The organism is Methylomonas rapida (genome assembly GCF_024360925.2).
Classification (GTDB): domain Bacteria; phylum Pseudomonadota; class Gammaproteobacteria; order Methylococcales; family Methylomonadaceae; genus Methylomonas; species Methylomonas rapida.
On the sequence record NZ_CP113517.1, the window covers coordinates 1779797 to 1895139 of the forward strand.

At 50.7% G+C, this 115343-nt stretch carries 99 protein-coding genes and 1 tRNA gene (2 of these 100 running past the window's edge); 75 read left to right on the forward strand and 25 right to left on the reverse strand.

The genetic code is table 11. The features are described from left to right. Positions 1–544 carry the end of an IS4 family transposase gene (locus NM686_RS08450; RefSeq protein ID WP_255187523.1) on the forward strand. It extends 842 nt beyond the left edge of the window, so the window shows 544 of its 1386 coding nt (coding positions 843–1386); its start codon lies off the left edge, out of view; it ends in the stop codon at positions 542–544. Positions 545–692: 148 nt separating this feature from the next. On the opposite strand, the gene NM686_RS08455 is transcribed toward NM686_RS08450, so the two are convergent. From NM686_RS08455 to NM686_RS08475, 5 genes are all read right to left on the reverse strand, one after another. Beyond that, entirely contained in the window at positions 693–1154 is a 462-nt protein-coding gene (locus NM686_RS08455; RefSeq protein ID WP_255187441.1) for a DUF2442 domain-containing protein, read from the reverse strand. A 3-nt stretch (positions 1155–1157) separates the two neighbouring features. Next, a complete protein-coding gene (locus tag NM686_RS08460) occupies positions 1158–1358 on the reverse strand; it encodes a DUF4160 domain-containing protein (RefSeq protein WP_269022726.1) in 201 nt (66 codons plus the stop codon). A gap of 127 nt (positions 1359–1485) precedes the next feature. Further along, positions 1486–1824, reverse strand: coding sequence for an Rpn family recombination-promoting nuclease/putative transposase (locus NM686_RS08465; protein WP_255187443.1), 339 nt, complete (start codon positions 1822–1824; stop codon positions 1486–1488). Positions 1825–2038: 214 nt separating this feature from the next. Next, positions 2039–3019, reverse strand: coding sequence for an RpnC/YadD family protein (locus tag NM686_RS08470; protein WP_255187444.1), 981 nt, complete (start codon positions 3017–3019; stop codon positions 2039–2041). Between the two features lie 70 nt (positions 3020–3089). Further along, on the reverse strand, positions 3090–4058 hold the full coding sequence (locus tag NM686_RS08475) for an RpnC/YadD family protein (protein ID WP_255187445.1): 969 nt from the start codon (positions 4056–4058) through the stop codon (positions 3090–3092). Between the two features lie 473 nt (positions 4059–4531). Here NM686_RS08475 and NM686_RS08480 point away from each other — a divergent pair, with 473 nt between their 5' ends. Beyond that, positions 4532–5917 (forward strand): IS4 family transposase, encoded by a 1386-nt coding sequence (locus NM686_RS08480; RefSeq protein WP_255187523.1) that lies wholly within the window; start codon positions 4532–4534, stop codon positions 5915–5917. A gap of 93 nt (positions 5918–6010) precedes the next feature. Here NM686_RS08480 and NM686_RS08485 read toward each other — a convergent pair whose 3' ends face one another. The 5 genes from NM686_RS08485 to NM686_RS08505 all read right to left on the reverse strand — a co-directional run bounded on the left by NM686_RS08485 (position 6011) and on the right by NM686_RS08505 (position 11582). After that, the gene (locus NM686_RS08485) at positions 6011–8257 is read right to left on the reverse strand and encodes a hypothetical protein (RefSeq protein WP_255187446.1); all 2247 of its coding nucleotides are present in this window, start codon (positions 8255–8257) and stop codon (positions 6011–6013) included. A 77-nt stretch (positions 8258–8334) separates the two neighbouring features. Continuing rightward, positions 8335–9624 (reverse strand): hypothetical protein, encoded by a 1290-nt coding sequence (locus NM686_RS08490; protein WP_255187447.1) that lies wholly within the window; start codon positions 9622–9624, stop codon positions 8335–8337. Positions 9625–9668: 44 nt separating this feature from the next. Beyond that, positions 9669–10445, reverse strand: a complete 777-nt coding sequence (locus NM686_RS08495; RefSeq protein WP_255187448.1) for a PilW family protein — start codon at positions 10443–10445, stop codon at positions 9669–9671. 17 nt (positions 10446–10462) lie between these two features. Beyond that, positions 10463–10990 carry a GspH/FimT family pseudopilin gene (locus NM686_RS08500; protein WP_255187449.1) on the reverse strand — a complete coding sequence of 176 codons (528 nt, stop codon included), beginning with the start codon at positions 10988–10990 and terminating at the stop codon, positions 10463–10465. Between the two features lie 28 nt (positions 10991–11018). Next, a complete protein-coding gene (locus NM686_RS08505) occupies positions 11019–11582 on the reverse strand; it encodes a GspH/FimT family pseudopilin (RefSeq protein WP_255187450.1) in 564 nt (187 codons plus the stop codon). A 467-nt stretch (positions 11583–12049) separates the two neighbouring features. Between NM686_RS08505 and NM686_RS08510 the strand changes: the two genes are divergently transcribed. Next, entirely contained in the window at positions 12050–12580 is a 531-nt protein-coding gene (locus tag NM686_RS08510) for a type IV pilin protein (protein ID WP_329959179.1), read from the forward strand. Positions 12581–12753: 173 nt separating this feature from the next. Further along, positions 12754–13110 carry a helix-turn-helix domain-containing protein gene (locus NM686_RS08515; protein ID WP_255187451.1) on the forward strand — a complete coding sequence of 119 codons (357 nt, stop codon included), beginning with the start codon at positions 12754–12756 and terminating at the stop codon, positions 13108–13110. A 345-nt stretch (positions 13111–13455) separates the two neighbouring features. Here the strand turns inward: NM686_RS08515 and NM686_RS08520 are convergent, their stop codons facing one another. Together NM686_RS08520 and NM686_RS08525 are read right to left on the reverse strand one after the other, a co-directional pair. After that, a complete protein-coding gene (locus tag NM686_RS08520) occupies positions 13456–15297 on the reverse strand; it encodes a methyl-accepting chemotaxis protein (RefSeq protein ID WP_255187452.1) in 1842 nt (613 codons plus the stop codon). A gap of 249 nt (positions 15298–15546) precedes the next feature. Next, on the reverse strand, positions 15547–15858 hold the full coding sequence (locus NM686_RS08525; protein ID WP_269022727.1) for a hypothetical protein: 312 nt from the start codon (positions 15856–15858) through the stop codon (positions 15547–15549). Between the two features lie 108 nt (positions 15859–15966). On the opposite strand from NM686_RS08525, the gene NM686_RS08530 reads away from it, so the two are divergent. From NM686_RS08530 to NM686_RS08590, 14 genes are all read left to right on the forward strand, one after another. Further along, positions 15967–16329, forward strand: a complete 363-nt coding sequence (locus NM686_RS08530) for a response regulator (protein WP_269022728.1) — start codon at positions 15967–15969, stop codon at positions 16327–16329. A gap of 45 nt (positions 16330–16374) precedes the next feature. Next, positions 16375–18429 carry a chemotaxis protein CheA gene (locus NM686_RS08535; protein WP_255187454.1) on the forward strand — a complete coding sequence of 685 codons (2055 nt, stop codon included), beginning with the start codon at positions 16375–16377 and terminating at the stop codon, positions 18427–18429. A 156-nt stretch (positions 18430–18585) separates the two neighbouring features. Continuing rightward, positions 18586–18888, forward strand: a complete 303-nt coding sequence (locus NM686_RS21780; RefSeq protein ID WP_255187455.1) for a GIY-YIG nuclease family protein — start codon at positions 18586–18588, stop codon at positions 18886–18888. 241 nt (positions 18889–19129) lie between these two features. Next, positions 19130–19636, forward strand: coding sequence for a chemotaxis protein CheW (locus NM686_RS08540; RefSeq protein WP_255187456.1), 507 nt, complete (start codon positions 19130–19132; stop codon positions 19634–19636). A gap of 39 nt (positions 19637–19675) precedes the next feature. Beyond that, positions 19676–22012 carry a methyl-accepting chemotaxis protein gene (locus NM686_RS08545; protein ID WP_255187457.1) on the forward strand — a complete coding sequence of 779 codons (2337 nt, stop codon included), beginning with the start codon at positions 19676–19678 and terminating at the stop codon, positions 22010–22012. A 607-nt stretch (positions 22013–22619) separates the two neighbouring features. After that, the gene (locus NM686_RS08550; protein WP_255187458.1) at positions 22620–23129 is read left to right on the forward strand and encodes a chemotaxis protein CheW; all 510 of its coding nucleotides are present in this window, start codon (positions 22620–22622) and stop codon (positions 23127–23129) included. After that, a complete protein-coding gene (locus tag NM686_RS08555) occupies positions 23126–23887 on the forward strand; it encodes a ParA family protein (RefSeq protein WP_255187459.1) in 762 nt (253 codons plus the stop codon). Before NM686_RS08550 ends, NM686_RS08555 begins: the two co-directional genes overlap by 4 nt. After that, positions 23887–24426 carry an STAS domain-containing protein gene (locus NM686_RS08560; protein ID WP_255187460.1) on the forward strand — a complete coding sequence of 180 codons (540 nt, stop codon included), beginning with the start codon at positions 23887–23889 and terminating at the stop codon, positions 24424–24426. The genes NM686_RS08555 and NM686_RS08560 overlap by 1 nt, the downstream gene beginning before the upstream one ends. A 37-nt stretch (positions 24427–24463) precedes the next feature. After that, on the forward strand, positions 24464–25300 hold the full coding sequence (locus NM686_RS08565) for a CheR family methyltransferase (RefSeq protein WP_255187461.1): 837 nt from the start codon (positions 24464–24466) through the stop codon (positions 25298–25300). Then, complete coding sequence (gene cheD / locus NM686_RS08570) at positions 25297–25935, forward strand: chemoreceptor glutamine deamidase CheD (RefSeq protein WP_255187462.1); 639 nt, start codon at positions 25297–25299, stop codon at positions 25933–25935. The genes NM686_RS08565 and cheD overlap by 4 nt, the downstream gene beginning before the upstream one ends. Before the next feature lie 7 nt (positions 25936–25942). Continuing rightward, positions 25943–26980: a protein-glutamate methylesterase/protein-glutamine glutaminase gene (locus tag NM686_RS08575; protein WP_255187463.1), complete on the forward strand. Its 1038-nt coding sequence runs from the start codon at positions 25943–25945 to the stop codon at positions 26978–26980. Next, positions 26981–28189 carry a methyl-accepting chemotaxis protein gene (locus NM686_RS08580; protein WP_269022729.1) on the forward strand — a complete coding sequence of 403 codons (1209 nt, stop codon included), beginning with the start codon at positions 26981–26983 and terminating at the stop codon, positions 28187–28189. A 578-nt stretch (positions 28190–28767) separates the two neighbouring features. Then, a complete protein-coding gene (locus NM686_RS08585; RefSeq protein WP_255187465.1) occupies positions 28768–29067 on the forward strand; it encodes an STAS domain-containing protein in 300 nt (99 codons plus the stop codon). A 73-nt stretch (positions 29068–29140) separates the two neighbouring features. Further along, complete coding sequence (locus tag NM686_RS08590) at positions 29141–30235, forward strand: AI-2E family transporter (RefSeq protein WP_255187466.1); 1095 nt, start codon at positions 29141–29143, stop codon at positions 30233–30235. A 7-nt stretch (positions 30236–30242) separates the two neighbouring features. Here NM686_RS08590 and NM686_RS08595 read toward each other — a convergent pair whose 3' ends face one another. Next, on the reverse strand, positions 30243–31655 hold the full coding sequence (locus NM686_RS08595) for a PhoH family protein (protein WP_255187467.1): 1413 nt from the start codon (positions 31653–31655) through the stop codon (positions 30243–30245). Positions 31656–32137: 482 nt separating this feature from the next. Between NM686_RS08595 and NM686_RS08600 the strand changes: the two genes are divergently transcribed. From NM686_RS08600 to NM686_RS08685, 18 genes are all read left to right on the forward strand, one after another. Next, on the forward strand, positions 32138–32677 hold the full coding sequence (locus tag NM686_RS08600) for a hypothetical protein (RefSeq protein ID WP_255187468.1): 540 nt from the start codon (positions 32138–32140) through the stop codon (positions 32675–32677). A 26-nt stretch (positions 32678–32703) separates the two neighbouring features. Further along, complete coding sequence (locus NM686_RS08605; protein ID WP_255187469.1) at positions 32704–33438, forward strand: tetratricopeptide repeat protein; 735 nt, start codon at positions 32704–32706, stop codon at positions 33436–33438. Between the two features lie 21 nt (positions 33439–33459). Beyond that, a complete protein-coding gene (locus tag NM686_RS08610) occupies positions 33460–35382 on the forward strand; it encodes an ATP-dependent DNA helicase (RefSeq protein ID WP_255187470.1) in 1923 nt (640 codons plus the stop codon). After that, positions 35379–36062, forward strand: a complete 684-nt coding sequence (gene tsaB, locus NM686_RS08615; RefSeq protein ID WP_255187471.1) for a tRNA (adenosine(37)-N6)-threonylcarbamoyltransferase complex dimerization subunit type 1 TsaB — start codon at positions 35379–35381, stop codon at positions 36060–36062. The genes NM686_RS08610 and tsaB overlap by 4 nt, the downstream gene beginning before the upstream one ends. Before the next feature lie 36 nt (positions 36063–36098). Then, positions 36099–36722, forward strand: coding sequence for an L-threonylcarbamoyladenylate synthase (locus NM686_RS08620; protein WP_255187472.1), 624 nt, complete (start codon positions 36099–36101; stop codon positions 36720–36722). A gap of 2 nt (positions 36723–36724) precedes the next feature. Further along, positions 36725–37378: a site-2 protease family protein gene (locus tag NM686_RS08625; protein WP_255187473.1), complete on the forward strand. Its 654-nt coding sequence runs from the start codon at positions 36725–36727 to the stop codon at positions 37376–37378. A gap of 76 nt (positions 37379–37454) precedes the next feature. Continuing rightward, positions 37455–38279 (forward strand): segregation and condensation protein A, encoded by an 825-nt coding sequence (locus tag NM686_RS08630; RefSeq protein ID WP_255187474.1) that lies wholly within the window; start codon positions 37455–37457, stop codon positions 38277–38279. Continuing rightward, positions 38182–39429 (forward strand): SMC-Scp complex subunit ScpB, encoded by a 1248-nt coding sequence (scpB, locus tag NM686_RS21735; protein ID WP_255187475.1) that lies wholly within the window; start codon positions 38182–38184, stop codon positions 39427–39429. Before NM686_RS08630 ends, scpB begins: the two co-directional genes overlap by 98 nt. Further along, complete coding sequence (gene rluB / locus NM686_RS08640; RefSeq protein WP_329959186.1) at positions 39380–40174, forward strand: 23S rRNA pseudouridine(2605) synthase RluB; 795 nt, start codon at positions 39380–39382, stop codon at positions 40172–40174. Before scpB ends, rluB begins: the two co-directional genes overlap by 50 nt. A 778-nt stretch (positions 40175–40952) precedes the next feature. Continuing rightward, a complete protein-coding gene (locus tag NM686_RS08645) occupies positions 40953–41780 on the forward strand; it encodes a winged helix-turn-helix domain-containing protein (RefSeq protein ID WP_255187476.1) in 828 nt (275 codons plus the stop codon). Between the two features lie 628 nt (positions 41781–42408). Beyond that, positions 42409–43800: a hypothetical protein gene (locus tag NM686_RS08650; protein ID WP_255187477.1), complete on the forward strand. Its 1392-nt coding sequence runs from the start codon at positions 42409–42411 to the stop codon at positions 43798–43800. Between the two features lie 153 nt (positions 43801–43953). Then, the gene (locus NM686_RS08655; protein ID WP_255187478.1) at positions 43954–44310 is read left to right on the forward strand and encodes a hypothetical protein; all 357 of its coding nucleotides are present in this window, start codon (positions 43954–43956) and stop codon (positions 44308–44310) included. 65 nt (positions 44311–44375) lie between these two features. Then, a complete protein-coding gene (locus NM686_RS08660) occupies positions 44376–45026 on the forward strand; it encodes a C39 family peptidase (RefSeq protein WP_269022941.1) in 651 nt (216 codons plus the stop codon). A 611-nt stretch (positions 45027–45637) separates the two neighbouring features. Beyond that, the gene (locus tag NM686_RS08665; RefSeq protein WP_255187480.1) at positions 45638–46132 is read left to right on the forward strand and encodes a hypothetical protein; all 495 of its coding nucleotides are present in this window, start codon (positions 45638–45640) and stop codon (positions 46130–46132) included. Between the two features lie 218 nt (positions 46133–46350). Beyond that, the gene (locus NM686_RS08670) at positions 46351–47658 is read left to right on the forward strand and encodes a hypothetical protein (RefSeq protein WP_255187481.1); all 1308 of its coding nucleotides are present in this window, start codon (positions 46351–46353) and stop codon (positions 47656–47658) included. A gap of 442 nt (positions 47659–48100) precedes the next feature. Next, positions 48101–50293, forward strand: a complete 2193-nt coding sequence (locus NM686_RS08675) for a glycoside hydrolase family 3 N-terminal domain-containing protein (RefSeq protein ID WP_255187482.1) — start codon at positions 48101–48103, stop codon at positions 50291–50293. Between the two features lie 12 nt (positions 50294–50305). After that, the gene (locus tag NM686_RS08680) at positions 50306–51571 is read left to right on the forward strand and encodes a sugar MFS transporter (protein ID WP_255187483.1); all 1266 of its coding nucleotides are present in this window, start codon (positions 50306–50308) and stop codon (positions 51569–51571) included. Positions 51572–51701: 130 nt separating this feature from the next. Then, positions 51702–52709 carry a cytochrome-c peroxidase gene (locus tag NM686_RS08685; protein ID WP_255187484.1) on the forward strand — a complete coding sequence of 336 codons (1008 nt, stop codon included), beginning with the start codon at positions 51702–51704 and terminating at the stop codon, positions 52707–52709. Between the two features lie 304 nt (positions 52710–53013). Here the strand turns inward: NM686_RS08685 and NM686_RS08690 are convergent, their stop codons facing one another. After that, entirely contained in the window at positions 53014–54795 is a 1782-nt protein-coding gene (locus tag NM686_RS08690) for a GspE/PulE family protein (RefSeq protein WP_255187485.1), read from the reverse strand. A 318-nt stretch (positions 54796–55113) separates the two neighbouring features. Between NM686_RS08690 and ald the strand changes: the two genes are divergently transcribed. Next, positions 55114–56232, forward strand: a complete 1119-nt coding sequence (gene ald / locus NM686_RS08695) for an alanine dehydrogenase (protein WP_255187486.1) — start codon at positions 55114–55116, stop codon at positions 56230–56232. Positions 56233–56377: 145 nt separating this feature from the next. Continuing rightward, complete coding sequence (locus NM686_RS08700) at positions 56378–57277, forward strand: LysR substrate-binding domain-containing protein (RefSeq protein WP_255187487.1); 900 nt, start codon at positions 56378–56380, stop codon at positions 57275–57277. 105 nt (positions 57278–57382) lie between these two features. On the opposite strand, the gene NM686_RS08705 is transcribed toward NM686_RS08700, so the two are convergent. From NM686_RS08705 to NM686_RS08715, 3 genes are all read right to left on the reverse strand, one after another. Further along, positions 57383–58243 (reverse strand): carbon-nitrogen hydrolase family protein, encoded by an 861-nt coding sequence (locus NM686_RS08705; RefSeq protein ID WP_255187488.1) that lies wholly within the window; start codon positions 58241–58243, stop codon positions 57383–57385. Further along, positions 58236–58841 carry a GNAT family N-acetyltransferase gene (locus NM686_RS08710; protein WP_255187489.1) on the reverse strand — a complete coding sequence of 202 codons (606 nt, stop codon included), beginning with the start codon at positions 58839–58841 and terminating at the stop codon, positions 58236–58238. The genes NM686_RS08705 and NM686_RS08710 overlap by 8 nt, the downstream gene beginning before the upstream one ends. A 99-nt stretch (positions 58842–58940) precedes the next feature. After that, positions 58941–59147: a hypothetical protein gene (locus NM686_RS08715; protein ID WP_255187490.1), complete on the reverse strand. Its 207-nt coding sequence runs from the start codon at positions 59145–59147 to the stop codon at positions 58941–58943. Positions 59148–59405: 258 nt separating this feature from the next. On the opposite strand from NM686_RS08715, the gene gpmI reads away from it, so the two are divergent. Both gpmI and NM686_RS08725 read left to right on the forward strand, forming a co-directional pair. Next, positions 59406–61049, forward strand: a complete 1644-nt coding sequence (gene gpmI, locus NM686_RS08720; protein WP_255187492.1) for a 2,3-bisphosphoglycerate-independent phosphoglycerate mutase — start codon at positions 59406–59408, stop codon at positions 61047–61049. A gap of 109 nt (positions 61050–61158) precedes the next feature. Then, complete coding sequence (locus NM686_RS08725; protein WP_255187493.1) at positions 61159–61734, forward strand: Uma2 family endonuclease; 576 nt, start codon at positions 61159–61161, stop codon at positions 61732–61734. A gap of 371 nt (positions 61735–62105) precedes the next feature. Here NM686_RS08725 and NM686_RS08730 read toward each other — a convergent pair. Further along, positions 62106–62192, reverse strand: a tRNA-Leu gene (locus tag NM686_RS08730). A 135-nt stretch (positions 62193–62327) separates the two neighbouring features. Then, the gene (locus NM686_RS08735) at positions 62328–63371 is read right to left on the reverse strand and encodes a methyltransferase domain-containing protein (protein ID WP_255187494.1); all 1044 of its coding nucleotides are present in this window, start codon (positions 63369–63371) and stop codon (positions 62328–62330) included. A gap of 406 nt (positions 63372–63777) precedes the next feature. Between NM686_RS08735 and NM686_RS08740 the strand changes: the two genes are divergently transcribed. The 29 genes from NM686_RS08740 (at position 63778) to NM686_RS08880 (ending at position 93360) form a co-directional block, all read left to right on the forward strand. Next, positions 63778–65412 carry a tetratricopeptide repeat-containing response regulator gene (locus NM686_RS08740; protein WP_255187495.1) on the forward strand — a complete coding sequence of 545 codons (1635 nt, stop codon included), beginning with the start codon at positions 63778–63780 and terminating at the stop codon, positions 65410–65412. Then, on the forward strand, positions 65409–66083 hold the full coding sequence (locus NM686_RS08745) for a sensor histidine kinase (protein WP_255187496.1): 675 nt from the start codon (positions 65409–65411) through the stop codon (positions 66081–66083). Before NM686_RS08740 ends, NM686_RS08745 begins: the two co-directional genes overlap by 4 nt. Positions 66084–66504: 421 nt before the next feature. Beyond that, the gene (gene rfbB, locus NM686_RS08750) at positions 66505–67575 is read left to right on the forward strand and encodes a dTDP-glucose 4,6-dehydratase (protein WP_255187497.1); all 1071 of its coding nucleotides are present in this window, start codon (positions 66505–66507) and stop codon (positions 67573–67575) included. A gap of 97 nt (positions 67576–67672) precedes the next feature. Then, a complete protein-coding gene (gene rfbD / locus NM686_RS08755) occupies positions 67673–68569 on the forward strand; it encodes a dTDP-4-dehydrorhamnose reductase (protein WP_255187498.1) in 897 nt (298 codons plus the stop codon). A 1-nt stretch (position 68570) separates the two neighbouring features. Next, the gene (gene rfbA / locus NM686_RS08760) at positions 68571–69455 is read left to right on the forward strand and encodes a glucose-1-phosphate thymidylyltransferase RfbA (RefSeq protein ID WP_255187499.1); all 885 of its coding nucleotides are present in this window, start codon (positions 68571–68573) and stop codon (positions 69453–69455) included. A gap of 404 nt (positions 69456–69859) precedes the next feature. Continuing rightward, positions 69860–70408, forward strand: coding sequence for a dTDP-4-dehydrorhamnose 3,5-epimerase (gene rfbC, locus NM686_RS08765; protein ID WP_269022943.1), 549 nt, complete (start codon positions 69860–69862; stop codon positions 70406–70408). Continuing rightward, positions 70408–71226, forward strand: a complete 819-nt coding sequence (locus NM686_RS08770; protein ID WP_255187501.1) for an ABC transporter permease — start codon at positions 70408–70410, stop codon at positions 71224–71226. Before rfbC ends, NM686_RS08770 begins: the two co-directional genes overlap by 1 nt. Positions 71227–71354: 128 nt before the next feature. Next, entirely contained in the window at positions 71355–71561 is a 207-nt protein-coding gene (locus NM686_RS08775; RefSeq protein WP_255187502.1) for a nucleotidyltransferase domain-containing protein, read from the forward strand. A 478-nt stretch (positions 71562–72039) separates the two neighbouring features. Further along, positions 72040–73059, forward strand: a complete 1020-nt coding sequence (locus NM686_RS08780) for an RpnC/YadD family protein (RefSeq protein ID WP_255187503.1) — start codon at positions 72040–72042, stop codon at positions 73057–73059. A gap of 124 nt (positions 73060–73183) precedes the next feature. Next, positions 73184–73480 carry a nucleotidyltransferase family protein gene (locus NM686_RS08785; RefSeq protein WP_255187504.1) on the forward strand — a complete coding sequence of 99 codons (297 nt, stop codon included), beginning with the start codon at positions 73184–73186 and terminating at the stop codon, positions 73478–73480. Next, positions 73481–74041: a hypothetical protein gene (locus NM686_RS08790; protein ID WP_255187505.1), complete on the forward strand. Its 561-nt coding sequence runs from the start codon at positions 73481–73483 to the stop codon at positions 74039–74041. A 533-nt stretch (positions 74042–74574) separates the two neighbouring features. After that, positions 74575–74820, forward strand: a complete 246-nt coding sequence (locus NM686_RS08795; protein WP_255187506.1) for a hypothetical protein — start codon at positions 74575–74577, stop codon at positions 74818–74820. Further along, a complete protein-coding gene (locus NM686_RS08800) occupies positions 74820–75254 on the forward strand; it encodes a TA system VapC family ribonuclease toxin (protein WP_255187507.1) in 435 nt (144 codons plus the stop codon). The genes NM686_RS08795 and NM686_RS08800 overlap by 1 nt, the downstream gene beginning before the upstream one ends. A 399-nt stretch (positions 75255–75653) precedes the next feature. Beyond that, positions 75654–75881 carry a hypothetical protein gene (locus NM686_RS08805; protein ID WP_255187508.1) on the forward strand — a complete coding sequence of 76 codons (228 nt, stop codon included), beginning with the start codon at positions 75654–75656 and terminating at the stop codon, positions 75879–75881. Next, positions 75878–76273, forward strand: coding sequence for a type II toxin-antitoxin system VapC family toxin (locus NM686_RS08810; RefSeq protein WP_255187509.1), 396 nt, complete (start codon positions 75878–75880; stop codon positions 76271–76273). The genes NM686_RS08805 and NM686_RS08810 overlap by 4 nt, the downstream gene beginning before the upstream one ends. Before the next feature lie 5 nt (positions 76274–76278). After that, positions 76279–77598, forward strand: coding sequence for an ABC transporter ATP-binding protein (locus tag NM686_RS08815; RefSeq protein WP_255187510.1), 1320 nt, complete (start codon positions 76279–76281; stop codon positions 77596–77598). Positions 77599–77778: 180 nt separating this feature from the next. Continuing rightward, a complete protein-coding gene (locus tag NM686_RS08820) occupies positions 77779–78618 on the forward strand; it encodes an FkbM family methyltransferase (protein WP_255187511.1) in 840 nt (279 codons plus the stop codon). Between the two features lie 3 nt (positions 78619–78621). Then, positions 78622–79437, forward strand: a complete 816-nt coding sequence (locus NM686_RS08825; RefSeq protein ID WP_255187512.1) for a hypothetical protein — start codon at positions 78622–78624, stop codon at positions 79435–79437. Next, complete coding sequence (locus NM686_RS08830; protein WP_255187513.1) at positions 79434–80369, forward strand: glycosyltransferase family 2 protein; 936 nt, start codon at positions 79434–79436, stop codon at positions 80367–80369. Before NM686_RS08825 ends, NM686_RS08830 begins: the two co-directional genes overlap by 4 nt. A gap of 268 nt (positions 80370–80637) precedes the next feature. Next, a complete protein-coding gene (locus NM686_RS08835; RefSeq protein WP_255187514.1) occupies positions 80638–80988 on the forward strand; it encodes an SMR family transporter in 351 nt (116 codons plus the stop codon). Continuing rightward, positions 80985–82487: a glycosyltransferase gene (locus tag NM686_RS08840; RefSeq protein ID WP_255187515.1), complete on the forward strand. Its 1503-nt coding sequence runs from the start codon at positions 80985–80987 to the stop codon at positions 82485–82487. The genes NM686_RS08835 and NM686_RS08840 overlap by 4 nt, the downstream gene beginning before the upstream one ends. Further along, entirely contained in the window at positions 82484–84325 is a 1842-nt protein-coding gene (locus NM686_RS08845; protein WP_255187516.1) for a hypothetical protein, read from the forward strand. The genes NM686_RS08840 and NM686_RS08845 overlap by 4 nt, the downstream gene beginning before the upstream one ends. 302 nt (positions 84326–84627) lie before the next feature. Then, on the forward strand, positions 84628–85743 hold the full coding sequence (gene gmd / locus NM686_RS08850; protein ID WP_255187517.1) for a GDP-mannose 4,6-dehydratase: 1116 nt from the start codon (positions 84628–84630) through the stop codon (positions 85741–85743). Then, positions 85743–86684, forward strand: a complete 942-nt coding sequence (fcl, locus tag NM686_RS08855) for a GDP-L-fucose synthase (RefSeq protein ID WP_255187518.1) — start codon at positions 85743–85745, stop codon at positions 86682–86684. Before gmd ends, fcl begins: the two co-directional genes overlap by 1 nt. Positions 86685–87295: 611 nt before the next feature. Beyond that, complete coding sequence (locus tag NM686_RS08860) at positions 87296–88777, forward strand: glycosyltransferase family 4 protein (RefSeq protein ID WP_255187519.1); 1482 nt, start codon at positions 87296–87298, stop codon at positions 88775–88777. A 114-nt stretch (positions 88778–88891) separates the two neighbouring features. After that, entirely contained in the window at positions 88892–89785 is an 894-nt protein-coding gene (locus tag NM686_RS08865; RefSeq protein ID WP_255187520.1) for a glycosyltransferase family 2 protein, read from the forward strand. 145 nt (positions 89786–89930) lie between these two features. Continuing rightward, complete coding sequence (locus NM686_RS08870; RefSeq protein WP_255187521.1) at positions 89931–90806, forward strand: glycosyltransferase family 2 protein; 876 nt, start codon at positions 89931–89933, stop codon at positions 90804–90806. Between the two features lie 11 nt (positions 90807–90817). Continuing rightward, positions 90818–91711: an NAD-dependent epimerase/dehydratase family protein gene (locus NM686_RS08875; RefSeq protein ID WP_255187522.1), complete on the forward strand. Its 894-nt coding sequence runs from the start codon at positions 90818–90820 to the stop codon at positions 91709–91711. Positions 91712–91974: 263 nt separating this feature from the next. Next, a complete protein-coding gene (locus NM686_RS08880; protein WP_255187523.1) occupies positions 91975–93360 on the forward strand; it encodes an IS4 family transposase in 1386 nt (461 codons plus the stop codon). 421 nt (positions 93361–93781) lie between these two features. Here NM686_RS08880 and NM686_RS08885 read toward each other — a convergent pair whose 3' ends face one another. Further along, complete coding sequence (locus tag NM686_RS08885) at positions 93782–95524, reverse strand: sulfite reductase subunit alpha (RefSeq protein WP_255187524.1); 1743 nt, start codon at positions 95522–95524, stop codon at positions 93782–93784. A gap of 225 nt (positions 95525–95749) precedes the next feature. Beyond that, positions 95750–101284, reverse strand: coding sequence for a glutamate synthase-related protein (locus tag NM686_RS08890; protein ID WP_255187525.1), 5535 nt, complete (start codon positions 101282–101284; stop codon positions 95750–95752). Between the two features lie 377 nt (positions 101285–101661). On the opposite strand from NM686_RS08890, the gene NM686_RS08895 reads away from it, so the two are divergent. The 3 genes from NM686_RS08895 (at position 101662) to NM686_RS08905 (ending at position 106292) form a co-directional block, all read left to right on the forward strand. Continuing rightward, the gene (locus tag NM686_RS08895) at positions 101662–102882 is read left to right on the forward strand and encodes an FAD-dependent monooxygenase (protein WP_255187526.1); all 1221 of its coding nucleotides are present in this window, start codon (positions 101662–101664) and stop codon (positions 102880–102882) included. Between the two features lie 382 nt (positions 102883–103264). Next, complete coding sequence (locus NM686_RS08900; RefSeq protein WP_255187527.1) at positions 103265–104203, forward strand: PEP-CTERM sorting domain-containing protein; 939 nt, start codon at positions 103265–103267, stop codon at positions 104201–104203. Positions 104204–104480: 277 nt separating this feature from the next. Further along, positions 104481–106292, forward strand: coding sequence for a S8 family serine peptidase (locus NM686_RS08905; protein WP_255187528.1), 1812 nt, complete (start codon positions 104481–104483; stop codon positions 106290–106292). Between the two features lie 143 nt (positions 106293–106435). On the opposite strand, the gene NM686_RS08910 is transcribed toward NM686_RS08905, so the two are convergent. The 4 genes from NM686_RS08910 to map all read right to left on the reverse strand — a co-directional run bounded on the left by NM686_RS08910 (position 106436) and on the right by map (position 112858). Continuing rightward, positions 106436–106996 (reverse strand): transglutaminase-like cysteine peptidase, encoded by a 561-nt coding sequence (locus tag NM686_RS08910; protein WP_255187529.1) that lies wholly within the window; start codon positions 106994–106996, stop codon positions 106436–106438. A 109-nt stretch (positions 106997–107105) separates the two neighbouring features. Further along, positions 107106–109013, reverse strand: coding sequence for a bifunctional diguanylate cyclase/phosphodiesterase (locus NM686_RS08915; RefSeq protein WP_255187530.1), 1908 nt, complete (start codon positions 109011–109013; stop codon positions 107106–107108). Between the two features lie 435 nt (positions 109014–109448). Continuing rightward, entirely contained in the window at positions 109449–112097 is a 2649-nt protein-coding gene (gene glnD, locus NM686_RS08920) for a [protein-PII] uridylyltransferase (RefSeq protein ID WP_255187531.1), read from the reverse strand. Then, on the reverse strand, positions 112094–112858 hold the full coding sequence (gene map, locus NM686_RS08925; protein ID WP_255187532.1) for a type I methionyl aminopeptidase: 765 nt from the start codon (positions 112856–112858) through the stop codon (positions 112094–112096). The genes glnD and map overlap by 4 nt, the downstream gene beginning before the upstream one ends. 262 nt (positions 112859–113120) lie before the next feature. On the opposite strand from map, the gene rpsB reads away from it, so the two are divergent. From rpsB to pyrH, 3 genes are all read left to right on the forward strand, one after another. Next, the gene (rpsB, locus tag NM686_RS08930; protein WP_255187533.1) at positions 113121–113864 is read left to right on the forward strand and encodes a 30S ribosomal protein S2; all 744 of its coding nucleotides are present in this window, start codon (positions 113121–113123) and stop codon (positions 113862–113864) included. Between the two features lie 127 nt (positions 113865–113991). Continuing rightward, a complete protein-coding gene (gene tsf / locus NM686_RS08935; protein ID WP_255187534.1) occupies positions 113992–114876 on the forward strand; it encodes a translation elongation factor Ts in 885 nt (294 codons plus the stop codon). An 81-nt stretch (positions 114877–114957) separates the two neighbouring features. Continuing rightward, on the forward strand, positions 114958–115343 hold the 5' portion of the coding sequence (gene pyrH, locus NM686_RS08940) for a UMP kinase (RefSeq protein ID WP_255187535.1). 334 nt of this gene lie beyond the right edge of the window; 386 of the gene's 720 nt are visible here — the first part of the coding sequence; the start codon lies at positions 114958–114960; its stop codon lies beyond the right edge, outside the window.

Consider the following 115343-nt stretch of genomic DNA (forward strand, 5'->3'; position numbering starts at 1 on the left):
CATCAATGCGGTGCTGGCACGCGAAGATGCACCACCGTCTGGCGTGGAACGTTTGGAATGGCTATTGTTGACTAGCTTGCCGATCGATTGTTTCGAACAGGCGGCAACGATCGTCATGTGGTACGCCGTGCGGTGGTGCATTGAAGTGTACTTCCATGTGCTCAAGAGCGGATGCCAGATTAAGCGACTGCATCTGGAAACCGAGGACCGACTGCTACCTTGTTTAGCGTTGTACATGGTTATTGCCTGGCGGGTATTGTTCACGCTGATGTTGGGACGGACTACGCCGGACATGGATTGTGAAATTATCTTCGATCCACAGGAGTGGCGGGCTGCTTACATTGTGGTTAAGCTTTGCCCGCCGCCGCTTACGCCACCTCGCTTGGGCGAAGTGATTCTCTTGGTGGCGAGCTTGGGCGGTTATCTCGGACGCAAGCATGACGGGCCGCCGGGTGCCAAAGCCATGTGGATCGGACTGCAGCGTTTGCGCGATTTTGTCATTGCATTGGAAGCTCAGCAGGTTGTCGCACAGAGATGTGTATAACGATGAGCGGTCTTCCGTGGGAACCCTGCGGCGTGCTTGTTTAGCAGGTGGCGTATGCGTTCCCACGCGGGAGCGTGGGAACGAGGGGACCCGACCTACCTGGCTTACCATGTTGACGGATTGCTTGGGGGCAAATCCGCCTTACGGGTTATGGATTGCTCCTTATCCCGTTATGCTCGACTTCCCAACCCTTGCAGGCCAGTAGCACTGTTTTCGGGATATGACGTGATCCCGTGCGATAGTGAGCAATCATCCGCCGCGTCATACCTAGCGATTCAGCTGCCGCGCTCAGAGACAAATTATTTCTCAGCATCCAGTCATTAAACTGCTTGGCAGGACCGCCGGTTTGCTCTTCCGCTAAGCGACGAATGGCCGTTGCGGCGATGGTGCAATCGCCGCCATTGTCCCACGTGACATCAAAGCCCCATTCGCCGACGGCCAATTTTTCAAACAGGGCAGGCGATTGCAATGGGATCAGTGCAGGGTGCGCCGCGATAAAATCCGACAAATCAACATCGGCGCTCCAGCCGTCGGCAAACGTGATCTTCAAGCGCTGGGATTGCAAGGGATAAGCGGCGTCAATGCGGTGCTGTTGTGGGGTTTTCATCATGGGTTACTCCGGGTTAAGGCGTTGCCATTCGGTTTCCAGCTCGGCTCGATGTTGTATGGCCCAGGCCAGCGCTTTGGCCAATGGCTTGCGGGGTGCGCCGGCCTGAATTTCAGCCAGTGTAGTCAAATCAATCAAAGACTCGCCGTCCGGCGTAATTACATGAAAATGCGGCGGATTATGATCCGCGTATACCGCTATTTTCATCTTGCCATGCCGATAAAGTGTGTTCATGGTCAAATAATAGTGTAATTATTTCACCGCATCAACCACCGAGAAAAATTTTCAGTTGTTAGGTGCATATTGCGTATCTGCTACTGCAGGGGAGGCATGATTACGGGGGACGATCATAACGATCGAAAATCCGGTAGTTGTAGGTAAACATGCGCTTGGCAAAGCCTGCCTGTCTGGCGCCTTGCGCTTCGATATGGACATAGACCCATTGCTCGGCCCCATCCAGCAATGTCACCTGAACCAATTTGTCGACGAAGCGCTTGCCCAATGTCGCATCCCGCACCACCGCGCGCAGTTCCTGATCCAAAAACGTATAGGTTTGGCGCCAGTCGATCAGGTTCGCGGCAGCCGGAAAATAAAACGCCATGAATTCCGGAAAGTAGCGCTCGACGGCTTCTTTCCAAGGGCTATCGTATTCGTCCGGGGCGGAATCGTTCATAACAGTAACAGCGTTCATGTCTGGAGCGGTCATTCTACGCTATTCGAGCAAAAGACAATGAGGACGGCGTCCATGTTGGTCGCGTCGGATGAGTGTTGTAACCCGACGCGACTTGGTCTACCTGGTTCCCACGGTCTTCCGTGGGAACCCTGCGGCGTTCTTGTTTGGCAGGTGGCGTATGCATTCCCACGCGGGAGCGTGGGAACGAGGGGAATCAATGCATGGAATTATCGGATTCGAATACCGCTTCTAGCGTAGGCGCATCGATGATATTGTCCAGCCATTGCTCTAATTCGGCTTGACCGGCCTGTTCGATGCGTTGCTCCGCCCAGGCGGGCAAGGTTTTAAATCGGCGGGAAATCTGACGCCGCAGGGTGTTTTGCTCCGCTTCCAATTTTCCTTTTTCCAGGCCTCTCTCCATGCCCTTTTCCATCCCTCGTTCTATGCCAATCCGTTCCACACTTGATATATATCGCATTTTGCCATCCTCCTCGAGTTCATGAATGTTTTGCCATAATTGCCGTTCCAGCTCTTTCGGCAACCGCATCATCCAGTCGATCACCTGAAACAGGTCAATGATACGCTGCTTGTCCCAACCTCGCTCATACAGCAAACGGATCAGGCGCCACTTGGCCTGAAAACGAACATCGTCATCGCCGCGGGTTTGCTGGGTCAGAATATGCGCCGCCGTCACCATGGCAAACGGATTGGGTTGAGTCAGCAAGTTTTCCAGCTGATCATGGTAATCGGTAATCTTGGCGACAGGAAACCGAATCGAAGTCTCGCTGCCCAGCAGGCTATAGCCGAAACGATCAGGCTTCCAGTCGGGATGTTCGTCAGCCAGCACCGCCAAACTGGCCACGGGACGATCATAACGATCGAAAATCCGGTAGTTGTAGGTAAACATGCGCTTGGCAAAGCCTGCCTGTCTGGCGCCTTGCACTTCGATATGAACATAGACCCATTGCTCGGCCCCATCCAGCAATGTCACCTGAACCAATTTGTCGACGAAGCGCTTGCCCAATGTCGCATCCCGCACCACCGCGCGCAGTTCCTGATCCAAAAACGTATAGGCTTGGCGCCAGTCGATCAGGTTCGCGGCAGCCGGGAAATAAAACGCCATGAATTCCGGAAAGTAGCGCTCGACAGCTTCTTTCCAAGGGCTATCGTATTCGTCCGGGGCGGAATCGTTCATAACAGTAACAGCGGTCATGTCTGGAGCGGTCATTATGCATTCCCACGCGGGAGCGTGGGAACGAGGGGAATCAATGCATGGAATTATCGGATTCGAATACCGCTTCTAGCGTAGGCGCATCGATGATATTGTCCAGCCATTGCTCTAATTCGGCTTGACCGGCTTGTTCGATGCGTTGCTCCGCCCAGGCGGGCAAGGTTTTGAACCGGCGGATAATCTGACGCCGCAGCGTGTTTTGTTCGGCTTTTTCCATCCCTTTTTCCATTCCCTTTTCCATCCCTCTTTCCATGCCAATTCGTTCCACACTTGATATATATCGCATTTTGCCATCCTCCTCGAGTTCATGAATGTTTTGCCATAATTGCCGTTCCAGCTCTTTCGGCAACCGCATCATCCAGTCGATCACCTGAAACAGGTCAATGATACGCTGCTTGTCCCAACCTCGCTCATACAGCAAACGGATCAGGCGCCACTTGGCCTGAAAACGAACATCGTCATCGCCGCGGGTTTGCTGGGTCAGAATATGCGCCGCTGTCACCATGGCAAACGGATTGGGTTGAGTCAGCAAGTTTTCCAGCTGATCACGGTAATCGGTAATCTTGGCGACAGGAAACCGAATCGAAGTCTCGCTGCCCAGCAGGCTATAGCCGAAACGATCAGGCTTCCAGTCGGGATGTTCGTCAGCCAGCACCGCCAAACTGGCCACGGGACGATCATAACGATCGAAAATCCGGTAGTTGTAGGTAAACATGCGCTTGGCAAAGCCTGCCTGTCTGGCGCCTTGCACTTCGATATGAACATAGACCCATTGCTCGGCCCCATCCAGCAATGTCACCTGAACCAATTTGTCGACGAAGCGCTTGCCCAATGTCGCATCCCGCACCACCGCGCGCAGTTCCTGATCCAAAAACGTATAGGCTTGGCGCCAGTCAATCTGGTTCGCGGCAGCCGGAAAATAAAACGCCATGAATTCCGGAAAGTAGCGCTCGACGGCTTCTTTCCAAGGGCTATCGTATTCGTCCGGGGCGGAATCGTTCATAACAGTAACAGCGGTCATGTCTGGAGCGGTCATTCTACGCTATTCGAGCAAAAGACAATGAGGACGGCGTCCATGTTGGTCGCGTCGGATGAGTGTTGTAACCCGACGCGACTTGGTCTACCTGGTTCCCACGGTCTTCCGTGGGAACCCTGCGGCGTGCTTGTTTAGCAGGTGGCGTATGCGTTCCCACGCGGGAGCGTGGGGAAAGTAGCGCTCGACGGCTTCTTTCCACGGGCTATCGTATTCGTCCGGGGCGGAATCGTTCATAACAGTAACAGCGGTCATGTCTGGAGCGATCATTCTACGCTATTCGGGCAAAAGACAACGAGGATGGCGTCCATGTTGGTCGAGTCGGGTTAGTGTGTAACCCGACTCGACTTGGTCTACCTGGTTCCCACGGTCCTCCGCTCATCGTTATACACAAGTCCCTCAAAGACTAAACTACAAGGAGACACAGAAACAGGAGAAAGGCGATGAGCAACTGGGCCGAAGAAGAAGTGCAAACTGCCAATTTGGAAGATCAACGTCTAAACAAGAGATTGGCCTTGCTATTGGAGCAATTGGGCGAGCATCCACAACTCAGTATTCCGGCGGCCTGCGGAGGCTGGAAGGAGACGATGGGAGCCTATCGCTTCTTCAATAACGCTAAGACGACATTCGAGAAGATACTGGCGCCGCATCGAGATGCCACGATCGAGCGCATGAAGAGCAGCCCAATCGTGCTGCTGGCACAGGACACCACCGAGGACGATAAGAATATTTGCTTGGGGCCGAAGGGACTTGGCACAGTGAAAGACGTGGAGAAACACTTGCGCCGCCTGCATCCGACAGTTGCCTTTACGCCATCGCGTATTTGTTTGGGTGTCGTGAAAGCATCGTATTGGCCTCGAGAGATCCCAAGCCAAAGGAGTGAACGACTTCACAAAGGCGTAGACGAAAAAGAGAGTCGCCATTGGCTGGAAAGTTACCAGGACAGTTGCGCTTTACAGGCGCAAATGCCGGACACCCTGCTGATCAATCTTGCCGACAGGGAGGGCGATATTTACGAGTGGTTTGCCGAATACCATGACTACGCACCTGCGGTACGGGCTCAATGGATCGTACGTGCGGCGCAAAACCGAGTGTTGGCTTCGCCGGAGAACGGTACGAAATGCCTGTGGGCCGCCGTGGAGCAAGCTCCTGTATTGGGTTACTCTGAGGTGAACGTCAAACCGCGACCGAACCGCACGGCGCGACTGGCGCATATCACGTTACGCGCCATTACAGTGACCCTCAAACCGCCTAAGCGGATAGGGTATCGGCTACCGGAACTCACCATCAATGCGGTGCTGGCACGCGAAGATGCACCACCGTCTGGCGTGGAACGTTTGGAATGGCTATTGTTGACTAGCTTGCCGATCGATTGTTTCGAACAGGCGGCAACGATCGTCATGTGGTACGCCGTGCGGTGGTGCATTGAAGTGTACTTCCATGTGCTCAAGAGCGGATGCCAGATTAAGCGACTGCATCTGGAAACCGAGGACCGACTGCTACCTTGTTTAGCGTTGTACATGGTTATTGCCTGGCGGGTATTGTTCACGCTGATGTTGGGACGGACTACGCCGGACATGGATTGTGAAATTATCTTCGATCCACAGGAGTGGCGGGCTGCTTACATTGTGGTTAAGCTTTGCCCGCCGCCGCTTACGCCACCTCGCTTGGGCGAAGTGATTCTCTTGGTGGCGAGCTTGGGCGGTTATCTCGGACGCAAGCATGACGGGCCGCCGGGTGCCAAAGCCATGTGGATCGGACTGCAGCGTTTGCGCGATTTTGTCATTGCATTGGAAGCTCAGCAGGTTGTCGCACAGAGATGTGTATAACGATGAGCGGTCCTCCGTGGGAACCTTGCGGCGTGCTTGTTTAGCAGGTGCGTATGCATTCCCACGCGGGAGCGTGGGAACGAGGAGGGGTAGTTAACAACCAGTATTTGATTCCGTGATACTTATATCTTTGGTTTGAGGGCCGTTGACAGTCCCCAAATCTATAACAAGCTGGCCCGGTTGCACTTGTGTTGCCCCCGAAGCCGAGAGGCTGTATCGCTTAGCGGGGTTGCTGTTCGAGCAAGTTGGAGAAATAGCTAGAGTGATAGAGTTACTGCCTCCATAAATGCTGCAGCTATAGGTACCACTCTTATTCTTTTTCCAGCCCCCACTAGGCGGTGTAATTGTGCAGCCGACGCCTGCAGGATTAGCTGCATTGACCGTGACTGATGTCAAATTGTCAACATTATTCCCAAGGCTGATCGATCCGCTAACGGTATAAGTAGATACCGCAGCCACAATAAAATCATTATCGGGCGAGGGTACAACCACGCTGCCGCCAGTGCCCGATAGCGATGAAATTGTATAGTTGCTCGGCGAGACGGTATAACCGCCAGTTACTGATGCATGTATCGAGATGCTGGTATTGTTTGTGGCAACTGTGCAAGTGTAAGTGCTCGAGGTGCCGTTGAATACCGTTCTGTCTGGACATGGAATGACCTTGTCGCCATCCTGTATTTCCAACGACAACGCAGTTACCGCAGCAGCGCTGGCGGCACGGATCACACCGGTAATTGTGTAAGTTGGCATGGTGATAAACGCCAATGAGCAGCCGGTTGGAGATGTAACGCTTGTAGTCAGAGCCAAATTGCAGCTTTGAGCCTGACTGTTATAGATGCCGCTAATATTGACCGAACTTGCGCTTGTAGTGATGGCACACGTATAAGATGAGCTTGTAACGGTGCAGGTTTGCGTTGTCGAGCCATCGGTAACCGTAACGGTGGGGGTGCTTGCCGCTCCGGTGATTTCTCCGGTTATGCTGTAAGCTGTGCCGGTGGTACCGGTACAAAAACTGGTGTCAATGGTGGGGTCATATAAATTCGCACCTGAAGAAATCGTGCGTTGGATGTTTTTGGAGGCCAAGGTAAATCCACCAATCGCCTCGGCTTGTTTGACGCATTCATCGTGAATTTTGGGATTGGTGGATTGGCCATTGATGATCAAGAAATCATGGCAGCTATAAGGTTTGTTGATGCCTTCGTTGATATTGTTTCTCAGAGCGTAATAATTCCGTGCCGTATCCAGGGACGCGGGCGACGAGGCGATTTCTTCCTGGAAGCAGACGTTCCTAAAGTTGTTACTGGAACCGGCAACGCCTAACAAGCCTACTTTCCCACGCCAGCCGCCAGGGCCTACTTTGGCGGAGGCGTAAGCGCCATTCGGACATTTTGTAACATCGGCGTCATCACAAGTTGAAGGGGTGGTGTCGGTACAAACGAATCCCGAGCAATTGCCGCCCACATAACAGACATAGGGAGCGCTTTTGGCGCCATCAGCGGGTTTAAAAATACAGTAAGCACCGGTTTCGGAAGCATTAAAAGTAAACAAGTCAACATCCAAATAGGTAGTCGTATTGCCTTGTTTTGAGGTAGCGCCGGAGTGAACGATGCCGCGAATCGGAATGATCACGCCGCCATTGAAACGGATGCGGGGAATGCAATAGTTCGTGCTATCGAATGTCACTTGTTCGTATAGTTCGATGGCTTCGTTGCCGGTGACGCCATCATGATTGGTGCGGCGCGTATATAGGCCGTTTTCGAACGCGCTCAAACCTAAAGTAGAGCAAAGGTAAGCGCCGGTCCCCTTGGTGCGGCTGTCTTCGCGTATCCAGATTTTGTTTTCGTTATCAGGATCTTGTACATAGCTACCCGGTTCGCCGTCTGGCAGAGTTTTGGTTTCGGTGATTTCATCGGATGATTCCGCGTTGGTGCTGGGGCCGCCGGCTAAGGACAAACCTGATTGGGCATCCTTGAGGTTTTTGGCCGCATTGCCTACGTCGTCGTAAACCAGCACGCTTTGCACGGCAACGTTATCGCTGCATGCACCGGCCGGCCAGCAGACGTTGACACTGACTTGTTTGCGTGCTGGAGAGGTTTGATTGGTAACGGTCCAGGTGCGGCTGAACGTTTCGGTCACGCCGCCGATGCTTTCCGCTGCTGTCGAAGAAGCCAAGGCGTCGAATCCCGTTTTGACGACGGTATCCCGTAACTGCTCGATTTTGGCGTCGGCAAGGGCCTTGGCCTCGGCGCGGGTTTTATTGTCCCGGCTGCTGCCGATCAGATTGCCTTGCAACGAGGCAACGGCCAACAAGCCGACGGCGATGACCACGGTGGTGATCAAGACTTCGATCAGGCCAATGCCGGCGTTTTTTTTACAAAAATTCATAGTATTCATGGTCTTGTCCTCTAATGCATTGACTACCAGTCTTTCCAGGTGCCGGCGATTACCGTACCCGTACCTTTTTGAAAGGGGGTGTCATCGCCGCTGCCATCGCCCCAGGGTTTGAATACAAGGGTAGAGGTTGCCGACATCGAATGAGTAGCCGCGGTTTTTTCCGCAATGATCGAGCCCGTAATCACTGGCGTACCGGTACCTTTGATGTCCCCAGTCACGTAAACAATCCCAAAAAAGTCGATGTTGCCGTTGATGGTCAAGTCTCCGTTCACGATCAGGGTTACCGGTTTGGTGGAACTGCCCAGACTTGGCAAGCTGTAATCACCTTCCACCCAAACCAAGCCGCTGACGGTGTTCGGTGGCGTGGTCGTGGTGTAAAGCTGTCCGGATTTCTCGGCCATCTCCTTGATGCCTTGTTTGGTTTCGGAGAAATACATGTCAAAGAATTGATTTTGGGCCGTACTATTCAAATTGGCATTGTCGGTTGAAGAAGTTTTGCTGGACAAAAAGGCGTCGCTGGTAATGACATCCAGGCCTATGCCGGAATTGCGGTCGGATACTTTTTGCGTGTTTGCGGTGGTAGCGCTGTCGAGTTCTGCGGTGGTGTAATCGGCAATTTGCTTATCCGCCGGGCGGATATAAGTATCGTAAGCCGCGCTAGATCCGCCATAATCACCGCCTGCCCAGACGTTGGTATTGGTGTAGCGATTGATGATGGTGCCTGTACCGTTGACCCCGACGCCGGCCTTACTGACCCAGGCTTGTTCGGGGGCCACGCCATTTTTGAAATAACCCACGGTGCCCACGCATTGGGTGATGGTACGGACAGCGGTGCAGTCGTCGCTCCAGCCACGCGCCACTATGATGCCGCGCTTCATGTTGGGTGTTTCGGCTGGGCAAATGTCGTTGGGGTCGGCTGGGTTTCGGGTGTTGTCGAAATAGAATTGGGAAAAGGTGGTTTGTGTGCCGGTTGGATTGGTATTTGAAAAATTGAAAGGATTGTTATTAATGCTGTTGGCCTGTAAAGCACAGGCGCCGGCTGACGGTTCGGCCCCTGGACCAGGATAGTCGAGTACGTTGTTACCGTCGGCATCGAAACCATTTTCCATGAAATAGGCTACGCCTCTGTCCATCGCGGCGCTGGCGGCCGAGAAGGCCTGGCTGGTTCTATAATTGTCGGCGGTGATTTGGGTTTCCACCAAGACGGTTTTCGCGGTGAGCAAGGCAATCAGGGTGATGCAAATCAGCAAGACTAGCGCTGTTAACAGGGAGGCGGCGCCGCGTTGTTTCTGAAGGGAAGATTTAGCGTTCATGGGCAAAACCTGGGGCTAGGGTTGAATACAAGCACGTTCTCAATTTAAGGGCAGTTCGCGCCATCCCACACACAAATCCGGTTATTACGGATTTCCGTAGTGCCTAACAATGTTTTGGTGACGGCCTGGTCGGCGCTGACTCGGCCTGACAGGCGGATGTTGACGATGCGGTTTTGGATGATGTAATCGCCATTGGCGCCACCGGTGCAAGCCAGTTGATTGGTGCTGGTTTTTTGGGTTTGATTCCAACAGCGCGAAGTGGCCGGCAAGTCTCCGGGATCTGTGGTGTCGCCATCGCCATTGACGTCGATGGGGGCAAAACTGAATTGCAATGCGGTAATAGTCAGTTGGTTGTTATCGATGAAGTTTTGCCAAGTATCGTTTGCATCGTTGCAGTTAGTCGTGCTTGATCCGCTTAAACGCATCATGATGGTGTTGTTCTGCAGTTTGAATCCGTAAAACTCATTATTGACTATAGTGATGGGAGAGGGGTTGTCTGCGTCATAGCTGTAAAGGATGCAGGTACCATTTTCGAGAATATTGACATTGGTTACGGCCCCTGCTGTTGCATCCGTGTTGGTAAAAGGGTTGTTATCATCCTCGTTGTCGGCCGCCCCTTCCCAGTAACCGGCTCTGCGGATGTCGTTGGCCATCAGGGTCATCACGGATTCGAGATCATGGTTGAGGCGGCTGGAGCGAATGGTGCTGGCGCTGCTGCCGACGGTAGCGATATAGATGCTGATGGTGGCGCCGACGACGATCAAGCCCAGCAGCAGCGCAATCATGATTTCTATCAGTGTGAAACCCGTTTGTTTTTTCATGGCTCTCTCCTGTTGGGTTAGCAGCCTGGGTATCCCGGCAATCCGGTCGTACCTGTAGGCGTGCAAATCACAACCCTTCCCGCGCTGTTGACATTGATTCGAGTGGTGTAATGCGTCGTGGCAAATGTAACGTTGGTAGTCGCGGAGGGTATGCCGCGCCTGAAGTCAAACGTGCTGCTGCCGGTTGAGGCCGTCATGGAAACTGCCGCACTAAAGCCGCTACCGGCTACGGTTTTAATCCCGCAGGAACCGGCTGTGCCACAGGTGCAGGCAGTTGATAGATTCAAACCATAACACCAGGCGCCGGCGTTACCGGTGGTTGGCGATAGCACAACGTTTTGGCTGCGTTTGATTGCCTCGGTCCGGGCAAACTGCATGTCGGACTTTAATGATTCGACTACCTGTTTCAACCGGTTGCGTTCTATCAAGTCCTGGTAAGACGGCACGGCAAAGCCCGCTATGATGCCGATGATGGCGATGACGATCATCAATTCGGTCAGCGTGACGCCGCGATTTTGATGGATTTGCGATCTTAACGGTTTCATGTTCATGGCAGCGAATGAATTTGAAAGTTCAGCAAGCGGTTTGAATGTTAGGTAAAGCTTCTTTATCTGCCGGCAGTGGATCGGGGCTGCAAAGTCTGACGCGGCCTACGTCGCTGAAAACCACGCGAACCGCGTAATGGCTGGTGCTGAACGTGGCGCCGCCGGCGTTGGTCGTGCCTCGCCTAGAGTTAAAAGTATTATTGTTGATAGTGGCAGCTTCCATGTTGGTTTGCGTAAAGTTGTTACCCATTATGCGTTTGATGTCGCAAAAATTATTCGCCGCGGGATCGGTTTCGTTGCAATTGCAACTGGTCTTGCTGGCGGTTCTGACAGCCAAGCCGTAACACCATGCACCGTCGTTGCCGGCCTGTCGCGATACCACGATGTTTTGGCTTCGTTTCAGGGCGGCGCTTCTTGCATATTGTAAGTCGGATTTAAAGGATTCGGCGGCTTGCCGAAGGCGGTTGCGTTCTATCATGCCTTGGTAGGAAGGTATGGCGAATCCTAATAATGTGCCGGTGATTGCGACGACGACAAGCGTTTCGGTCAGCGTGACACCTTGTTGATCGTTGTGCGATGCGCGAATTCCCATGGTTTGTCCCTCACCATCATAGTCAAAAATCCTTTTGTCCCTGCGCAAACGACGATGCAAGCCATTGGAATGCTGGCAGTTAGCCAATGTGTGCATCAAGCCGTTGGCCAGGGTGACTGAATCGCCGTGCGCGCCGCTGGCGGCGGGATTGGCAATACGGCGATCGATTGGTTTTCAGTATAGTCGAAGTTTTCGGCTTGCTTGTGAGGCTTGGCTGTTTTGACGGTGCTTGCCCGGATCGGGCCGGTGATTGCTGGAAAAAGCTGAAGCTTTTTTACTCCAGACGGCGTGCGAGCTTTAGCTTTTGTCGGATGGCGTTGGCGTTTTTACTTTGGCGGCAGTCTCCAGCGGACGAGTGGCAAAATACGGAAATTATTTTTACGGCATCCATGAATTGCATTTCAACCGGCACTCGGTTTTGAGCCCTATTTCGCCGGCAAACAGGCTATACTTCTCGGCCAATAAGTATGGTTTTTCAACTGATTCTAAAACGGGATTTTGAAATGGCACACAAGCTATCGAAAAAGATACGCGCATTCACGCTGATAGAGCTGATGATCGTGGTGGCGGTGGTGGGAATATTGGCGGCGATTGCCTATCCGTCTTATACGGAATATGTGATGAAAAGCAGGCGTTCGGATGCGAAAGCGGGTTTGCTGAGTTTGCAATTGACCCAAGAGAAATATAGGGCTAATTGTATTCAGTATGCAGAAGATATTGATACCGCTGCGGCCAATTACAGCTGTGCGACTGGAAATTACACGCTTACACATGCGACTACTTCACCAGATGGGCATTATGATTTATCGGTTGTCTCGGTTCCTGGTGCCAATACTTCGCCGGTTGTTCCAGATAGTTATCGAATCAGGGCTACGCGTAAAAATGACGGGCGTCAGGCTAACGATAAATGCGGTAACTTTGAAATTGACACATCGTTTCCTAATCCCAAAGGGGTCATAAATGCTGCAAGTGGGTACGATGCGGCTACCTGTTGGTAAAATTATTATCTCGTCTCCATGCTCTTGAGGGTGTAGGGCCCTAGGATGTGCTGAACAGCGTGAAGCGCATCGTTCGCGATCGGTGCAGTTCGTAAACTCACCACACCCTACGCGCTGAATGACATTATGATTATTGATGTTGTAAAAATTGGCAGCCGGGGAGATGTGTACACATGAGCGTGCAATTCATTGAACAAAATGGCCAGCGGCAATATGCCATATTACCGATGGCGGAATATGAGGCCTTGCTGGATAAGGTTGAAATGCTGGAGGATATTAAAGCCTATGATGAGGCCATGCGGCGCGATGAAGAAATGATCCCCGCCGAAGTGGTTTATCGCCTGCTGAATGAAAACAAGACCAAGGTTTGGCGGGAGTATCGCGGTCTGACGCAATCCGAACTCGCCGAATGCTGTGGCCTGGCACAGGCTACCATTGCTCAAATCGAGGGTGGAAAGCGCACTGGATCAATAGACGTATTGAAAAAAATCGCCGCAGCGCTAACGTTGGATTTGGATGATTTGGTTTAGGATCGTAGGATGTGCTGAACAGCGTGAAGCGCATCGTTCGCGATCGGTGCGGTTCGTAAACTCACCACACCTTACGTGCTGAACCGCCAGCATTTTTCAAAAAAGCTAAAGCTTTTTACTCCTGAACCGCTGGCTGGAGTGCAATAGCTTTAGCTATTGCATAACCGTACTTCATGTTTACTCTGAAAGTCATTGTGGGAGCGACGCACAGTCGCGATAAATGGCTTCAATTCGCGACTATGCGTCGCTCCTACAGCCAGAACTTTCATTTGCCGGGGCGATGCCTAGCCTTCATGAACGTTACTGGTTTTTTTCGTTTCGCCAATGGCTCCAGTGGGGAATGGCCTAAAAATCCAGCCATTCTTCGTCACTCGCCGCGCTTTGGTAGCTGCTAACTGTTCTGGGTTCCGGTTTCGCGCTGGCTCGCGGCAAGTCCTTTGCGGCTGGACGTTGCCGAGGTGCCGCGCCGGTTGTGTCGTGCAGTTTGAAAAAGGCTAATTGCTCCATCATGTTGCTGGACAAGTCGCTCATCGATACGCTGGCCGCCGAAGCTTGTTCCGCCAAGGCCGCGTTTTGCTGGGTGATTTCGTCTAATTGGGTGACCGCCTGATTGACTTGGGAGATGCCGGCCGATTGTTCGACGCTGGCGGACGCAATCATTGAGATGATGTCGCCCACTTTCTTGACGCTATCGACGATTTCACTGAGCGCGTTGCCGGTTTGATTGACATATTCTCCGCCGGTGCGCACTTTTTGTACGCTGTTTTGGATCAGTTCCTTGCTTTCCTTGGCGGCGGTAGCGCAGCGTTTGGCCAGGTTTCGCACTTCGGTCGCCACCACCGAAAAACCGCGGCCCTGTTCGCCGGCTCTGGCGGCTTCTACCGAGGCGTTCAGCGCCAGCAAATTGGTTTGAAAGGCGATTTCGTCGATGACGCTGATGATCTCGGCGATTTTGCTGCTGCTGGCGTTGATGTCTTCCATCGCGGCGATGGCTGCAGCGACCACTTGGCCGCCTTTTTCCGCCAATTCTTTCGTATTATTGGCAACCAGATTGGCTTGTTGGGTATGGTCGGCGTTTTTCTTGACCGTGGCGGTCAGTTGTTCCATGCTGGCGGCGGTTTCTTCCAGATTGGCCGCTTGTTGTTCCGCGCGTTGCGACAGATTATTGTTGCCACTGGCGATTTCTTTTGACGTGTTGTTGATGATCTCGGCCGACTGGCTGATTTGCCCGAAAATTTCGCTTAATTTTTCTATCGTGCTGTTGATGGCGTTTTTGCAGTCGAGATAAACGCCGGTGTATTGGCCGGTAACTTTATGTGTTAGGTCTCCTTCGGCCGCATCGCTCATCACGCTGCCCACTTCGCTGAAAACCTGGGCCAAGGTTTGCTTGGTCAAGGTTTGCTCGGTGATGTCGGCGGCGTATTTAACGATTTTAAAGGGGTTGCCGTTGAGATCCAGGATAGGATTATAAGAAGCTTGCAGCCAAATGGCTTTGCCGCCTTTGCCGACGCGCTTGTATTCGCCGCCATCGAATTGGCCTTGATTGAGTTTTTGCCAGAATTGGCGGTACTCTTCGGATTCGGCTACGCCCGGTTCGGTGAACATGCGGTGGTGTTTGCCCTGGATTTCTTCTAACGAATAACCTACCGTTTTTAGAAACAACGCGTTGGCGGTGATGATGGTGCCGTCCATGTTGAATTGAATGACGGCTTGCGATTTGTTGATGGCTTCTATTTGTCCCAGATAATCGGCATTTCTGAGTTTGTCCGCGGTTACGTCCGTTGCATATTTGACGACTTTGAACGGTTTGCCGTCGGGTCCGATGATGGGGTTATAGGTCGCTTGCAGCCAGATTTCCTTGCCGCCTTTGCCGTAGCGCTTGTATTCGCCGCTATCGAATTCGCCGCGATTGAGTTTTTCCCAAAAATGCCGGTATTCCGGGCTTGCCGCCACGTCAGGCCCTACGAACAGGCTGTGATGCTGGCCGACGATTTCGTCCAAACGGTAACCGACCGCGTTCAGAAACAAGTCGTTGGCTTTGACGATGGTGCCGTCCATGTTGAAATGAATGACGGCCTGAGATTTTTCGATGGCGCTGATTTGCCCCAGATAGTCCGCTTCTATGGCGGCTTTTTCAGCGCTGGAAATGTGATGATGGTCTTTGTTATTGAACCAAGTGCTGAACATTTATTACTCCGTTGCTTGAAAAAGTGTTTTCGCTCGGTAGGCTATGGGGTTATTGTAAACGGGTCAAGATTGATCGAATCAACCTAAAAACATCGATAGTTAACGAAAAGCACGAAAGCAATCATTGCGTCATGGGCGCTTATCGATTCACCTGTCCGGTGCAGCTCCTTAGGATGATGACTGTTTGCAACTTTTCGTGATTTTCGTGTGTTTCGTGGACTCAATGATTTTTCTAGGATCAAGCGAGAGTCATTGATTTTGTTCATTTTTGCAACGATAGGGCCGCCAGGGAAACGCTGGATAAAACCGTCCGCCTGTGCTTGTTGCGCCAGGATCGGTTTTCATTTTTCGGCGTGATGTACTGGCCTCATGATCGATAAGTCTGTCGAATACGAGTTTTCCTTGGTGAGCCAAAAAAGCAAGCCCATCGGCAGGATTTTTTCGTGATTTGGAAAAGCCCGGTATTTGCTTTAGAGTATTTGGTTTAAAGCACCCGCTTACAGGGTTTTGGTAACGTTCGGCAAAAACCACGGGCTTGTTGAAAAGCTCTGGAAAAAGCAAATTTTTCTTCAGGAACGTCGCATAGTCGCGACTTGCGTCGTTCCTGCGAACAATGATGAATGGTTACGTTTTTGTACTTTATTTGAGCAAATTTTTTAGGAGTTAATTGTGGCGACGATTCTTGCAGTCGATGATTCTGCATCCATGAGACAAATGGTTTCCTTCACGTTAAAGGGAGCCGGTTACAACGTGGTCGAGGCGGTTGATGGCGTGGATGCCTTGAATAAAGCCAAGGCGCAAACCTTCGACTGTGTCGTGACCGACGTCAACATGCCCAACAAGGACGGCATCGAATTGATCAAGGACTTGCGGGCGCTGCCAAATTACAAATTTACCCCAATGCTGATGCTGACCACCGAATCCGGCATGGACAAAAAACAGCAAGGCAAGGAAGCCGGCGCGACCGGCTGGATCGTCAAACCTTTCAATCCCGACCAATTACTGAAAACCATCAACAAGGTAATGGGTTAAGTCCCTTGAAACCAGTAATGCAGATCGCAATCGGGTAGGGGGAGTATGCCGATCGATATGGCGCAATTCCATCAGGTCTTCTTCGAGGAGAGCTTCGAAGGCCTCGATGCGATGGAGTCGGGATTGCTGAATCTTGACATGGGGGACGTGGATGTCGATGAAATCAACACCATTTTTCGTGCGGCGCACTCGATAAAGGGCGGTAGCGGCACCTTTGGCTTTAGTGTGGTGTCCGATTTCACCCACGTGATGGAAACCTTGCTCGACGAAATGCGCGATGGCCGGCGCAAGGTCACCCGGCAGGCCGTCAATGTGCTGCTGGGTTCGGTCGATTGCTTGCGTGAGATGCTGCATGCCATTCAAGATGGCGGCGAGATCGATCGACAAAGCGTCAGCGCCCACAAAGCAGCGTTGGACAATGAGCTCAATGGCGCGGCCGCAAGCGATCAGGCGCAGTCGTCCGGCGAAGCGCGTGCCGTTGACCACGCACAACCGACAAGCACGCCAACGATGTCCGCTTGGAAGATTGCCTTCAGCCCTCATGCCCATCTATTGAAAACCGGCAACGATCCGGTCAGGATGTTTCGCGAATTGGCTACCCTGGGCGATTTGACGGTAACCGCCGATTTGCGCGGAATACCCGATCTTTATCAGCTCGACCCGGAGGAATGTCATCTATCCTGGACCCTGGATTTGCAGGGCGAGGTTTCCGTCGGCGAGATCGATGATATTTTCGACTGGGTGGAAGACGACTGCGATCTGGCCAAGCAGCCGATATATGCCGCGGAATCGCTGTTGCAGCCGCCTGGCGCCGTGGATGCCATTGCGGTCGAGCAGCCGCAGGAAATCGTTGCCGTTCCAGCCGTGCCCGAATCGATTGCGGCCGACAACAAGGAGGGCAAAAAAGAAGATGCCAAGGCGGCAAGCAAAGGTTCCAGCACGATACGCGTCGATACCAGCAAGATAGACACCTTGATCAACATGGTGGGCGAGCTGGTGATCACTCAGTCCATGCTGAGCCTGATTGGCGAGCATTTTGAATTGAGCAAGCTGGATCAGCTGAAAAACGGTCTGTCGCAACTGGAGCGCCATACTCGCGAGTTGCAGGAAAGCGTGATGAACATTCGCATGCTGCCCATCAGTTTCGTGTTCAGCCGCTTCCCGAGGCTGGCGCATGATTTGAGCAGCAAACTGGGTAAAAAAATCGAACTGAAACTGGTCGGCGAGCATACCGAGGTGGATAAAACCGTGGTGGAATTGCTCAGCGATCCGTTGGTGCATCTGGTCAGAAACAGTCTGGATCACGGCATCGAAATGCCGGATGTACGGCTGGCCGCCGGTAAGCCGGAAACCGGCACGGTGACGTTGGAGGCCTATCATCGCGGCGGCAACATCGTCATCGAGGTCAGCGATGACGGTAAAGGCCTGGATAAGGACAAGCTGCGCGCCAAGGCCATAGAAAAAGGCTTGATAGAGCCGGACGCGGTTCTGACCGACAAGCAGACCTACGAGTTGATTTTCATGCCGGGTTTTTCCACCGCCGAAAAACTGACCGACATTTCCGGACGCGGCGTGGGCATGGATGTGGTGCGGCGCAATATTCAAGCCTTGGGCGGCAATATCGAAATCATCTCCACGCTGGGCAAGGGTTCCACCATATCGATACATTTGCCGTTGACGTTGGCGATCCTTGACGGTCAGTCGGTGGCGGTTGGCGACGAAACCTATATCGTGCCGCTCGGTGCCATCATCGAATCCTTGAACATCAAGGAAGACAGGGTCAATCGGGTGGTGGGAAAAGGCGAGACGTTTCAATTGCGTGACCAGTATTTACCCATCATACGCATGCACGAGATTTTCAATGTCACGACGGCAAAACATACCAAGCTGACCGACGGCCTGCTGGTGGTCGTGGAAGGGCAGGGCGTGCGTTGCGGTTTGTTCGTCGACGATCTGCTCGGGCAGCAGCAAGTGGTGATCAAGTCGCTGGAGGCCAATTATCGTCGGGTTGAGGGCGTCTCCGGCGCCACCATACTGGGCGATGGTTCGGTGGCCTTGATTCTGGACATACCCGGTTTGGTGCGTCTGGCGAATCAGTAACGCTCATGAAGGCTTTGCATCGCCCCGGCAAATGAAAGTTCTGGCTGTAGGAGCGACGCATAGTCGCGAATTGAAGCCATTTATCGCGACTGTGCGTCGCTCCCACAATGACTTTCAGAGTAAATCTAAAAAAGGTCATGATTTTGGATTACGGATATGTTTTGGGTTTATATACTTCGATGTGCTGACGGGAGTTATTACACTGGGCATACCGATGACCTTGAAAGACGCATGGGACAACATGCGACCGGAGGATTCTCAGGGTATACGGCATCGCGTCGTCCTTTGGTCCTTGTGTGGTCGCAGGAATGTTTTACTCGTGAAGAAGCCTTGGCAGCAGAGAGACAAGTCAAAGGTTGGAGTCGTAAGAAAAAAGAAGCAATGATTAGTGGTGATTGGGATGAGGTTTCTCGGCTAGCGAAAAGTAAATCCGTTCATCCTTCGACAGGCTCAGGATGAACGGATTTACTTTCTGATGTCATTCAAACGAAGGGCTTAGGCCATGATTGACCATAACTTATTTATTATGCGATGCGGTTAATTTTTCCGTTCGTCCTGAGCCTAGTCGAAGGGCGAATGGAAAAATCCCAGCTTCTTGCGTCAAGCCATTTGATGAGATTCAGTATCAAGTGCAGAACCTAGGAAAAAGCTGGGCCAGTTATTTATGATATTTGCCTGAACACAAAACGACATGTCGCAAATGGCCGAAATTAACGAAGCAGAACCGTCGAGCAAGAAAGTGCAAAGTACGAGCGCGCAATTTTTGAGTTTTACCTTGGGTAAGGAAGAATATGGGGTCGATATATTGAGGGTGCAGGAAATCAGGAGCTGGGAGCCGGTTTCGCGTATTCCCAATGTGCCGGCCTATGAAAAAGGCGTGGTGAATTTGCGTGGCGCCATCGTGCCCATCATCGATTTGCGCGAGCGGTTTGGCTTGGGCCGCAGTCACTACACCCCGCTGACGGTGGTCGTGGTGTTGCAGGCGCAAATCCGCGACAAGACCCGGGTGATGGGGGTCGTGGTCGATGCCGTGTCCGACGTGATAGACGTCGATAAGAAGAGCATTCAGAGTTCGCCCAACTTCGGCGCGAAAGTCAGTACCGAGTTCATTACCGGTTTGGTTTCGGTGAATCAACGCATGGTGATGCTGTTGGATGTGGATAAATTATTGAAATTGGAAGGCGTGGACGATGACGATGAAAATTGAACGGCCAATAGCATGGCTATGTTTTGAGAGGGTTGGATAATGAAAATCAATCACCCGGTGACCGATCGCGAAGTGATGATGAAGCCAGGCACCATATTGGTGACCCGAACCAATTTGAAGGGCATCATCACTTACGCCAATGATGCCTTCATCGAAATCAGCGGATTCAGCAAAGACGAGCTTATAGGCGCCAATCACAACGTGGTTCGCCACCCGGACATGCCGCCGGCGGCGTTCGAGGATTTGTGGCTGTGCCTGAAAGCCGGTAAGCCCTGGACCGCGCTGGTCAAGAATCGTACGAAGAGCGGCGATTATTATTGGGTGGAAGCCAATGTGACGCCGGTTTTCAAAGATGGCAAGGCGCGGGAATATTTGTCGGTGCGTTATGCCCCGTCGCGCGAGCAGATCCAGCAAGCCGAAGCCCTTTACGCGAAGCTCAACGCCAATCAGGCGAGCATGCGTCCGACCGGTTTCAAGGCTGTGCTGCAAAAAATCACCGATATGAGCCTGGGCAGAAAAGCCGGACTTGCCTACCTGTTGTTGCTGTTGCCCATACTGGGGGCCTTGTATCGGCATTTCCTGGCGCAAGAATGGCTGGAGCTATCGCTTTGTTCGGCCTTGCTGATTTTGGGTACCTGGGCGGGGCATGCCTTGCTTCGTAGTATCGTTGAGAGCCTGGGGCATTCCATGAAGGTTTGCTACAACCTGGCCGACGAGCAATTCAGGAACCGCTTCGATCTCGATCGCGGCGACCAGCTCGGCGATTTCAATCGGGCCTTGTACGGCATGCAGGTCAAACTGAATGCCGACATGGCTTATACCAAACAAGTGGCGGCGGAAGCGACCCGCATCCGGCAAGCCCTGGACAACGTGCAATCTTGCGTGATGGTGGCGAATAACGAGCTGGACATCATTTACATGAACAATACCGTCCAGGATATGTTCAAGAATGCAGAAGCCGACATTCGCACGCAATTGCCGAACTTCGATGCCAGTAAGCTGCTGGGCGCCAATATCGATCAATTCCATAAGAATCCTGCGCATCAGCGCGGTTTGCTGGCCAGTTTGAGCAGCACGTTCAGTTCCGAGCTGGTCATTGGGGGCCGGCACATGAACATCGTCGCCAACCCGGTCAGAAATGACGAAGGCGAGCGCATCGGCGTGGTGGTCGAGTGGCTGGACAGAACCCGGGAAGTCATGGTCGAGCGAGAAATCGAGGAAATCGTCGACAGCGTCAAGATCGGCCGACTGGACAAGCGTTTGTCGCTGGCCGACAAGCAAGGTTTCTTCGCCAAATTGAGCGAAGGCATCAACGAGTTGACGGACATCATCGAGCGCGTGTTCAAAGATGTCGGCAGCACGATGGAAAGCATGGCCGAAGGCGATTTGACCAATCGCATCACCAGCGACTACCAAGGCGTGTATCTGAATTGCAAGAACGACATCAACGCCACGATCGACAAGCTCAGCGAGATTTTTGGCCAAGTGGCCGAGGCGGCTGTCTTCATCAACAATTCATCGCAGGAAATTGCCAGCGGCAACAATAATTTGTCGCAGCGGGCCGAACAACAAGCCGCCAATCTGGAAGAAACCGCCGCCAGCATGGAAGAGCTGACCAGTACCGTGAAAAACAACGCGGAAAATGCCCAGCAGGCCAATCAGGTGGCCAGCAATGCCCGTGAGCTGGCGGAAAAAGGCGGCAGCGTCGTCAACGCGGCGGTCGCGGCGATGCAGGAGATCAACGAAAGCAGCAACAAAATTGCCGACATCATCGGCGTGATCGATGAGATCGCCTTCCAGACCAATTTGCTGGCGCTGAATGCTTCCGTGGAAGCGGCGCGCGCGGGTGAACAAGGGCGCGGTTTCTCGGTGGTGGCGACCGAGGTGCGCAATCTGGCGCAACGCAGTGCGACGGCGGCGCGCGAAAGCAAGGAATTGATACAGAGCAGCGTGCAAAAAGTGCGGGCCGGCAGCGAGTTTGTCAATCAGACCGGCGTGGCTTTGAACGAGATCGTCGCCGGGGTGAAAAAAGTCGGCGATATCGTTGCCCAGATTGCCAACGCCAGCATCGAACAATCGGCCGGCATTGCTCAAGTCAACCAGGCCGTCGCGCAAATGGATGAAATCACCCAGCAAAACGCGGCTTTGGCGGAAGAAGCGTCAGCTGCCAGCGTCTCGATGAGCGACTTGTCCACCAACATGGTGGATTTGTTGTCGTTTTTCAAGCTCGATAGTCAGCGAAACGCGGCAGTGGCCAATGCCGGCCACGAGCCACGGACTTATGATACGCGCGTTGCCGCGTCCAAGCCTGCGGTGCCCGCGCGGCAACCGGCCTACAAGAGCGTCGCCAGCGATGAGGAGTGGCAGGATTTTTAGGATGTCGTGTCTTTAGAAAACACCAGCGCGATTCGGCAATAACTAAAGCTATTGCGCTCCCGAGTTGCGCTGGAGTAAAAAAGCTTTAGCTTTTTCCATAAGGACGTGCCCCTTTTTCCAAAGGAGGCTGTCGTAAAAGGTAAAACAATTCCTTCTCCTGTGGGGAGAAGATTGGGATTTCGCAGAAATAACTTCCGCTTAGGATATGGTTACAAATAACTTCCCTGTTTCAGGGTACAAGGATTTTCCCGTTCGTCCTGAGCTTGTCGAAGGATGGGCGGGAAAATCCGAGCATCCACCACGCCAAACCGTTCATGCTTCGACTGGGCTCAGCACGAACGGTTTGGCGGGAAAAGTCATTTCGGAAAGTTATTTTTAGCGGAATCCTTATGGTTCCCATGCTCCGCGTGGTAACCCGCTCAGGGACGCTAGAGCGTCCCGAACCGCGGAGCGGTTCAGGCTGCATTCCCACGCGGAGCATGGGAACGATGAACTGTCCCTTCTCCCGGGGAGAGGGGCTTTTTCGATTACCTCCACAGGGGGACGTTATGGGTAGCGAGATACTTAAAACGATGCAATTTTTAGTTCACCGTTCGGAATACATACTATGACCGCCGACGCGAAGTCTGACACAACGATGGAACAATTCCTGACTTTTGAATTGGCCGGCGAGGCCTACGGCATCGAAATTTTGAAAGTCCAGGAGATTAGGGGGTGGGAACCCGTCAGGATGATTCCCAACACGCCGGCTTATGTCAAAGGCGCGCTGAACCTGCGCGGCTCTATCGTGCCCATCGTGGATTTGCGCGTGCGCTTCAACATGGAAACGGTCGAATATACGCCGATGACGGTGGTGATCGTGATGTGCGTGCAGGCGGAAAATGGCGATGCGACCGTGATGGGTATCGTGGCCGATGCGGTGTCCGACGTGCTGGACATCCATTCGGGCGACATCAAGCACACGCCGAATCTCGGTTCCAAGATCGATACCCGTTATATTCGCGGCATGTATGTCGGCAAGAAGAATATGGTGTTGCTGCTGGATGTGGTCAAGTTATTGAATCCAGACGAGTTCATCGAGATCGCCGGCTTGCCGGCTTCGTCGGGCGGCAAATGACCGCCAGGATCGTTGCCGTTCTGAATCAAAAAGGCGGCGTCGGCAAAACCACGACCACGCTGAATCTGGCCCACGCCTTGGCAAGGCTGGGTTCGAAAGTCTGCGTGATCGATCTGGACCCTCAATGCCATTTGGCCGTGGCCTTGGGCGCGACGTCCCGGCAACAGAGCGGTATCGATGCCGTCATGTTGGGCCAAGCCTCATTGCACGCGCAACGCTTGCCTATCCGGGAAGACTTGAGTCTGATCGCGGCCGGACCGCGTTTGCAAGAGATAGAGCAACTGACGGAAGGCGGGTCGCATCGTGGCGATTTGTTGCGTAAGGCCCTGGCTACCGACGCGGAGGAGCTGGATTTCGTGTTTATCGATTGTCCGCCGTCGTCCGGTATTCTGGTGGCCAATGCGCTGATTGCCGTCGATGAGCTATTGGTGCCAATGACCAGTGATTATCTGGCATTACAGGGCTTGTCGCATTTGATGGGCACGATCAGGAAATTCGAGGCGGCGTTGCAGAAAAAATATTGCATGCGGCTGGTGATGTCTCGTTACCTACCGACGCGCCGACTTTCCAGGGATGTGTTGGAAACCATCAAAAAATATTTTCCTGGGCAGATTTTGGCGACTCCAATCAGAGAAACGTCGGCACTGGCCGAGTGCCCAAGTTTCGGTAAAACCATTTTTGAATACCGTCCGGGTTGGCGTTCGGCGCAAGATTTCGCCGCGCTGGCGGAGGATTTTTTGCAAGACAGGGTGATGTAATGGCAGAAAAAGACGATGACAGCATGATCGGTTACGATCCCTTGGCTTGGCTGCAGGAATCCGGCCAAGCCGGCGGCGAGGTAGCGCCGTTACCGGTGGAGTTCGTGACGGAGGACGAGCCTGAAGACTTGGCGCCGCCGGCTGTCGCGGCGAGCGTGGCGGAACCTGAATGGGTGACGCTGGCCGAAACTGAAACGGTCGAGGAGGAGGACGCGAGTATGGCTGAAGCTACGCAGGGAGCAGCCGATGTCCAGTCTGTCCTATTGGCAGCGGTTCAGAATATCCAGAATGTGGCCCAATTGCATGAGCGCTTGATGAGCGCGTTGGATAAAGGCAGTCAATTGGAGATCGATGCGTCGGCCATTACGACGATAGATACCGCAACGCTGCAATTGTTGCTGGTGTTGAAGCAGACCGCGCTCAAAATGCACAAGCAGGTAGTGATAGACTTTCCTTCCGATAAATTCGTCGAAGCGGCAAGCCTGTTGGGATTGGCGGAAATGCTGGATGTCGATCAAGCCGCGGCGGGTTTTTTCTGAGGGGACGAGGGGATTTTAATCAGTTTTGAAGGCGGCCGTGGCAAACAACGCGCGAGAATTTGAATACACACAGGACGATTTTGATTTCCTGAGGAAAATCTCCAATCAGCATTCCGGTATTCTAGTACCCGATGACAAGTTTGATATGTTTTATTCCAGACTGTCGAAACGGGTGCGCTTGCTGGGGTTTACCCGCTTCAAACAATACTGCGATTATCTGCAGCACCATCCCGAACAGGAATTTACCGAATTCATCAATGCGGTGACGACGAACTTGACGTCGTTTTTTCGGGAAAAACACCACTTTGATTATCTGGCTGAAACCGTACTGCCCGAGTTGCTGAAAAAGAATCAAGCCCAAAGGCAAATCAAGGTCTGGTCGGCCGGTTGTTCGACCGGCGAAGAGCCTTATTCATTGGCGATGACCTTATTGGAAAACGTGCCTTCCGGTTGGGATGTAAAGATTCTGGCCACCGACCTCGATACCAACGTTCTGGCCACCGCGGCCGAAGGGATTTATGCGCTGGAGCGGGTGACTTCGATTGGCGAGCAACGCTTGAAGCGCTGGTTTCAGAAAGGCGTCGGGGCGCAAAGCCGCAAGGCCAGGGCTAGGGCGGACCTCAGGCGGATCATACATTTCAAGCAATTGAATTTGATGCAGGACTGGCCGATGCAGGGTGTGTTTGATGTTATTTTTTGTCGCAACGTGCTGATTTATTTCGACAGGGACACCAAGGCGCGCTTGGTCAATCGCTATGCGGGATTGCTGCGGCAAGGCGGCCATTTGTTCATCGGTCATTCGGAATCGTTGCATCAGATCGACGTGCCTTTTATGCTGGTTGGACACACTATCTATCGGAAGACGGACGTATGACGAATAGCGACGTGGTCGGCAAACCATCCCTTCCCGGCTTTGAACATATCAATCGCTATTGGGACACGGAAAATGGCGTGATTGCCGCCAAATTATTGCCCGGCGAATATTATGTCACTACCGATGATGAGCTGATTACCACCGTGTTGGGCTCGTGCGTGTCGGCCTGCATACGCGACGCCGTGGCGGGCATTGGCGGCATGAACCATTTCATGCTGCCGGTAACCAGTCAGTCGCGTTTGAATTCCAGGGATGAATCCATAGTAGGTACGGCCCTGCGCTATGGCAATTATGCGATGGAGCATCTGATCAATACCATTTTGCAATACGGCGGCAAGCGCAAGAACCTGGAAGTGAAGTTGTTCGGCGGCAGCAAGATCATCGCGACGCTGGGCGACGTCGGCTTGAGGAATATCGAGTTCGTATTGGATTATGTCGATACCGAGGCCTTGAAGTTGGTCTCTCACGACTTGGGTGACATTTATCCGCGCAAGGTGAATTTCTATCCCCAAACCGGTCGGGTCAGGATGAAAAAAATCAAGGACTTGCACAACGACACTATCCTGCTGCGGGAAAAACAATACGGCACGCAACTGAAAACCGCCCCGGTTGAGGGCAGCATAGAACTGTTTTAGGTTAGCCATGGAAAAGATAAAGCTGTTAATTGTGGATGATTCGGCCCTGATCCGGCATATGTTGACGCAGATTTTCAACACCGCCGAGGATATCGAGGTGGTCGGTACGGCCGGCGATCCGTTGATTGCGCGCGACAAGATCAAAGCCCTGAATCCCGATGTATTGACGCTGGACGTCGAAATGCCGCGCATGGATGGTTTGACTTTTTTGCGCAATCTGATGCGCCTGCGGCCGATGCCGGTGGTAATGATATCGACCTTGACCGCCAAAGGGGCGGAAGTCACGCTCGAGGCATTGTCCTTGGGGGCGGTGGATTTTGTCGCCAAGCCTAAGGCCGATGTGCCGAACGCGTTGCGGGAATACGCCGATGAAATCATCAATAAGGTACGGATGGCGGCCAAAGCCAAGGTGCGGGCCCTGGAAACACCCAGGCCAGTGGAGCAGGCGCATGTCGCGAGCAAAAAACATTTCAGAACGACCGATAGGATAGTCGCTGTCGGTTCATCGACAGGCGGCACGGAGGCCTTGAAAATCGTGGTCAAAAGCTTGCCGGCCGATGCGCCGGCCATGGTGGTGACACAGCATTTGCCGGTGACATTCAGTGACTCGTTTGCCAAGCATGTCGATGCCGCCGGGGACATGAGGGCCTGCATTGCCAGGGATGGGCAGTTGATATTGCCCGGCAACATTTATATCGCGCCCGGCGACAGGCATTTGAGCGTGGCGCGCGACGGTGCCCGCTATATCTGTCGCCTTGACGACGGACCCCTGGTCAATCGCCACAAGCCTTCGGTCGAAGTGTTGTTTGAGTCGGTAGCGGAAAATGTCGGTGCCAATGCGATAGGCGTGATGCTGACCGGCATGGGGGCGGATGGCGCCAAGGCCATGGTGCGGATGCGTGAAGCCGGCGCGATCAATATCGTGCAGGACGAAGCCTCGAGCGTGGTGTGGGGCATGCCCGGCGAGGCCTATAGACAGGGCGCCGCGCATCATGTGTTATCCTTGGACAAGATTGCGGACCAAATTCTTGCATTGATGAATTGAATGATGAGCAGATTTCTAATCGATAACCGATGGCGGGTGCTGTCAACCCTTGTGCTGATGCTGTTGCCATTGGTAATTCCGTCCAAGCCGGGCGATTGTCTGGCCATGCTGGCGGTCGCATTGCTATGGATTCATAAGGCGTATGCGATGCACAGGAAGTTGCAGCTTGGCGGCGATGCCGGCACGAAAAGGGATGAGGCGGAACGATTGGAACAGGCGATAGACCGTTATGTCAACGGCCTGGGGACGTGCATAGGCGAAGAGTTGACGCAATTCAATGACGAACTGCTGCAGCTGAAAGCGATGGTCGCGGACGCGGTGGCGACGATGTCGAATAGTTTTAACAACCTGCATCAGCTTACTTCCGGGCAATCGGTGGTGGTGCATGGCCTGATCAAGGATCTCGATCGTTCGGAACAAAGGGCCGACGGCAGCATGAGCTTTCAGCAATTTGCCGAAGAAACCGACAAGGTGCTGAGTTTTTTCATCGAGCATATTTTGCTGATCAGCAAGCAGAGCATGGAGATGGTCGGCGTGATCAACGATGTCGGCGGCCATATGGCGCATGTCGAGAAGTTGTTGGGCGATGTGCAAAAAATTGCCGATCAAACCAATTTACTGGCGCTGAATGCCGCGATCGAAGCGGCCAGGGCAGGCGAGGCGGGGCGCGGCTTTGCGGTCGTGGCCGACGAAGTTCGCAACCTGTCCAAGAATTCCGACAAGTTCAGCGAAGAAATCAAGGCTGTCGTCAACGCTTCGAAGAATAATATCCATCAAGCCCAGGCCATGATCGAAGAGATGGCCTCCAAGGACATGAATATTACGATCAGCTCGAAGGCCAAGATCGACAAGATGATGAACGACATCGCCGTGATCAATCATAAGGTGTCGCAAAGCATCGATCAGGTGTCGAATTTGAACAACAAGATCGAACGTAGCGTCAACGATGCGGTCAGAGGCTTGCAGTTTGAGGATATGTCGCGGCAACTGATCGAATATTTGCAAGCGAACATCGAAAATTTTCAAGCCGTGGTTGATGAAATCAACATAGGCATGGGGGTATTTAAAACCACCGATACCGCCAATTGGGCCAGCCAGTTGAACGACGGTACGGAACGCTTGCGTGAAATGAGGCAGCAATGGCGGGCAAAAGCCAGCAAAGCGGTATCGCAATCTTCCGTCGAAGAGGGCGATGTCGAGTTATTTTAAAATTTAGTAAGGATTTCGTCAGAAATAACTTCCACTTATGCTTCCCATGCTCCGCGTGGGAACCTGCTCAGGGATGCTCTCGCATCTCGAACCGCAGAGCGGTTCAGGCTGCATTCCCACGCGGAGCAAGGGAACGATGAGCCCGGAGTGCGGGAAATTATTTTCAACCAAGTCCTAACTATTCAGGGCGAAGCGCAAAAACCCTCTTGTTATTGAGGCTGCCGTAAAAGTCAAAACAGTTCCTTCTCCCCCTGGGAGAAGGTTTTAGGATGAGGGGGATAAATAAGTGCGTACATTATTTATTTCCTTCACCCCACCCTCTCCCGCGAGGAGAGGGGGTTTTTAAGACGGTCCCATCCAGGAAAAGGAGCAGGTTGTCGACAATTGGCTCGGTTTTACGCTTTGCTGAACGGTTACAAATTTAAAAGCCAAAATGTAGCGTGACATTACCCAAGAAACCAGTGTGTTGGGTCAGTCCAAGCGCCTTTTGCGACAGGTTCCCGACAGGGCGAGCAGATGAAGACATCACACCGGGGACTGGGCCGATGGCATGCAAAAAAAATTGATTGGAGAATGGAATGAGTGTTGAGTCAAAAGTAGAATCCGGGGTTTTGCATATCAATATCGCGGGACGCTTTGATTTTGGTGTGCATAAACAGTTTAGAGACGCGATAAATCAAATCACGGCCGGTATCAAAAAAATAGAGGTGGATTTGTCGGCGACCGATTATGTCGACAGTTCGGCCCTGGGCATGTTGTTGCTGTTGAGGGATAAAGTTTCCTGCGACAGGAATGCGGTCGAGATCAAGGGCGCGCGCGCCGAAGTCAAAAAAATTCTTGAAATCGCCAATTTCAGTAAACTTTTTATCTTGTCTTAATTTCCATGTCTTTCGCCTTACCCTTTGCGTGACAAAGGGTAAGGCCTTCGAGTCCACCAGGCTATACGCGCCGATGAGCAAACAAACCAATTTTTCCAATCTCGACTTCGTGCGAGATTTTTTTCACCGTTTCCTGCCCAATTCCCAAGTCGTTTCGTTGGCCATCAGCCTGTTTGCCGGCTCCTTGTTGATTTATGCTTTGTCCGGGTTGTTGATGCCGGTTTTTGCCTCCGTCATTCTGGCTTACTTGCTCGAGGGGCTGGTCAAGAAACTGGAACCCGTCTGGATGCCCCGCTTGATTGCGGTGCATGTGGTGTTCTTCGCGTTTCTGACCGCGCTGGGCTTCATATTGTTCGTGCTCGTGCCTGTCGTTTCCGAGCAAACCGTGCAATTGGTGCAGCGTATTCCGGAGATGTTGGCCAGCGCTGAGCTCAAGATCATGCAGCTGCCCGAGTTGTATCCAGACTTCATTTCGCAGGCGCGTATCAGGGACATCATGTTGTCTTTTCAGCATGAGTTGTTGAAGCACGGTCAAAACGTCATTTCCGGTTCGGCGGAATCGTTTGCCGGCTTGCTGGCGGCCGTGATCTATTTGTTCCTGGTGCCAATGATGGTGTTTTTCTTCATGAAGGACAAGGACGTGCTGATTGCCTGGTTTGCCCAATTCTTGCCGCAGGATATGACGCTGACCACCCGAGTCTGGCAGGAAGTGGATTTGCAAATCGCCAATTACATTCGCGGCAAGTTCGTCGAGATTTTCATTCTCTGGGCCGCAAGCTATCTGACTTTTATGATGATGGGTCTGAATTACGCGATGTTGCTGGCGGTGTTGATGGGCTTGCAGGTGGTGATTCCGTATGTTGGGGCGACCTTGGTGACTTTTCCGGTATTGGGGGCGGCCTATGCCCAATGGGGCATGAGCGACGGCAACGAGTTCATGTATGTGCTGATTGCGTATTCGGTGATTCAGGCCATTGATGGCGTGGTTTTGGTGCCGCTGTTGTTTTCCGAGGCGGTCAATCTGCATCCGATTGCAATCATCGTCGCCATTTTGTTTTTTGGCGGCTTATGGGGCTTTTGGGGGGTGTTCTTTGCAATCCCGCTGGCCACGCTGGTCAAAGCCGTGTTGACCGCATGGCCGAGGGAAGGGCAGGTCTCGTCGGCTTGAGCGGGTTTTACAGCACGTCGGAGGCATAATCCGCCAAGCGCGAGCGTTCGCCGCGTTTCAGCGTGATATGCGCGCTGTTTTCCCAGTTCTTGAAGCGATCGACCACGTAGGTCAAACCGGAGCTGGTGGCCGTCAAATAAGGCGTGTCGATTTGTGCCAGATTGCCGATGCAAATGATTTTGGTGCCCGGACCGGCGCGGGTGATCAGGGTTTTCATCTGTTTGGGCGTCAGGTTCTGCGCCTCGTCGATGATCAAATAACGGTTCAGGAAGGTGCGGCCGCGCATGAAATTCAAGGAACGTATTTTGACCCGGTTCATCATCATGTTCTGCGAAGCGCCTTGTTCCCATTCGGTCGTGCCGGAGCGGCTGCCTAGCACTTCCAGGTTGTCCATCAAGGCGCCCATCCAGGGGGCCATTTTTTCTTCCTCGGAACCCGGCAAAAAGCCGATGTCCTCGCCAACCGGCACGGTTTCGCGGGTCATGATGATTTCCAGAAAGGCCTTGTGTTCCATCGTCAAGGACAGGCCGGCGGCCAGGGCCAGCAGGGTTTTACCGGTGCCGGCGGAACCGAGCAGGGTGACGAAGTCGACGTTGGGGTCGAGCAGGGCGTTCAGGGCGAAGTTTTGCTCGCGGTTTTTCGCGCATACGCCCCAGACGCTGTGGTGTTTGTTGCGGTAGTCGCGCGCGAGTTGCAATACGGCCGTCTCGCCGTCCACGGATTTGACGATCGCTTCAAACCCCGATTCGTCCTCGAGATATAGAAATTGATTGGGGTACCATTCCGCTACATGCGGGCCGTGGATGCGGTAAAAAGTATGGTTGTTATCTTGCCAGGATTCCATTTTGTCGCCGTGCTGTTCCCAGAAATCCGGCTCCAATGCCATCGAGCCGCTGTAGAGCAGGTCGATGTCTTCTATGGTTTGGTCGTTATGATAGTCTTCGGCAACGATCTGCAAGGCAGCAGCCTTGATGCGCATGTTGATGTCCTTGGACACCAGAATCACATTGACGTTGGGATATTCCTTGGTCAACGCCAGTACGATGCTGAGTATCGAGTTATCGGCGATTTGACCGGGCAGGTCCGCCGGCAGCAAGTGCGATAACTGGCGGGTTTGAAAATAAAGGCGCCCGATATCGGCCTGTTCGCCAGCGGGGCCGTGCTCGATTTTGGATAATGGCAGACCTTCGTTGATCGTGTGTTGGTCGGCGTCCCGGATCAGGTCGTCCAGAAAGCGGCTGACCTGGCGCACGTTACGGGCGACATCGGATACGCCTCTTTTCGCATGGTCCAGTTCTTCCAGCACCACCATCGGAATGAAAATATTGTGTTCCTGAAAACGAAAAATCGCGGTAGGGTCGTGCATCAGGACATTGGTATCCAATACGAACAGTTTTTTGGCGGTGGCTTGAATATTCATGGGCTCCTTGAAAATCGAAGGGAAGTCGAATGCGCTAGTGTTTAATGGACAGTCTTTCTACTCCATCTGTTGGGGAGGCGTCAAATCCGGCGTGTATTGCGGGTTTGCGATGGGCGCATTTTGGGGTGGCGGTTTGTGTTGGCTGTCCAATTACAATAGAATGCAAGCTTCATGCGATTTTCCTCTGTACATGGTGACTATTCGGTGTGAAGCGCAATAACCCTGTCCTCAGGAGGGGTGTCGAAAAGCCCCCTCTCCCCGCGGGAGCGGGCAGGGGTGAGGGAAATAATAATGTAAGCATCTGATTTATACCCCCTCATCCTACCTTCTCCCGGCGGGCAAAGGAATTGGACACCTCTCCGGCGATGAGAGGGGGCTTTTTCGACAGGAGTGGGCGCGGGTCATCGGTAGTTTGCTCGGCTTTACGATTTGCCGAGCAGTTACCTGGATTGTTGTTTTAATCAAATAATTGGTGTCTCGTTATGGCATTTTCAGGATCACGCCAGCCGGATTTGGATTGGAGTCAAATTAGGGAAACCGTTAAATTGCTAGCGGTATCGGTGGCGCAGGTTGAAGGCGGCCTGAAAAGCGGTGACGAATCGGTTGGGGTGCTGGCGACCTCTTTTACCCGCATGGTCGATGACATGAGTGCGGTGCAGGAGATCTTGACGAATTTGGCGCCCAGCGAAGAACGCGACCGGGCCCTGCGGCATTGCGCCTCCACCCAGGAAACCATCTATTCGTCGATCGTGGCGTTTCAATTTTACGATCGCTTGCAGCAATGTTTACAACACGTCTCCAGTGGGCTAAAAGGCTTGTCGAATATCATCGAAACCCCAGGCCGCCTTTACAATCCGGTCGAATGGTGCAAGCTTCAGGAGGAAATTCGTAGCCGTTACACGATGGAATCGGAAAAGATCATGTTCGATGCGATCCATGATGGTAAAAGCATCGAAGAAGCATTGGCTTTGGCGGCGGAATCGGCCAACAAGGCGGATCAGGACGAAATCGAATTTTTTTAATTGATATACACGTTATACAGTCGTTGATGAAAAACAAATCCTTGTTAGCTTTTCTGCCGTTGCTGGTTCTGGCATCCGCCTGTAGCACGGTGCCTGAGCAACAGCAAAAACCCGTGGCCAAGGTGGTCAAGCCAAAGCAGCCGGCGCCGGTAAAACCGCCCATCGCCAAAAAGCCTGCTCCTCCGGTGGTTAGAAAAGATCCGCCCGGCACAGCGACTTACGCCATCGATGACGCCAAAAGCAGTTTTAAAATAGAGCCTAGCGTGCCGGCCATGCGTATCGATCCCATGGCGCCGCCGGTGGAATTGCCAAGCGCTACCGGGAGTGCGGATGGTACGGCCACACCCGCGCCGGGCAGCAATCTGATCACCCCTACGCCTGTCGTTTCGGCGCCCGTGATGCCGGCCTATGCCGTTGAAGACGTTCGCATGCCGGCGGGAACATCGCCCGCCGTCGTGGCCTTGCTGACCGAGGCCGATCGCAATCGTGCCTCGGGCGATCTCGATGCGGCGGTGATTTCCACCGAGCGGGCCTTGCGTATTGATTCCCGAAATCCCGCGCTGACCTATAAACTGGCTCAACTCAGGATCAAGCAAAACAAGCCGCAGTTGGCCGAGGAATTGGCCGGCAAGGCCGCCTTATTGGCCGGCAGCGACCTGGATTTGAAGCGCAAAAGTTGGTTGTTGATTGCCGAAGCCCGACGCATGCAGCAAAACTACCAGGGCGCCAAGGAAGCCAAGGCAAAGGCGGAAAGCTTTTAAGGCCGCCTGGTTTGTGACTACGTGACCGAACTCGCCGACGTCTTTGGTAGTGACGGCGCATTAGCCGGTGTCATCGCCGGTTATTCGCCCCGCTCCGCGCAAATCGAAATGGCCGAAAAGATTGCCGAGGCGATTGCCAGCGGGCAAAACCTGATCGCCGAGGCCGGCACCGGCACCGGCAAGACCTTTGCCTATCTGATTCCGGCGATTTTGTCGCGCAAGAAAGTCATCGTCTCCACCGGTACCAAAAACCTGCAGGATCAGCTATTCAACAAGGATCTGCCGCTGATCCGCAAGGCCTTGAGTCGTATTCCGTTCAAGGCCAGCCTGCTGAAAGGCCGGGCGAATTATCTGTGTACTTATCGCTTGGAATTGGCGTTGAATGCGTCTTTTGGTTACAGCAAGGAAGACGCGGCGGCGCTGGCGCAAATCAAGTCCTGGTCCCGACGCACCAAGACCGGCGATGTCTCCGAAGTGGCCGATGTGCATGATGGTGATCCGGTCTGGTATCACGCCACTTCCACCACCGATAATTGCTTGGGGCAAAACTGTCCGGATTACGCCGACTGTTTTTTGACCAAGGCCCGCAAACAAGCTCAGGAATCGGACGTCGTCGTCGTCAATCATCATTTGTTGTGCGCGGATTGGTCGATACGCGAAACCGGTTTCGGCGAGTTGCTACCGGATGCCGAAATCGTCATCATCGACGAGGCGCATCAACTGGCCGATACCGCGTCCAATTTTCTGGGTGTTACCGTCAGCGGCAAGCAGCTCACAGATTTGGCCGACGATGCGCTGGCCGAATATTTCACCGACGCCAAGGACATGCCGGATCTGCGCACGGCCTGCGAGGATTTGCAACTCGAGGTCAAGGACATGCGGTTGGCGTTTGGGCTTGAATTGCGCCGCGGCGACTGGAAAGACATCGAGGAAAATCCCAAAATCGCCGGGGCATTGGAATCGTTGCAAAAACAGCTGGCGCGTCTGACCGATCAACTGGAACGAGCTTCGGTGCGCAGCAAGGGCTTGGAATCCTGTTTCGATCGCGCCGAAGCGCTGGACATGCAACTGGAAACCCTGATCAACGACAAGGACGGGCAATGGATCAAATGGTACGAAACCTACAGCAAGTCGTTCACGTTGAGCCGCACTCCGCTGGACATCGCCAAGGAATTTCGCGGGTTCATGGCCCGGCATAAGGCGACCTGGATTTTTACCTCGGCGACTTTGAGCGTGGCCAATAATTTCGGTCACTTTTCCCGCAGTCTGGGGCTGAACGGCGCCCAAAGTCAGAGCTGGGAAAGCCCATTCGATTACCCCAACCAAGCCTTGTTTTATCATCCACGCGGTTTGCCCCAACCCAGCGACCCCGAGTTTACCGACAAGATCGTCGATTTCGTCTTGCCGGTATTGGAGGCCAGTCGGGGCAGGGCGTTTTTCCTGTTCACCAGTCACAAGGCCTTGCAGCGTGCCGCGCAATTGCTGGAAGGCAAAATTGATCATCCGTTGTTGGTGCAGGGCAGTAAATCCAAGGGCGTATTGTTGGAAGAGTTCAAGAAATTGGGCAATGCGATATTGCTGGCGACCGCCAGTTTTTGGGAAGGGGTTGATGTCCGCGGTGACGCGCTATCCTGCGTGATCATCGACAAGCTGCCGTTTGCCTCGCCGGGCGATCCGGTTTTGAAAGCCAGAATGAGCGCGATGGAAAAACAGGGCAGAAATCCCTTCTTCGAGCATCAATTGCCCAGCGCGATCATCATGTTGCGCCAGGGTGTGGGCCGTCTGATCCGCGATGTCAACGATAGGGGGGTGTTGATGGTGTGCGACCCGAGACTGTTGAAACGCACCTATGGGCAAATGTTTTTGGACAGCGTGCCGGCGATGAAACGTAGCCGTGAGATCGAAGATGTGCGGCGGTTTTTTGCCACAGAGGAAACACATTGAAATTACTAGCACTGGAAACTTCCACCGACGCCTGTTCGGCGGCCTTGTTCATCGACGGCGAGATTTGCGAAAAATTCGAGTTGGCGCCGCGCGAACATACCAAACTGATTTTGCCGATGGTGGACGCGTTGATGGCTGAAGCGCAGCTAAAACCCTGGCAACTCGATGCGGTCGCCTTGAGCCGCGGACCGGGCTCTTTTACCGGCGTGCGCATTGCTACCGGCGTGGCGCACGGCATCGCGTTTGGCGCCGACGTGCCGGTGGCGCTGGTGTCGACCTTGGCGGCCATTGCGCAGGATTTCTTCAATCGATACCCGGTTGACGTGTCCTTCACGGCTATGGACGCGCGCATGGACGAGATTTTTTGGGGCGTATATCGGCGCAATGATTCAGGCTTGGCCGAGTTGCTCGGCGACGAGGCGGTGACGCCGGCGGCCGCGGCAAGCTTTCCCGAACTGGCCGGGTTTGGCGTCGGTTCGGGCTGGGCGGTACATGGCGAATGTTTGAGCGAACGTTTGGGCGCGCGCGTGCAGGGTGTCGTCAGCGAGATTTGGCCGCGCGCGGCCTGCGTCGCGCAATTAGGCGCCGATGATTTTGCCAAGGGCTTGGCCGTGCCGGTCGAGCAAGCGCTGCCGGTCTATCTGCGCGACAAAGTCGCTAAAAAGCAGTCGGAAAGATAAGGTACAATGGCTTTCATTTAAGCCTTGTATTCTTAAATGGCCGAGTTTCTCGAAGTTCATCCACAAAACCCGCAACCGCGCTTGATTCAACAGGCGGTCAATATCATCCGTAACGGCGGGGTCATCGTTTATCCGACCGATGCGTCCTACGCGCTGGGTGCGCAAATCGGCGACAAGCAGGCGATGGATAAAATACGTCGCATCCGGCGTCTGGATGATAATCACAACTTTACGCTGCTCTGCACCGATCTGTCGCAAGTGTCGACCTTTACCAAGATGGGCAACGATGCTCACCGGTTGATCAAGAGCCTGACGCCCGGACCGTTCACGTTTTTGTTGGATGCGACGCGCGAGGTGCCACGGCGTCTGCAGCATCCGAAAAAGAAAACCATAGGCGTCCGCATCACCGATAACCGCATCGCGCGGGCGCTGTTGGAGGAACTCGGCGAACCGCTGCTGACCACGACGATGATATTACCCGGCGAGGATGAGGCTTTGGCCGATCCTTATGAAATCCGGCAAAAGCTGGATAAGGAGCTCGATTTGATCATCGACGGCGGCATCATCGACTACAAACCCACCACCGTGATTGCCTGTACCGATAAGGTCATCGAGATCGTCAGGCAGGGTATAGGCCGCGCCCCTATGCTCGAGGATTGAATATGATGGGTGATTTGACTTTGGTACAGTTATTTGTCGTCATTTTGGTGCCTTTGGTCTTAGCTGTCACAGTTCATGAAGTAGCTCATTGCTGGATGGCGAAATTGTTCGGTGATAATACAGCAGAGCAACAAGGGCGTTATACCTTGAATCCGCTTATGCATATTGATCTATTGGGTACGATTGTTGTACCCGGTATTCTTCTGTATTTTACTGGATTCATAATTGGCTGGGCTAAGCCGGTTCCCATCGATTCGAGAAATTTCAAAAAACCTAAGGAAGCTATGATGCTAGTTGCTTTAGCTGGACCATTTTCAAATATTTTGATGGCATTTGGTTGGGCGTTTCTAGGTAGATTCGCTGTAGAAATTTCTCAAATCGAATTTGTAGCAGACCCGTTAAATCTCTGGAGTAGAGCAGGTATCCACTTTAATCTGATTTTGGCTTTAATTAACCTCTTACCTATTCCTCCTTTGGATGGTAGCCGAGTAATCAGCGGTCTTTTGCCCGATTACTGGGCTTGGCGCTACAACCAGTTGGAGCGTTTTGGACTAATTATCATGGTTATATTACTTTTAACAGGAATGCTAAATATTCTTTTTGATTACCCTATATATTATTTAGAACAATGGTTTGTAGGTTTGGCTGGTCGATGATGTCAACACGATTAGCCGTGAAGTATGCATTGCTAAGCAATGTAAGGTACGCACTGCGTACCACGATGCTGTGAGCATGGATACCGTCGAGACGCAAGTCGAAGCGCCTATTACGCAACCATTGGCGATGGTACAGGGTGAGCCTTATCAGGATTTGCCCGAAGACTTGTATATTCCGCCAGATGCGTTGGAAGTGTTTCTGGATGCGTTCGAAGGGCCGTTGGATTTATTGCTGTATTTGATCCGGCGGCAGAATCTGGATATTCTGAATATCCCCATTGCGCAGATCACCCGGCAATATCTGGCTTACATCGACATGATGGAAAATCTGCGGCTGGAGTTGGCGGCGGAATATCTGGTGATGGCCGCGCTACTGGCGGAAATCAAATCCCGCATGTTGCTACCCAGGCAGCCTGAGAGCGAAGAGGAAGAAGAGGACCCGCGCGCGTTTTTGATTCGTAAGTTGCAGGAATACGAAGCGATCAAAAAAGTCGCCGAAGAAATCGATCAATTGCCCAGGAATGAGCGTGATACCTTCGAGGCGTCAGTGGATACGGCGACGGTCAACGTGCGGCAAGTGTTGCCGGATGTGCAACTCAAGGAATTATTGCTGGCGTTTCAGGATGTGTTGAAGCGCGTCGAGCAACTCAGTCACCACCATATAACCAAAGAGCCCTTATCAGTCCGTGAACGAATGGCAGCCATTTTGGAAAAACTTAACGGAGCAGATCAGCTCCCTTTCCCAGCGTGTTTTACCCGAAGTGAAGGAAAAAACGGGGTGGTTGTCTCGTTTCTTGCCATCCTTGAACTCTCCAAAGAGCGAGTCATCGACATTTTCCAGCCCGAACCCTACGCCGGTATCCACGTTAGAATCCGCGCCAATAGCAGTACCGGCGATTGAAGCATCCGTTAGCCAAACCGTCGTCGATGATGTTGTTGCCAAGCCTAAACCACGCAAACCCAGGGCAAAGCCCGAACCCATTATCCAGGTGGTCGAGCGGCGGAAAAAGGTGGTTCGTTTTCCGGCGATCTGGACGGCGGAGTTGCGGGCCAGGCCGGCACAACGGCAGCCAATCGCACCTGTGCCTATCCTTGAGCGTAAACCCGCGACCCGGCTACCGCCAAAGTGGGCAGCGAGTTTTCGAGCCACGCCGCCTTTGTCACGGACAAAAGCTGTCAACAAATCCGCCAGCCGACTGCCGGCTCAATGGGCTGCTGAATTGCGCACCAAGAAGATTTCCGTACCGGCAAAATCGGTCAGGAAATCTTCGGCCCGGCTACCCTCGCAGTGGGCGGCGACCTTGCGTGCCGGTGCCGGCAAGGCCATTGTATTGGAACGCCCGTTGCAGTTACCCGAACAACCGATAGAGTACGACGTGAACATCAAACGCATCGTGGAAGCCATCCTGTTTGCCGCCAACAAGCCGATGACGGTCAAGCAGATTCAAGAGGCCTTTCCGGAGCTGGAGCAACCGGACACATTGGAAATTCAAATGGCGCTGGAAGCCATTGCCCGGGACTATATGACGCGGCCCATAGGCTTGAAACAACTGGCCAGCGGCTATCGTTTTCAAATCCGGGAAGGTATGGCGCCCTGGGTGACGCGCTTGTTCGAGGAAAAACCGGCACGGTATTCCAGGGCTTTGCTGGAAACTCTATCCATCATCGCGTACCGGCAGCCGGTGACGCGCGGCGAGATAGAAGACATCCGGGGGGTCAGTGTCAGTTCCGGTATCATCCATACCCTGCTTGAGCGGGAATGGATACGCGTGATCGCCCATAAAGAAGTGCCGGGCCGGCCGGCCTTGTACGGCACCACCAAGCAATTTCTGGATTATTTCAATTTAACATCGTTGAGCGAATTGCCGACGCTGCAAGAAATCAGCGATCTTGATTTCAGTAACGAACAACTACCGCAGGAACACCGTGAAAGACCGCAAACCGAGCCATCCGAAACAGAAGTCGTCTCAACCTCAGCCGCAGAACAGGAAACCGCATCCGATACGGAAGCCAAAGCCGACAACGGCTGCGAAACCCGAACGCTCCACTGAGTCCGCGCCCGGCGGCGAACGTATCCAGAAATTGCTGGCCCGGGCCGGTTTGGGTTCCAGGCGCGAAATCGAGCGCTGGATAGAAGAGGGCAAGTTGACCGTCAATGGCAACCGTATCCAGCCGGGTTATCATTTGAAACCGCATGACCATCTGCAAATCAACGGCCGGGTGGTGAAATGGGAAAAATACGCCGAGCAGCCGACGCGCGTGCTGGTATATCACAAACCGGTTGGCGAACTGGTCACCCGACGCGATCCGGAAGGCCGGCCGGTAATCTTTACCCAATTGCCGCGCCTGGCGGTGGGCCGATGGATTGCGGTGGGTCGGCTGGATATCAATACGTCCGGATTGATTTTGGTGACCAATAACGGCGAACTGGCCAATCGTCTGATGCATCCTTCGCGGCAAGTCGAACGTGAATATGCGGTCAGGATATTGGGCGAAGTCGATGAAGCCATGATGGAAAGATTGCGGCAAGGCGTCGAGCTGGAAGATGGTCCGGCGCATTTCGAAGACGTGCGTTTCTATGCCGGCGAGGGCGCAAACAAATGGTTTTATGTCACGGTCAAACAGGGGCGCAACCGGCTGGTCCGGCGCCTGTGGGAATCGCAAGGCGTCAAGGTCAGTCGCTTGATTCGGGTGCGCTATGGCGACGTCGTATTGCCGGAACGGGTCAGGGCACATTCGTTTTATGAGTTGGAAGCCAAGGAGCTAGAAACGCTGATGGCCTCTGTCGACTTGTGACAGGGATTGATCAGCCTATCGCAAAAGTCAAAACGTTATTCAAAACAGGCGGGCGGCAAGCTGGATCAAGCGCCGTCCGCAGTCATCATCACGAGGTGAGTCGGCTAATCATGGGTGTTTGGCCTTGCCGTCGCAGGTAAAGTAAACTATTTCGGATTGGTGTGGTTGATTGCCAGGCGCGCCGGCTTCGTGGCGAATAATGGTTTTTGACTTGCGCCGGTCGGGCTCATGATGAACTGTCAAAAAATTTTACAAAACCAAACAGCAATTGTTTTTCGTTGATATGGGATGTCAATGAATTCAAGGGTTTATTTTTTTTGGTTCGCGGTTTGCTTATAAATGGAGGCTTGATAGTCAAAAGTCTAGCGTCTTTGTTATGTCTGTGTTAATGACTCTGACGGAGATATATCGGCGCTGAGGCGGACAAGCCTTTTATAGGTGTCTATTTATATTGGATGTAGGGAATTTTTCTATAAGAAAAAACAATTAATTCTTCATTGAGGAACTTGCAAAATACCACTATTAGTGGCCAATTAATTTTAAAAACCACTATATCTAGTGGTTTTTGCGTAAAATTTCATAATTTTGCAAGTACCTCCATTGAATGCGGATTTTGGGTTGAATCCATGACGATGTTAGGGATGTGTGAGAAATAAGCCAGGCAATGGTAGGTGCGAATTCATTCGCGCTGTGCGGATAAATCCGCGCCTACACCGAAGGCTTGTATAGTTATTTGATGTTCATTCCTTAGTTTCATGGCTTTGTTTAGGGGGGAGGAATGAGAGTTATCAGCAATGTTTTTGTTTTTGAAGCCGATTATATATTCTCGGCGGTTTTGAAAGGATATTGCTATGCCAATAAAGTCAATTTTTCCGAAAAGGGATTTGATGACGAGGGTATTGAGGAGGCTATAAAAGTTGGTCCTTCTTTAATTTTTTTACCCATCGATATATTGAGGTCCAATCAATCCAAAACAGAAGTGCTAAAAGCCTTGAAGGGCAATGACGGAACTGTTATTTGCGGATTGCTTGATTCCGACGTTATCGATTCAGACGATTTGGATGATTTGATTGATATACGGTTGGTTACTACATCGGATATTTCAGAGATAGATGCTTTTATCAAAAGGCATTTTTTGTTGCTGAATTATGGGTTGCAAGATAGGCGCTGCACTGAAAGGCGATCAATGGGCGATAGGCGTGTTGCGTCGATTGCGGATATTTTAGGCGGAACCAGGCGACCGACTGGCTTGAGCCATCAAACGTATGATGACGACGCATGCAAAAATGAACGGTTAAGAATTGATCACCGTAATAAATGTTTGTTCTTGAATGGGAAAAAGGTCGATTTGACGCGCAAGGAATACGCGCTGTTTGAATTGTTATCAACCGATACGGATCGTGTATTCGCGGCCGATGAAATTATTGATTATCTGTGGCCGGAAAATAACCGGGCGACGAAGTCAGACCTCTATCAATACATGCATTTGCTCAGGAAGAAAGTAGAGAAAGATCCCAATAACCCTCGGTGGATTCTGACGATTAAAGGTTTTGGTTATAGACTCAACCTGAACGCCAGTGAAATTCTCAGGGAAGAGGTTTTGTAATATCTTTTAAGCAAGACGGCATAACCGTTTTGAAGCGGAATATTGTGGAAGAGACGCATTTTCACGGCCGATGGCTTATCCATGTCGAGCCATATCTCGTTCCTGCAGCATTTTTTGAAATAGTTTTGCATTTATTTCTTGAACATGAAAAAACGATTAACCTGATATTCATTCAAAGTTAGTCGTTTTTTCTTGTGCAAAAATCCAATTCCAGCGTAAACCGGGACAGTTTTTGGGCCCCATTCATGATGATCTTGTCGAGCCATGAACCGCAAGTTCTTTGACATGGCTCTCCTGGGCGAAGCCGAAGGACTCGGGACGAACGGCTGTTCCGTCTAAAATCAGTAGCCACAAAATTCATTATTTTGGCAGGGAATGCCGAATCCTGACTTCCTCTCCGTCGCTTCTAATGCTATTCAGGCCTGCATGAACGCTTGGAATCAGCAGTGTTAATAAGGTTTTTGAGTTTGTTTTGATGTTGCTTTTATGGATATTTAAGGAGATTTTTTAAGAAACTGTCACCGTGGTAGCGAAAGGTTCAACTCTCTAACATTGAATCAGATGTTCCACCCATGTCGGATTTAAGTGTCTGATGGAATTCGAAACTTACCTTCTAGGAGTAACAGTTATGAAACAATTCAATAAAACATTATTGGCTACCGGTATTTTTTTGGCTTTGGGTTCTGCGTCAGTTGCTTGGGCGCAAGAGCCGCCTGCGGATGCCTTGCCTACAATACAAGACGGTATCGATTTGACCAAGACCAAAGGTGAAGGCAATGCTTCTACTGTTGGTGCCGGCAGCTCGACGAGTACCTTTACTGAAGACAGTAACAATACTCTGACCAAAAACGTCACTGACAACGACACAAAAACCATCACCAAAACAGAGACTGAGAACAGCAACAACACGCTGACCAAAAACGTCACTGACAACGATACAAAAACCATTACCAAAACAGAGACTGAGAACAGCAACAACACGCTGACCAAAAACGTCACTGACAACGACACAAAAACCATCACCAAAACAGAGACTGAGAACAGCAACAACACGCTGACCAAAAACGTCACTGACAACGATACAAAAACCATTACCAAAACAGAGACTGAGAACAGCAACAACACGCTGACCAAAACAGTCACTGATACCAGAACCATTACCAAAACTGAAGATAGCAACAATACCATTACTAAAACAGAGGACAGCAACAACACGCTGACCAAAAACTACTCAGAAACCGATACGAAAACCATTACAAAAACTGATTCAAGTGTAAGTTCGTTCGGTAAAGTTAAAGGCGATGATGGCGCTGCAAGCGTTGTAGGAGGTGGCTCAGCAACTACTGCCTATGCGGAAGATAGCAACAATACAAAAACCATAGATAGCAATAACACATTGACAAAAACCGAGACCGATACAGGTGGTATTGGCGAGGATGGCAAATCCAAAGCCGAAGACAATGCGGCTTCTGTAAATGGCAGTGGCACGGCTTCAACGACAAACACCAATACAAAAACGAATAACAGTGTCGCGGAAAATGGCAAAACCAAAGCCGAAGACAATGCGGCCGCCGTCAATGGCAATGGCAGTGCAACCACCAATAATCAAAAAACCATTGCCAGTAACAACTCCGATAGCAGTACAAACAATAAAAGCGAAGCCGACGGCGATGGTTCTGCTTCATCCAACACGGGCTCAGCTACTTCAACCTACACTGATGTAACCGCGCGCGCGTTTGGCCCTGCGTCTCCCGCCATTGCGAGTACGGGTGCCGTTTCCGTTAACAATTCCTATCTGTCAGGCAGCGTGACCGGCGCTGGAACGGTTGCGTATTTGCCAGCGGCAACCGATGCCGAAGGCAGCCTGATTCCTGTGGTCAGTAACAATATCGATAGTTCCTACAACAACTTTGCCGGTATCAATCAATCGGTACAAAACGCAGGTAATGCTTCGTTGGCTCAACAACAAGTGTCATTCCAAGGCAATGTCAACGTAACCCAGCCTGCTGTTGCTCCCTAAAGCCAGTTTAGGAGGCTCTAATTGCATTGGAAAAATAGATCGATGATTTTTCTGAAGTAATTCATTAGAGCCTGCCTTTACGGCTTGTGTTTTCCGGTGAGGAAGCAATTCCTCACCGGAATTTCCTTGGTAAGATTGATAAAAGGAGCAAACATGAAAGTGGCAATGAAATGTTCCTTCTCGATTCTTCTTGTGGCGTCTTTGCAAGGTCCTATGGCCATTGCCGACGAACAAGGAGAGGCATTTTTAGAGCGGGCAGAGGTTGCTTTGCTGGATGAGCTCGATGATCAGCGGGGACGCGGCGGCGAAGTCGACATCGTCACGTTAAACAATCAGAATGTGGCGGCTTTGTTACGCGGCAATACTGCCATTAACAACGCAACCGGTCACAACATGATCGATAACGGTTCTTTTGCCGGTGCCAGCGGCTTAATTTCGGTCGTACAGAATTCGGGCAATAATGTCATCATTCAAGATTCCACTATTGTGAATGTTACAATCGTACCTTGAGTGTTTGATTACCGCATCCGTGTATGAGACTAGCATATCGATTCCTTGTATTGTTTATGGTGTTCATGAATGATTGTTATGCTGGCTCGGTTGAGTTATTCGGTTTGGCGGGCGGGGCAGTATTTTCCGTTCCGGTGACCAGTTTCGCAGAGAGGCGCTTTAAGACGGTATATAAGCAGCAATATGATTTTAGTTGCGGTTCCGCGGCTTTAGCCAGTTTATTGACTTACCATTACGATGATTTGGTCAATGAACAAACCGTGTTTGTTGATATGTATAAAAACGGTGATCAACAAAAGATTCAAAAACTCGGTTTTTCCTTGCTGGACATGAAACTGTATCTGGAGCGCAGAGGTTATGTGGCCAACGGGTTCAAGATAGACCTGGATGGTTTGGTAAAAGCAAATGCACCGGCCATTACCATTATCAACAACAAGGGCTATCTGCATTTTGTCATTATTAAAGGCGTTAGCGAAGATGAGGTATTGATTGGTGATCCTGCCGCAGGTGTCAAGGTAATCCCCAGGGAAGAATTCGTGAGCATGTGGGAAAACAGAATTTTGTTCCTGATACACGACAAGTTCGATACGGCAGATAATCATTTTCAGGATAAAAAAGAATGGGCTTTGAGAACCAAGGCTCCGTTGGAGTTAGCGGTTGATCGCGAAAGCTTGGCCAGATTTCAACTTTTTCTGCCCGGTAAATGGGATTTCTAAATCCTTGTTTGATGCATGAAGCGTTGGGAATATGCGAGAAATAAGCTCGACAATGGTAGGTGCGAATTCATCCGCGCATTACGGATAAATCCGCACCTACACCGAATACTTGCATGGATTATTTCATGTTCATGCTTTAGCGCCGATGGGGTGTCAAGGAGTGTGGTGTTGAAAACCATGGAAATGTGGTGTCAGCCAATTTGCGGGGCTCTCGCTAAGAATAAATTCTTCGTTGTCGTAACAGTTCCTCTTCTTGCGGGAAACGGGCTGGATTGAGAGAAGTAATAATTTAAACACTTGATTTATATTCCCTCATCCTAACCTTCTCCCCTCGGGAGACGAAACTGTTTTGACTTTTACGACACCCTATAGGGAAATTTATTTATGACCATATTCTAGGTATGGGCGAGCTTTCGATGATGTTTGCGTACAAGGGCGATAGATAGCGCTGTCCCCGATTTTTGCCGATTTATCCCGCAAGCCGCCGAAAAAACCTACCGCAACATTGACGACTCTCCGGGAAACTCGGTGTTACATCCTGTGCCGGGTTGAGTCCAGTGCTTTTAATCCACTGACTTCGATCGGTGTGTGTCTAGTTAAGGGTGATTACGATGAAAAAACATTTATTCGGTGATCTAATCTATCAGCTCGTTGGCAAGATTTTGGGGGCGATTTTGTTGATGGTCTGTATCGTGGGCCAGGCTGGTGCCGTCGACGATATGGCTTTGAAAAAGGCTTTTCTGGCGGCCTTGGTGCCGGCATCCGACGAAGAGCTGGCCGAATTGAGAGGTGGTTTTGTGTTGCCAAATGGCATGAATGTCGAGTTCAGCGTTGAAAAAATAGTTTCTATGAATGGAATGATCACGTTTTCGTCCACATTCAATATGCCGGCCAATATTTCCTTGATACAAAATGGTCTTGGTAACGAGGCGCCTGAATTTCAGGGGCCTGTGTTAGGTTCCGTGGTACAAAATAACCTCGATGATCAATTCATCAGTACCTTAAAAACCATCAATATTGAACTGAGCAACCTGAGGAACAGTATCACCCCGGCGCAGCGGGCTTTGGTTGCTAGTGATTTAGCGGTGCCTAATGTTAATAGATGACTTGAAATATTATGCTTATTGTACTATTTTATAAACAGTTTTTAGTTGATAAGCGTTTGGGGTGGCTCTGCATCTGATGCGTTTCAGATAATCATGCTTATCGGCGATTGTCCTTGATGATCAGGTAAGGTTGAGCATAGATGAATGCGGAACAGACATTGGATTTTTCTAGAACCAGAGATGTTGGCAAATTTGTAGCGTTTGCCGGTGTTTTATTGATGTCCAATGCGGTAACCGTGCAGGCGGACGAGGAAGAAATTCTCGAGCAATACAAAAAATTATTGGCGCAACAACAAAAGGAATTCGAAGCGCAGCGGCAGATCATTGCAAATCAAGGCAAGGAACTTGAGCAGCTAAAACAGCAAATGAATGCCTTGTTGTCGCAAAAGGCGGAGAATAAACAACCCACGCCCACGGAAAATGCCACTAGAGAGCCAACCCCGCCACCACCCCAAGCTACAGTCGTAAGTCAGGCGCCAAAAGCGGAGCCTGTGAAACCAGTAAGTCCACCCGGTCAATTGCCAAGCAAGCCTGTTGGTCAAGCGCCGGCCGAAGCCACGGAAAAACCCAGACCACCGGAAATTCCACGCCTGAGTGACGAAGTTGGCGGGGTATTGACCCGTAAAGGAAATTTCGTTGTCGAGCCATCCTTTCAATACGGTTATACCGATAATTCCAGGGTATTTTTGGATGCGTATACCTTTATCCCTGCCATTGCGATTGGCTTGATCGATATTAGACAAATCAAGCGCCATACACTGATGGGAAGTCTTGCGGGACGTTATGGCTTGACCGATCGATTGGAGCTGGAATTAAAAGCCCCATATGTTTATCGTTCCGATACGCAACGCTCCCGCCCGGTCAGCGTCAGTGCGGCTACGGACGAGACATTCGAAGCCGATGGCATGGACATAGGGGACATAGAATTCAACGCTCGCTATCAGTTGACCGATGGTGCGGGCGGCTGGCCTATTTTGGTAGGAAACATGGCGGCGACAGTGCCAACGGGTACGAGTCCGTTCGATATTGAATATGTTGCCGCACAAGGCGTTCCAGGCGCGACGTATCCTAGTGAGTTGCCTACCGGGGTTGGGTTTTTTAGTTTTCAACCCAGTGTAACGGCCCTGTATCCAACCGATCCGGCGGTCTTTTTCGGTAACCTGGGTTATATCTGGAACGCTGAAACCAGCGAGGATTTCGGTAAATACGATCCCGGTAACGCAATTGGACTCAGTTTTGGTATGGGTTTCGGCCTCAATGAGCGTTCATCCTTCAGTTTGGGATATTCGCATAGGCACGTTTTCAATTCAGCGGTTAATGGAGAAACTATTGAAGGCAGTGAATTGGATATTGGCCAATTCATGGTGGGCTATTCATTCAAATATTCGCCAAGAACCACCTTCAACCTCTCATTGGGTATCGGTACGACGGATGATGCCCAGAATGCTTATTTGAATCTTAGAGTGCCGTTTACGTTCGACACCAAATCGCCTTTCAATTTCGATTTCTTCGGCCCGCCTTCATAAACCAGTCGCCGATGAAGCATTTCAAAGCCCGATGATCCTAAAAACATCAGTAGTCCACGAAAAGCACGAAAGACACGAAATAAAACAGATGGTTACGTCACTTGATTTAGTTGCCCGCAAGGTGTCGGCTTTTTGAGCAATAACTTTTTGAAACTGTTCGTGATTTTTGTGTGTTTCGTGGACCAAATGATTTTTATAGGATGATGGAGCTTCCGTTTGGCGTCTACTTCGTTCCCATACTTCGGTATGGGAACGCATGAGCTGAAATAGCAGGGGCGTGATCCTCGCGGCGTGAGCCGGCGCTTTATTTCTGTTCTGCCCAAGCCGTTGGGCATGCCATAATTATCGCCTTTAAACCTTCGTTTACAGAGCGAGAATTCGTCCCTTGAAAATCCCAAAAATCATTTCGGTCTTTTCCTTATTTGCGATAGTGGAGTCTGCCGTGAGCGCACAAGAAACAAGCGAGGCCATCGAAAACAAAGTCCAGGCCTTGCTGGGGCAAATGACGCTGGAAGAAAAAGTCGGGCAGATGACGCAGATCGATTTCAGCGTGGTTTCCGTGGTCAATGGCCAGGATGCGGAAAATCCGATCGACCAAGCCAAGCTGGAGGATGCGATCCTGCATCACCATGTCGGCTCCATCCTGAATACGCCGACCACGCCGAACAACAAAGCCCAGTCGATCGAGAAATGGCGCAAAATGACGCAAACCATCCGGGAGACCGCGGCCAGAAGCCGGCTGAAAATACCGGTGATTTATGGCATAGACGCGATCCACGGCGCGACTTATACGCAAAATGCGGTGCTGTTTCCGCAGGCCATCAGCATGGCGGCCACTTTCAATACCGAACTGTCGTTCAAGGAAGGTGAAATTGCCGCGCGGGAAGTCAAGGCTTCCGGTTTGGATTGGAACTTCTCGCCGGTGATGGACATTGGGCGCCAGCCCTTGTGGCCCAGACTCTGGGAAACCTACGGCGAGGACGTGCATTTGTCCAGCGCGATGGGTACGGCTTACATTAAAGGTCATCAGGGCGACAACATGGCGGATGCCGACAAGGCGCCGACCTGTTTGAAGCATTATGTCGGCTACAGTTATCCATTGAACGGCAAGGATAGAACCCAGGCCTGGATCGGCGAGCGGGCGCTGCGAGAATGGTTCTTGCCTGGTTTTCAGGCCGGCGTGCTGGCCGGCGCGCCGACCGTGATGATCAATTCCGCCGAAGTGGACGGCATTCCGGGGCATGCCAATTACCATTATCTGACCGAGATCCTGCGCGGCGAAATGGGTTTTAACGGCTTCACCGTATCCGATTGGGAAGACATTATCCGGCTGCATACGCGGGACAAACTGGCGGCGACACCCCGCGAGGCGGTCAAGATGGCGGTGATGGCCGGCGTCGATATGAGCATGGTGCCGTTTGATTTTTCTTTTTACGAGCTGTTGCTCGATCTGGCCAAGACCGGTGAGGTGCCGATGAGCCGCATCGACGAGGCCGTTTCGCGCATCCTGCGGGTCAAATATCAAACCGGTTTGTTCGAGCGCAGCGAGCCCGCGCTGGCCGTGGAGGGCAATTTCGCTACCGAGGAAGCCGTCGAGGTCAACAAACAGGCGGCGCGTGAGGCCATCGTGTTGGCGAAGAACGACAATGAAATGCTGCCGCTGCGCAAGGACGTCAGCATCCTGGTGACGGGACCTACCGCCAATTTGCTGAGCGTGATGAACGGCGGCTGGACCATCACCTGGCAGGGCGACGCCGAAGAACTCTATCCCAAGGACAGGCCGACGCTGCTGCAAGCGCTGCGCGCGAAGACCAGCGGCAAGGTCACCTTTGTCGGTGGTCAGCGGTTCAGCGACGAAATCAACATCGAGCAGGCCGTGACTGAAGCGCGCAATCACGATGTCGTGATATTGGCGTTGGGCGAAAAACCCTATTGCGAAACCCCCGGCAATATCGATTCCCTGACGCTGGACCCTGTGCAAATGCAATTGGCCCGAGCAATTTTCGAGATCGGCAAGCCGGTGGTTTTGGTGACCTTCGGCGGCAGGCCGCGCATCATCACTGAAATCGCCGACAAGGCCAGGGCGGTGGTACTGGGCTTTTTGCCCGGTATGGAAGGCGGCGAGGCGATGGCCGACATTCTGTTCGGCGACGTCAATCCAAGCGGCAAGTTGCCGCTGTCCTATCCGCGCGCGGTCAACGACATATTGCCCTATGACCATAAGCCCATCGAAGCCTACGAAGGTAACCAGTACCGGCCGCTATATCCCTTTGGGCATGGCTTGAGTTACACCAGCTTCGAGACCAGCGGTTTGAAACTGGACAAAAGCCAAATCAAGCTTGGCGATAACGTTGAGGTCAGCGTCAGGGTTAAAAATACCGGGCAGCTTAGCGGCAAGGAAACGGTATTGCTGTATTTGCATGACGCGGCGGCGTCGGTGTCGCGGCCGGTCAAGCAGTTGAAGGGCTTCAAAAAAGTCGAATTAAAGCCCGGCGAGCAGCAAAGCCTAGAGTTCACGTTGACGCCGGAAGACATGAGTTTCATCGGCTTGGATATGAAACGCGTGGTCGAGCCCGGCGAATTTCAGGTCATGGTCGGCGGTGAGATGGCGAGCTTTACCGTGCTTAAAGACTGATTCGAGGGTGTTATGGTAAACCGTCAGAACGCAGCCCATTACAACGCGCCGCTAGTGATATTGACTTCGTTGTTTTTCATCTGGGGCTTCATTACCTGTCTGAACGACATTTTGATCCCGCATTTGAAGGCGGTGTTCACGCTGAATTACACCCAGGCGATGTTGATACAGTTTTGTTTCTTCGCCGCTTATTTCGTGGTATCGCTGCCGAGCGGCTATCTAGTGGAAAAAATCGGCTACAAAAACGGTATCGTGGCTGGCCTCGCAATCGCCGGCAGTGGTTGTTTGTTGTTTTATCCGGCGGCGGGCCTGCAGGCCTATCCCTTGTTTTTGACGGCTTTTTTCGTGCTGGCGTCCGGAATCACCTTGTTGCAGGTCGCGGCCAATCCCTACGTGACGGCATTGGGTAGGCCGGAAACGGCTTCCAGTCGCTTGACCATGACCCAGGCCTTCAATTCGCTCGGCACGACGCTGGCACCTTATTTCGGCGCGCTGTTGATTTTGTCCACGGCTGTCAAAAGTGCAGACGAACTCAAGCTGTTGAACAGTGAAGAATTATCGGTCTACCAAGCCGCGCAAGCGGCGGCGGTGCAAAATCCCTATTTGCTGTTGGCGACAGTGCTTTTCCTGATGGCGGCGGTCTTTGCCGTGTTGAGATTACCCGAAATTCAAGCCCGAGCTGAAATTCTTGATGCTGTCGGCACGGATGTAAACGAAAGCGCCTGGCATTATCCGCATCTCGTTTTGGGTGCCTTGGCGATTTTTGTCTATGTCGGCGGCGAGGTTTCCATTGGCAGCTTCATGGTGAATTTTCTGGGCGAACCGCAAATCGCCGGGCTCGCCGAGCAGGAAGCCGGCAAATACCTGTCGTTTTATTGGGGCGGCGCCATGGTGGGGCGTTTTGCCGGGGCGGTGGTGATGCGGAAAATCCGGCCGGCGCATGCCCTGGCATTCAACGCAACCATGGCTGTCGTGTTGCTGACGTTGGCGATCATGACCAGCGGTGCCCTGGCCATGTGGAGCCTGCTGGCGGTTGGTCTGTGCAATTCCATCCTGTTTCCGACCATTTTCTCGTTGGCGGTTTCCGGTTTGGGACGTCACACGGGTCAGGGTTCCGGAATATTGTGCGCGGCGATCGTCGGTGGCGCCATCGTGCCGCTGATACAGGGGATGTTCGCCGATAGGCTGGGCTTGCAACCGGCTTTGTTCGTGCCGGTGCTGTGCTATTTGTATATCGCTTTTTACGGCTTGAAATTCCGCGGACTGGTTGCCGAGTGACGTACTGCTTCGGGGCATGCGTCTATGAAATTTGCCTCTGCAAGACCTGAATAAAATTTACCTGGCGCTTGGCTTTATCTTACAATTCAGCCTCGTTGCTAATAATAATTAACGATTTTCGGAGGATGACATGTTAAAACTGCGTATGCTGGTCACTGCGATTGCAATGGCCGGATCCTTTTCCGTCATGGCGGCGGATTCTCTGCCAACCACCGCGCCGGCACCGGCCGACAACCCGACCACGCCGGAAAAAGTGGCGCTGGGTAAAATGCTGTACCACGATCCACGCCTGTCTTCGACCGGTACTGTCTCTTGCGCGTCATGCCATAACACCATGCTGGGCGGCGAAGACAATCGTCCCAACTCCATGGGCGTAAATGGCCAGACCGGCGGCCGTAGCGCGCCTACCGTCTGGAACGCCGCTTTCAATAAAGTCCAATTCTGGGATGGCCGCGCGGCCAGCCTGGAAGAACAAGCCGCGGGCCCCGTGACCAATCCGATCGAAATGGGCATGAAAAGCTGGGATGACGTGGTGGCGCGTTTGAAAACCATCAAAGGTTACCGTCAGGCGTTTGAACTGGCTTTCGGTAGCGATCACGAAGCCATCACCAAGGACAACGCGACAAAAGCGATTGCGGCTTACGAAAGAACCCTGATCACGCCAAACAGCGCTTACGACAAATACGTCGAAGGTGACAAGGATGCGATGACCGAGCAGCAAATTCGCGGCATGAACAAGGCCGTGGAACTGGGTTGCACCAGCTGCCACAGCGGCCCTGCCTTCAATGGCCCGGGGGCTTTCCAAAAATTCCCGGTTCATTCGAACGGCTATTTCGAGGCTCAGTACCACTTCAACAAGGATAAAGGTCTGGCCGAAGTGACCAAGAAAGAAAGCGACGAGCACATGTTCAAAGTGCCGACGTTGCGTAATATTGCGTTGACCGCGCCTTACATGCACAACGGCTCGGTCAAAACCCTGGACAAGGCGGTCAAGCTGATGGCCAAGTTGCAATTGAACAAAGACTTGTCCGACGAGGATACAGCCGACATCGTGGCGTTCCTGAACGCCTTGACCGGCGAGTTCCCGAAACAAACCATGCCTGAATTGCCCGGCACTCCCGGCAGCACATTCAACTAAGGATTTGGCCTAATAACTTCCATTTCGCTCTCGCGCCCTCTGGATGTTGTCGTAAAAGCCTTCTCTCTCCTCGCGGGAGAGGCTGGAGCGAGGGGAATAAATAATCTACACACGTGATTTATCCCCTCATGCTAGCCTTCTCCCTGAGAGAGAAGGCATTGTCTTGACTTTTACGACACTCTCTTCTGGGCCAGAGTCGGAATGAGGGGAATACACAAGAAGTTATTTCTGGCAAATCCGTTAGTCGCCGGAAAGCAAAAGGGGCCTCATGGCCCCTTTTTTCATGTCCGCGATACGACAAAAACTACAACTCGATCCGCTCCGGCGCCACGCGCATCACCTCGTCGATAGTCGTGATGCCGGCCGCGACTTTTTCCGCGCCGCTCAAACGCAATGGCCGCATGCCTTCCTTGATGGCCTGTTTCTGCAACAACACACTGTCGCAATTTTCGACGATTAAAGACTGCAAACCCGGCGTGTTTTCCAGGATTTCATAAATACCGATGCGGCCGGCATAACCGGTATTTCGGCATTCCTTGCAACCGACCGCTTGATAGGTTTTGGGTGGCATTGACGCTTTAAAAGGCGCCACCAAGGCCTGCCACTGTTTTTCGTTGGTGGCGACGGCCGTTTTGCAATGACACAGTACCCGAATGAGGCGTTGCGCCATGACGCCCAATAAGGTTTGTTGGAGCAAAAATGCCGGCACGCCGATGTTCAGCAAACGGGTTACGGCGGCGGGCGCATTGTTGGTATGCAGGGTAGAGAACACCAAATGTCCGGTCAGCGAGGCTTGTACCGCCATTTCGGCGGTTTCGTGGTCGCGAATCTCGCCGACCATGATGATGTCGGGGTCTTGCCGCATCAAGGTACGGATGCCGCTGGCAAAGTCGAGCCCGATATTGGTTTGTACCTGCATCTGGTTGAAACTCGGCTCGATCTGCTCAATGGGGTCTTCGACCGTGCACAAATTGATTTCGGGGGTTGCCAGCCTTTTCAGGGTGGAATACAGCGTCGTGGTTTTACCGGAACCGGTCGGACCGGTAACCAGGATGATGCCGTGGCTCTGGCCGATCATCCGGTTCCACAGTTCGAGTTCCTGTTTGTTGAAACCCAATTGCATATAGTCGCGCAGCACCACGTCCGGGTCGAATATGCGCATGACCAATTTTTCACCGAACGCCGTCGGCATCGTCGATAGCCTGAGTTCGATTTCCTTGCCGCTGCTGTTTTGGGTTTTGATGCGGCCGTCTTGGGGCAGACGTTTTTCCGCGATATTCATCCGTCCCAGGATTTTCAACCGGCTCAACACCGCGTTCAGGATCGGTTTGGGGAGTTGGTAAACCTGGTGCAGGATGCCGTCTATGCGAAAACGCACATTACCCTGGCCGCGGCGCGGTTCGATGTGAATATCGCTGGCGCGTTGGTCGAAGGCGTATTGCATCAGCCAGTTCACCAGATTGACCACGTGTTGGTTATTGGCATCGAGGTCGCCGATTTTGCTCAACTCGACCAGTTGCTCAAAATTTTGGATCGCGGAATGCTCTTCCTGACCGGTTTGGTAGCCGGCGCCTTTCAAGGACCTGGAAAAGTTGTAAAACTCGTCCAAATAGCGTTTGATTTCTTCCGGATTGGAAAATACGCAACGAATCTGGCCGGCATGCATCTTGGCCAAATCCTGTTGCCAGGCCTGCACGTAAGGCTCTGCGGTGGCGACGACGATTTCATCGTCGCTGATCTTGATCGGCAGGATGTTGTAATTGCTGGCGTAAGCCCGGCTGAACAGGGATGTGACTTTGGCGACATCGATACGCAAGGGGTCGAAATAGTAATAGGTCATGCCTAGTTTTTTCGCCAGCCATTGCGATAAATCCTCCAGCGTGAGGCGTTTGCCGAGTTGGGATTGGTCGGCCAGTTCGCATTCCGCCAATGTCTTCAGCGGATGTTTGTGTTTGTTGATCGCGGCTTGCGCATACTTTTGACATTTCACAAGATCCTTTGGCGTCAGCATGCTGTCCGCCGCAAGCCAGGCAATGATTTGTTGCACATCCAGTTTTCGGTCTTCTAATGTATGTTCTTCGCGCATTGGCAATGGTCAGCGGTGGGCTAGCGTGCAATATCGGGTATGAGGCTTGTTTTTTCGGCTCATTTCAGTGGAAAAAGCTAAAGCTTTTTCAGCCTAGTTGCAACTCAGGCATGCAATGGCTTTGGCCATTGTCGAATAATAGCGCTGCATTTTTTACTTTTACGCCGACCCCAGGGGGGGGGGCGGAGATGAAATGCGGAACTTATTTGTAGCGAGCGCCTGGACAGTTCGCCCCGCTTGTCATTGACAGCCTGTGAATGCTTCGCAATACTCACAAGCTGCTATTCTAGCCACCTCAATAGAAGGAGTTGCATTGCCATGCGAGTCGGTTTGATCAAAGAAATCAAAAGCAAGGAAAATCGTGTCGGTTTGACGCCTAATGGTGTTGCCGAACTGATCGTGCGCGGGCATCGGGTTTTGGTGGAGCAGGGTGCGGGTATGGGCTCGGGGTTTGGCGATCAGGATTATCACGGCGCCGGTGCGGATATCGTCGATGCCGCGCATGCATGGGATCAAGAGCTGATCGTCAAGGTCAAGGAGCCTGTCGAGTCCGAATACCGTTACCTGAAACAACAGATCGTATTTACCTATTTTCATTTGGCCGGCCAGCCAAAAGCCTTGACCGAGGCATTGCTCAAAGCCAAAACCAGCGCTGTGGCCTACGAAACTCTGGAAAACGGCAACGGCCGCTTGCCGCTGTTGGCGCCGATGAGCGCGGTGGCCGGCAACATGGCCGTGCAAATGGGCTGTTATTATCTGGCGGCCTGCAATGGCGGCAAGGGCGTGATGCTGGGAATGGTGCTCGGAAGACGGCACGGCCAGGTATTCATCATCGGGGACGGTGTCGTCGGCAGCCAAGCTGCCCGCGTCGCGGTTGGCTTGGGGGCGCGGGTGACGGTGGCCGGCTTGTTTCCGGAAAATGGCGAGCGGCTGAAACGCGAGATTTCCAGCGACATTGAATACGTGATTTCGACGCCGGAGACCGTAGCCGAACATGTGCGCAAGGCCGATCTGCTGATTGGCGCGGTCTTGATGCACGGGGCGCGCGCAACGCATGTGGTGACAGAGGAAATGGTGAAAAGCATGCAGCCGGGATCGGTGATCGTCGATGTCAGTATCGACCAGGGCGGTTGCATCGAAACCGCGCACCCTACTACGCATGAGGCGCCGGTTTATGCAAAACACGGCGTGATTCATTATTGCGTCAGCAATATGCCTGGCGCTTATCCCAGGACGTCGACGCTAGCCTTGACCGATGCAACCTTGCCGTATGTGCTGAAACTGGCGGACGGCGGCCTGGCAGCGCTGGCAAGCGATGCCGGCTTTGCCAGGGCCTTGAATACTCATCAGGGCTACATTACCTGTCAGCCAGTCGCGGAATTCCATGCGATGCAGAACAGCTACAGGCCGTTTCCCGATCAGTTTCAAAAACTATGAACCCGCTAAGGAATATGTGAGAAATAAGCCAGGCAATGGTAGGTGCGAATTCATTCGCACTGTGCGGATAATGCGCACCTACACCGAGTGCCTGCATAGTTTATTTCATGCTCATTCCTAAGCCAATGACAGGAAAAACACTCGGATGAATCTGAATCAATTGGAGTTATTGCGAGCTTTGCAAGAGACGCAATTCAATCTCAGCAAGGCCGCGGACAAAATGCACGTCGTGCAGTCGGCAGTCAGTCGCCAGTTGCAATTGCTGGAAACCGAACTCGGTTCGCCGCTGTTCGAGCGCCACGGCAAGCGTTTGCTGGGACTGACCCCGCTGGGCGAGCGCATCATGGCCGAGGTCGATCAGATTCATCGGGCCAAGAAAAACATTCAAACCATGGCCGACGATTTTCGCGATAACCGTAACGGCACCTTGCATATCGCTACCACCCATACCCAAGCCAAATATTTGTTACCGGTGCCGGTGCAGAAATTTCGGCGGAAGTATCCAGGCATCAAGATCTACATGGTGCAGTCGTCACCGGATAATCTGATCAATTTATTGCATCAACACCAAGCCGATATTGCCATCTGCACCGAAAAGCTGGCCGAGGATGACAGTTTGGTTTTAAGGCCGTGTTATCAATGGCATCACGTCGCCATTGTGCCCGCTGGGCATACTTTGACCGAAGGTAAGATCAGCCTGGAGCGCTTGGCGGCGCAACCGGTCTTGACTTACAGCCCAGGCTTCACCGGGCGTTCCGCGATCGAAAAAGCCTTTGGCGAGGCCGACTTGCATCCCGACATCATTTTGGCCGCGGCCGATTCGGATGTGATCAAAACCTATGTCAGATTGGGCCTTGGCGTGGGCATCATCGCCGAAACCTCGTATGAGCCCGGCAAGGACAGCGACTTGGTCGCGCTGGACCTGGAGCATCTGATACCGGCTTCTGTTACCAAGATCGCCTACTTGAAGCAACTTTACCTGCCGTCTTATTGCTGCTATTTCATCGATGAATTGCTGAAGGAAGCGGAAGCGAAGAGAACCTGAAAGCCGATAGGCTGGATAAGATGCAAACCCAACGCTCCCCGCGTCGGACCTGGACAAACGAATTTCCGCCGAAAAACCGCTGCCAGGCTTGACGCTCAGAGCGGCCTATCGGCAGTCAAACTGTTTCGGCCAATCCCGATAATTGAACACCTGGCCTTCCCGGCGCACCGTGTCTACGGCGGCCAAATCCAGATCGGCATAGACCCATTGCACCTTGTTGTATTCGCCGATGGACAAGATGCCATTGTTCGGAAAGCCTCTGTCGACCGGCGTGTAAATCGCCGCCGCGCCGCAATTTACATCCACGGCTTCCGACCAATCGGCATTGCCCACCAGCGACGCTTGCACCACGTAGCATTGGTTTTCCAGCGCGCGCGCCTGGCAGCCGATGCGGACCCGGTAATAGCCGGCTTCGGTATCCGTGCAGCTCGGCACCAGAATCAAGCTCGCGCCGCGTTCGGCCTGCTGTCTGGCGTAATGCGGAAATTCACTGTCGTAGCAGATATTGATCGCCACCTTGCCGAAAATCGTGTCGAACACTTTGATATCAAGGCCGCGCGAGATATGCCAATGCTCGTTTTCGAAGCGGGTCATGGTCAGCTTTTCCTGGTAATCGAAATCGCCCTGTGGGGTGAAGAAATAGGCGTGATTGCGGAATTCGCCGGTGCCATGCTTGACCGGGTAGGTGCCGGCCTGGATGTAGACCCGGTGTTCCATGGCCAGGGATTTGAACAATTCCAGGTATTTAGGCAGCAGGGATTGCAAGGCTTCGAGCTGGCCGGACAAGGACGAATAAACCTCCTTTGAGAACAGCGAAGCCAGTTCCATGCAGGCGTATTCAGGGAACAGCAGGATCTCGGCCTGGTTATCGGCGGCTTGCTTGACCCATTGGCGGGTTTTGGCGGCGAAATTGTCCCAGGTTTCCAGGAAACCGATGTCGTATTGAGCGCTGGCGATTCTAGGCATGACGCTCCTCCTTCAGCCAGAAGGTCATCGGCTTGGGCGTTTCTGCCTCGTCGTCCAAATCCTTCCAGCTATAGGTGGTTTTCAGTTCCGGATGCTTGAAATAGCCACGTTTGTTCCAGAATGCATCCAGCGGCACGTAATCGGCCGGACGGCGCGGATGGTCGAGCGGGCGTTCGACGCAGCAAAAGGTGATGTGCTTGAATCCGCCCAGGTCTTCGGCATGGGCTTCGCGCTGTTCGAAGAATTTCACCCCGATGCCGAGGCCGCGGTAAGCCTTGTTCAACACCGACTCGCCGCAATAAAACACATCATCCGGATTATAGCCGTTCTCGATGAAGGGTTTTTTCACCTCGTCGGTTTCGTATTTCAGCGGAATCGCGGTCGAGGCGCCGATGATCTTGTCACCGTCGAACGCCAGCACGATGACGCTTTCCGGGCAGTCGATATAGGTTTGCAGGTATTTTTTCTCGTATTCGTAGTCGCCGTCGTACAGGTACGGAAAGTCGCGGAATACTTCGATGCGCAGGCGGGCCAGTTCGGAAATGTATTGCACCAGGGCTTCGCCGCTGAGGCGCTGAATGCGGATGTCTTTGCTCATGGATTTATGTTGGATTGAGAAAACGGAACAATGGCCAGGTTCGTTTGGCCAGGCCGCTTATTGTATTGCAGGCAAGCCCGGAATGCCTACCCGATGCAGTCAATGAACTTCCGTCGAGGCGACGATGGGATAGTGCAGTTTTCCGGGGTAATCTTGCACAAATTCCACGAGCTCCCACGCTATTTTCATTTTGTCCTGATTTTTCAAGAGCGCCTCTAAATGTGAGAGTTGTTTTCTCAGTTCCTTGATTTCCGCATCTTGTTCGGCGACCGTTTTCAAGAGCGCTTCGAGTGAAATCATTGGCATAACTATCACCTCATCTGTCAACTAATCATGCTGTGAACGAAAACGAGGGTGCCCATGCCCTCAACGACGAATCTGGTGGTTCGAATGTCAAATTTCAACGTCTTGCAGCTAAAAATAACGTGAACAGTGTCGGTGCGATTGCGCCGATAAGCGGGCTATTTTTTCTTGGTATCGGGCAGAACTGATAAAATAAGCGCTTGATCGCCGCTAAGGCCCGTTTTTCTTCATCTTTCGATATTCCATCCACTCAAAGATCTTATGAAACTAGAAAAATCTTCCCGTTTTACCGCTTGTGCGGGTCCTGTCGTCACTATCGTGCTCGATGGGGTCGGCATTTCACCGCGCGAGGACGGCGATGCGGTCAAAACCGCGCGCACGCCCATGCTGGATAAGCTGATGGCGAATTTTCCGATGACCACTTTGCTTGCGCACGGCACTGCGGTCGGCATGCCCAGCGACGAGGACATGGGCAACAGCGAAGTCGGTCATAACGCCATCGGCGCGGGCCGCGTGTTTGCGCAAGGCGCCAAACTGGTGGCCGAATCCATCACCAGCGGCAATCTGTGGAAAGGACAAGCCTGGCATGACGTGGTTGCCACCGCCAAACAAGGCGGTACGCTGCATTTCATGGGGTTGTTCTCCGACGGCAACGTGCATTCGCACATCGACCATCTGAAAGCGATGATAGAACAGGCCAAACAGGAAGGCGTGGCCAAGGTCAGATTGCATATCCTGCTGGATGGCCGCGACGTGGGCGAGACTTCGGCGCTGGATTACGTTGATCCGTTCGAAACCTATCTGGACGGCTTGCGCAGCCCAGATTTCGACGTAGCCATTGCGTCTGGCGGCGGCCGCATGACCATCACGATGGACCGTTACGAAGCCAACTGGACCATGGTGCAGCGCGGCTGGGACATTCATGTCAAAGGCGAGGGTCGCCAGTTTGCCAGCGCGCATGACGCCATCGTTACCTACCGCAATGAAGCGAACGTGATCGACCAGGATTTGCCTGGCTTCGTGATTGCGAAGGACGGTCAGCCCGTGGGTAAAATCGTCGACGGCGACGCGGTGGTGTTCTTCAACTTCCGCGGCGACCGCGCGATCGAAATCTCCCGCGCCTTTACCGAAGAAAACTTCAAGCCGTTCGCGCGCGGCCCGCTGCCCAAAGTCACTTACGCCGGCATGATGCAATATGACGGCGACACCAAGCTACCGCCGCGTTTTCTGGTTGAGCCGCCGGCCATCGATAGAACCATGGGCGAATACCTGGCCAAAAACGGCGTTTCCCAATACGCGATCAGCGAGACGCAAAAGTACGGCCACGTGACTTATTTCTGGAACGGCAACCGTACCGGCAAATTCGACGAAACTTTGGAAACCTACGTCGAAATCCCCAGCGACGTGGTGCCGTTCGAACAACGCCCCTGGATGAAATGCGCCGAAATCACCGACGCATTGATCGATGCCGTTCGCAGCGGCAAGTACAAATACTTGCGCGTCAACTATGCCAATGGTGACATGGTCGGCCATACCGGCAATTTCGAAGCGGCGGTCACCGCGATGCAAGGCCTGGATTTGCAATTGGCGCGTTTGATCCCGGTGATTCTGGAGGTGGGCGGGGTGGCATTGATCACCGCCGACCACGGCAACGCCGACGAAATGTACGAACTGGACAAAAAAGGTAATGTGACCCGCGACGCCGAAGGCCGCACCAAGGCCAAAACCTCGCATACGCTGAATCCGGTGCCGTTTGTTTTGGTTTCCGGCGAAGCCGATCCTGCCTACAAACTGCGCGAGGATTTGGCGGCGCCCGGTTTGTCGAACATTGCCGCGACCGTGTTGAATTTGCTGGGCTTCGAAGCGCCGGAAGACTACGACGCCAGTTTGATCAAAGCGGTTTAAACCCGCCTGGCTCGACCGCCGTGCATGGAGGCGCGGCGGGCCAGAGCTTCCGAAAAGGTCATTGTCCGCGTTAGAATGAACTTTATCCACTGATTACAGGAAACAGGCTATGGCACTGGCGGAACAATTAACCTTAAGCGTGGAAGAGTATTTGCAAGGCGAATCCTCCGCCACGGTCAAACATGAATATTTCGATGGCGAAGTTTGGGCCATGGTCGGTGCCAGTGATGCTCATGTTTCGATTGCTGGCAATCTGTTTTTTCTACTCAAACAGGCTCTCAAGGGTACGCCTTGCCGAGCCTATATTTCGGACATGAAAGTCAATGTCACCAAGGCTAATGCCTTTTTTTATCCTGATGTATTGGTGAGCTGCGAGCGGCGAGAGAAGGACAACCGCTTGTACAAGCAGCATCCGCTATTCATTGCCGAAGTGTTGTCGCCTTCCACCGAAGCCTTCGACCGCGGCGCCAAGTTTGCCGCCTACCGGCAACTGGACAGCCTGCAACACTACTGGCTGATCGACAGCCAGACCCAGTCCATCGATTGTTTCGAGCGTACCGCCGATCAAGGCTGGCTGTTGCATGGCTTTAATCAGGCCAGCGATCGCCTGCCATTGCGCGCGTTGGACATAAATCTGGATTTGGGCGCGATTTACGAGGATGTGCTGTTGGATTTTGGGCAATAAGCTCCGATGCTCGCTATGGAATAACCGGAGCAGCAAACCCCGTGCCCCGGAATCAATGGCACTCAACGGATAAGACGATCAACTTTTGGGATAAAATATACGCTTCAACAAATCCTAATTGCACTCGAAGGAAAAGCTAAAGGTTATAGGCTTTGGGATATTGCCTACTACTTTGGGGTTGGTAAGTCCAAAGCGCATGAGATTAAATCTCATCCTAGATTTCCAAGGCCGGTCAAACCTTATCCTGGAAGTCACCCTAAATATTTACCTGAAGAGGTTAAGGATTTTGCTAGAAGGCAAAGAGGATAGGTATTTCGTTACATCAAAATTACATCATTAATACCATAACGCATTGATTTTATTGATATTAATGGTGCCGAGGAGAGGACTTGAACCTCCACGGGGTTACCCCCACTAGCACCTGAAGCTAGCGCGTCTACCAATTTCACCACCTCGGCATCCCCACTCAGAGTGGGAAAGAGCGCCCATTATATAGTCATAATCTTTCTTGTCAAACAAAATTTCATTTTTGTACAAACAAGGGAGTTGTATGGGGGCGAATAATCGCAACAAAGGCGATGGGGCAAATGTCGTCAGCAACATGAACCGCCTGAAGCGGAAGATTCGCCGTGTGGGCCAGGGGAGCAATCGAATAAGCCAAAGTGACGGGATTTGTCGCCCATTATTTGAAAGTGATCGCCGTAACGGCTGAGGCCCAGCATGTCGGCGGTATTGCCGCATACGCGCAATGGCCGGCCGGTTTCAAAATGATGATGATCGTCCAGGTCGAACGCGTGCCGGTGCTCTGGTATCGTGCCCAGATAACAAGCTACCTGGCCGTAATCTTCGCAGCGGTCTTCTAGGTTCATTTTGAAGGCGCGTACCGTTACCGATTTGAATTTGACCATGCCAATCTTGTGGGCGATGTCCGGATCATCCAGGCTGATCGGGTTTTGCTTGACCATGCGCACGTCCGGGCAGCCCAGTACCTGCAACATGCGGCGAAAGTCTTCCCAATATAAGGCGCCCGCCAGGCATTCGCCCAGTAATACCGGATCTTGACGTAGTTCGCCGGGGATGCGGCGGTCGGCAAATACATCTGAAAAATAGAGTTCTCCGCCTGGTTTCAGCACCCTGAAAATTTCGGCCAGTACTCGGGGTTTTTCGGGTGACAGGTTGATCACGCAGTTGGAAACGACGACATCGATACTATCGTCCGCTATGCCGACCGTCGTTAGATTTTCGATATGGCCGTGCAAAAACTCGATGTTGGCATAGCCGAAACGTTGCGCATGCCAGTCCCGGTGACGCATGGCGATTTCAAGTTGCTCCGGTGTCATGTCCACGCCGATGACGCGGCCACTTGGGCCGACCAAGCGCGATAACAAGTAGCAATCCCGTCCGCTGCCGCAGCCTAGGTCGAGCACTGTTTTGCCTGCCAGTGCAGGAGGCAGGGGCGAGCCGCAGCCGTAAAAACGTTCCACCACTTCCGGGTGCAGGCTGGCCATTAAGGTCTTTAGATATTGAGGCATTGCGTCGATGCTGCAGCAGGCGCTGGTTTTCAGATCGGCGCTGGATTGTAATACTTCGCCATAATAATGGCGGACGGTTTCGTTGATTTCGATGCTGGTGCTCATGTAATGCCTCTGAAAAAGGGGAAGTTTTTTGGGCGCAAGCCTATGTCGTTTTGCGTGTTTGGGATTTCGTCAGAAATAACTTCCGCTTATGGTTCCCATGCTCCGCGTGTGAACCTGCTCAGGGACGCTCTAGCGTCCCGAACCGCAGAGCGGTTCAGGCTGCATTCCCGCGTGGAGCATGAAAACTATGTGCCCGGCGTGCGGGAAATTATTTTCAACCAACTCCTGGGTTGCGAAGACGTCCCCCGTTTTTAGCCGCTCCCTGTAAACGCGATCTCCGGTCGAAACGGAGTTGGTCTTTCTGAAACATAACACGATCGTGCTAGCGGCAAAACCCTTTTAGCATATTTAAGCCATAATCCTACAATAGGCTAAAATTTCCGCATTTCCCAAACCGACTGACACTATGAAGCCGATTCTGGCAGGCAAATCCATTTTGATTGTGGAAGACTATCCGGCGATGCGTAAAGCCATACGCGACATGCTGTATATCCTGGAAGCGGATACCATCGTCGAGGCCGACAATGGCGTCAATGCCATCAATGCAATGACGAAGACCAGTTTCGATATCGTGTTGTGCGATTACAATCTTGGCAATGGCAAGAATGGTCAACAAGTGCTGGAGGAGGCCCGGTATCGAAAATTGATCGGCCAGCATTGTATTTTCATCATCGTTGCCGCCGAACAAACCGCCTCGATGGTGTTGGGGGCAATGGACAGCAAGCCCGATGAGTATCTGACCAAGCCTTTCAACGCGCAGCAGTTGTTCGCCCGGATAGAGCGCAATCTGCGGCGCAAGCAGTTTTTGCAAGGCATAGAAAAGGAAATCGAGCGCGGTAATTTGTTTCAGGCGATTCAAGATTGCGAGCAATTGCTGGCGGCGAACGATCAGAAAATGCGCACTCATCTGTTGAAAAAACGGGCGGAATTGGCGACTTTGGTCGGTGATTTCGAAACGGGGCGACAAGTTTATCAACAGATTTTGCAAGAGCGCGATTTGCCATGGGCGCGCTTGGGCTTGGGCATCATCGAGTATCAACAGGGCAATTTCGACACGGCAATCGCTATTTTTGAAGCACTATTGCAAGACAATCCCCTGTTTCTGGAAGGCTATGACTGGTTGTCCAAAACCTATGAAACACAGGATAAATTGCAAGACATGCAGCAGGTGCTGAATCAGGCGGTCGATCTGTCCCCTCAATCCATCTTGCGGCAAAAAAAACTTGCTGAAACGGCCGACAAAAACGGTAATTTGGCCATCGCGGAAAAGGCCTACAAAGCGGCTGTGACATTGGGCAAGCATTCCGTGCATAAATCCTGTGGCGACTTTACCAATCTGGCCAAGTTGTATGCCAAGACCAATGATTCCGAGCACGCATTGAAAGTCCTGAAGGAAATGCGCCATGAATATCTCAACAATCCCGAAGCCGAATTGCGCGCAACCACGCTGGAAGTCGAGTTGCACAAGAAAGCCGGAAACGAACAATTGGCGGACGACTGCCTGAAAAAGATGTTGACACTGAGTCAACAGCTTGGAAACGAAGTGCCCAAGGATCTGCAGCTCGATATTGCCCGTAGTTGTTTTTTACAAAATCAGCCGGAGCGTGCGGAAGAGATTTTAAATGGCTTGATCAAGACCCATATCGACGACGATGGCTTTTTGAACGACATCCGGCGCATGCAGAGCGGGATAGGCCTGGAAAACCACTCGGAGGCTTTGATTCAATCCACCAAGCGCGAATTGGTCGCGATCAACAACAAAGGCGTGACGCTGTATAAACAGGGCAGGTACGGGGAAGCGATGGCGCTTTTTGAAAAGGCCATGTCGGTGATGCCGGATAACAAGACCATCATCATCAATATGCTGAAAATCACCCTGCATGACTTGAAAAACGCCGATCATGACCAGCAGAAACTTTTGCGCGCGCAAAAATTATTCAAAAAAGCCCGACAGGTCGGTATCGACAAGCAAAAACTGGGTATTTTGCAAATGGAATTCTCCAATTTGCTCAGAAAAAATAAGCTTGAGGCGAAAGCATGAGCGGTGGCGGGGTGTTTCCAACCATTCTGGCTTCGACGGTACATGACATAAAAAACTCGCTGGGCACCTTGCTAGGACTGATTCAACAACTGACCTTGAGTCAATCGGCCGATCAGGTTGACAATATTCGGCAGCTTGAATTCGAGGCCAATCGCATCAATCACAGCCTGATGCAGTTGTTGGTCATGTACAGGATTGATAGTCAGAAATTTAGTCTGGTCATCGACGAGTATCCGGCGCTTGATTTGATCAATGAAGCCGTGTCCCAGCAAGATGGCCTGCTCCAGTTGAATCGAACCGTAGTGAAGGTCGAGTGTGGCGAAGATCTGATGTGTTACTGCGACTATCAACAAGTCGCCAATGCGCTGGGCAATATCGTCAACAACGCCCAGCGCTATGCTCGCAATGCGCTTTGCATATCCGTTGAAAAGCTCGATGGTTATCTGAAATTTTGCATAGAAGACGATGGCGTGGGGTATCCGGAACATTTGCTGAATGCGAACTTGAGCGACCCTTCCGATCTCGATTGGGTGAACGGAAATACCGGCTTGGGGCTTTATTTCGTGGCTGCCATTGCCGGCTTGCATAAAAACCGGGATAAAAGTGGTTTCGTCAGGATCGATAATCACAGTCGCTTGGGCGGGGCCAGGTTTTGTCTGTTTTTACCCTAATGGTGTATCCTAGTCCGCTTTTGAAAGGGAAAGGCGGCGTGAAATTGTCCTACCTGGAGGCTGTCGCAAAAGCACCCTCTTCTTGCGGGAGAGGGCGGGGTGAGGGGGGGGATGTAAGCATCTGATTTATATCCTTTATCCTGACCTTCTCCCGGCGGGATAAGGAACTTTTTTGACCCCTTGCCGGGGCGAAGGTTTTGCGCGCAGATCTCGTTTCGCTGAAATCCTTCACTAAGGATTGGGTTGAAAATAATTTCCCGCACTCCGGTTCGGGACGCTAGAGCGTCCCCGAGCAGGTTCCCACGCGGAGCATGGGAACCATAAGTGGAATTTATTTCTGACGAAATCCTAAGGAATGAACATGAAATAACCTATGCTTGGCTTATTTCTCATATATTCTTAATCCACTCTGTAAATATCTATGACTATTTTAGTAACCGGTGGCGCCGGATTCATTGGCAGTAATTTTGTTCTGGACTGGCTGGGGCAAAGCGACGAACCGGTCGTCAATCTGGACAAACTGACCTATGCGGGCAATCTGCAGAACCTGGCTTCATTGCAAGGCGATTCCCGGCATGTATTCGTCAAAGCCGACATTGGCGATTACGATTTGATTTTAAGTCTGCTTAAACAACATGGGATTCGCGCGGTGGTCAATTTTGCCGCGGAATCGCATGTCGATCGTTCGATTCACGGCCCGGAAGATTTTATTCAAACCAACATCGTTGGCAGTTTTCGCCTGTTGGAAGCGGTGCGCGCTTATTGGAACGGCTTGCAGCCGGCGGCTAAAGACGAATTCCACTTTTTGCACGTGTCCACGGATGAAGTCTATGGTTCATTGGAAAAGCAAGACCCGCCCTTTGCCGAGACCCACCAATACCAGCCCAACAGCCCTTACTCGGCGAGCAAGGCGGCCAGCGACCATTTGGTGAGAGCCTATCATCACACCTATGGCTTGCCGGTTTTGACCACCAATTGCTCGAATAACTACGGCCCGTATCATTTTCCGGAAAAATTGATCCCTTTGTGCATCCAGAATGCCCTGACTGGCAAGCCTTTGCCTATCTATGGCGATGGCCAGCAGATTCGCGACTGGCTCTATGTCAAGGATCATTGCAGCGCGATTCGCCGGGTATTGGAGGCAGGCCGCGTGGGTGAGGTGTATAACGTGGGCGGATGGAACGAAAAAGCCAATCTGGACGTGGTCAATACCTTATGCGCGATTCTCGACGAGCTGAAACCACGCACGGACGGCAAGTCTTATGCCGAGCAAATTACCTATGTCACCGATCGTCCCGGCCACGACCGGCGTTATGCGATAGATGCGAGTAAGCTTGAGCGCGAATTAGGCTGGAGGCCCGCGGAAACCTTTGAAACGGGTATCCGCAAAACCGTGCAGTGGTATCTGGATCATCAAGCCTGGGTCGAGAATGTCGTATCCGGCGATTATCAATCCTGGGTGGAAAAGAATTACTCTGACCGCGTGGCATGATCCAAGATGGCCTTGAAACCATAGTCTCATCTCTCGCGAGGCTGTCGTAAAAGCCCTAAACCCCGATTGTTAAACCGCAGCCAAAAAAATATACAAAATGAAGATTGTTTTATTCGGCAAAAACGGCCAGGTTGGCTGGGAATTGCAGCGTAGCCTCGCACCGCTGGGTGAACTGATCGCGCTTGATCGCCGTAGTCAGGATCATTGCGGCGACTTGGCCGACAAAGAAGGCATAGCGCGGACTATCGAAGCGCTGCAACCCGATGTCATTGTCAATGCCGCGGCTTATACCGCGGTGGACAAAGCCGAATCCGAGCCGGATATGGCGAGCCTGATCAACGCGACGGCGCCCAGTATATTGGCCGAAGCGGCGCAACATGCAGGAGCCTGGTTGGTGCATTACTCGACGGACTATGTATTTGACGGCCGTGGAGATAGACCATGGCGCGAAAATGATGTCGTCAATCCGCTCGGCGTCTATGGCAAGAGCAAGCTTGCAGGCGAACAAGGGATTCAAGCCACGCTTGATAAGCATCTGATATTCCGGACGAGCTGGGTTTACGCCGCGCGAGGCAATAACTTCGCCAAGACCATGTTGCGGCTGGCGCAAGAGCGCGAGCAGTTGTCGGTCATCGACGACCAGATCGGCGCGCCGACCGGGGCGGAACTCATCGCCGACGTCACGGCGCATGCCATTCGAAGCGCCATGAATCGTCCAGAACTGGCGGGGCTTTATCATCTGGCCGCCGACGGAGCAACGAGTTGGCATCGATATGCTTTACAAGTGCTGGATTTCGCTCGGCGGCAAGGCATTGAATTAAAGGTGCCGCTGCAAGCGATCAAGGCCATTTCGACTGACGAATACCCAACCCCGGCTACGCGCCCCCTGAATTCGCGTCTGAATACCGACAAGCTAAAACAAGCGTTTCATTTGGAACTGCCGGATTGGCGAATGGGTGTTGAACGCATGCTGACTGAAATATTAGGAAAATAACATGACTCATCGTAAAGGTATTATTTTGGCCGGCGGTTCCGGCACCCGGCTATATCCTGTTACCAAGGCTGTTTCCAAGCAGTTGTTGCCGATTTACGACAAGCCGATGATCTATTACCCCTTGAGCACGCTGATGCTGGCGGATATTCGAGATATTTTGATCATCTCCACGCCGCAGGATACGCCGCTGTTTCGGCATTTGCTCGGCGACGGTAGTGATTGGGGGCTGAATTTGGAATATGCCGTGCAACCCAGTCCCGACGGTTTGGCGCAGGCTTTCATCATCGGCAAAAACTTTATCGGCAACCATCCAAGTGCCCTGGTTCTGGGGGATAACATTTTTTACGGGCACAATTTACATGTGCAACTGAAGGATGCCAACGCGCGCACATCGGGTGCGACGGTGTTCGCCTATCACGTTAATGACCCGGAGCGTTATGGCGTCGTGAGTTTCGACGCGGAGGGCAGGGCAACCACCTTGGAAGAAAAGCCGGCAAATCCCAAAAGCAATTATGCCGTGACTGGATTGTATTTTTACGATAACCAGGTCGTAGATATTGCCGCCAATTTAAAGCCTTCTCCGCGCGGCGAACTGGAAATTACCGATGTCAACAAGGCGTATCTGCAGCAACGCCAGCTCAGCGTCGAAATCATGGGGCGTGGCTATGCCTGGCTGGACACCGGCACGCATGCCAGTCTGATAGAAGCCAGTAATTTCATCGAGACCATAGAACGGCGGCAAGGTCTCAAGATTGCCTGTCCGGAAGAAATCGCCTGGCGTAACGGCTGGATCAGCGACGAACAAGTAGATAACTTGGCAAAACCCCTTGCCAAGAACGGCTATGGCCAATACCTGCTGGCCTTGCTCAAACAGCACGTGTTTTAACCCATCTTTACTCTGGTTCCCACGGTCCTCCGTGGGAACCCATGCGTAACCCAAGCGCAAGTACGAAGCAGTTGCTGACGTGGGTATGCTGGTCTGCATTCCCACGCGGAGCATGGGAACGATGGGCCCGTAGTGTACTCTGGTTTCCACGGTCCTCCGTGGGAAAACCCATGCGGAGCCCGAGCGCAAGTGCGGAGCTGTCCCTGACGTGGGTATGCCGGTCTGCATTCCCACGCGGAGCATGGGAACGATGGGATCGTAGTGTACTCTGGGTCCCACGGTCCTCCGTGGGAACCCATGCGTGAGCCCGGAGTGTGGAAAATTATTCTCACCAAATCCTTAGAACTTGCCAAATACGCTCAAGTTCAGTATCTTTGCCAGCTCTTTTGGCTATAGGTATGCCTGTGCAGGTTACACGTCTCAACATTCCTGATGTTATCTTGTTTACCCCCAAAGTCTTCGGCGACGAGCGCGGTTTTTTCTTTGAAAGCTTCAACCAGCAAAAATTCGAAGAACTAAGCGGACTGAAACGCGAATTCGTGCAAGACAACCACTCCAAATCGCAAAAAGGCGTCTTGCGAGGCTTGCATTATCAATTGCCGCCCAAGGCTCAAGGCAAACTGGTGCGGGTGGTTCAGGGCGAAGTGTTTGACGTGGCCGTCGATATCCGCAAAGGCTCGCCGACCTTTGGAAAATGGGTGGGAGAAATTTTATCGGCGGAAAACAAACGCCAAATGTGGATACCGGAAGGCTTTGCGCATGGTTTCGTGACATTGTCAGAAACGGCGGAGTTTTTGTATAAGACTACCGATTATTACGCCCCTGAATACGAGCGCTGCATTGTCTGGAATGATTCCTCCATCAATGTGCAATGGCCATTCAATGACGCACCTGTTTTATCTGGAAAGGATCAACAAGGCTTAGCCTTAAATTCTGCAGAGATTTTCGCCTGATGCAAAACTTCAGTATTTCGCCGCGCGAGATGGTCGCGAGCCTATGGCGTAACCGAGGATTGATCAAGGCCTTGATCAAGCGCGAAGTGATCGGCCGCTATCGTGGTTCAGCCTTGGGTATCTTGTGGTCGTTTTTTAACCCGGTTTTCATGCTGCTGGTTTATACCTTCGTGTTTAGTGTGGTGTTTAAAGCGCGCTGGAGCGGGGGGAGCGATTCCAAAACCGAGTTTGCTTTAGTGTTGTTTGCAGGCTTGACGATATTCAACCTGTTTGCCGAATGCTTTGCCCGCTCACCGAGCCTGATCCTGGCCAATGTCAACTATGTGAAAAAAGTGGTATTTCCGTTGGAAATATTGCCTTGGGTCAGCATGGGGTCGGCCTTGTTTCATGGCCTTGTCAATTTGCTGGTTTGGCTTATTTTTTACACCCTCTTATTTGGCATGCCGCACCCGGAAGCGCTGTTGTTTCCAATCATCATGGCACCGCTTTTGCTGTTGACGATGGGGTTATCCTGGTTTTTGGCGGCCTTGGGTGTTTATCTGCGTGACATTGCCCAGATCATTGGCTTGGTGACGACGACCTTGATGTTTCTGTCGCCGATTTTTTATCCCGTTTCGGCGTTGCCGCCCAAATATCAGACTTTTCTGTTAATGAACCCATTGACCCCCGCCATCGAACAAGGCCGGGCCTTGTTGGTTTGGGGCACGTTGCCTAACTGGCAAATGCTGGCGATCTACTTTTTAGCGTCCTTATTGATTGCCTGGCTGGGCTTTGCCTGGTTTCAAAAGACCCGCAAGGGCTTTGCGGATGTTATTTGAGTAACGCTCAGAAGGCTGGGCAGTCGCCCCGGCAAATGAAAATTTTCTGTAGGAGCGACGCATAGTCGCGAATTGAAGCCATTTATCGCGACTGTGCGTCGCTCCCACCATGACTTTCAGAATAATCCATGCGTTTAACACCCAGCTACAGAGAGACGATCAAGGAAGTTGCCAAAAACGTATTTGGCGATAACGTATCTGTCTGGTTGTTTGGTTCCCGCTTGGACGCTACAGCAAAAGGCGGAGATGTGGATTTACTGATAAAGCTGGAGTCGTCAATGTCCGATAAAGCCCTTTTGGCGGCGCGATATAACCCCAAATCAGGAGTTTTCTAATATTACAAAGTTACCAAGCCATATACGATAACGGCCAATTCAGGATTGAAACGAGTCATCATTATCTTATTAGGCACTCATATATGGATCAATTGGATATTGCTTGGTGGTAACGCATTAAAACCAATGATTGCATCTGTTATAGAGGATGCCGACAGGGTCGTAATTTCTTCCATATCCTGTTTTGAAGTGACGCTCTTAGGATTTGGTTGAAAATAATTTCCCGTACTCCGAGCGCATCGTTCCCATGCTCCGCGTGGGAATGCAGCCTGAACCGCTCTGCGGTTCGGGACGCTAGAGTGTCCCTGAACAGGTTCCCACGCGGAGCATGGGAACCATAAGAGGAAGTTATTTCTGACGAAATCCTTAGTTAAAAACCGGAAACTGGAATTGCCGCTTGTCGCAAATGATCTGTGACACGCTGTTTCAAGTCGGTGCAATCAAGCAGAGCAGTTCTGATTGATATCCAGAGAATATAATGGTCGATCAAGATGATGGATTTTCTGTAAATTCCGCAAGCGAACCGGATGATTATGATAGTCCGTGGAAAGATGCCGTAGAGCATTATTTCTCGGCGTTTATGGCATTTTATTTTCCAGATGCGTTTTTAGAAATTGACTGGTCAAAAGGGTATACGATTTTAGATCAGGAATTAATGGCCGTAGTACGTGATGCCGAACTGGGTAAACGCTTTGTTGATAAGCTGATCAGAGTATTGTTGCAAAGTGGCGATGAAAAATGGATTTACATTCACATTGAAATACAGGGCACTAAACAAGCAGAATTTGCCAAGCGTATGTTTGTTTACAACTATCGACTTTTCGATCGCTACGATAGACCGATAGCCAGTATGGCTGTATTGGCCGATGCACAACCTGATTGGAAGCCTGCCTCATATGGATTTGAAGTATTGGGCTGTAAACACTTTTTAGAGTTTCCAGTTGTCAAACTGACCGATTATCATAACCAACTGGATAAACTGTTAGTTGCGGATAATATCTTTGCTGTTGTTACGGCAGCGCATATTTTGACGCAACGGACCCGAAAGAACGACGAGGAACGCTACAAAGCCAAAAGCCTGCTGATGAAATTGTTATACCAGCGTAATTGGGATAAGCAGAAAGTCATTGATCTATTTTATGTGATTGATTGGATGATGCGCCTGCCGGAAGAGCTGGAGCAGCAGTTGTGGTATGAAATTGAAGCCATTGAAGAGAGTCGAAAAATGCACTATGTCACCAGCGTAGAAAAAATAGGTATTGCCAAAGGACGACAAGAAGGCAAGCAAGAAGGCTTGCAAGAAGGCTTGCAAGAAGGCTTGCAAGAAGGCGAAGCCAAGATGCTGAGTATTCTGCTTACGCATCGCTTTGGAGCACTGCCTGTGGCGATAGTAGACAAACTTGCGCGTTCTAGTGAAGAGCAACTTAAAAACTGGCTGATTAGCGCTATTTCTGCGTCTAGCCTGGATGCCGTGTTTAACGATGACATGACTCACTAAGGATTCCGTCAAAAATAGCGTCCACTTTTTTGCTCCCTCACCCTCTGGGAGAGGGGCGGGGTGAGGGATATACGCATAAAAGATATTTTTGACCATATCCTAAGTGCCAAAATGAATTGATAAAATGAGACTGACAAAACAACAAATAAATGCCATCACTCAAACAGTTGTCCGTTTGGTTGGCATGGACGCGGCAGTCTATTTATTTGGCTCCAGACTCAACGATCAAGCAAAAGGTGGTGATATAGATTTATTCATCGAATCCGATACGCAATTATCGCTGTTGCAGCGAGCACACATTAAAATGCAGCTTGAATCTCAACTTGGCTTGCCGGTCGACATCGTGTCAAAATCCCGCTTTGCTGTAGCTACGCCATTTCAAGACATCGCTAAATCGCACTCGATTGAACTGGTGAACTGAGTGGATCGATCTATCCTCAATTCAGAAAAACAGCACCTTGCAGAGCTATTAGAGGCAATACAACGTTGTGTTTATTTCCTTGATGCCTCTAGCAACAAACTAATTTGGCCATTAACCGCAGATCGGCTAGAAAAGCAGAAGAAAGATGTCTCGCTATTTGAAGCCATGGCAGCCGTTAACGAGAGATTCGCCAAATTACAAGATACACTGGCTGCTGCCATGCGGCATGCCTGCATTCTTGCAGGCGAGCCCGCCGATAGTTTTCTTAAGGTACTCGGCTTTTACGAAAAAAATGGGGTAATCGAATCGGTTGAAGCGTGGCAATTATGTCGAACAGCACGTAATCTTGCCGCGCATGATTACGATATTGAATACGCAGAAATCGCCGACCATTTTAATTCGTTAAAGGCATTAACCCCTTTACTTTACAACATTGCCGAACGCTTCCTTAGCTATTGCCAAGAGCAACTGGATCTTTTACCTAAACAAGCAGATTTCACGACAGAATTCATGTTGATTGTAAAAACAAAACAAGCTGATGAAAGCTGGATGCCCCAATGAGTGCAGCAGACACCACCATCAAAGGATTTAACGTCCACTTTTTGCTCCCTCGCCCTCTGGGAGAGGGGCGGGGTGAGGGGGATACGCATAGAAGTTATTTTTGACCATATCCTAACGCTCGGTATCACTCCTGGTAATGACAGCAAGGAATGTAGCGAGGCATAGTCGCGAGTTGAAGCGATTTATCGCGACAAGGGCGTCGCTCCAGGAGCCTTTCATTTGCGGGGCGATGCCAAGCCTTCATGAACGTTACTCTGAAAGTCACGCGGCAACCCCAAAAACAGACTAACGACATAACAAAGTTGACTTTCATTTGCCGGGGCGATGCCCAGCCTTCATGAGCGTTACTCTGAAAGTCATGGTGGGAGCGACGCACAGTCGCGATGCGAGCCTATTGTCGCGACGAGGCGTCGCTCCTACAGAAAACTTTCATTTGCCGGGGCGATGCCAAGCTTTCATGAGCGTTACTTTAAAGTTGTTTTAGGTGTCTTGATGCCGTATCATCATGATGATTTTGTGGTTTGGAGCTAGTGATGCGCACAACAGTCGATCTTGAAGATGATGTGCTTGCCGCGGCCAAAGAGTTGGCGCGCATGCAAAATGTAGCGGTTGGCCGTGTGATCTCCCGGTTAATGAGAGAGGCGTTATCAGGTCAGTCGAGTTTATCTGGAACAACCGTCGAAAGCAGAACCGTCGGTGGATTCCGCCCTTTTTCTTCACGCGGTATAGTAGTGACCAACGACAGGGTCAATGAGCTGCGCGATCGAGAAGGCGTTTGATGCGAGCCTTGCTTGATGTCAATGTGTTGATTGCGTTAATGGATGCCGGACACGTGCATCATGAGATGGCAATGAACTGGCTGGAGAAAAACTTATCCTTCGGCTGGGCATCTTGTCCGATTACCCAAAATGGATGTATCCGGATCATGTCGCAACCCAACTATCCTGGAGCCCTGCCGGTGACACAGGTTGCCGATAGATTGGCAGAGGCCGTGGCTTCTGTTGAACATGAATTCTGGCCGGACAGCATCAGTTTATTGGATTCCAATGTGTTCAGTTGGTCAAAAGTGCTGGGGCATCGCCAAGTTACGGATATATACCTATTGACTCTGGCTGTGCAGAATGGCGGCAGGTTCGTCACGCTGGATCGCCGCATCGCATTCGATTCGGTAAAAGGCGCGTCCCCTACTCAGCTTGTGCATCTGCAGGCCTAAATAAAGCCACCTGCAGAGCAATCACGCTATCTCTAGGTAGGTGCGAATTTATTCGCAAAATCCATGGGTTGCGTGCGAATAAATTCGCACCTACACGGGGTGGTTTGCATTGAATTCTTGTGAAATCAATGTGTTGAATGTCAAGTGGCGAATGTCCTGAAGCCACCTGTCTTCGGATCTTGAAAATTGAACTCGCTAATAAATGTTTAAAGTCACCACCAAATTAGAAAAGATCAGCAAGTGTTACCAAATTTATGATAGGTCACAAGGCCGCTTGTTGCAGATGCTGATAAGAAGGTTCAAGCAATACTATCTTGAATCCGCGTGCTTCAAGGTGGTTCGTTTTAAATTACACCTTGCGTTGTATACGATCAATAAACACAACACTGAGAGATTGAAATGCTGCAAAGCTACCAAGCCCTATACGATCACGGCCACTTGACTTGGTTGACGGATAAGCCATCCGTCGAAGAGGCGCATGTCATTGTCACTTTATTGTCGTCTGAAGAAGTGCCTGTGCTGAAGGCAAAACGCCAACCTTCGCCACGCATTGCCGGGCAAGGTAAAATTCTGGGCGATATCATCGCGCCGGTAGCACCTATTGAGGATTGGAACGGGTTAGCATGATATTGTTAGATACCCACATATGGCTAAATTGGATATTGCTTGGTCGTGACGCATTAAAACCGCTGATTGCATCTGCAATAGAGGACGCCGACAGAGTTGTGATTTCTTTCATATCCTGTTTTGAAGTGACATTATTAGTTAAGAACCGAAAACTGGAGCTGCCACTATCGACAGATGAGTGGATAAGAGAAGCATTGGGACAATCCGGGGTTGAGTGTTTGTCCATTACGTGCTCAATTGCACAACGATCTGTTGGACTGACCGATATACATCGAGACCCGGCTGATCGGATTATCATTGCAACAACATTAGAGCATGGTGCTCAGTTAGCGAGTTATGACATGGCATTTCCAAGCTACCCGGAGCTTTCCGGTTATTTGTTAACGGGATAATCAGCATGACTGACATCGCTATCAAAGTAGAAAACCTCAGTAAGTGCTATCAGATTTACAACCAGCCGCATGATCGCTTGAAGCAATCGATCTATCCACGCTTGCAGAGGCTAGTCAGACAGCAAACCAAGCAATATTTCCGTGAATTCTGGGCGCTAAAGGATGTGTCCTTCGAAATCAAAAAAGGCGAAACTGTTGCGATCATCGGGCGTAATGGTAGCGGTAAATCGACACTGTTACAGATGATCTGCGGCACATTATCCCCAACCAGCGGGACCTTAGAAACCCAAGGACGGATCGCGGCTTTACTTGAGCTCGGCGCGGGATTTAACCCCGAGTTTAGTGGCCGGGAAAACATATACTTAAACGGTTCGTTATTGGGATTAAGCAGAGATGAAATAGATAACCGTTTTGATGATATTGCGGCCTTTGCCGATATTGGCCAGTTTATCGATCAGCCGATTAAGACCTATTCCAGTGGCATGGCAGTGCGTCTGGCCTTTTCTATTCACGCACAGTTAGATCCAGATATTTTGATCGTTGACGAAGCCTTGAGCGTGGGGGATTATTTTTTTCAGCAAAAATGTTTTGCTCATTTGCGTAAACTGCGTGAGGACGGGTTGACTCTGCTATTTGTATCCCATGACATGGGTACTGTACGCGATCTGTGTCCTAGCTCGATTTATTTAAGCAAGGGCGAGGCAGTTTTTATTGGCGATAGCCAAGAGGCGATTAGGGCCTATCTGTCAGAAAAAAGCAATTTGGTCCCCGTAGAATCAAATCCTTCATTGAAAAAACCTGATGGTGACTCCGATCCTTCAGAGAGCACACTGCAAGAGGCATTGAATGTTGCTTTATGGCGACGGGATATGGATAGTTTAAGTAATAATGACCGACTTCTGGCCGTTGTGGTTAGAAATGAGAAAGGCGAGCCGACCACTGCTGTCCGCATGGGAGAAAAATTAATTTTCCAAATTTATTTTCGTCTCCAACCTGACGACAAGGGACATTTCGCGCTAGAAATAAAAAATAAGTACGATCAGCTTGTGTCTAGTACAGGTTCGTATATGCTAGGTTTTGAGCCAATTACTAGTAAATGTGATTTATATGGATTATTTGAATTCGAAATAGAATGCATGATTGAAAGTGGACTTTACTCATTTTCAGTTTCTTATGGTTTGCCTATTGGGCAAAACAACGGAGTGATAATGGATCAAACGGATTGGATAGGCCCTCTACAGATAAAATGGGATTACGAAACTGAAATAGCGCCATTTTTGGGGATGTTTGGCTTGCCAGTAAAGGCACATAATTTTATTCGATAAGGATGTGAAATTGATCAACATGAATAAGGGGTATTTAGTGCGAGAAATAAATAGCTTTGCAAATTTTTGTAATTTCCTCTGGTAATTATGTTTAAAAATCATGCGTACCTTTCAAAAAAATAATCAATCTGATCAATACTGTTTGCCAAAAAGTTTTTTTACGAATCAGTGTACTCAACGATGAATCCGAGTCTTTCTAAGTTACTGCAATTAGCTTGCAATACTGATAATGCAAAAAGCTGTTTTGCAATCGATGTTGGAGCGCATCACGGCGAATTTTCAAAATTCCTCATGCAAACCGGGTTGTTTGGAAAAGTGCTGGCCTTTGAACCCAATTTGGAAAGTTACTTGGCTACTCAGAGCGCAGTGCCATCACAGGATAACTGTGTGGTTGAGGTGATAAATTCCGCATTAAGTTCTGCATCGGGGATGCTAGACCTGCATTGTGATGCAGATACCGCTACCGCATCACTGCTCCAGTATGACTCAAGTTATCTAATTTCTGGAAAAATTAAGAGACACACTGTTTCTGTCCTCACATTGGACGAATATTTGGGCGCGAATTCTGACCTCGGCAGATTACAGTGCTTGAAAATTGATACCCAGGGTAATGACCTTTCTGTGATTAAAGGTGGGGAGTGTGCAATTTCGGTTCATCGGCCAATTATCCAGACTGAATTTATCTATATTCCTCTATATGAGGGACAATGCTCACCTGCCGAATTGACCGAAGCTCTTGTCCATCTGGATTATAAAATGTATTCATTAAACAATTTACACGTCACTCCAGAAGGGCGACTTGCTTTTTGTGACGCGGTTTTTATCCCAAAAGAATTGGATATTCCTGTAACACAAAAATTTATTTGTATAGATGACCAAATATCGTATCAGACCCAGATTAATATTCTTACAGAAATATGCGAGGATCGCTTGAATGTAATCAATGTACTTGATGCGGAAGTTCAGCGTCTGAATAAGATTCTGAACGGTTCACATAAACCTAACAGCGAGAAAGTTTGAATTATGGGTGCAGTAAATTTTTCATTAGATGTGCAACTGGTTTCAAGCCTTAAAAAAGTATTACCGCTTCCCGTTTTTTTTGAAACGGGTACTTTCAAAGGCGATACCATCAAGGCAATGATTCCATTTTTTGATCGAATCATAACAGTCGAGTTATCGGAACCTTTATGGCTGGAAGCTTCGCACCGGTTTTCAAGCGAAAGTAAAGTGGAAACTTGTCATGGACATTCGCCTGATGTGATTGTGAGGTTTATGCCGGCTCTTCAAGATGCATCTGTTTTATATTGGCTGGATGCGCATTGGTGCGTGGCTGACGACACCTCGGGTGAAAAAAGCCAGTGTCCTCTGTTAGAAGAGATTCAAGCCATTGGATCGCTTAATGAGAATTCAGTAATCATTGTCGATGATGCTCGTCTATTTCTCGCCCCTCCTCCAGCCCCTCATGAAGTTTCCCAATGGCCATCATTTGATAAGATCATTACTGAATTGCGTCGCTTGAGTAATGTGCATGAATTAATGGTAATTAACGATGTAATTGTGTTTTATCCAGGAAGCATTAATAAACAAATAACCGACTATGCCCGAGCAGTTGGGGTGGATTGGTTGCGGGCAAGTCAATCGCTTACTGAGAATGCCGAATTAAGAGGGGCATTGGAAGAAAAGGAGGCCGAAATTGATCAGAAAGAGGCTGAAATCCATAGAAAACATGACGCATTGATGCTGTTAACACACTCCATCGAAGAAAAGGAATCAGTCATTCAGGAACTTAGCAGGGTGGTTCAAGCTCTTCGATCGCAAGAAAAGGGGCATCGTTCATGAAACGTATAATCGCTGCAGCCCAAAACGGCAAGCATCGGTTACGAGCTATCTTTGGTTTTCGACTTGGTCATTTGGTTCAGCATGGCCCCAAAGAGTTGCATCTACCAAAACACTATGCGCGGCCCGTTCATGTTAGCCAGCCTCCAAAAATCTCCATCGTTACGCCTTCTTTCAGGCAAGCCGCATTCATAGAGCGGACGATAAAGAGCGTAGTCGATCAGAAGTACCCAAATCTGGAATATTTTGTTCAGGACGGCGGCTCCCAGGATGGTACTGAAGAAATCCTAAATAGTTACGCCGACAGACTGGCTAGTTGGGAGTCACGCCCAGACAACGGACAATCTCATGCAATTAATCTGGGGTTTGCCAAAACATCAGGTGAAATCATGGCCTGGTTAAATTCGGATGACATTTTGCTTCCAGGATCATTGGCCTATGTGGCAAATTATTTCAAACGTCATCCGAAAGTCGATGTGGTATACGGGCATCGCATTCTAATTGACGAAAACGATCAACAAATTGGTCGCTGGATGCTGCCACGGCACTGTAACGAAGTATTGTCATGGGCCGACTATATCCCGCAGGAAACCCTGTTCTGGAGAAGAAGTATCTGGGATAAGGCGGGCGGTCAAATTGATGAATCATTCCGTTTCGCGATGGATTGGGATTTGCTAATACGCTTCCGTGAGGCTGGAGCACGTTTTGCGAGGCTCCCACGTTTTTTAGGTGGATTCCGTATTCACATGCAGCAAAAAACATCCGCGGAAATATCGAGCATTGGCATACAAGAAATGACCCGTATTCGAGAGCGTGTGCTTGGACGAGTTCCCTCTAACGAGGAAATTTACAACACAGTACTGCCTTATTTGCGTAGGCATATCACCACGGATTTGTCGTGGCGAATTTGCAATAAGCTGGGAATACTTATTTGACGATTCATTGCGATGATCGTTGTAATAAAGCCTATAACGAAGAATGTTCGACCTAAAATGAGAATATTCACAGGCGATTGTTCTGGCGTATTTGGTTAAATGAAGAATGCGCAGCTTATGGTTTGGCGCATACTAAAATTGTGCCGCTACCGGAAATCAAGGAGAGCCTACAATTGGGGGTTCATTTGTATACCTTTTACCGTTTTGAGTGGCAAGCAACATTATCCCTTAGCCGGCCCAAGAAACGTTTACTATTGAGAATTGCATTATGATTTATACCATTTTGATTGCTGCTGCTATATCAGCGTTTGGGCAAGTGCTATTGAAATATGCCATGCTTAAGCATGGTTCAATTGATTTTAATCTGCAAGGTTTAATCCGCTTAATAATTGAATGGCGACTTATTTGTGCTTTGGGTTTATATGCTGCAGCATTGCTAATGTGGTTGCATGTGCTTTCTAAAGTGCCGTTGAGTATTGCATATCCCATGTTGGCAATTACTTATGTGATCGTTCCGTTAATGTCCTTCGCGTTTTTTGGTGAGCGCATAAATCAACCTCAAATAATTGGTATCTGTCTTGTTCTAGCGGGTGTCGCAATAATAGGAAAAACTGCATGAGTCAATCAGTTAAACAAAAAGTACTTATTTTTATCGTCGCTTATAATGCAGAGAAGACAATTGTCAGCGTAATTGATCGAATTCCGCGTCAACTATTAAATCACTTTGATTTATCTTTGTTGATAATCGATGATTGCAGCAAGGACAATACGCAGAGAGTCGCTTTTAACCACCTCAAAAATGGTTACTGGTGTCCTTTTATGGTTATGCGTAATCCCGAAAATCAAGGGTATGGCGGCAACCAAAAAGTGGGTTACCACTACGCGATTGAAAATGGTTTTGACGCGGTGGTTCTATTACATGGCGATGGCCAATATGCGCCGGAATGCCTGCCTGTTTTGCTTGACCCATTTGCTAATGAAGAAGGCCACCTAGGTGCAGTTTTTGGCTCACGTATGTTGAACCGACGGGATGCCTTAGAAGGAGGCATGCCTCTATATAAATTTGTTGGTAATCAAATATTAACGGCAATGCAGAATAAACTCTTGGGTTCTCAGTTATCTGAGTTTCATACAGGCTATCGGGTTTATTCTGTAAAGGCATTGCAAAACATACCTTTTGACCTAAACACAAATGACTTTCACTTTGATACAGAGATAATCGTGCAAATGTTTTTTTCTGGTGCACGAGTAGTTGAGTTACCAATTCCCACCTATTACGGTGATGAAGTTTGTCATGTTGATGGGTTGAAATATGCTTGGGATGTAACTAAGGCATCCATTAAAGCTCGCTTAATTAGAATGGGTATTTTCTTTGATCCAAAATTTTCAATTCAAGGAGAGCAGGCTTCAAACTATGTAAGTAAATTCGAATTCCATAGTACACATTCAGTTTCTTTTTCTCAAGTGCCCGAAAAAAGTGTGGTTTTGGATCTTGGTTGTGCGGATGGCTATCTATCCGAGCGTTTATATAAAGAGAAAGGTTGCACAGTATTTTCGGTTGATATGGAAGCAGGCAGATCAGTTCCAGGTTGTTCCTATCAGTCCTGTGACCTGAATAATTCGTTACCTGATGTGCCTTGGGAAAAATTAAATGTTGTGGTACTTCTCGATGTCATTGAACATTTGAATAATCCCGAATTGTTTTTGGAGCGTTTACGTGACAGGTTATCAGGCAATGATAAAGTAAAAATTATTGTCAGCTCTGGCAATGTTTGTTTCTTTGTTACACGTATTATGATGTTTATAGGGCAGTTTAACTATGGTCGACGTGGTATTTTGGATATTACGCATACGCGTTTATTCACAGTCGGTTCCCTTGAGCGCTTAGTTAGGTATGCTGCTTATAATGTTATTGATCGTAGTTATATACCCGCACCTTATCCGCTTGCCATAGGATTGAACTCTATTTCGATAGCTTTAGTTAAAATTAATAGTTTGGTGGCCAAAATTTTTCCGGGTTTATTTGCCTATCAATCTCTTTATGTGATCAAGCCACGACCTAGTATTAAATGGTTGCTGAGTAAAGCAACCGAAAGTGTGGTGTTGGAGCGAGAATGAATGTGCAGTCCATTCTAAAATCCTTTCTGGATAAAATGATTTTATCTAGTGTAAATGGGAAAAAAGTGTCTTTGATTTTATATGTGGTCTTCGTATTTGCGATTCTTATTAAAGTACTATGGGGTTATTGGGAGCGTGATCTTACATTTGGTGACACGTCGTCTTATTTTAAGCATGCTGTTTTGTGGCACCTGAATAGTCAGGTCAATATTGTTTGGTCGCCACTATACACTGCCTACTTCGGGTCTTGGTTGAGTATCACTGAAAATGCAAGTATTGCTACCTTTTTGCACAGGATGGGTTTGATTTTAGTTTCTACCATACTGGTGGCTTGGCTGGGATATCTTTCTCTACCACGAGTTCTTGCATTGCTGCTTGTAGTCTGGTGGGTAGCGTTGCCTATTCACTATGATACTTTATATGAAGTGCATTTATTCGGTGCGTTGCCAATCCTTGTTATGGCCTTGGTTTCCTTAGTGGCGGGCGACAAATGGCGGAATCCCTTCTTATTAAGTGTCGCCATAATTTCTACCATTCTAGTTCGGAATGAATACATTATTGTGATCTGCGTACTTGCGGCCTTAAGTGGGGTCAAATTTGTGCATAAAATGCGCTCGATTTCTTTTTCGGAAATGAAACTGGTTGGATTACGCTATGGCACCACTTTTGCTTTAACGGGCTTGCTGATCGTCTATTTTTATTCTGCCTCTTATATCCAAGGGGCATTGATAGCTGAGGAGTCAGCGCCGAAACATACTCTGAACATGTGCCAAGTCTATGCATATGGATACCAGCAACAACACTCTGATTGGAGCGGCAGTCCCTGGACAGATTGCCTCAGTTTGATGCAGAAAAAATTTGGCACAACATTGCCATCTTTGCGTGAAATGATCGCCTCCAACCCTGGCGAGGTGGTTCAGCATTTCCTTTGGAACCTTTCTTTGACGCGCGCTGGTTTAGAAGTATTGCTGTTCAATGCTACTAGCGCTCGCGATAACCCAGACTACGCTCCAGTCTACTTTGTACCGGTGCTTCCGAGTGCGTTGCTAGGTTTTACCCTATTGCTATGTGTTGGAGGGACAGCCTTAATTTTTGGTAAATCTTCGAAGAAATATGTGGCAATTCGGGAAAAGCTGTTTCGCTTGGGACCGCTTTTGTTGGCGGTGGTGATTATGGAGATTGCCGTCATTCTTACTCAAAGACCTCGACCATCCTACCTTCTGGGAGCGGGAGTGTTATATATTTGGGTGGTGTTAGTAATGCTTAACGCATTTATGGCTCAATCTAGGAAATTGGATAGTGTGTGGATTATGAGCTCATTCGTGGCAGTATTGCTGTTGGTCATGCCCTCATATCAGGCTTTGTCCTTGCCGAGTAAAAATGGAGCTTTAGGCGATATCTATAATGAGCTTCGGCCGCATGCTTCAATGTTATGCGAGCTAAATGGAGGACTGGCTGTGAATGAATACGGTATAAACGTAGTCAGTTACTTATGTTCGCCTTACAATCTAAGCACTATTGCAAAAATAGGCAAACCCGATATTGGTTCCCTTTCTAAGGAAGAACGGGAGGAAAAACTCAAAGCTATTTTATTGAGTCTTTCATTTATAGACATTAGTGTTTTTTCCGAGGAAGCGAGGAGCACACCGGAAAAGTTGGCTGATGGTTTGGAGATGACGGGAGCGCGAGCGCTTATTGTTGATCCGTATATGTTAACGAAATATCCTGGCTTATTGGGATGTCCGGAATTGAGGAATGTTCTGCTAGAGCGCGGGTGGCAACAGTTGGCTTATTCAGTTCGATCTAACGGTGGATGCATTGCGGCATATGCAAAATAGTTTTGGAGAGAAAATGGGAAAAGGCAACTGTTGTTGCCCTGGAAACCATGGAGAACGAAGCACCGAAGCACTTAGAAAAAGCTAAAGCTTTTTCACTCCAAAATCACGCGGGGGAGTGCGATAGCTTTAGTTATTACAATGCGTGCAAATCTCCCCGCTTGTTTGTTTTGCCCCGGTAGAGGTAGCTTTCATTTGCCTGAGCGATGTCAAGCTTCCAAGAGCGTTACTATCAAGAATGCTGTTTGTTATCCAATGCAATAAGATTATTTGATTTTACGAATTATTAGACGACTTAGTTAAACATGAAAAAAACGTTAATTACCGGTATTACCGGGCAGGATGGTTCTTACTTAGCTGAATTGCTATTGGCTAAAGGCTACGAAGTGCATGGCATCAAACGCCGTGCGTCGTTATTTAATACAGAACGCATCGACCACATTTATGAAGACCCGCATGCAGCCCATCCCATGCTCAAGCTGCATTATGGTGATTTGACTGACACTTCCAATTTGATTCGCATTTTGCAGGAAGTACAGCCGGATGAGGTGTATAACTTGGGCGCTCAGTCACATGTTGCGGTAAGCTTTGAATCGCCGGAATATACAGCCGATGTCGATGCGATTGGCACTTTGCGTTTGCTTGAAGGTATTCGATTTCTAGGGTTGGAGAAAAAAACCCGCTTTTATCAGGCTAGTACCTCTGAATTGTACGGTTTGGTTCAAGAAATTCCACAAAAGGAAACTACGCCGTTTTATCCTCGTTCACCTTATGCGGTGGCCAAGCTTTATGCTTACTGGATTACCGTTAACTACCGTGAGGCATATGGCCTATATGCATGTAATGGTATTCTTTTCAACCACGAGTCACCACGCCGTGGAGAAACATTCGTCACTCGTAAAATTACCCGAGGTTTGTCAAACATTGCGCAAGGTCTAGATCAATGTTTGTTTATGGGTAACCTGGATGCACTGCGTGATTGGGGGCATGCTAAAGATTACGTTGAAATGCAGTGGCTGATGTTACAACAGGATAATCCTGAAGATTTTGTGATTGCCACCGGCATTCAATATACCGTGCGTGAATTCATCAATAAAACTGCAGCTCATTTAGGTATTGAACTAGCTTGGGAAGGCGAAGGTGTGAATGAGTTTGGTCGAGTCGTTTCGATTACCGGGGAAAATGCGCCTGCGTTGAAAGTGGGTGATATTGTCGTCAAGATAGATCCACGTTACTTCCGTCCAGCTGAAGTCGAAACGTTGCTAGGCGATCCCACTAAAGCTAAAGAAAGACTTGGTTGGGTGCCCAAAATTACGTTGGATGAAATGGTTGAAGAAATGGTTGCTTACGATCTGGATAAAGCCAAGCAACACGGTCTGCTCAAGAGCAAAGGCTTTAGAGTGAGTGTGGGGCGCGAATAATGGAGTACATTGCGAAAAATGCCAAAATCTATGTTGCTGGTCATCGGGGGATGGTTGGTTCTGCAATAGTGCGCAATTTGCAAAACAAGGGGTACACCGGTGTTATCACTCGTACCCGAGCCGAGTTGGATTTGCTTGATCAATCTGCTGTTTACGCCTTCTTCAAATCAGAAATGCCTGACTATGTTTTTTTAGCGGCAGCTAAAGTGGGTGGGATTCATGCCAATAACACCTACCGGGCGGATTTTATATTCGAAAACCTAATGGTCGAAGCGAATATCATATCCGCTGCTCATCAGGCAGGCTGTGAGCGCATGTGCTTTTTGGGCTCCAGTTGTATTTATCCGCGTGACTGTCCTCAGCCGATCAAGGAGGAATATTTGCTGACAGGGCCATTGGAATCAACCAATGAACCTTATGCAATTGCCAAGATTGCCGGTATAAAGTTGTGTGAGAGTTACAATCGCCAGTATGGAACTAAATATGTATCGGTGATGCCGACCAATTTATATGGTCCCAACGATAATTACGACTTAAACAACAGTCATGTATTGCCGGCATTGATTCGCAAAACCCATGAAGCGAAGTTGCATGGAAAAAAAGAGTTGATAGTGTGGGGTTCGGGTAAGCCGATGCGAGAGTTTTTATACGTCGATGACATGGCCGATGCTTGTGTGTTTTTGATGGAGAAAGGTGTTAGTGACGGTATTTACAATGTTGGTACTGGTGTAGACGTTACTATTCGCGAGTTGGCTGAAACAGTCATGCGTGTCGTGGACTTGGAAGGCACTTTGATATTTGATGATAGTAAGCCCGATGGTACTCCTCGCAAACTTCTAAATGTCAATCGGATGCGGAACTTAGGCTGGAAGGCTAAAGTTTCCTTGCAAGATGGTATTGCTATGGCTTATGCGGACTTTTTGACTAAAGGCATTGTTTAGTGGTGCTCGCTATAAAAAACTTGTTCCTTTTGATGAAAGAAACATGTCCTTAGGATTTGACTGAAAATAATTTCCCCCTACGGCATCGTTCCCATGCTCCGCGTGGGAATGCAGCCTGAACCGCTCTGCGGTTCGGGGCACTAGAGCGTCTTTTGAGCTATTGCCGAATAGCCTTGGTATTTTTTACTTTTATGACGACACCTCGGTCGAGGGAGAAACTTCGGAAGTTATTTTGCAACGAATTATTAATTTATCAATTTATATTTGCGTATTATGTACTAAGGTCTGTAAAAATATCTTTAGCTTTCGTATTTGTGATTGGGCTAGATTTTTTAATTATAAATAATGATTCCTAATAGGCCAGTCTGGGTCTTTGTGTGCCTCCAACGAATCGAAATAACTTTAATATTCCTCAAGTTACTGGTTTTTTCATTCAAGCCGATCCTCATATAGGGCAGACAATTGATCTTAGTCAAAGTCATGCTGAGAAAGACACGGTTTAGGATTGTGTAATAAAATAGTTGCATGCTTAATAATTATTCAATTGATTCTGCTGAGGGAGTTTTATTTTATGCATCCTAATTAACGACTGCAGTGATTTTAATTGTGTAATGAAGATATTATTCGTCCTATATGGAGATCTTTACTCCAACAGTGCTAATCATTTAGCTTTATATGCACGTGAATTGCAATCGCTTGGGCATCAATGTGCTGTAACTATACCGGATAATTTAGAGTCAAAAAATCAATACGACAACGCTTGGTTTAGCGTATTTCTATTCGATGAAGTATTAGATAATCCTTCTGTTGTTTTTGCTGATGGTAAGCCAGCAGATGTTGTCCATGCCTGGACGCCTCGTGAAGTTGTTAGGGAGTTTATAACCTTATATTTGGCAATGGTCCCTACACCATGGGTCATTTATTTAGAAGATAATGAATATTGGATTTCTTGTCATGAGTTAGGAATTGATGAAAGAAACTTATTGCAACAAACAGATTTGCATGTTTCAAGAAAAATTACAAATTCATTTTCACATCCGTTTCGTTATCATAGCTTCATTGGGCTTGCTGATGTAGCAGTGGTTATTCAGGAAAAACTTGCAATTGAAGTTCCTCCATGGGTGCATTGTGAAACGGTCATGCCGTGTGTTGATCTTGAATTTTTTGCTCCAAGAAAGGTTGATCCATTGCTAAGAGAAAAGTATGGTATCAAGCAGAATGAAAAGATAATTGTTTATCCTGGTGGCATTAATGGATTCACCAAACCACTGATTAAATCACTTTGTGAGGCTGTTCATCTTATAAATAACAAAGGCTTTCCTTGTAAGCTTTTGAGAACAGGCCCTTTTAAATTAGATTTTACTAAAACTTTGCCAAAAGGCTCTGCTGATAAAATTCTTGATTTAGGTCTTTTACCTAGAGAGGAACTCCCTAATCTTTTGTCTTTGGCGGATGTTCTGGTTCAGCCAGGAAAGGTAGACCCTTTTGAAGATTTGAGATTACCATGTAAATTACCAGAATTCTTGGCAATGGGACGACCAGTGGTTATGCCAAGTGCAAATATCGCAAATTTGTTGATTGATGGTGTTGATGTGGTTTTAACCGAGACTGGTAGTGCCGAAGAAATTGCAGAAAGGTGTATTGCAATTTTTTCAAATCCAGAGCTGGCTGAAATGATGGCAAAATCTGGGCGTCGCTTTGCTGAAATTCATTTTGATGCAAAGTCGCAGGCTTTGAAATTGGAAAAGGCCTATAAAATTGCATGTCATAACTTTAACCCCATGATTGCAAAAAAAATATGGGGTGGTAAGGGGTTTGAATTACCTGTCGATTTGTCTTTGGCTTTAAGGTTGAAGTTGTTGGCAGGAATGAAAGATTCAGGTATTAATTATAATATTAAGGAGTTGTTGGGTGATTACTCTCGATACATCGAGCATAGTCATCGGAGAATTAGTGGGCTTGAAGCTTATGTGGAAAAAAATAGAAGTTTTCTTTATGTTATTTTTAATAAACTAGGATATGTTACATATCGTTATTTGAGAAAGATTAAGAAAAAATTAATTGGGCGTACATCTTTTGGTGTGAATAATTAATTATAGTTTTGTTGGTTTAAATATATTGTTATGTATTCTATCTTGCGAAAAACAAATGGATAAGAGTATTTATTGCTTTTTTTGCTGTTCATGCCGGTTTCGATATTGATTTGAATGAAAGTCGTGGCAATTGTTGTTACATTTCATCCGGAATTTAATGCGTTAGGTGCTTTGCTGGATATTTTGAATTCCCAGGTTGATACTGTAGTCGTAGTGGATAATTGCTCGGGGAATGATTTTTACAATTGGTTTAATAAATTCTACGCACAGAAAGTGCATGGCATTTTTCTAGCTGAAAATACCGGGGTGGCAACTGCGCAAAATAAAGGAATTGTTTGGGCTCGAACGGAAGGTGCTGATGCTGTCGTATTATTCGATCAAGATAGCCTGCCTGAACATGGTATGGTTAATTGTTTAGCCATGGCGTTAAAGAATGAACAAGCTAAAGGTAACAAGGTTGCAGCGGTCGGGCCAAAATATGTGGATGAGCGAAATGTCGATCGCCCTTCATTCTCACGTCTTATTGGTATTAGACTAAAAAAAGTCCTGTATGAACAGGAAATAGTGCCTTCTGATTTCATTATCTCATCTGGTTCCTTAATACCAATCTGTACTCTTGACGAAGTAGGTATGATGAATGATGAGTTTTTTATTGATCAAATTGACATAGAATGGTGTTTGCGGGCAAAGGCATGTGGGTATCAGTCGTATGGGGTATGTTCTACAACAATGCAGCATAATCTTGGTGAAGAGCCTTTAAAGTTTTTGGGGTTCACTCTATTGCATCATAGTCCATTACGCCACTATTACATTTTTCGGAATGCTATAAGATTGTTGTTTAAATCATATATCCCATTAGGTTGGAAGTTGATTTTTATTCGAACGCTATTGCTACGTTTTTTTCTTTACTCTCTCTTTGTAACGCCTCGGCTTAAATATTGTAAAATGATGGCTAAAGGAGTATGGCATGGACTGAAAGGGCGAATGGGTAAGTTTATTCCCGGATAAATCATGGTTAAGTGACAAGCCCAATTTAAATTGACTAGCGTAAAACTGAAGTCTCGAAACAGCAAGTAATCCAAAAAATGAATGGAATTATAGATATACATCTCATATTAGATACTCATTTTTTCTTTAATGATAAGCAAAAATTATGATTAATCAAGTCTCAGCAATTATCGTGAACTTCAATGCTGGTATATTGCTTAGCGCTTGTGTTAATTCACTGTTAAATTGTGCGCATATTCAACAAGTTGTAGTTGTAGATAACGCATCGACTGATTCAAGTTTAGACGCTATTAGTCAACTATCGCGTGTCAATATTATTCGTAATTCTGTCAATATTGGATTTGCATCTGCTTGCAATATAGGTTTGAATCAAGTCGATTCTGAGCTTGTGTTGTTCTTCAATCCTGATTGTTCCTTGCCTTCTGGTTCTTTGGAAAGTCTCATTGACTGTTTGTATAGTGATGATGCGATTGGCATGGTCGGCGGCTTGCTGATAAACCCGGATGGTAGTGAACAGGCCGGTGGGCGACGATTAGTGCCAACACCCTGGCGTTCTTTTGTACGGGCATTTGGTTTGCATCGTTTAGAAACGCGATGGCCACGTTTGTTTTTTGATTTTGATCTGCATAAACACCCCTTGCCCGCAACCCCTATTGGAGTAGAAGCCATTTCTGGCGCCTGTATGTTGGTCAAACGCCAGGCAATTGAGAGTGTTGGTCTATGGGACGAAGGTTATTTCCTTCATTGTGAAGACCTGGACTGGTGCATGCGCTTTCGGCGAAAGGGTTGGAAGATTATGTTTGTTCCCACAGCAAAAATTGTACATGAACAGGGTGCCTGTAGTCGGTCTAGACCCGTTTTTGTGGAGTGGCACAAGCACAAAGGCATGATGCGCTTTTATCGCAAATTTTTTCAGCACCAGTACCCCGGTATTTTGATGTGGCTGGTGGCTTTGGGCGTTTGGTTTAGATTCGCGGCGGTGGCAAGCTATTACACATTTCGTCGCTTCTGGCATGGTTAGTGATTCTGGATATGAATAATCTTGTTGGGGTATTGGGAGCAAGTAGCCATGTCGGGCAAGCCTTATTGCCCTTGTTGGCACGTGATGGTTTTGATGTTATTGCTTTTTCGCGCCGGATTGGCCATGAAAACTCAGGCGATGGAGAATTCCTTGAGTTAGATGAAACCAAAGTAATCTGGCGAGCCATAAGCAGCATTGATGCGGTATGTGCGGATCATAGCATTCCTTATTGGATTTCCCTTGCGCCGATACGAGTTTTACCGGCATATTTCGAGACATTTAAGGCTAGTGGCGCCAAGCGTATTGTGGCGTTATCGTCAACCAGTCGTTTTACCAAGCAAAATGCGTCAGATCCGCAGGATCAGGCATTGGCGCAGAGTTTTGTGGAATCGGAATTTGAATTACAAAACTGGGCGGAAAGGCATGGCGTCGAGTTTGTGATATTGCGCCCGACTTTGATTTATGGGCTGGGCAAGGATAAAAACATCTGTGAAATCATACGCCTGATTCGAAAATTTGGCTTTTTTCCGTTATTGGGTGGAGCAAGCGGTCTGCGACAACCCGTTCATTGCTGCGATGTTGCTTTGGCTTGTCAGGCGGCCTTAATTTCTCCATCCGCCGTAAATAAGAGCTATAACCTCTCTGGCGGGGAAGTATTGAGCTATAGGGAAATGGTGGCGAGGGTTTTTCAGGTGTTACAACGCAAGCCGCGCTTTTTTAACATGCCTGTCGGATTATTACGGGTCATGATGGTTTTGTTGAGTTTGATTCCACGCTACCGGAAATGGTCGTTTGCGATGGTGGAGCGCATGAATCAGGATATGGTTTTCGATCACACCGAAGCGGAACGGGATTTGGGTTTCAAACCTAGAGGTTTTTCATTGTCGGCTGATGATTTGCCTTGACATGAGGATGATGTCGAGCAATTGAAAAATCGCGAAGGATATTGCCGCAAATAACATACCTGATTATTCCCTTAGGATTTGGTTGAGAATAATTTCCCGCACTCCGGGATCATCGTTCCCATGCTCCGCCTCGTTCCCACGTCAGGAACAGCTTCTTACTTGCGCTCGGGCTTCGCATGGGTTCCCACGGAGGACCGCTCATCGTTATACACAAGTCCCTCAAAGACTAAACTACAAGGAGACACAGAAACAGGAGAAAGGCGATGAGCAACTGGGCCGAAGAAGAAGTGCAAACTGCCAATTTGGAAGATCAACGTCTAAACAAGAGATTGGCCTTGCTATTGGAGCAATTGGGCGAGCATCCACAACTCAGTATTCCGGCGGCCTGCGGAGGCTGGAAGGAGACGATGGGAGCCTATCGCTTCTTCAATAACGCTAAGACGACATTCGAGAAGATACTGGCGCCGCATCGAGATGCCACGATCGAGCGCATGAAGAGCAGCCCAATCGTGCTGCTGGCACAGGACACCACCGAGGACGATAAGAATATTTGCTTGGGGCCGAAGGGACTTGGCACAGTGAAAGACGTGGAGAAACACTTGCGCCGCCTGCATCCGACAGTTGCCTTTACGCCATCGCGTATTTGTTTGGGTGTCGTGAAAGCATCGTATTGGCCTCGAGAGATCCCAAGCCAAAGGAGTGAACGACTTCACAAAGGCGTAGACGAAAAAGAGAGTCGCCATTGGCTGGAAAGTTACCAGGACAGTTGCGCTTTACAGGCGCAAATGCCGGACACCCTGCTGATCAATCTTGCCGACAGGGAGGGCGATATTTACGAGTGGTTTGCCGAATACCATGACTACGCACCTGCGGTACGGGCTCAATGGATCGTACGTGCGGCGCAAAACCGAGTGTTGGCTTCGCCGGAGAACGGTACGAAATGCCTGTGGGCCGCCGTGGAGCAAGCTCCTGTATTGGGTTACTCTGAGGTGAACGTCAAACCGCGACCGAACCGCACGGCGCGACTGGCGCATATCACGTTACGCGCCATTACAGTGACCCTCAAACCGCCTAAGCGGATAGGGTATCGGCTACCGGAACTCACCATCAATGCGGTGCTGGCACGCGAAGATGCACCACCGTCTGGCGTGGAACGTTTGGAATGGCTATTGTTGACTAGCTTGCCGATCGATTGTTTCGAACAGGCGGCAACGATCGTCATGTGGTACGCCGTGCGGTGGTGCATTGAAGTGTACTTCCATGTGCTCAAGAGCGGATGCCAGATTAAGCGACTGCATCTGGAAACCGAGGACCGACTGCTACCTTGTTTAGCGTTGTACATGGTTATTGCCTGGCGGGTATTGTTCACGCTGATGTTGGGACGGACTACGCCGGACATGGATTGTGAAATTATCTTCGATCCACAGGAGTGGCGGGCTGCTTACATTGTGGTTAAGCTTTGCCCGCCGCCGCTTACGCCACCTCGCTTGGGCGAAGTGATTCTCTTGGTGGCGAGCTTGGGCGGTTATCTCGGACGCAAGCATGACGGGCCGCCGGGTGCCAAAGCCATGTGGATCGGACTGCAGCGTTTGCGCGATTTTGTCATTGCATTGGAAGCTCAGCAGGTTGTCGCACAGAGATGTGTATAACGATGAGCGGAGGACCGTGGGAACCAGAGTACGTTCCGGAACGGGTAAGTTATTTGTAATTATATCCTTAGGAGTGAACATCAAATAATCTATGCAAGTATTCGGCGTAGGTGTGGATTTATCCGCACGGTGCGAATGAATTTGCACCTACCATTGTTGAGCATATTTCTCACACATTCCTTACTCCATCTCGTACACAAATATCGTCATGCATACCGGGAAGCGGCTATTCTCTCCCTACTCCGCATTTTGCTTCCTCGTCCTCCGTTGGGTGAGTCAAAACAGTTCCTTCTCTCTTTGGGAGAAGGCTAGGATGAGGGCAATAAATCAAATACTTACATTAAACCCTCACCCCAACCCGCGAGGAGAGGGCTTTTACCTCCCGCAGAGTTGTTTACAACTCTAAAAGCGCCCCTTCCAATCAATAAACATCCCTGACGTAGCGCTTATCTTTTTTCAATTGATTGACGTACTCGGCGGCTTCGGTTGCGGATTTGTTGCCGTGGATGCGGATGACGTCGTGCAGGGCCTGGTCGACGTCCTTGGCCATCCGGTAGGCATCGCCGCAGACGAAGAAATAACCGCCTTCCTCCAACCAGGCATACAATTCGGCGCCGTGTTCCATCATTCTATCTTGCACATAGATTTTTTCGGCCTGGTCGCGGGAAAAGGCCAGGTCAAGACGCGTCAATAAACCACTGGCTTGCATCGCTTCGATTTCTTCGCGGTAGATGAAATCCGTCGCCGCATTGCGGTCGCCGAAGAACAGCCAGTTTTTGCCCGAGGCATTGCGAGCCTCGCGTTCCTGCAAGAAGGCGCGGAACGGGGCGATACCGGTACCGGGGCCGACCATGATCATGGGCAGGCTGTCATCGCTGGGTACGCGGAAGTTGTTGTTGGGCGTGAAGAAAATTTTGACTTCGGTGTTTTCGTCGACCAAATCGGCCAGGTAAGTCGAGCAGACGCCTTTGTGCTGGCGGCCATGCGCGTCGTAACGCACGCTGGCAACCGTCAAATGCACGCTGTCCGGATATTTTTTACTGCTGGACGAAATCGAGTAGGCGCGATGTTGCAAGGGTTTCAGCAGACGCAAGAACTCGGCGGCGGAAAATTCCACTCCAGGGAATTGCTGCAACAAATCCAGGATGTCGCGGCCCCAGAGATAATCGCTCAACTTGTCCTTGTTGCCGTTATGCAGCAGGGCGTTCAGTTCCTGGTCGCCCGAACGGTTGGCGATTTCCTCGATCAATTCCTTGCCAGGCAGCTTGATTTCAAAATGCGTGCGCAAGGCTTCGGACAGTTGCATCAATTCGCCGTTCACGGGTTCTTCTTCGTTGCCGCTGCAACCCAAGGCCTTTACGATGTCGGCCACCAGTTGCGGGCAGTTGGTTGGGACCACGCACATCGCGTCGCCAGCCTCGTAGCTCAGGTCGGAACCTGCAATCGAGATTTCGTAATGACGGGTTTCCTTGGAGGAATTGGCCGCGGTCAGCAGATGGTTGACCAACATTTTTGCAGGGAAGGGGTTTTTACGGTTGTAAACCGATTTGGCCGCCGTGGGCACTTCGCTGTCGATCACGGAAACAGTCGCGGCGCCTTCGGCCATCAACGGAATTACCTCGCTGATCCATTTTTCGGCGGGCGCTTCAAAATCCACATCGCAATCGACGCGCTCGAATAGACGTTTCGCGCCCAACGTCTGCAAGCGGTTGTCCCAGTCTATGCCGGCTTGGCAGAACAAGTCATAGCTGGTGTCGCCCAGGGCCAACACAGAATATTTGACGTTTTCCAGGCGAGGGGCCGCGTCGTCGCTAGCGGCTTCCCAGAGCATTTCGGCGTTGTCCGGCATGGCGCCTTCGCCGTAAGTGCTGGTAATGATCAATAGATATTCCATGGACGGCAATTGGCTGATTTCCACTTCGTCCATGCTTTTGACCACAGGAATCAAGCCATGGCTTTTCGCGCGGTTGGCGGCATCGGTCGCCAGCGATTCGGAATTGCCGGTTTGGCTGCCGAACAGGATATGCAGCGTGCGGGCGTTTGACGCATTGATGCTGCCCGCGCTGTGCAGCATATGGCTGTGCATGCCGGCAAAAAAGCCGTTCAGCCAGGCACGTTGAGTGTCACTGTAAGGTGCGTTTAACGGGATAAAAGGTGTTTTCATTTCTTTACCAAATTGGGCCGTTTCAGTCGGCTTGGTCATTTTTATAAATCAACGTAGGCTGGGCGAGCTGTATAACCTGAAAGGTCCGCCGTACCCAGCCTATCCTGGTTAGGAGTCTGTAAGAAATAAGCTTGGCAATGGCAGGTGCGAATTCATTCTCACTGTGCGGTTAAATCCGCGCCTACACCGATACTTGCCTAGATTATTTCTTGTTCATGCCTTAGGTTACGCGGCCTGGTTTTCCAGCATATCCTTGACGATGGCCATGCTTTCCAGGCTGGCCAGGTTTTTATCGACGGATGGCACGCCGGCTAGCGCCTGACGATTGAGGTTGTCCTGTTCGATGATCCAGGCGGTCGAGCCGATGGAGTAAATGCTTTGTACGTCGCGCAGCATCAGCGTGGCCTTGTAGTCATCCAGACGTTTCGCCGCCATCAGGGTGGCAAGCTGTGCGTCGTCGTATTGGCTATAAGCCTCGCGGATGTTTTTGATCAAGGCGTCTTGCAATTTGCGCGGACGTTCCAGGATCAATTTACGCGCATGTTTGTCAACCAAGACTTCGCTGATCGGTTGGCCGGCTTTATTCAGCTGGTCCTTGGCGATTTGTTGCGCCTTGTCGATCACCGCATAACTGTTGATCAATTTCAGGGTCAGTTCGCCGTCGATATCGCCGTAACCTGGAATCGCGCCGTTGAACAGCGTCGTATTGGTCTGGTAGGCCTGTTTGATTTGCCCGATTTGTTTTTGCGCGAACGCTACCGACAGCTCTTCTATCATCGCCTTGCGGTCCATGGTCTGGCTCAGGAACTCGGCGGTTTGGGTTCTGTTTAGCCACAACGGCAGCGCGAATTTGAAATGCTGGCGCGCGTCCGACCAGTTTGACAAGATGGCCTTGGCTTTTTCCGAACCGGTGTACTCGATGTGCTGCTCCAGCATGTACAGGATGAACTGCTCATGCGCCGCGGCGACCTCGGTACCTTCGGTCAGGCTATGCATGCTGACCGAGGTTTTGTCGTACAGATTTTGCAAACGGTTGTCGGGATCATATTGGTAGGCATTGCCGCCGGACATGCCGGTGCAGAAGCCTTTGCCAAAGCCGCCCAGGTTCAGGACCGCGCCATTGATCATGTATTCGCAAGCGAAATCGCCGACACCTTCGACCACGGCCATCGCGCCGGAATTGCGCACCGCGAAACGGTCGCCGGCTTCGCCGTTAATGAATGTTTTGCCGCCGGAGGCGCCGAACAAGGCAAAGTTGCCGATCAGCACGTTTTCGCCCGGCAGCTTGGAGCCGCCGCCCGGCGATTTGATGACGATGACGCCGCCGCAGGCGGTTTTGCCGACACCGTCGTTGCAGGTGCCGGTGTGCTCCATGCGGATGCCGTCGTTGTTGAACGCCGCATAACTTTGACCGGCCGAACCGTGGGTGCGGACGATGATGGTGTCATCGGCCAGATAGCGGCGGCCATGCTGATTGGTGTAAACGATCTTGCTGGCAGCGGCTTGTTCGGCGCTCAGTTCGTATTGCAACAAGCGCTCCAAGTCGATCGCGGCTTGGCCGCCTACGGTTTTGTTGCGGTTGTTCAGTTTGAAATCGTCGCCTTCGATGATGACCTGTTTCTGGCCTTGCTCGAACAGGGCGGATTTGACCTTGGCGAAGATTTTATCGTCGATGCTGAAATCCTTTTCCAGGTAAATCGGCTTTTCGATCTTGATTTCCTGGACTTCGGCCAACAGTTTTTGCAAATGAATCTGGCCCACCATGCTTGGATGGTTGATCAAATGCAGCAACTGGGTTTGGCCTCGAATCTCGCGCAAGCTGCCGTAGCCCCAGTCCGCCAGGATTTCCCGGACTTCGTGCGCCAGGTTCATGAAAAATTGTGCCAATACCCGTGGATCGCCCTTGAATTCTTCATGGGCGGTGGTCAAGCCGGCGGGGCAGCGGATGTTGCAGTTTTTCGCCATCACGCAGCGCAGCATCATCAATGCGGTGGTGCCGAACTCGAAGGAGTCGCCGCCCAGAATTGCCGATTTGACGACGTCGACACCGTTTTGGTGTGCGGCGCTGCAACGCAGCACGACCTTATCGCGCAAGCCGTTCGCAGCCAAGGCCTGATGGACTTCGGCGACGCCGATTTCCGGCGAACGGCCGGTGTTTTTCAGGCTGGTCACCGCCGCGGCGCCAGTACCGCCGGTGTTGCCGGCCACGTTGATGACGTCGGCGCCGGCTTTGGCCACGCCGACCGCAATCGTGCCTATACCTTCCGAAGATACCAGTTTGACCACGACCTTGACACGTGCGGCCTTGGCGTCGTGGATCAATTGGCCCAAATCCTCGATCGAGTAGGTGTCGTGGTGCGGCGGTGGACTGACCAGTTCCACTTTCGGCGTGCCGCCGCGCAGTGCGGCGATTTCGACCGAAACTTTGGGCGCTGGCAGCTGACCGCCTTCGCCGGGTTTCGCACCCTGGCCGATTTTGATTTCGATTTCCTCGATGGTCGGATCAGCCAGATAGCCAGCCCAAACGCCGAAACGGCCGGAGGCGAATTGTTTGATTTTGCTGGAACGCAGTGTGCCGAAACGGCTGGAATGCTCGCCGCCTTCGCCGGAGTTGCTCTTGGCGCCGGCGATGTTGGTGCCCATCGCCACCGCTTCATGCGCTTCGGCCAACAGAGCACCGTGGCTCATCGCGCCGGAGGCGAATGCCGCGGTAATTTCATGCGCAGGCTGCACTTTGTCCAACGTGATACCGTTGCGCGCGGTAATGATATTGTTCAGGTAAAAGTACAGGATGCTGTCCGTGTCGTTGACGCGAACATTGATCACATCGTTTTCGACGGTCAAGCCAAAGTCGTGGCCGGCAAAGCGCGCTTTTAGGTGTTCGGCGAGTTGCTCCAGGCGCGACTTGGCGTTGTCGCGGCTGAAATGCAACGAAAATACCACGCCATTGGTTTTTTCGACCTGCAGGCCGCGCACCAGGAAATTATTGTTGCCGTATAGATTCTGACTGCCCAGCAAGCGATCGAAATCGGCTTTGCTGTTGGCGCTGCCGATGTCTACCGGAAATTCCATGACGTCGCGCAGCGCGGCGGGGCGATTGGCGCGTTCTTGCGCCAGATTTCGGGTAAAGCTGCGATAAGCCGGTGTGATGCCGAAGGCGTCGATTTGCTCCGGCGTGCGTTTGTCGTAGCCAAAGTCGCGATAGGCGGTGTCGCTGGCTTCGTCGGCCTGTTGCTTCGGCGGCTTTGGTTCCAGACCAACTGCCGCACTCCCACCATCCGTGGCGGTCGGTACATACAGAATCGGCTCGTCGGTCATGTTGATATATTCGCGAACCGCCAGATTGCCGAAGGTATGGCCGGCGCCGTCCTGACGTTCCTTGAACAAGCCCAGGAACGGAATATCGTTTTCGTCCTTGACCGATAATGCCTTGTGATGCCATTCGGTGGCGCTGGCCGCAATGTCGGCGTAACGCACGCCGCCTACCGAGGCGTGGATGTTCGGGAAGTAAGGCTTCAATTTGGGCTCGTCGGTGTCCAGATAGTTGGACTCGAAGAATTCACCGCCGATATAACTTTCCGCGGTACACAGGCCGAATTTGCCCATGGTTTTCATCAACGATTTTTCGACGCCTTTCTGGAAGTTATACAAGGCTTTTTGTCGGGATTCTGGGTCGGCGTATTCGGTCATGACCCGGTTATGCACGCTCAATGGGCAAATCGCCGAGGCGCCGAAGCCCAGAATGGTGGCGACGTCGTGCGGGCTGGCCGCTTGACCCGTTTCCAGAATCAGCGACGAGTTGAAGCGCAGGCCTTGCGCAACCATATGCTGGTTGGCGGCCGCGACCATCAGGATGGCCGGAATCGCGGCTTTGGTTTTGCCGATATCGGCGTCGCTCAGGATGATGATGCCGGTATGGCTGCGCGCGGCCTGTGCGACTTGTTCACAGACTGCATGCAAGGCTTGTTCCAGGGCTTGTTCGTTTTTTGCCGCGTCGGCGAAATCCGGCGCGTACAGCATGTCCAGAGTGATGGTTTTGACCTGGGTTTGCCGGCGGATTTGTTCCAGTTGCGTGCGCTGTAGAATCGGTGACTCTATCATCAGCTGTTTGCTGTGGCTCGGTGCAAACGTGGGTTTCGCGCCCAGGGCCACGCGCAAGGTCATGCCGTCGCTCTCGCGCAGTGAATCCAGCGGCGGATTGGTAACCTGGGCGAAACGTTGGCTGAAGTAACGCGACATGCCGCCTTCGGCCGCGCTGAGCGCGTTGGGCGCCAGGCCGTAACCCATGGCCGAAACTTTTTCCAGCCCAGTCTGCAGGATAGGGTCGAGCAAAAACTTGAAGCTTTCTTGATTGAGCGAGTAAGCGGTATGGCGCTGGTCGATGTTCAGCTCATGGTCGTTGCCGATTTCGGCCAAATTCACTTTCGGCAGTGCGCCGATATGCACGCAGCGTTCCGCCAGCATGGCTTTGTAATCTCTTTCCCGAGCCAGTCTTTCCAGTACTTGATGGCTGTCGTAGGATTGGCCGGTGGCGTGGTCGAAATACAGCATGCCGCCGGCTTCGATGCGGCCGCGTTTCAATACGTGTTCCGGCGGAAAGTCGATTTGACCGGCTTCCGACATCACTGCCAGGTACTCGTTGGTTTCCACCGAACGCAAGGGGCGCAGTCCCAAGCGGTCCAGGCGGGCGCCGACGCGAATGCCGTCATTGAAAATCAGCGCCGCAGGGCCGTCATTTTTCTCTTCGTACAGGCTGAAATATTCCAGCATGGCCCTGACGTCAGCCGACAAGGTGGTGTCGTTTTCCCAGGCCGGCGGCATCATCGCCAGAATCGCGGTGACGATGTCCAGCTCGTCTTCGTTGATGCGGCGGGTCAGGGTTTGGTCCAGACGGCCCGAGTCGGATTGGCCGCACGGAAATACGATGTGTTTGTTGTTCTGCCGGGCGATCGCGTTTTCGCTGAGGCGGTTTTTCTTGTCGGTGTTCAGCTCGCCGTTGTGCGCCATGTAGCGGAACGGCTGCGCCATCATCGTCGCCGGCGCGGTGTTGGTCGAGAAGCGGGTATGGAAGAACAGCGTGCTGATTTCGTGATCTTTGTCGTACAAATCGACGAAATAGGGAATCACTTCGAACGAGTTCAGGCGGCCTTTGTAAACCAGGGTGCGCGAACTCATCGACAACGGATAAAAGCCCTGCAATTCAGGACGATTGAAGCCGTCGGCCTCGATGGCCAGCAAGGCTTTTTGGATATGTCTTTCGAATTCGTCGTGGCTGGCGTCTTTCAGCGAGGCAGGACGGCCAAAGATCAATTGCTTGATCGGCAGTTGCGCCTTGATGGCTGCTGCATTCAACACCAGTTTGTCGACCGGCACGTCGCGCCATTTGATGACCGGCAGGTCGAATGCTTTCAGATGCTGTTCGATCAGTTGAACCGCGATGGAGTCGTAGTGGTCGTGGTCTTCCGGAAAGAAGAAGTTGGCGACGCCGAATTGGCCCAGTTGCAGGGTTTCCAGGTTGGTGATTTTGCGGAAAAATTTCAACGAAATATCGATGTTAACGCCCGCGCCATCCCCGATGCCCTCGGCGCTCATGCCGCCACGATGAGGGATGGTACAGAGTGCCTCGTGGGACTTGACCAGCAGGTCGTGCGTCTGCTTGCTGTCCTTACGCGTGATGAAGCCTACGCCGCAGCTGTCCTGCGACAAGTCGGCATCATAAAGCATCTGTACTGAGTTTTTTTTCTGGGCGTTATTGATCATTGCTATCCAGATCCTGTCTTGCTAAATCAAATGCGCTGCCGGGTATTTGCCATACGGGCAACGCCGTTTATGGTTTTTCTGTCTGCCGCGTGTTAGAGTCGTCGGAAGCGGCACAAAACCTGTGGGTTTGTTAAAAATTTCTGTTAGTGAAACTTTCCAATAATAACATGCGAAGGCGTTTCTGTCATTTCATTACTCTGAAAGTCATTGTGGGAGCGACGCACAGTCGCGATAAATGGCTTCAATTCGCGACTATGCGTCGCTCCTACAGCCAGAACTTTCATTTGCCGGGGCGATGCAAAGCCTTCATGAGCGTTACTGATGAAAATGACGCTGTTCTGGCATGACTCAATGTTATAAAACTCCGTTAAACAAATATGAAACAAGAATTTGATGTGGTGGTGGTAGGCGGCGGCATGGTCGGCGCGGCGGTGGCTTGTGCCTTGGGTAACAGCCCGCTTAAGGTGGCGGTGATCGAGGCGCAGGTGCCGGAAGCCTTTTCTCCAGATCAAGCGCATGATTTGCGGGTTTCCGCGCTGAGCATCGCCTCGCGCAACATCCTGGAAGCCGTAGGGGCCTGGCAAGGCGTTGTGGCCAAGCGCTTTTGTCCTTTCCGGCGCATGCGGGTCTGGGAAAAAGCGGGCGACACGATGTTCAATAGCGACGACATCGGTGCGTCGGAGCTGGGTTATATCGTCGAGAATCGAATCACGCAATTGGCGTTGTTGGAGCGCCTGTCTGCTTTCGACAATGTGACGCTGCTGATGCCGCAAACGATCAGCAAGATTCATTACGATGGTCACGGCAGCGAGATCGTGCTGGCTGACGGGGGTATGCTGCAGGCGAAGCTGCTGGTGGCGGCCGATGGCGGTCAATCGCGCGTCAGGCAGGCAGTGGGTCTGGGGGTGACCGGCTGGGATTACAATCAGCACGCCTTGGTGATTTATGTCGAAACCGCTTATCCGCAGCAGGATATTACCTGGCAGCGCTTCGTTCCCAGTGGTCCGCAAGCTTTCTTGCCGTTGCCCGGCAATTATGGCTCCATCGTCTGGTACCAGTCACCCGATGAAGTGCGCCGCCTGCAGGCCTTGTCCTACGAGCAATTGAAAGCGGAACTGGTCAAGGCTTTTCCGGACTGCCTGGGCGAGATCACGCAAATCCTGGGTGTTGCCAGTTTTCCATTGAAGCGTCAGCATGCGCAAGGTTATGTCAAGCAAGGGGTGGCGCTGGTGGGTGATGCCGCACACATGATCAATCCGCTGGCGGGGCAGGGTGTGAATATCGGCTTGCTGGACGCGGCGGCCTTGGCCGAGGTGCTGATCGATGCGCAGGTTCGCGGCAAAAATATCGCCGATCTCGCCGTATTGAAGCGTTACGAAGCCATGCGACGCAATGAAAACCTGAAAATGATGACGGTGATGGATGTGTTCTATCAATCCTTCAGCAACGACGTCCTGCCGGTCAAGCTGATCCGTAACATCGGCCTGGGTTTGGCGCAACGTCTGACGCCCATTCGAAACAAAGTCATGAAGGCGGCGATGGGGTTGGAGGGGCGATTGCCCAAGTTGGCGAGAGGGGAGAGTCTTTTAATGAATTGAAAGAGTGCAGGGCTCTCGGTGCGGTTTGTTCTGTCTGCTGCGACGATTGGGCTTGGTCCATCTTCGAAGCGTGTTTGAGGTGGGGTGTGTGTCCCGTTCCGCTCCAGGGCTCTGATCTCTTTGTGGGATGGTCGTAGGGTACGCTGTGCGTACCTCGATTAATTCTGTCGATGCTTGAAGAGGTACGCGCAGCGTACATGGCTTCGACGTGATTTCATTCTCATGAAATGTCAGTTTTTTTTACAATGAGTGCTAGGCTTTTGTTTATTCTGAATGATTTATCGCCCTATATGGCTGTATATGATTTTATTTTGTTTTATGGCAAGTTTTTTGCTTTGTCTTTATTCAGTAGAATTCATACATGCGAAAAATGGGGGCTATTATGAAAACGAACATTAGAAAATTGCTTTTAATGGGTATGGTTACGTTCCTAGCCACAGTACCTTTGGTTGCGCAATCCGCAACAGTCAATAATGCCTTAGTTGGCCCAGGCCCAGCTAACGATCCTTACCCAACCCCTCCGGGAGGTACTGCTACTTATGGCACATCGACCACCATAAATGGCGGGATATTTACAGTAGCTCCAGATAATAGTGGTACTGGTTCGGGTGCGTTTAATCCGTTTCTAAGAACAAACAACAACGGTAACACTGAAGTTGAGGAAGGTTTTAATACCGACTACGATCCAGCTCCTCTTGACGCTATTAAAGGTGTCCACACTCATTCGGTCAAACTTTCTGATTTGACCAGTATTACTTATAACAGCGAACAATACATTCGGTTGTTTCTGGACTTGGGCGAGCCAGAATCAGTAGTCATTAACCGAAATAAAACCGAATTGAATCCTCTAATCTCGCTACTTGAGCTTGAGTTGTTTGTTAATACTTCCACTGGTAGTGTAAGTAAGTATGCTGATCTTGGAACTAAAGTTTGGGATCTTGACGGACTAGTCGATACTACATTGACATTAGATTACAATATCTTAGGTGGTGGTAATGGTAAATACGATATTGTCGCTCTGTTCAAAGCATCTCTTTTCGCAAATTTTGCTTCTGATGATTATTTTTACCTGTATAACAAATTTGGCATAGAAACTGTCTCTCCTCCTGAATACGCCTCACAAGGTACGTTTGAAGAGTGGGCTTTTGATACAACGGGGAACCCTTTGAAGTTCGGCTGTGAAAACCCTGACTATGCTGCGGCTCATCAAGATGAGTGTGGTGGCACGCCGCCTTTTAACGTGCCGGAGCCTGATTCGATTGCTTTGTTGGGGGTAGGGTTATTAGGTTTGGCAATGTCTCGTAAACAGAAACGCCTTTGATGTAATTGATTGCTGTCAAAATTTTTTACATTTTCAATAAAAACGCCGATTCCATCGGCGTTTTTTTTTAAAGGTTCGGTAATCCAATTCTGACATCGCTTCGCTTTATGTTTACCACGTCACAACAAAATTAATGCTGGACGCTTAGGCTTGCAAGTGGCGGCAAACGATTGGTGGTACAGGGATTGCCCGTGCAATTGTCCGATTGTTGTGCATGGTTATAGTTGACGTTAAAGGAATGTGATTTCTTGGAATATCCGTTTGAGAGGAATGTGTCATGATGAAAAAAAGTTTATACATAGCAATTTTGGCGATATTAGCCGTACCTGCGGGGCTTTATGTCACCAAATATTTGGGTTCTGACATAGAGTCCCTAATAAATCAAGACATTGGGCAACAGCCACCCGCGGCTGGTCCTGTGAGCAAAACCTGGAAGTCAGGACAAATTTTAGTGAAACCCAAAGCGGGTTTATCGGATGAAGAGTTTGATAAGGTCTTAAAAGGTAATCAAGGCAAAGTCAAAGAGAAAATTGGCAAGTTAAGGGTGCACATTATCAGTGTGCCTGAAAATGCTGAGGAGGCAGTGGTAAAAGCTTTATCCAAAAATCCACGTATTGAATTTGCGGAACTGGATATGGCTGTTGAGATGAGTGCTACTGTCCCCAATGACCCTAAATATGCTAGTGCTTGGCATTTGCCGAAAATACAAGTAACTAATGCTTGGGATGTTTCCAAAGCTGACGGCATTAACATAGCTATTTTGGATACCGGTGTTGATGCAGCGCATCCTGATTTGGCCGCAAAATTGATTCCAGGGTGGAACGCGGTTGACGGCGGCGCAGATACGTCGGATATAAACGGCCATGGAACCGCAGTTGCAGGTACTGCAGCCGCGCTAACAAATAATGCGGCTGGAGTTGCCGGCATTGCTTGGAATGCCAATATAATCCCGGTCAGAATTACTAATGATCCAACAGGCTACGCTTATTTCAGTGACATAACGCGTGGATTAAGTTGGGCGGCTGATAACGGCGCTGATGTTGCTAATATAAGCTTTGGCGTTAGTAATAGTTCCACGGTTTCAACCGCCGCACAATATCTACGTAGCAAGGGTGGCGTTGTCGTAACGGCAGCGGGAAATAGTGGCGTCGACCCTGCTTATGCAGATAACCCTTACATGATTTCAGTTTCTGCGACTGATAGTAAGGATGCCAAGGCGAGTTGGTCGAATTACGGTGCCTATGTCGATGTGGCAGCCCCTGGTGTTTCTATATTGACAACTAGTCGTGGGGGAGCTTACGGTAATTGGAACGGCACTTCTTTTTCAAGCCCCGCCACCGCCGGTGTAGTCGCATTGATCATGGCGGCCAATCCCAATTTGACGCCTGACGAAGTTGAAAAGGTTTTGGAAGCCTCCGCCGTTAAAGTGGCCGGCGTCGATTTTCACCCTTACTTTGGTTATGGCCGTGTCGATGCCGCAGCTGCCGTGCAACTGGCGTTGAATACCACGGCTGCCGATACCCAGGCGCCTAATGTGGCGATCTTTTCACCGAACGCCGGTACTGTCGTGAATGGTTTGGTGCAAGTTGATGTCAGCGCGGCGGATAACGTCAGTGTCGATGCCGTTTCGTTTTATGCCAATGGCAAGCTGGTGGGTACGGACGACATTGCCCCTTATCAATTCAGTTGGGATACCACAGCAATGGCGGACGGTACCGTCAGTCTGACGGCTACAGCCACCGATGGGGCTGGTAATGAAGGGGCTTCTACTGCGGTAAGCGTGACCGTACAAAATCAAGCCGCCAAAATCGTGGCCGATCAAGCACCACCTACGGTAGCTATTTCCAATCCAAGCAATGCGGCTAAAGTCAGCGGAATAGTGCCGGTGGCGGTGGCGGCAAATGATGATGTCGCGGTTGCCAAGGTGCAGCTTTATATCGACGGTAAACTGGTCAGCTCTACAACCAATAAAACCTTGACCTATAACTGGAATACCAAAAAGGTAGCGGCGGGTAGTCACGCGATCAAAGCGGTTGCGACCGACACGGCGAGTAAAACCAGCGAGATGGCTATTACCGTCACCCGATAGCAGTTTCTGCTCGCTTGAAACGCCGGCTAATGCCGGCGTTTTTTTGTTTGCACACTGGCGTTTTCGGAAAAAAGCTAAAGCTTTTGTACTCCTGAAGCGTAAGCCCTGGAGTGCGATAGCTTCAGCTATTGCCAAAAAAGCCATCAGTCTTTTTGCAGCATTCTTCTTTTCAAATCCGCCCAGGGGTTCAGTTTGGCGGCTTTGCCTACTTGTTGACCAGCGCCTTTGATTTTGGCCAGCCATAAGCCGCTACCGTTGAAGCTATAGACAGGTTCCAGGTCGTTGCGATCGGTTGCCGGGCTGATGTCGAGTTTGAGATTGTCCAGAACCAGTGGCACGGCCTGGGGCGAGACGAAATAGGTCAGCACCATGTGAGCTTGGTTGAGTTCCAGTGCCTTGACGTAAGTGATGCGCAGCTTGCTGTCGTCTACGCCCATTTCCAGTAGGGTAAAGTACTTGGCGATAGAAAAATCCTCGCAGTCGCCGGCGCCTTGAGCCAATAACTCCATGGGTGTGGCCCAATAATCTTCCTTGCCCCATTGGGCAATGTCATTGGTAAAGCGGATGTTTTGATTGAAAAAATCGTTGACCAGGCGGAGTTTGTCGGCTTCGGCGGCGGTTTTCCCGTTTTGTATCAAATCCTGCCAATGCGTGAAGCGTTGCCGAACCAGGCTGCCGTGATTTTGCTCGATCTGGTTTAGCAAATTTTCGTCAAGGCGTAACTCTATCGTTAGACTAGGTTCGGAGCTGTGTTGATCATAGAGTTGTAGGCAAGTGTAAGAAATTCCGACAGTGAGTAGGGTGAGCAGGAGCTTATTGACGACTTGCACCCACGATTCCTATGTTGTTCAAGGCCTGATTATCCTGATCGGATTGAATGCTTTCCGCTAGAACGGCAATATCCATCAAGCGGCACATTTCCTGTAGGGTGTGCGCGAAAGTGAGTTTTTTATGGGATTGGCTGACGCCGTTGCCGATGTCGCGGGCCAGGCGGACGAAGTCGGGTTTCAGTTGTTGGTTGATCTCCAGTGGCATGGATTGCGGCTCGAAGCGTTTGATCATGACGCGGCCGCCCCATTGATGCAGGCTGTAAAAAAAGCTGACATAAGTGTCAGTGTCCTTGCACACTGCGTAAGCCGAGAAACTGAATACCAGTTGTCTGGCGGCAACGGGGCTGCTTTTGAGCAAGGTTGCCAGCCAACTCATGAACTCGGCATTTTTGATCGAGCGGGTCGAAAGGTTGACGGCGATGGCATGCTGAATGCCGCTAGTGCGAATATGCTCAAGCACTTGCTGAACGACGCCCTTGTCGAGGTCGACGATCTTGGCGTATTTTTCGGCGATGGAAATGAACGGTGCAATTGCCACCAGCTCGCCTTCGGCGTCTCGCACTTGCAGCACGGCTTCTTCCATGATGACGCCATGACGCTGATAAGCATGGGTTTTACCTGTATAAATCAACGTGTAGCGGGCGTGGTCGATGCAGTCGAACACCAAGGCCTTCCAGGCGGAAATATCTCTGGCGTATCGCCGTTCGGCGCGGATGTGGTAGCTGTTGGCGCCGATCAACCGGGCTTGCTCGTAGGCTTCTTGCGCCGCGATCAGTGTTCTTTCCGGTGTTTCCACCAAATTGACGGGAGCTATACCGATATGGGCCAGGTCGGGTTTGCCGAAATGTTTACCCAGCTCGGTAAAATCGTCGCTCAAGCTTTGGCAAATGGCTTCTATTTGAGCCATGTCGTTTGTCTCGATCAGCAGGGCAAATTCGCCGCCGTAAAAACGATAGGCTTTGATGGCGCTGGACGGATACGTTTGGGCCTGTTTCCGGAGCAGGCCGGCAACCTTTTGCAGTAGTTCGTCGATCGCATCGCTGCCGCGTTCCTTGACCAGTTCGGGCAGGCTGTCCAGTTTGATGATTTGTAAAAAGGCATCGCCATGTTCCATGATCAAATGATTCATATCGGTTTCGAATACCGATTTTTTGTATAGCCCCGTGAGTTCGTCGCGCAACAATTTTCCGGCGGTCATTTCCAGTTTGCTGTTCAACGCGCTGATGGTGCCCTTGATTTTTTGCGACATGATGTTCATCGAGGTCGCCACGCTTTTGACTTCGCTGGTCCAGGGCAAAGGGGTTATGGTTTCGAAATGGCCGTCGGCGATTTGTTGCGCGAGCTGATCGAGACGCTTCAGGGATGCCAGCGTCATTCGCAACAGCAGCAACAGTAGCAGCATGGATATGGCCAAGACCATCAAGGAGTAATAAAGCGCCGTTTGGGTTTGTCGATAAAGCGAACTGTAGCCGAACGCCGGATTGACGGTGACGTAAACGACTCCGCTGATGGTCCAGCCGGATGAAATTTCGCTGCTGGCCACGGCTGGCGACAGCGGCAGATAGTCGATGAACCATGCCGGCACGCCTTCGGCCTTTTTATCGTTGGCGAGCCCGATCAGTTCCTTGCCGCTGGCGTCGAGCAGGCGAATCTCGCCGTAATAGCCCATGTCGAAAATGGCGCTGATCATGGCTTTGATGGTCGGGTCGCTGGGATTTTTCATGTAAGGGCTCAACGAAAGTCCTAGCGAGGTGGCGGTGTCCTGCGCATGGCTTTGAGATTCGGTTTCCAGATATGTCCTGGTGTTGTTGATGCTTAAGATCAGGTTGACGCCGAAAATCAGTAAAAACAAAGCAGAAATAAGGATGAGCAGTTGTTTTGATAAAGACATGGGCAAAGTATGCGTTATTGCGATGATATTTTAGTGAGTGGTCGCCGGTTGCAGCTGCTTTCGAGTATTAGGGTTGCATTAAAAACGCATATTCGATTTTTTGCCAGCTTGCTTGTGTTTAATGGAAAAAACTGAAGCTTTTTACTCCAGAGCGTCGTTGATGGCTTCATCCTGACCCTGTTCAGCCCGGCGTATAGTCCTGGAAAAATCATTGGGTCCACGAAACCCGCGAAAAATCACGAATAGTTTCAAACAGTTATCACGCCTAAGAGCGGCACTGAACAGATGAGTCGATAAGCTTCATAACGCAATGATTTCTTTCGTGATTTTCGTGGACTTGCTGCCGTTTTTAGGATAATGGCTTTGGCTGAGGTTTTGCCGGCATCTGTTGGCGGTCGCGGCAAACCTCATTTTGGCGACGACGCGCTGCTTGGGTCAACGCTCGGCCTGCGCCAGATGCCTTAGAATTGTGTCGCGGATGCGTTGTCTTTCCGAATCGTCATCGACGGGCGAGCTTTCTCGGTCCGTTATATAAAACATGTCTTCCGCGCGGCTGCCGATCGTGGTGATTTTGGCGTCATACAGTTGTATGTTCAGCTCCACGAAGGCGCGCCCTATGGTGGATAACAGGCCGGCGCGGTCGGTCGTGACCAGTTCGATGATGGTGTGTTGATGTGTTGGATCATCCAGAAACGTGATGCTGGTTTCGATTGGAAAGTGGCGCGCCTGTCTGGATTGCTTGTGGATGTTTTTCCCGACTTTGACTTGTTTGCTGGTCAAGCCTTCGCGCAGGGCGTTGCAGATATGAATTTCCCTATGTAGATCGTTGATCGCTTCGCCGGATTGTTCCAGTACCTGGAAGCTGTTCAATACATACTGATCCGCGGTGGTGATGATGCGGGCGTCGAGAATGGTCAGGCCAAGTTGATCCAATGTCGCGGTGCAGATCGAAAAAATCTGGGCTTCGTTGCGGGTGTAAATGAAAATCTCGGCACTACCGCGCTGGGTTTGCGGGCGCAGCAATACCAGTGGCAGCTCTGTTTCGGTGCAGGCTGCGATGGCGATCGTGTGCCAGGCGATTTCGTCGGCGGAGTAGCGCAAAAAGTAATCCTCGCTCAAATGCCGCCAGGATGAGTCTATGGTGGTTGGCGATATGCCCAGCTTCAGTAGTTCGTCTTGCGCTTCTTTTTTATTGTCTTCGATGCGTTCTGAGCGGGCGACGGGATTGTGCAGGCCGCGATGCAGCGCCTTGTGGGTGGATATGTAGAGTTCTTTTAGTAACGCGTCTTTCCAGGCATTCCAGAGGCTGGGATTGGTGGCGCGAATGTCGGCGACGGTCAGCAGGTACAGGTAGTTCAAGTATTCTATGCTGCCGACTTGTAGCGCAAAAGTGTGGATCACATCTGGGTCGCTGATGTCCTTGCGTTGCGCGGTCATCGACATCAACAAGTGATGACGTACCAGCCAAGTGATCAGTTTGGTGTCATGGGCCGGTAAATCGTGTTGTTGGCAAAAATTACGCGCGATAGTTTCGCCCAAGGTGGAGTGGTCGCCGCCGCGGCCTTTGGCAATGTCGTGGAACAGCGCCGCGATGTACAGTACGTCCGGTTTGGGGGTTAGCAGGAAAATATTGTTGCAAAACGGCAATTCCTCGCTGTGTTTGTCCAGCGCAAAGCGGCGTAAATTGCGAATCACGAACAAGGTGTGTTCGTCGACGGTGTAGATATGAAACAAGTCATACTGCATGCGGGCGACGATGTTGGCGAAGTCGGGCAAATACGCCGCCAGCACGCCGTAGCGGTTCATGCGCTTCAATTGGTGGGTGATGCCGCGCGGTTGCCGCAAGATTTCGATGAACAGGCGGTTGGCGTCCTTGTTGCGTCGATAGGAGTCGTCGATCAGCGGCAGACTTTTGCGAATCAGGCGTATGGTGCTGGCCCGTATCCCTTTGAGCGAAGGCGATTGTTGCAACAGTAAAAAAATTTCCAGCAGCGCTAATGGGTTTTTTTGAAACACATCGTCGCTGCTGACTTCCAGGTAGCCGGCGATGGAGGAAAAATTGGCGGTAATCGGGATGGGGGTCAGGTTTTCCTTGCTGCTGATCAGGCGCTCGTTGAGGAGTTGCAGCAGCATTTCGTTGAGGCGCTCGATATCGACGACGGTCTTGAAGAAAAACTGCATGAACTGCTCGACATCGGGCTGTCCTTCCTTATCGACGAAGCCGAACAGGCTGGCCAGGTCGCGCTGGTAGTCGAACAGCAATCTATCTTCGCCGCGGTTGGTCTGGGCATGCAACGCAAAGCGCAGGCGCCACAGAATGTCGCGCGAGGCGACTAGACTGTCATATTCCGCTTTGGGTAAAAAGCCGTAATTGATCAGCTCCTTCAAGGAGCGCGCCTTGTAATGATGTTTGAAAACCCAGCCGATGATCTGGATGTCCCGCAAGCCGCCCGGTCCTTCCTTGATGTTGGGCTCTAGGTTGTATGCCGTATCGTGATATTTGCTGTAGCGCTGCTCCTGTTCCTCCATTTTGGCAAGAAAGAAGCGTTCCGACGACCAGAGTGGCGTGTTGATGATTTCCTGCTTCAGTTGATTGAACAGCGCTTCGTTGCCGGTGATCAGGCGCATTTCCAGCCGGCTGGTGAATACGGTCTGGTCCTGCGAGGAGAAGGCAACGCACTCGTCGAGAAAACAAGTGCTCAATCCCGGTTTCAGGCCTATATCCCAGAGGAAGTTGGCAAAGCTGGAAAGCCTGTCCTGAATGGCATCCGAGTAAGACTGATCCAGGATGATCAGGATGTCGATGTCGGAATGCGGAAATAGTTCGCCTCTGCCGTAGCCGCCGGTCGCTATCAAGGCTTGTTTGTTGGCGGCGTCGCCTAGAAAATGTGTCCAACTGGCCGACAGTAGCTTGTCGATGAACCTGGCCTTTTCGTTCAGCAAATCCTCCGGCGAACGATCGGGACTGAAACGTCGCTTCAAATCCTGATTTTCAGCGGCGATGGCGCTTTTGAAGGCGGCAATAGGATTGGTTTCCAGAAAGCCTTGGGCAAAATCGGTTGCTGTGTAGACGCTGTTGGTCACCGCTCTTCCTGGCGCAGAGTCAAGATTTCATATCCCGTGTCGGTTACCAAAATGGTGTGCTCCCACTGGGCGGACAGGCTGCGATCCTTGGTCACGGCGGTCCAGCCGTCCGGCAGGATTTTCATGTGGCGCTTGCCGATGTTGATCATGGGTTCGATGGTAAAAATCATGCCGGGTTGGATCACGGCGCCATCGCCGTGTTTGCCAAAATGCATCACGTGCGGTTCTTCGTGAAAGTCCTTGCCGATGCCGTGGCCGCAAAATTCACGTACGACCGAATAGCGGTTGCTTTCCGCGTGTTTCTGAATGGCATGGCCTATGTCGCCAAAATGCGCGCCGGGCTTGACTTGCTCGATGCCGAGGAACATGCATTGACGCGTGATTTCGACCAATCTTTTCGCGTGCGGGCTGACATCGCCGACGCAGAACATTTTGCTGGTGTCGCCGTGGTAGCCGTCCTTGATGACGGTAATATCGATGTTGACGATATCGCCGTTCTTCAGTTTTTTGTCGCTTGGAATGCCGTGGCAAATTTGATGATTGATCGACGTGCAGATCGATTTGGGGTAGCCGCGATAATTGAGGGGGGCGGGGATGGCGTGCTGTTCGTTGACGATATAGTCGTGGCAGATTTGGTCGAGTTCTTCCGTGCTGATGCCCGCGACCACATGCGGGGCGATCATTTCCAGTACTTCCGCGGCCAGTTTGCAGGCTACGCGCATTTTTTCGATTTCGTCGGCGGTTTTTATTACGATGCTCATCAGTGAGTCTGGTATTTTGAGGTGATTTGGTATGATTCTATTGAGGTTAGAGGATGCTGGTTTGGAGCAGTCTAACAGACTTGCTATTGTTGTGAAATCGTAATCATGATATAAAGATAAGTTCACTATGTTTAATACTCACGCCTGTCGGCACGATTGATGGGGTGCCTGTTAAAGCTGAAGCGATAACGGGTCATCAGTCGGGACAGTGCGGAGGCGTAACCCAACGCCGAATCATTCGGCAAAATCTTAGGAGAAAATAATGGCAGCAGTGTCAATGCGTCAAATGTTGGAAGCGGGTGTTCACTTTGGACACCAAACTCGTTACTGGAATCCGAAAATGGCATCCTATTTGTTCGGAGCCCGTAACAAAATCCATATCATCGATTTGGAGCAAACGCTTCCCTTGTTCAATGACGCGATGAATTACCTGGGTCAAATGACCGCCAACAAAGGCACGATCCTGTTTGTGGGCACCAAAAAATCCGCTCGCAAAGCCGTGGCCGAAGAAGCGAAACGTTGCGGCATGCCCTACGTCAACCATCGTTGGTTGGGCGGCATGTTGACCAACTTCAAGACCATCAAAAAATCCATCAACCGCCTGAAAGAGCTGGAAGCGATGAAAGCCGACGGTACTTTGTACCAAAAATTCAGCAAAAAGGAAGCGCTGGGCATGGAGCGTGAGTTGGAAAAACTCGAACGCAGCCTCGGCGGTATCAAAGATATGCGCGGTATTCCCGATGCGATTTTTGTTTTGGACGTGGGCTACGAGAAAAACGCCATCATGGAAGCCAAGAAACTGGGTGTTCCCGTGGTTGGCGTGGTTGACTCCAACAACTCCCCCGAAAATATCGATTATGTGATTCCTGGCAACGACGACTCGATTCGTGCCGTGACTTTGTATTGCCAAAGCGCCGCTGCAGCGGTTCTGGAAGCCAAGGCATTGCGCATGGATGCCGGTACAAAATCAGATGATTTCGTCGAGGAAGTCGTAGCGGAAGCGTAAGTTTTTGTAGTCCTGCCTGCGCGGGCCGGACAAAACCGCTTTCGCTCGAACGCGGAAGCGGATATTGGTCTTTTAAACGCCTCCTTTGTGAGGCGTTTTTTTAGTTAATAAACTTGAGGAAAAAATGATGAGTATTAGTGCGGCTATGGTGAAAGAACTGCGTGAGCGTACGGGTTCTGGCATGATGGAATGTAAAAAAGCCTTGGTTGAAGCCAATGGCGACATGGAGCTGGCCATCGAGAACATGCGTAAAGCGGGTCTGGCCAAAGCCGATAAAAAATCCGGCCGTATCGCAGCAGAAGGTGTTATCGGTGTGAAAGTGTCCGGTGACAACAAATCCGTCGTCATGGTCGATGTCAACTGCGAAACCGACTTCGTGGCCAAAGGCGATGATTTCACGGGTTTTGTTAGCGATGTCGTCGATGCGGTGCTGGCAGGCAATGTCGAAAACGATGAACAGCTGCAAGCTTTGGCATTGGCCAGTGGTGCTTCGATTGACGATACGCGTCGTGCACTGATTGCCAAAATCGGCGAAAATATTACCGTAAGACGCTTTGTGAAATTTTCCACCGCAACCGGCAGCCAGGCTTGCTACCTGCATGGCAGCAAAATTGGCGTTGTCGTCGAACTGAGCAAGGATGACGCGGAACTGGGCAAGGATATCGCGATGCACATTGCGGCCAGCAAGCCGATCTGCATTTCCGGCGATGAAGTTTCGTCCGAAACCATCGAAAAAGAAAAAGAAATCTTCTTGGCGCAACAAGAAGAAAAAATCAAGGGAAAACCTGCGGATATCGTCGAGAAAATGGTTTCTGGCCGTATCAACAAATTCCTGGCGGAAATCACGCTGCTGGGCCAGGCCTTCATTAAAGACGATAGCAAAACCGTCGGACAGTTGTTGAAGGAGAAAGGCAACGAAGTCGTGCGCTTTGCCCGCTTCGAAGTCGGCGAAGGCATCGAGAAGAAAGAAGAGGACTTTGCCGCCGAAGTGATGGCGCAAGTCAGAGGTTAAACCCTAGAAAACCCGGTTTCTACCGGGTTTTTTCTGTTCTCAATCGGTTGCGTTAAACCATCAATTCTGGATACTTCAATTATGAGTCAGACCATTTGTCAGAGAATTTTACTTAAATTGAGCGGCGAAGCCTTGATGAGCGAGACGGGCGGGAGTATCGATCCCGATATCGTGCAGCGTTTGGCGCAAGAAGTTAAAGACTTATGCGATGCCGGCATTCAAGTAGGATTGGTGATTGGTGGCGGCAATATCCTGCGCGGCGCGGAGAAAGCGTCCGAAGGTTTGAACCGGGTAACCAGTGACCAAATGGGCATGCTGGCGACGGTGATCAATGCCTTGGCAATGCAGGATGCGCTGGAGTATCTGGGGCAACCCGTTCGGGTCATGACGGCCCTGAAAATCAATCAGGTTTGCGAAGATTACATTCGACGCCGCGCCGTCAGACATTTGGAGAAGGGGCGGGTGGC

Bases quoted from the DNA above. Each gene is read 5' to 3' on its own strand.
- NM686_RS08575 (WP_255187463.1), top strand. From the start codon at position 25,943: ATGGAAAAGATAAAGCTGTTAATTGTGGATGATTCGGCCCTGATCCGG.
- NM686_RS08905 (WP_255187528.1), top strand. From the start codon at position 104,481: ATGATGAAAAAAAGTTTATACATAGCAATTTTGGCGATATTAGCCGTA.
- NM686_RS08875 (WP_255187522.1), top strand. From the start codon at position 90,818: ATGAATAATCTTGTTGGGGTATTGGGAGCAAGTAGCCATGTCGGGCAA.
- NM686_RS08500 (WP_255187449.1), bottom strand. From the start codon at position 10,990: ATGAAACCGTTAAGATCGCAAATCCATCAAAATCGCGGCGTCACGCTG.
- NM686_RS08745 (WP_255187496.1), top strand. From the start codon at position 65,409: ATGAGCGGTGGCGGGGTGTTTCCAACCATTCTGGCTTCGACGGTACAT.
- NM686_RS08885 (WP_255187524.1), bottom strand. From the start codon at position 95,524: ATGAAAACACCTTTTATCCCGTTAAACGCACCTTACAGTGACACTCAA.
- NM686_RS08620 (WP_255187472.1), top strand. From the start codon at position 36,099: ATGGCCGAGTTTCTCGAAGTTCATCCACAAAACCCGCAACCGCGCTTG.
- NM686_RS08805 (WP_255187508.1), top strand. From the start codon at position 75,654: ATGCTGCAAAGCTACCAAGCCCTATACGATCACGGCCACTTGACTTGG.
- NM686_RS08840 (WP_255187515.1), top strand. From the start codon at position 80,985: ATGAGTCAATCAGTTAAACAAAAAGTACTTATTTTTATCGTCGCTTAT.
- NM686_RS08915 (WP_255187530.1), bottom strand. From the start codon at position 109,013: ATGTCTTTATCAAAACAACTGCTCATCCTTATTTCTGCTTTGTTTTTA.
- rfbB (WP_255187497.1), top strand. From the start codon at position 66,505: ATGACTATTTTAGTAACCGGTGGCGCCGGATTCATTGGCAGTAATTTT.
- NM686_RS08660 (WP_269022941.1), top strand. From the start codon at position 44,376: ATGAATGATTGTTATGCTGGCTCGGTTGAGTTATTCGGTTTGGCGGGC.
- fcl (WP_255187518.1), top strand. From the start codon at position 85,743: ATGGAGTACATTGCGAAAAATGCCAAAATCTATGTTGCTGGTCATCGG.
- NM686_RS08785 (WP_255187504.1), top strand. From the start codon at position 73,184: ATGAGACTGACAAAACAACAAATAAATGCCATCACTCAAACAGTTGTC.
- NM686_RS08455 (WP_255187441.1), bottom strand. From the start codon at position 1,154: ATGATGAAAACCCCACAACAGCACCGCATTGACGCCGCTTATCCCTTG.
- NM686_RS08465 (WP_255187443.1), bottom strand. From the start codon at position 1,824: ATGAACGATTCCGCCCCGGACGAATACGATAGCCCTTGGAAAGAAGCC.
- gpmI (WP_255187492.1), top strand. From the start codon at position 59,406: ATGAAACTAGAAAAATCTTCCCGTTTTACCGCTTGTGCGGGTCCTGTC.
- tsf (WP_255187534.1), top strand. From the start codon at position 113,992: ATGAGTATTAGTGCGGCTATGGTGAAAGAACTGCGTGAGCGTACGGGT.
- NM686_RS08880 (WP_255187523.1), top strand. From the start codon at position 91,975: ATGAGCAACTGGGCCGAAGAAGAAGTGCAAACTGCCAATTTGGAAGAT.
- NM686_RS08550 (WP_255187458.1), top strand. From the start codon at position 22,620: ATGACCGCCGACGCGAAGTCTGACACAACGATGGAACAATTCCTGACT.
- rpsB (WP_255187533.1), top strand. From the start codon at position 113,121: ATGGCAGCAGTGTCAATGCGTCAAATGTTGGAAGCGGGTGTTCACTTT.
- cheD (WP_255187462.1), top strand. From the start codon at position 25,297: ATGACGAATAGCGACGTGGTCGGCAAACCATCCCTTCCCGGCTTTGAA.
- NM686_RS08890 (WP_255187525.1), bottom strand. From the start codon at position 101,284: ATGATCAATAACGCCCAGAAAAAAAACTCAGTACAGATGCTTTATGAT.
- NM686_RS08630 (WP_255187474.1), top strand. From the start codon at position 37,455: ATGGATACCGTCGAGACGCAAGTCGAAGCGCCTATTACGCAACCATTG.
- NM686_RS08605 (WP_255187469.1), top strand. From the start codon at position 32,704: ATGAAAAACAAATCCTTGTTAGCTTTTCTGCCGTTGCTGGTTCTGGCA.
- NM686_RS08770 (WP_255187501.1), top strand. From the start codon at position 70,408: ATGCAAAACTTCAGTATTTCGCCGCGCGAGATGGTCGCGAGCCTATGG.
- NM686_RS08705 (WP_255187488.1), bottom strand. From the start codon at position 58,243: ATGCCTAGAATCGCCAGCGCTCAATACGACATCGGTTTCCTGGAAACC.
- NM686_RS08495 (WP_255187448.1), bottom strand. From the start codon at position 10,445: ATGAAAAAACAAACGGGTTTCACACTGATAGAAATCATGATTGCGCTG.
- NM686_RS08670 (WP_255187481.1), top strand. From the start codon at position 46,351: ATGTCCAATGCGGTAACCGTGCAGGCGGACGAGGAAGAAATTCTCGAG.
- NM686_RS08655 (WP_255187478.1), top strand. From the start codon at position 43,954: ATGAAAGTGGCAATGAAATGTTCCTTCTCGATTCTTCTTGTGGCGTCT.
- rfbA (WP_255187499.1), top strand. From the start codon at position 68,571: ATGACTCATCGTAAAGGTATTATTTTGGCCGGCGGTTCCGGCACCCGG.
- NM686_RS08585 (WP_255187465.1), top strand. From the start codon at position 28,768: ATGAGTGTTGAGTCAAAAGTAGAATCCGGGGTTTTGCATATCAATATC.
- NM686_RS08515 (WP_255187451.1), top strand. From the start codon at position 12,754: ATGAGCGTGCAATTCATTGAACAAAATGGCCAGCGGCAATATGCCATA.
- NM686_RS08650 (WP_255187477.1), top strand. From the start codon at position 42,409: ATGAAACAATTCAATAAAACATTATTGGCTACCGGTATTTTTTTGGCT.
- NM686_RS08815 (WP_255187510.1), top strand. From the start codon at position 76,279: ATGACTGACATCGCTATCAAAGTAGAAAACCTCAGTAAGTGCTATCAG.
- NM686_RS08715 (WP_255187490.1), bottom strand. From the start codon at position 59,147: ATGCCAATGATTTCACTCGAAGCGCTCTTGAAAACGGTCGCCGAACAA.
- ald (WP_255187486.1), top strand. From the start codon at position 55,114: ATGCGAGTCGGTTTGATCAAAGAAATCAAAAGCAAGGAAAATCGTGTC.
- NM686_RS08710 (WP_255187489.1), bottom strand. From the start codon at position 58,841: ATGAGCAAAGACATCCGCATTCAGCGCCTCAGCGGCGAAGCCCTGGTG.
- NM686_RS08680 (WP_255187483.1), top strand. From the start codon at position 50,306: ATGGTAAACCGTCAGAACGCAGCCCATTACAACGCGCCGCTAGTGATA.
- NM686_RS08835 (WP_255187514.1), top strand. From the start codon at position 80,638: ATGATTTATACCATTTTGATTGCTGCTGCTATATCAGCGTTTGGGCAA.
- NM686_RS08860 (WP_255187519.1), top strand. From the start codon at position 87,296: ATGAAGATATTATTCGTCCTATATGGAGATCTTTACTCCAACAGTGCT.
- NM686_RS08490 (WP_255187447.1), bottom strand. From the start codon at position 9,624: ATGAACGCTAAATCTTCCCTTCAGAAACAACGCGGCGCCGCCTCCCTG.
- NM686_RS08505 (WP_255187450.1), bottom strand. From the start codon at position 11,582: ATGGGAATTCGCGCATCGCACAACGATCAACAAGGTGTCACGCTGACC.
- NM686_RS08665 (WP_255187480.1), top strand. From the start codon at position 45,638: ATGAAAAAACATTTATTCGGTGATCTAATCTATCAGCTCGTTGGCAAG.
- NM686_RS08475 (WP_255187445.1), bottom strand. From the start codon at position 4,058: ATGAACGATTCCGCCCCGGACGAATACGATAGCCCTTGGAAAGAAGCC.
- map (WP_255187532.1), bottom strand. From the start codon at position 112,858: ATGAGCATCGTAATAAAAACCGCCGACGAAATCGAAAAAATGCGCGTA.
- NM686_RS08580 (WP_269022729.1), top strand. From the start codon at position 26,981: ATGATGAGCAGATTTCTAATCGATAACCGATGGCGGGTGCTGTCAACC.
- NM686_RS21780 (WP_255187455.1), top strand. From the start codon at position 18,586: ATGTTTTGGGTTTATATACTTCGATGTGCTGACGGGAGTTATTACACT.
- NM686_RS08820 (WP_255187511.1), top strand. From the start codon at position 77,779: ATGAATCCGAGTCTTTCTAAGTTACTGCAATTAGCTTGCAATACTGAT.
- NM686_RS08645 (WP_255187476.1), top strand. From the start codon at position 40,953: ATGAGAGTTATCAGCAATGTTTTTGTTTTTGAAGCCGATTATATATTC.
- NM686_RS08800 (WP_255187507.1), top strand. From the start codon at position 74,820: ATGCGAGCCTTGCTTGATGTCAATGTGTTGATTGCGTTAATGGATGCC.
- NM686_RS08775 (WP_255187502.1), top strand. From the start codon at position 71,355: ATGCGTTTAACACCCAGCTACAGAGAGACGATCAAGGAAGTTGCCAAA.
- NM686_RS08625 (WP_255187473.1), top strand. From the start codon at position 36,725: ATGATGGGTGATTTGACTTTGGTACAGTTATTTGTCGTCATTTTGGTG.
- NM686_RS08690 (WP_255187485.1), bottom strand. From the start codon at position 54,795: ATGCGCGAAGAACATACATTAGAAGACCGAAAACTGGATGTGCAACAA.
- NM686_RS08895 (WP_255187526.1), top strand. From the start codon at position 101,662: ATGAAACAAGAATTTGATGTGGTGGTGGTAGGCGGCGGCATGGTCGGC.
- rfbD (WP_255187498.1), top strand. From the start codon at position 67,673: ATGAAGATTGTTTTATTCGGCAAAAACGGCCAGGTTGGCTGGGAATTG.
- NM686_RS08600 (WP_255187468.1), top strand. From the start codon at position 32,138: ATGGCATTTTCAGGATCACGCCAGCCGGATTTGGATTGGAGTCAAATT.
- gmd (WP_255187517.1), top strand. From the start codon at position 84,628: ATGAAAAAAACGTTAATTACCGGTATTACCGGGCAGGATGGTTCTTAC.
- NM686_RS08870 (WP_255187521.1), top strand. From the start codon at position 89,931: ATGATTAATCAAGTCTCAGCAATTATCGTGAACTTCAATGCTGGTATA.
- NM686_RS08685 (WP_255187484.1), top strand. From the start codon at position 51,702: ATGTTAAAACTGCGTATGCTGGTCACTGCGATTGCAATGGCCGGATCC.
- NM686_RS08595 (WP_255187467.1), bottom strand. From the start codon at position 31,655: ATGAATATTCAAGCCACCGCCAAAAAACTGTTCGTATTGGATACCAAT.
- NM686_RS08700 (WP_255187487.1), top strand. From the start codon at position 56,378: ATGAATCTGAATCAATTGGAGTTATTGCGAGCTTTGCAAGAGACGCAA.
- NM686_RS08470 (WP_255187444.1), bottom strand. From the start codon at position 3,019: ATGAACGATTCCGCCCCGGACGAATACGATAGCCCTTGGAAAGAAGCT.
- NM686_RS08795 (WP_255187506.1), top strand. From the start codon at position 74,575: ATGCGCACAACAGTCGATCTTGAAGATGATGTGCTTGCCGCGGCCAAA.
- NM686_RS08740 (WP_255187495.1), top strand. From the start codon at position 63,778: ATGAAGCCGATTCTGGCAGGCAAATCCATTTTGATTGTGGAAGACTAT.
- NM686_RS08830 (WP_255187513.1), top strand. From the start codon at position 79,434: ATGAAACGTATAATCGCTGCAGCCCAAAACGGCAAGCATCGGTTACGA.
- NM686_RS08540 (WP_255187456.1), top strand. From the start codon at position 19,130: ATGGCCGAAATTAACGAAGCAGAACCGTCGAGCAAGAAAGTGCAAAGT.
- NM686_RS08590 (WP_255187466.1), top strand. From the start codon at position 29,141: ATGAGCAAACAAACCAATTTTTCCAATCTCGACTTCGTGCGAGATTTT.
- NM686_RS08480 (WP_255187523.1), top strand. From the start codon at position 4,532: ATGAGCAACTGGGCCGAAGAAGAAGTGCAAACTGCCAATTTGGAAGAT.
- NM686_RS08865 (WP_255187520.1), top strand. From the start codon at position 88,892: ATGAAAGTCGTGGCAATTGTTGTTACATTTCATCCGGAATTTAATGCG.
- NM686_RS08725 (WP_255187493.1), top strand. From the start codon at position 61,159: ATGGCACTGGCGGAACAATTAACCTTAAGCGTGGAAGAGTATTTGCAA.
- NM686_RS08460 (WP_269022726.1), bottom strand. From the start codon at position 1,358: ATGAAAATAGCGGTATACGCGGATCATAATCCGCCGCATTTTCATGTA.
- NM686_RS08845 (WP_255187516.1), top strand. From the start codon at position 82,484: ATGAATGTGCAGTCCATTCTAAAATCCTTTCTGGATAAAATGATTTTA.
- NM686_RS08780 (WP_255187503.1), top strand. From the start codon at position 72,040: ATGGTCGATCAAGATGATGGATTTTCTGTAAATTCCGCAAGCGAACCG.
- NM686_RS08825 (WP_255187512.1), top strand. From the start codon at position 78,622: ATGGGTGCAGTAAATTTTTCATTAGATGTGCAACTGGTTTCAAGCCTT.
- NM686_RS08510 (WP_329959179.1), top strand. From the start codon at position 12,050: ATGGTTTTTCAACTGATTCTAAAACGGGATTTTGAAATGGCACACAAG.
- NM686_RS08545 (WP_255187457.1), top strand. From the start codon at position 19,676: ATGAAAATCAATCACCCGGTGACCGATCGCGAAGTGATGATGAAGCCA.
- NM686_RS08735 (WP_255187494.1), bottom strand. From the start codon at position 63,371: ATGAGCACCAGCATCGAAATCAACGAAACCGTCCGCCATTATTATGGC.
- NM686_RS08900 (WP_255187527.1), top strand. From the start codon at position 103,265: ATGAAAACGAACATTAGAAAATTGCTTTTAATGGGTATGGTTACGTTC.
- NM686_RS08810 (WP_255187509.1), top strand. From the start codon at position 75,878: ATGATATTGTTAGATACCCACATATGGCTAAATTGGATATTGCTTGGT.
- NM686_RS08535 (WP_255187454.1), top strand. From the start codon at position 16,375: ATGCCGATCGATATGGCGCAATTCCATCAGGTCTTCTTCGAGGAGAGC.
- NM686_RS08520 (WP_255187452.1), bottom strand. From the start codon at position 15,297: ATGTTCAGCACTTGGTTCAATAACAAAGACCATCATCACATTTCCAGC.
- NM686_RS08560 (WP_255187460.1), top strand. From the start codon at position 23,887: ATGGCAGAAAAAGACGATGACAGCATGATCGGTTACGATCCCTTGGCT.
- NM686_RS08555 (WP_255187459.1), top strand. From the start codon at position 23,126: ATGACCGCCAGGATCGTTGCCGTTCTGAATCAAAAAGGCGGCGTCGGC.